The organism is Rhodoferax sp. LS1P39, from assembly GCF_056521425.1.
This window is the reverse complement of record NZ_JBWMAV010000004.1, coordinates 1-113782: the sequence shown is the minus strand read 5'-3', so window position 1 is coordinate 113782 and position 113782 is coordinate 1. Positions and strand designations below refer to the sequence as shown.

General features: G+C 65.0%; 105 protein-coding genes (1 of these 105 cut by a window edge). 62 read left to right on the top strand and 43 right to left on the bottom strand.

Features of this window, described 5'->3' with window-relative positions; genetic code table 11:
* The 3 genes in view from AC097O_RS09190 to AC097O_RS09180 are tightly spaced (each overlapping or abutting the next) and all read left to right on the top strand, a layout consistent with a single transcriptional unit that may run on beyond the window.
* Positions 1-458: the 3' portion of a response regulator gene (locus AC097O_RS09190; RefSeq protein ID WP_479592498.1), read on the top strand. It extends 235 nt beyond the left edge of the window; only the last 458 of its 693 coding nucleotides appear in the window; its start codon lies beyond the left edge, outside the window; the stop codon is at positions 456-458.
* Positions 455-1885, top strand: coding sequence for a sensor histidine kinase (locus AC097O_RS09185; RefSeq protein WP_479592497.1), 1431 nt, complete (start codon positions 455-457; stop codon positions 1883-1885). Before AC097O_RS09190 ends, AC097O_RS09185 begins: the two co-directional genes overlap by 4 nt.
* Positions 1885-2298 (top strand): RNA-binding S4 domain-containing protein, encoded by a 414-nt coding sequence (locus AC097O_RS09180; protein WP_479592496.1) that lies wholly within the window; start codon positions 1885-1887, stop codon positions 2296-2298. Before AC097O_RS09185 ends, AC097O_RS09180 begins: the two co-directional genes overlap by 1 nt.
* A gap of 9 nt (positions 2299-2307) precedes the next feature.
* Here the strand turns inward: AC097O_RS09180 and AC097O_RS09175 are convergent, their stop codons facing one another.
* On the bottom strand, positions 2308-3720 hold the full coding sequence (locus AC097O_RS09175) for a Fic family protein (protein WP_479592495.1): 1413 nt from the start codon (positions 3718-3720) through the stop codon (positions 2308-2310).
* A 298-nt stretch (positions 3721-4018) separates the two neighbouring features.
* On the opposite strand from AC097O_RS09175, the gene AC097O_RS09170 reads away from it, so the two are divergent.
* Positions 4019-4690: a DUF4760 domain-containing protein gene (locus AC097O_RS09170; protein WP_479592494.1), complete on the top strand. Its 672-nt coding sequence runs from the start codon at positions 4019-4021 to the stop codon at positions 4688-4690.
* A 6-nt stretch (positions 4691-4696) separates the two neighbouring features.
* Here AC097O_RS09170 and AC097O_RS09165 read toward each other — a convergent pair whose 3' ends face one another.
* Positions 4697-5653: a Bug family tripartite tricarboxylate transporter substrate binding protein gene (locus AC097O_RS09165; protein WP_479592493.1), complete on the bottom strand. Its 957-nt coding sequence runs from the start codon at positions 5651-5653 to the stop codon at positions 4697-4699.
* A 197-nt stretch (positions 5654-5850) separates the two neighbouring features.
* On the opposite strand from AC097O_RS09165, the gene AC097O_RS09160 reads away from it, so the two are divergent.
* A complete protein-coding gene (locus tag AC097O_RS09160; protein ID WP_479592492.1) occupies positions 5851-6849 on the top strand; it encodes an LLM class flavin-dependent oxidoreductase in 999 nt (332 codons plus the stop codon).
* On the opposite strand, the gene AC097O_RS09155 is transcribed toward AC097O_RS09160, so the two are convergent.
* Positions 6839-7054: a DUF3820 family protein gene (locus tag AC097O_RS09155; protein WP_315240250.1), complete on the bottom strand. Its 216-nt coding sequence runs from the start codon at positions 7052-7054 to the stop codon at positions 6839-6841. The genes AC097O_RS09160 and AC097O_RS09155 overlap by 11 nt on opposite strands.
* A 23-nt stretch (positions 7055-7077) precedes the next feature.
* Here AC097O_RS09155 and AC097O_RS09150 point away from each other — a divergent pair, with 23 nt between their 5' ends.
* A complete protein-coding gene (locus tag AC097O_RS09150; RefSeq protein ID WP_479592491.1) occupies positions 7078-8064 on the top strand; it encodes a Gfo/Idh/MocA family protein in 987 nt (328 codons plus the stop codon).
* Here the strand turns inward: AC097O_RS09150 and AC097O_RS09145 are convergent.
* Complete coding sequence (locus AC097O_RS09145; protein ID WP_479592490.1) at positions 8045-8404, bottom strand: translation initiation factor Sui1; 360 nt, start codon at positions 8402-8404, stop codon at positions 8045-8047. The two genes, AC097O_RS09150 and AC097O_RS09145, sit on opposite strands and share 20 nt — an antisense overlap.
* Before the next feature lie 75 nt (positions 8405-8479).
* Positions 8480-9016, bottom strand: coding sequence for an inorganic diphosphatase (gene ppa / locus AC097O_RS09140; RefSeq protein ID WP_315183635.1), 537 nt, complete (start codon positions 9014-9016; stop codon positions 8480-8482).
* A gap of 272 nt (positions 9017-9288) precedes the next feature.
* On the opposite strand from ppa, the gene AC097O_RS09135 reads away from it, so the two are divergent.
* From AC097O_RS09135 to AC097O_RS09125, 3 genes are all read left to right on the top strand, one after another.
* Positions 9289-11742 (top strand): sodium-translocating pyrophosphatase, encoded by a 2454-nt coding sequence (locus tag AC097O_RS09135; protein ID WP_479592489.1) that lies wholly within the window; start codon positions 9289-9291, stop codon positions 11740-11742.
* A gap of 153 nt (positions 11743-11895) precedes the next feature.
* Complete coding sequence (locus tag AC097O_RS09130; protein WP_479592488.1) at positions 11896-12432, top strand: hypothetical protein; 537 nt, start codon at positions 11896-11898, stop codon at positions 12430-12432.
* A complete protein-coding gene (locus AC097O_RS09125) occupies positions 12429-12932 on the top strand; it encodes a hypothetical protein (RefSeq protein WP_479592487.1) in 504 nt (167 codons plus the stop codon). The genes AC097O_RS09130 and AC097O_RS09125 overlap by 4 nt, the downstream gene beginning before the upstream one ends.
* 69 nt (positions 12933-13001) lie before the next feature.
* Here the strand turns inward: AC097O_RS09125 and AC097O_RS09120 are convergent, their stop codons facing one another.
* The 4 genes from AC097O_RS09120 to mnmH all read right to left on the bottom strand — a co-directional run bounded on the left by AC097O_RS09120 (position 13002) and on the right by mnmH (position 18027).
* Positions 13002-13499, bottom strand: coding sequence for an OmpA family protein (locus AC097O_RS09120; RefSeq protein ID WP_315183643.1), 498 nt, complete (start codon positions 13497-13499; stop codon positions 13002-13004).
* Between the two features lie 204 nt (positions 13500-13703).
* The gene (locus tag AC097O_RS09115; protein WP_479592486.1) at positions 13704-16673 is read right to left on the bottom strand and encodes a response regulator; all 2970 of its coding nucleotides are present in this window, start codon (positions 16671-16673) and stop codon (positions 13704-13706) included.
* Position 16674: 1 nt separating this feature from the next.
* Entirely contained in the window at positions 16675-16866 is a 192-nt protein-coding gene (locus AC097O_RS09110) for a hypothetical protein (RefSeq protein WP_479592485.1), read from the bottom strand.
* 117 nt (positions 16867-16983) lie between these two features.
* Positions 16984-18027, bottom strand: coding sequence for a tRNA 2-selenouridine(34) synthase MnmH (mnmH, locus tag AC097O_RS09105; RefSeq protein ID WP_479592484.1), 1044 nt, complete (start codon positions 18025-18027; stop codon positions 16984-16986).
* Positions 18028-18060: 33 nt separating this feature from the next.
* On the opposite strand from mnmH, the gene selD reads away from it, so the two are divergent.
* The 5 genes from selD to AC097O_RS09080 all read left to right on the top strand — a co-directional run bounded on the left by selD (position 18061) and on the right by AC097O_RS09080 (position 22605).
* Positions 18061-19116: a selenide, water dikinase SelD gene (gene selD, locus AC097O_RS09100; RefSeq protein ID WP_479592483.1), complete on the top strand. Its 1056-nt coding sequence runs from the start codon at positions 18061-18063 to the stop codon at positions 19114-19116.
* A gap of 4 nt (positions 19117-19120) precedes the next feature.
* A complete protein-coding gene (moaA, locus tag AC097O_RS09095; protein WP_479592482.1) occupies positions 19121-20230 on the top strand; it encodes a GTP 3',8-cyclase MoaA in 1110 nt (369 codons plus the stop codon).
* A gap of 5 nt (positions 20231-20235) precedes the next feature.
* The gene (locus AC097O_RS09090; protein ID WP_479592481.1) at positions 20236-20826 is read left to right on the top strand and encodes a GNAT family N-acetyltransferase; all 591 of its coding nucleotides are present in this window, start codon (positions 20236-20238) and stop codon (positions 20824-20826) included.
* Positions 20823-21425, top strand: coding sequence for a molybdenum cofactor guanylyltransferase MobA (gene mobA / locus AC097O_RS09085; RefSeq protein ID WP_479592480.1), 603 nt, complete (start codon positions 20823-20825; stop codon positions 21423-21425). The genes AC097O_RS09090 and mobA overlap by 4 nt, the downstream gene beginning before the upstream one ends.
* A gap of 661 nt (positions 21426-22086) precedes the next feature.
* The gene (locus AC097O_RS09080; RefSeq protein WP_479592479.1) at positions 22087-22605 is read left to right on the top strand and encodes a PCRF domain-containing protein; all 519 of its coding nucleotides are present in this window, start codon (positions 22087-22089) and stop codon (positions 22603-22605) included.
* Positions 22606-23342: 737 nt separating this feature from the next.
* Here AC097O_RS09080 and AC097O_RS09075 read toward each other — a convergent pair.
* Together AC097O_RS09075 and AC097O_RS09070 are read right to left on the bottom strand one after the other, a co-directional pair.
* Positions 23343-25622: a putative bifunctional diguanylate cyclase/phosphodiesterase gene (locus tag AC097O_RS09075; RefSeq protein ID WP_479592478.1), complete on the bottom strand. Its 2280-nt coding sequence runs from the start codon at positions 25620-25622 to the stop codon at positions 23343-23345.
* Positions 25619-28165 (bottom strand): hypothetical protein, encoded by a 2547-nt coding sequence (locus tag AC097O_RS09070; protein WP_479592477.1) that lies wholly within the window; start codon positions 28163-28165, stop codon positions 25619-25621. Before AC097O_RS09070 ends, AC097O_RS09075 begins: the two co-directional genes overlap by 4 nt.
* Positions 28166-28304: 139 nt before the next feature.
* Between AC097O_RS09070 and AC097O_RS09065 the strand changes: the two genes are divergently transcribed.
* The 6 genes from AC097O_RS09065 to AC097O_RS09040 all read left to right on the top strand — a co-directional run bounded on the left by AC097O_RS09065 (position 28305) and on the right by AC097O_RS09040 (position 34270).
* On the top strand, positions 28305-28979 hold the full coding sequence (locus AC097O_RS09065; RefSeq protein ID WP_479592476.1) for a DUF1345 domain-containing protein: 675 nt from the start codon (positions 28305-28307) through the stop codon (positions 28977-28979).
* Between the two features lie 103 nt (positions 28980-29082).
* Complete coding sequence (locus AC097O_RS09060; protein WP_479592475.1) at positions 29083-30207, top strand: enoyl-CoA hydratase/isomerase family protein; 1125 nt, start codon at positions 29083-29085, stop codon at positions 30205-30207.
* A gap of 195 nt (positions 30208-30402) precedes the next feature.
* Positions 30403-31800: a polyhydroxyalkanoate depolymerase gene (locus tag AC097O_RS09055; protein ID WP_479592474.1), complete on the top strand. Its 1398-nt coding sequence runs from the start codon at positions 30403-30405 to the stop codon at positions 31798-31800.
* A 2-nt stretch (positions 31801-31802) separates the two neighbouring features.
* On the top strand, positions 31803-32435 hold the full coding sequence (locus tag AC097O_RS09050) for an RnfABCDGE type electron transport complex subunit B (protein ID WP_479592647.1): 633 nt from the start codon (positions 31803-31805) through the stop codon (positions 32433-32435).
* A gap of 151 nt (positions 32436-32586) precedes the next feature.
* Positions 32587-33057 (top strand): putative pterin-binding protein, encoded by a 471-nt coding sequence (locus AC097O_RS09045; RefSeq protein ID WP_479592473.1) that lies wholly within the window; start codon positions 32587-32589, stop codon positions 33055-33057.
* A gap of 34 nt (positions 33058-33091) precedes the next feature.
* Positions 33092-34270 (top strand): response regulator, encoded by a 1179-nt coding sequence (locus tag AC097O_RS09040; protein ID WP_479592472.1) that lies wholly within the window; start codon positions 33092-33094, stop codon positions 34268-34270.
* 67 nt (positions 34271-34337) lie between these two features.
* Here AC097O_RS09040 and AC097O_RS09035 read toward each other — a convergent pair whose 3' ends face one another.
* From AC097O_RS09035 to scpA, 8 genes are all read right to left on the bottom strand, one after another.
* Positions 34338-34811, bottom strand: a complete 474-nt coding sequence (locus tag AC097O_RS09035; RefSeq protein WP_479592471.1) for a VOC family protein — start codon at positions 34809-34811, stop codon at positions 34338-34340.
* Positions 34808-35845, bottom strand: a complete 1038-nt coding sequence (bioB, locus tag AC097O_RS09030; protein WP_479592470.1) for a biotin synthase BioB — start codon at positions 35843-35845, stop codon at positions 34808-34810. The genes AC097O_RS09035 and bioB overlap by 4 nt, the downstream gene beginning before the upstream one ends.
* A 9-nt stretch (positions 35846-35854) precedes the next feature.
* On the bottom strand, positions 35855-37915 hold the full coding sequence (locus AC097O_RS09025) for an acetyl-CoA carboxylase biotin carboxylase subunit (RefSeq protein ID WP_479592469.1): 2061 nt from the start codon (positions 37913-37915) through the stop codon (positions 35855-35857).
* A 304-nt stretch (positions 37916-38219) separates the two neighbouring features.
* Entirely contained in the window at positions 38220-39752 is a 1533-nt protein-coding gene (locus AC097O_RS09020; protein WP_315183676.1) for an acyl-CoA carboxylase subunit beta, read from the bottom strand.
* 35 nt (positions 39753-39787) lie between these two features.
* Positions 39788-40768: a methylmalonyl Co-A mutase-associated GTPase MeaB gene (meaB, locus tag AC097O_RS09015; protein ID WP_479592468.1), complete on the bottom strand. Its 981-nt coding sequence runs from the start codon at positions 40766-40768 to the stop codon at positions 39788-39790.
* Positions 40765-41148 (bottom strand): type II toxin-antitoxin system tRNA(fMet)-specific endonuclease VapC, encoded by a 384-nt coding sequence (gene vapC / locus AC097O_RS09010; RefSeq protein WP_479592467.1) that lies wholly within the window; start codon positions 41146-41148, stop codon positions 40765-40767. The genes meaB and vapC overlap by 4 nt, the downstream gene beginning before the upstream one ends.
* Positions 41149-41180: 32 nt before the next feature.
* Positions 41181-41438 carry an antitoxin gene (locus AC097O_RS09005; protein ID WP_479592466.1) on the bottom strand — a complete coding sequence of 86 codons (258 nt, stop codon included), beginning with the start codon at positions 41436-41438 and terminating at the stop codon, positions 41181-41183.
* A gap of 50 nt (positions 41439-41488) precedes the next feature.
* The gene (scpA, locus tag AC097O_RS09000) at positions 41489-43648 is read right to left on the bottom strand and encodes a methylmalonyl-CoA mutase (protein WP_479592465.1); all 2160 of its coding nucleotides are present in this window, start codon (positions 43646-43648) and stop codon (positions 41489-41491) included.
* A gap of 109 nt (positions 43649-43757) precedes the next feature.
* On the opposite strand from scpA, the gene AC097O_RS08995 reads away from it, so the two are divergent.
* Together AC097O_RS08995 and AC097O_RS08990 are read left to right on the top strand one after the other, a co-directional pair.
* Entirely contained in the window at positions 43758-44393 is a 636-nt protein-coding gene (locus AC097O_RS08995) for a GntR family transcriptional regulator (RefSeq protein ID WP_479592464.1), read from the top strand.
* 472 nt (positions 44394-44865) lie between these two features.
* Positions 44866-48690, top strand: coding sequence for a hybrid sensor histidine kinase/response regulator (locus AC097O_RS08990; RefSeq protein WP_479592463.1), 3825 nt, complete (start codon positions 44866-44868; stop codon positions 48688-48690).
* 85 nt (positions 48691-48775) lie between these two features.
* Here AC097O_RS08990 and AC097O_RS08985 read toward each other — a convergent pair whose 3' ends face one another.
* Both AC097O_RS08985 and AC097O_RS08980 read right to left on the bottom strand, forming a co-directional pair.
* The gene (locus tag AC097O_RS08985; RefSeq protein ID WP_479592462.1) at positions 48776-49312 is read right to left on the bottom strand and encodes a cytochrome b/b6 domain-containing protein; all 537 of its coding nucleotides are present in this window, start codon (positions 49310-49312) and stop codon (positions 48776-48778) included.
* Between the two features lie 14 nt (positions 49313-49326).
* Positions 49327-49584 carry a PepSY domain-containing protein gene (locus AC097O_RS08980; protein ID WP_479592461.1) on the bottom strand — a complete coding sequence of 86 codons (258 nt, stop codon included), beginning with the start codon at positions 49582-49584 and terminating at the stop codon, positions 49327-49329.
* A gap of 150 nt (positions 49585-49734) precedes the next feature.
* On the opposite strand from AC097O_RS08980, the gene AC097O_RS08975 reads away from it, so the two are divergent.
* Positions 49735-50400, top strand: a complete 666-nt coding sequence (locus tag AC097O_RS08975) for a response regulator (RefSeq protein ID WP_479592460.1) — start codon at positions 49735-49737, stop codon at positions 50398-50400.
* Positions 50397-51752 (top strand): sensor histidine kinase, encoded by a 1356-nt coding sequence (locus tag AC097O_RS08970; protein ID WP_479592459.1) that lies wholly within the window; start codon positions 50397-50399, stop codon positions 51750-51752. The genes AC097O_RS08975 and AC097O_RS08970 overlap by 4 nt, the downstream gene beginning before the upstream one ends.
* A 9-nt stretch (positions 51753-51761) precedes the next feature.
* On the opposite strand, the gene AC097O_RS08965 is transcribed toward AC097O_RS08970, so the two are convergent.
* Together AC097O_RS08965 and AC097O_RS08960 are read right to left on the bottom strand one after the other, a co-directional pair.
* On the bottom strand, positions 51762-52844 hold the full coding sequence (locus AC097O_RS08965) for a PA0069 family radical SAM protein (RefSeq protein WP_479592458.1): 1083 nt from the start codon (positions 52842-52844) through the stop codon (positions 51762-51764).
* A gap of 117 nt (positions 52845-52961) precedes the next feature.
* Positions 52962-54896, bottom strand: a complete 1935-nt coding sequence (locus AC097O_RS08960; RefSeq protein ID WP_479592646.1) for a propionate--CoA ligase — start codon at positions 54894-54896, stop codon at positions 52962-52964.
* Between the two features lie 88 nt (positions 54897-54984).
* On the opposite strand from AC097O_RS08960, the gene bktB reads away from it, so the two are divergent.
* The 5 genes from bktB (at position 54985) to AC097O_RS08935 (ending at position 58983) form a co-directional block, all read left to right on the top strand.
* A complete protein-coding gene (gene bktB, locus AC097O_RS08955; RefSeq protein ID WP_479592457.1) occupies positions 54985-56169 on the top strand; it encodes a beta-ketothiolase BktB in 1185 nt (394 codons plus the stop codon).
* Between the two features lie 3 nt (positions 56170-56172).
* Positions 56173-56736 carry an MOSC domain-containing protein gene (locus AC097O_RS08950; protein ID WP_479592456.1) on the top strand — a complete coding sequence of 188 codons (564 nt, stop codon included), beginning with the start codon at positions 56173-56175 and terminating at the stop codon, positions 56734-56736.
* A gap of 148 nt (positions 56737-56884) precedes the next feature.
* Positions 56885-57850: a GGDEF domain-containing protein gene (locus AC097O_RS08945; protein ID WP_479592455.1), complete on the top strand. Its 966-nt coding sequence runs from the start codon at positions 56885-56887 to the stop codon at positions 57848-57850.
* Positions 57847-58269 carry a BLUF domain-containing protein gene (locus AC097O_RS08940; protein ID WP_479592454.1) on the top strand — a complete coding sequence of 141 codons (423 nt, stop codon included), beginning with the start codon at positions 57847-57849 and terminating at the stop codon, positions 58267-58269. Before AC097O_RS08945 ends, AC097O_RS08940 begins: the two co-directional genes overlap by 4 nt.
* A 15-nt stretch (positions 58270-58284) precedes the next feature.
* Positions 58285-58983, top strand: coding sequence for an aspartate/glutamate racemase family protein (locus tag AC097O_RS08935; RefSeq protein ID WP_479592453.1), 699 nt, complete (start codon positions 58285-58287; stop codon positions 58981-58983).
* Between the two features lie 70 nt (positions 58984-59053).
* Here the strand turns inward: AC097O_RS08935 and dut are convergent, their stop codons facing one another.
* Both dut and coaBC read right to left on the bottom strand, forming a co-directional pair.
* On the bottom strand, positions 59054-59500 hold the full coding sequence (gene dut, locus AC097O_RS08930) for a dUTP diphosphatase (protein ID WP_479592452.1): 447 nt from the start codon (positions 59498-59500) through the stop codon (positions 59054-59056).
* A complete protein-coding gene (gene coaBC / locus AC097O_RS08925) occupies positions 59497-60738 on the bottom strand; it encodes a bifunctional phosphopantothenoylcysteine decarboxylase/phosphopantothenate--cysteine ligase CoaBC (protein WP_479592451.1) in 1242 nt (413 codons plus the stop codon). The genes dut and coaBC overlap by 4 nt, the downstream gene beginning before the upstream one ends.
* Positions 60739-60826: 88 nt before the next feature.
* Between coaBC and AC097O_RS08920 the strand changes: the two genes are divergently transcribed.
* From AC097O_RS08920 to AC097O_RS08895, 6 genes are all read left to right on the top strand, one after another.
* Positions 60827-62494, top strand: a complete 1668-nt coding sequence (locus tag AC097O_RS08920) for a CTP synthase (protein WP_479592450.1) — start codon at positions 60827-60829, stop codon at positions 62492-62494.
* Positions 62495-62512: 18 nt separating this feature from the next.
* Entirely contained in the window at positions 62513-63106 is a 594-nt protein-coding gene (locus AC097O_RS08915) for a Uma2 family endonuclease (protein ID WP_479592449.1), read from the top strand.
* Positions 63107-63129: 23 nt separating this feature from the next.
* On the top strand, positions 63130-63987 hold the full coding sequence (kdsA, locus tag AC097O_RS08910) for a 3-deoxy-8-phosphooctulonate synthase (RefSeq protein ID WP_479592448.1): 858 nt from the start codon (positions 63130-63132) through the stop codon (positions 63985-63987).
* A 138-nt stretch (positions 63988-64125) separates the two neighbouring features.
* The gene (gene eno, locus AC097O_RS08905) at positions 64126-65409 is read left to right on the top strand and encodes a phosphopyruvate hydratase (protein WP_479592447.1); all 1284 of its coding nucleotides are present in this window, start codon (positions 64126-64128) and stop codon (positions 65407-65409) included.
* Positions 65410-65418: 9 nt separating this feature from the next.
* On the top strand, positions 65419-65697 hold the full coding sequence (locus AC097O_RS08900) for a septum formation initiator family protein (RefSeq protein ID WP_479592446.1): 279 nt from the start codon (positions 65419-65421) through the stop codon (positions 65695-65697).
* A gap of 1 nt (position 65698) precedes the next feature.
* A complete protein-coding gene (locus tag AC097O_RS08895) occupies positions 65699-66343 on the top strand; it encodes an AAA family ATPase (RefSeq protein ID WP_479592445.1) in 645 nt (214 codons plus the stop codon).
* On the opposite strand, the gene hslO is transcribed toward AC097O_RS08895, so the two are convergent.
* Positions 66329-67318: an Hsp33 family molecular chaperone HslO gene (gene hslO, locus AC097O_RS08890; protein WP_479592444.1), complete on the bottom strand. Its 990-nt coding sequence runs from the start codon at positions 67316-67318 to the stop codon at positions 66329-66331. The two genes, AC097O_RS08895 and hslO, sit on opposite strands and share 15 nt — an antisense overlap.
* A 36-nt stretch (positions 67319-67354) precedes the next feature.
* Positions 67355-67879, bottom strand: coding sequence for a gamma carbonic anhydrase family protein (locus AC097O_RS08885; protein ID WP_479592443.1), 525 nt, complete (start codon positions 67877-67879; stop codon positions 67355-67357).
* Between the two features lie 33 nt (positions 67880-67912).
* Between AC097O_RS08885 and AC097O_RS08880 the strand changes: the two genes are divergently transcribed.
* From AC097O_RS08880 to AC097O_RS08855, 6 genes are all read left to right on the top strand, one after another.
* Positions 67913-68722, top strand: a complete 810-nt coding sequence (locus tag AC097O_RS08880; protein ID WP_479592442.1) for a ferritin-like domain-containing protein — start codon at positions 67913-67915, stop codon at positions 68720-68722.
* A 56-nt stretch (positions 68723-68778) separates the two neighbouring features.
* Positions 68779-70029: an EAL and HDOD domain-containing protein gene (locus AC097O_RS08875; RefSeq protein ID WP_479592441.1), complete on the top strand. Its 1251-nt coding sequence runs from the start codon at positions 68779-68781 to the stop codon at positions 70027-70029.
* Between the two features lie 118 nt (positions 70030-70147).
* Positions 70148-71428, top strand: coding sequence for an EAL and HDOD domain-containing protein (locus tag AC097O_RS08870; RefSeq protein WP_479592440.1), 1281 nt, complete (start codon positions 70148-70150; stop codon positions 71426-71428).
* 231 nt (positions 71429-71659) lie between these two features.
* Complete coding sequence (locus tag AC097O_RS08865; protein WP_479592439.1) at positions 71660-73834, top strand: methyl-accepting chemotaxis protein; 2175 nt, start codon at positions 71660-71662, stop codon at positions 73832-73834.
* A 140-nt stretch (positions 73835-73974) separates the two neighbouring features.
* The gene (locus tag AC097O_RS08860; protein ID WP_479592438.1) at positions 73975-74238 is read left to right on the top strand and encodes a hypothetical protein; all 264 of its coding nucleotides are present in this window, start codon (positions 73975-73977) and stop codon (positions 74236-74238) included.
* A 10-nt stretch (positions 74239-74248) separates the two neighbouring features.
* Positions 74249-75433 carry a low temperature requirement protein A gene (locus AC097O_RS08855; RefSeq protein WP_479592437.1) on the top strand — a complete coding sequence of 395 codons (1185 nt, stop codon included), beginning with the start codon at positions 74249-74251 and terminating at the stop codon, positions 75431-75433.
* Between the two features lie 50 nt (positions 75434-75483).
* Here AC097O_RS08855 and AC097O_RS08850 read toward each other — a convergent pair whose 3' ends face one another.
* Positions 75484-76677 (bottom strand): aminotransferase-like domain-containing protein, encoded by a 1194-nt coding sequence (locus tag AC097O_RS08850; protein WP_479592436.1) that lies wholly within the window; start codon positions 76675-76677, stop codon positions 75484-75486.
* A gap of 160 nt (positions 76678-76837) precedes the next feature.
* Here AC097O_RS08850 and AC097O_RS08845 point away from each other — a divergent pair, with 160 nt between their 5' ends.
* Both AC097O_RS08845 and nth read left to right on the top strand, forming a co-directional pair.
* A complete protein-coding gene (locus AC097O_RS08845; protein ID WP_479592435.1) occupies positions 76838-77638 on the top strand; it encodes an HDOD domain-containing protein in 801 nt (266 codons plus the stop codon).
* A gap of 19 nt (positions 77639-77657) precedes the next feature.
* Complete coding sequence (nth, locus tag AC097O_RS08840) at positions 77658-78314, top strand: endonuclease III (protein ID WP_479592434.1); 657 nt, start codon at positions 77658-77660, stop codon at positions 78312-78314.
* Here the strand turns inward: nth and AC097O_RS08835 are convergent.
* From AC097O_RS08835 to cobT, 3 genes are all read right to left on the bottom strand, one after another.
* Entirely contained in the window at positions 78272-79822 is a 1551-nt protein-coding gene (locus tag AC097O_RS08835; RefSeq protein ID WP_479592433.1) for a diguanylate cyclase, read from the bottom strand. The genes nth and AC097O_RS08835 overlap by 43 nt on opposite strands.
* Complete coding sequence (locus AC097O_RS08830) at positions 79809-82061, bottom strand: sensor domain-containing protein (protein WP_479592432.1); 2253 nt, start codon at positions 82059-82061, stop codon at positions 79809-79811. Before AC097O_RS08830 ends, AC097O_RS08835 begins: the two co-directional genes overlap by 14 nt.
* Before the next feature lie 183 nt (positions 82062-82244).
* Positions 82245-83264 (bottom strand): nicotinate-nucleotide--dimethylbenzimidazole phosphoribosyltransferase, encoded by a 1020-nt coding sequence (gene cobT / locus AC097O_RS08825; protein WP_479592431.1) that lies wholly within the window; start codon positions 83262-83264, stop codon positions 82245-82247.
* Positions 83265-83483: 219 nt separating this feature from the next.
* On the opposite strand from cobT, the gene AC097O_RS08820 reads away from it, so the two are divergent.
* The 6 genes from AC097O_RS08820 (at position 83484) to AC097O_RS08795 (ending at position 89075) form a co-directional block, all read left to right on the top strand.
* Positions 83484-84251 carry a lysine/arginine/ornithine ABC transporter substrate-binding protein gene (locus tag AC097O_RS08820; protein WP_479592430.1) on the top strand — a complete coding sequence of 256 codons (768 nt, stop codon included), beginning with the start codon at positions 83484-83486 and terminating at the stop codon, positions 84249-84251.
* Between the two features lie 80 nt (positions 84252-84331).
* Positions 84332-85018, top strand: coding sequence for an ABC transporter permease subunit (locus AC097O_RS08815; RefSeq protein ID WP_315183754.1), 687 nt, complete (start codon positions 84332-84334; stop codon positions 85016-85018).
* 2 nt (positions 85019-85020) lie between these two features.
* The gene (locus tag AC097O_RS08810) at positions 85021-85734 is read left to right on the top strand and encodes an ABC transporter permease (protein ID WP_479592429.1); all 714 of its coding nucleotides are present in this window, start codon (positions 85021-85023) and stop codon (positions 85732-85734) included.
* A gap of 6 nt (positions 85735-85740) precedes the next feature.
* A complete protein-coding gene (locus AC097O_RS08805; protein WP_479592428.1) occupies positions 85741-86853 on the top strand; it encodes a succinylglutamate desuccinylase/aspartoacylase family protein in 1113 nt (370 codons plus the stop codon).
* Between the two features lie 20 nt (positions 86854-86873).
* A complete protein-coding gene (locus AC097O_RS08800) occupies positions 86874-87650 on the top strand; it encodes an ABC transporter ATP-binding protein (RefSeq protein ID WP_315183762.1) in 777 nt (258 codons plus the stop codon).
* A gap of 63 nt (positions 87651-87713) precedes the next feature.
* On the top strand, positions 87714-89075 hold the full coding sequence (locus tag AC097O_RS08795; RefSeq protein WP_479592427.1) for an esterase-like activity of phytase family protein: 1362 nt from the start codon (positions 87714-87716) through the stop codon (positions 89073-89075).
* Between the two features lies 1 nt (position 89076).
* Here AC097O_RS08795 and AC097O_RS08790 read toward each other — a convergent pair whose 3' ends face one another.
* The 4 genes from AC097O_RS08790 to AC097O_RS08775 all read right to left on the bottom strand — a co-directional run bounded on the left by AC097O_RS08790 (position 89077) and on the right by AC097O_RS08775 (position 94646).
* Positions 89077-91425 carry a putative bifunctional diguanylate cyclase/phosphodiesterase gene (locus AC097O_RS08790; RefSeq protein WP_479592426.1) on the bottom strand — a complete coding sequence of 783 codons (2349 nt, stop codon included), beginning with the start codon at positions 91423-91425 and terminating at the stop codon, positions 89077-89079.
* Positions 91426-91457: 32 nt separating this feature from the next.
* Positions 91458-92915, bottom strand: coding sequence for a cobyric acid synthase (locus AC097O_RS08785; RefSeq protein WP_479592425.1), 1458 nt, complete (start codon positions 92913-92915; stop codon positions 91458-91460).
* A 123-nt stretch (positions 92916-93038) separates the two neighbouring features.
* Positions 93039-93707 (bottom strand): nucleoside/nucleotide kinase family protein, encoded by a 669-nt coding sequence (locus AC097O_RS08780; RefSeq protein WP_479592424.1) that lies wholly within the window; start codon positions 93705-93707, stop codon positions 93039-93041.
* 6 nt (positions 93708-93713) lie between these two features.
* The gene (locus tag AC097O_RS08775) at positions 93714-94646 is read right to left on the bottom strand and encodes a TIGR01777 family oxidoreductase (RefSeq protein WP_479592423.1); all 933 of its coding nucleotides are present in this window, start codon (positions 94644-94646) and stop codon (positions 93714-93716) included.
* Positions 94647-94674: 28 nt separating this feature from the next.
* Between AC097O_RS08775 and AC097O_RS08770 the strand changes: the two genes are divergently transcribed.
* The 3 genes from AC097O_RS08770 (at position 94675) to AC097O_RS08760 (ending at position 97203) form a co-directional block, all read left to right on the top strand.
* The gene (locus AC097O_RS08770; protein ID WP_479592422.1) at positions 94675-94809 is read left to right on the top strand and encodes a hypothetical protein; all 135 of its coding nucleotides are present in this window, start codon (positions 94675-94677) and stop codon (positions 94807-94809) included.
* Between the two features lie 124 nt (positions 94810-94933).
* On the top strand, positions 94934-96142 hold the full coding sequence (locus AC097O_RS08765; protein WP_479592421.1) for a YjgN family protein: 1209 nt from the start codon (positions 94934-94936) through the stop codon (positions 96140-96142).
* A complete protein-coding gene (locus tag AC097O_RS08760) occupies positions 96139-97203 on the top strand; it encodes a M48 family metallopeptidase (RefSeq protein WP_479592420.1) in 1065 nt (354 codons plus the stop codon). The genes AC097O_RS08765 and AC097O_RS08760 overlap by 4 nt, the downstream gene beginning before the upstream one ends.
* Positions 97204-97275: 72 nt before the next feature.
* Here the strand turns inward: AC097O_RS08760 and AC097O_RS08755 are convergent, their stop codons facing one another.
* A complete protein-coding gene (locus tag AC097O_RS08755) occupies positions 97276-98268 on the bottom strand; it encodes an NAD(P)H-binding protein (protein ID WP_479592419.1) in 993 nt (330 codons plus the stop codon).
* 103 nt (positions 98269-98371) lie between these two features.
* On the opposite strand from AC097O_RS08755, the gene AC097O_RS08750 reads away from it, so the two are divergent.
* Positions 98372-99271 carry a LysR family transcriptional regulator gene (locus tag AC097O_RS08750; RefSeq protein WP_479592418.1) on the top strand — a complete coding sequence of 300 codons (900 nt, stop codon included), beginning with the start codon at positions 98372-98374 and terminating at the stop codon, positions 99269-99271.
* Positions 99272-99359: 88 nt separating this feature from the next.
* Here AC097O_RS08750 and AC097O_RS08745 read toward each other — a convergent pair whose 3' ends face one another.
* From AC097O_RS08745 to AC097O_RS08735, 3 genes are all read right to left on the bottom strand, one after another.
* Positions 99360-100949 carry a methyl-accepting chemotaxis protein gene (locus AC097O_RS08745; protein WP_479592417.1) on the bottom strand — a complete coding sequence of 530 codons (1590 nt, stop codon included), beginning with the start codon at positions 100947-100949 and terminating at the stop codon, positions 99360-99362.
* Between the two features lie 291 nt (positions 100950-101240).
* Positions 101241-101786, bottom strand: a complete 546-nt coding sequence (locus AC097O_RS08740) for a hypothetical protein (RefSeq protein WP_315183796.1) — start codon at positions 101784-101786, stop codon at positions 101241-101243.
* A 70-nt stretch (positions 101787-101856) separates the two neighbouring features.
* On the bottom strand, positions 101857-102759 hold the full coding sequence (locus tag AC097O_RS08735; RefSeq protein ID WP_479592416.1) for a LysR substrate-binding domain-containing protein: 903 nt from the start codon (positions 102757-102759) through the stop codon (positions 101857-101859).
* 90 nt (positions 102760-102849) lie between these two features.
* On the opposite strand from AC097O_RS08735, the gene AC097O_RS08730 reads away from it, so the two are divergent.
* Complete coding sequence (locus AC097O_RS08730; protein WP_479592415.1) at positions 102850-103920, top strand: tartrate dehydrogenase; 1071 nt, start codon at positions 102850-102852, stop codon at positions 103918-103920.
* Between the two features lie 103 nt (positions 103921-104023).
* On the opposite strand, the gene AC097O_RS08725 is transcribed toward AC097O_RS08730, so the two are convergent.
* Both AC097O_RS08725 and AC097O_RS08720 read right to left on the bottom strand, forming a co-directional pair.
* Positions 104024-104347 carry a type II toxin-antitoxin system RelE/ParE family toxin gene (locus tag AC097O_RS08725; protein ID WP_479592414.1) on the bottom strand — a complete coding sequence of 108 codons (324 nt, stop codon included), beginning with the start codon at positions 104345-104347 and terminating at the stop codon, positions 104024-104026.
* Positions 104344-104613: a ribbon-helix-helix domain-containing protein gene (locus AC097O_RS08720; protein WP_479592413.1), complete on the bottom strand. Its 270-nt coding sequence runs from the start codon at positions 104611-104613 to the stop codon at positions 104344-104346. The genes AC097O_RS08725 and AC097O_RS08720 overlap by 4 nt, the downstream gene beginning before the upstream one ends.
* A 169-nt stretch (positions 104614-104782) precedes the next feature.
* Between AC097O_RS08720 and AC097O_RS08715 the strand changes: the two genes are divergently transcribed.
* Positions 104783-105283 carry an N-acetyltransferase family protein gene (locus tag AC097O_RS08715; RefSeq protein WP_479592412.1) on the top strand — a complete coding sequence of 167 codons (501 nt, stop codon included), beginning with the start codon at positions 104783-104785 and terminating at the stop codon, positions 105281-105283.
* 197 nt (positions 105284-105480) lie between these two features.
* On the top strand, positions 105481-106449 hold the full coding sequence (locus AC097O_RS08710) for a hypothetical protein (protein WP_479592411.1): 969 nt from the start codon (positions 105481-105483) through the stop codon (positions 106447-106449).
* A 99-nt stretch (positions 106450-106548) separates the two neighbouring features.
* On the opposite strand, the gene AC097O_RS08705 is transcribed toward AC097O_RS08710, so the two are convergent.
* On the bottom strand, positions 106549-107472 hold the full coding sequence (locus tag AC097O_RS08705) for a LysR family transcriptional regulator (protein ID WP_479592410.1): 924 nt from the start codon (positions 107470-107472) through the stop codon (positions 106549-106551).
* 88 nt (positions 107473-107560) lie between these two features.
* Between AC097O_RS08705 and AC097O_RS08700 the strand changes: the two genes are divergently transcribed.
* Complete coding sequence (locus AC097O_RS08700; RefSeq protein WP_479592409.1) at positions 107561-108586, top strand: Gfo/Idh/MocA family protein; 1026 nt, start codon at positions 107561-107563, stop codon at positions 108584-108586.
* Positions 108587-108609: 23 nt separating this feature from the next.
* Complete coding sequence (locus AC097O_RS08695; protein WP_479592408.1) at positions 108610-109491, top strand: VOC family protein; 882 nt, start codon at positions 108610-108612, stop codon at positions 109489-109491.
* On the opposite strand, the gene AC097O_RS08690 is transcribed toward AC097O_RS08695, so the two are convergent.
* A complete protein-coding gene (locus tag AC097O_RS08690) occupies positions 109481-110302 on the bottom strand; it encodes an amidohydrolase family protein (RefSeq protein WP_479592407.1) in 822 nt (273 codons plus the stop codon). The two genes, AC097O_RS08695 and AC097O_RS08690, sit on opposite strands and share 11 nt — an antisense overlap.
* A gap of 138 nt (positions 110303-110440) precedes the next feature.
* Here AC097O_RS08690 and AC097O_RS08685 point away from each other — a divergent pair, with 138 nt between their 5' ends.
* The 4 genes from AC097O_RS08685 to AC097O_RS08670 are packed head-to-tail and all read left to right on the top strand — an operon-like array spanning position 110441 to position 113557.
* Complete coding sequence (locus tag AC097O_RS08685; protein ID WP_479592406.1) at positions 110441-111370, top strand: ketopantoate reductase family protein; 930 nt, start codon at positions 110441-110443, stop codon at positions 111368-111370.
* A gap of 23 nt (positions 111371-111393) precedes the next feature.
* Positions 111394-111792: a VOC family protein gene (locus AC097O_RS08680; RefSeq protein ID WP_479589308.1), complete on the top strand. Its 399-nt coding sequence runs from the start codon at positions 111394-111396 to the stop codon at positions 111790-111792.
* A gap of 8 nt (positions 111793-111800) precedes the next feature.
* Positions 111801-112280, top strand: coding sequence for a MaoC family dehydratase (locus AC097O_RS08675; protein WP_479592405.1), 480 nt, complete (start codon positions 111801-111803; stop codon positions 112278-112280).
* A gap of 56 nt (positions 112281-112336) precedes the next feature.
* Entirely contained in the window at positions 112337-113557 is a 1221-nt protein-coding gene (locus AC097O_RS08670) for a CaiB/BaiF CoA transferase family protein (RefSeq protein WP_479592404.1), read from the top strand.
* Positions 113558-113782 lie beyond the last annotated feature (225 nt).

The window sequence follows — 113782 nt, the reverse complement described above, 5'->3', positions numbered from 1 at the left end:
CCGCGCGCGGCACCGTGGGCGACAAGGTGTTGGGTCTGAACGCCGGGGCCGACGACTACCTGCCCAAGCCGTTTGACCTGGAAGAACTGGAGGCCCGGCTGCGCGCCCTGGCCCGGCGCAGCGCCGATACAGCCGGTGACTTTGAAGACAAATCGGCCCCCAGCGCAATCAACATCGGCGCAATACGCTATGAAAAAGAGAGCGGTGCGGTTTACCACCACGACCAGCCCATGGAACTCAGCCCGCGCGAGCTGGCCCTGCTGCGCCCCCTGCTGGCCCAGCCCGGCCACGCTGTGACCAAGGAGCGGCTGTTCGAACTGGTGTTTCCCGGCGCGCAAGAGGTGCAGTTCGAAGCCATCGAGGTCATCGCCTACCGGCTGCGCAAAAAGCTGGCCAGCACCGGCGTGCGGCTGATGACGCTGCGCGGACTGGGCTATTTGCTCAAGGCCGACGCATGAGCGAGATGGCGACGGCTCCCCAACCGGTGCGCTCGCTGCGCCGCACCCTGCTGCTGGGCATCCTGCTGCCGGTGATTGCCGTGGTGGCGCTGAATACCGTCAGCCTGTACCGGCAGGCGCTGGCCGCCGTCACCACCGCCTACGACCGCACCCTGCTGGCCTCGGCCAAATCGATCGGCGAGCTGCTCGACGTAGACGGCTATGACGCCGCCGCGGTGCTGCACGCCACCGTACCCTATTCGGCCCTGGAGGCGTTTGAGGCCGACAACAAAAGCAACATCTACTACCGCGTCTCCAACCTGCGCGGCGAGATGGTCTCGGGCTACGCCGTGCTGCCGTTCTGGCGCGGCACGATTCCCGCCAAACCGGCCTACGCCGCGCTGGTGGACTTCTACGACGACCACGTCAACGGCGAGCCGGTGCGCGTGGCCGTGCTGCTGCAGCCGGTGGCCACCGACGACGGGCGCGGCATGGCCGTGATCCAGGTGGCCGAGACCCTGGAGCTGCGCCACACGCTGGCCCGGCAAATCCTGCTCGACACCCTGTGGCGGCAGGCCGCGCTGGTGGCCTTTATCGCGCTGGTGGTGGTACTGGTGGTGCAACGCGCCACCCGACCGGTGCGCCGCCTGAGCCAGACCCTGCAGGCACGCCCGGAAAACGACCTCACCCCCATTGCCGCACACGACGCGCCACGCGAGCTGCTGCCGCTGGTGGATGCCACCAACCACGTGATGGGCCGCCTGCAGCACCTGCTGGACCACCAAAAGCGCTTTGTGCGCGACACCGCCCACCAGCTGCGCACCCCGCTGGCGGTGCTGAAAACCCAGGTGCAGTCGGCCCTGCGCAACGATGTGGAGCCGCGCCAGGCCCTGCTGGAAATCAACACCACCGTCGACCGCGCCACCGTGCTGGCCAACCAGATGCTGGCCCTGGCCAAGGTGGAGCAACTGCGCCAGCAGGCCAACGCCGAGGTGCTGGACTGGTCGGCGGTGCTGCGCGCCGTGGCCATCGACCTGTCGCCCCTGCTGGCCGACAAAGACCTCGACTTCGCCATCCACACCACCCCCACCCTGGTGCGCGCCCACGACTGGATGCTGCGCGAGCTGGCCCGCAACCTGCTGCACAACGCCATCAAGCAAACCCCCGCAGGCAGCGCGCTGGACGTGGAACTGGTGGCCGACGGTGCCCAGGCCCACCTGCGCATCGCCGACAGCGGCCCCGGCATCAGCGCCGAGCTGGCCCAGCGTCTGTACCAGCCGTTTTCTGCCGGTGACGTGCAGCACGGCTCCGGCATGGGCCTGGCCATCTGCTTTGAAATCGTGCAGGCCCTGGGCGGCAGCATCGCGCTGGTGAACCGGGTGCAGCAGGGCCAACACCTAGGACTGGATGCCACGGTGCGCCTGCCTTTGGTTCAGAATGCGGACTAATGGAAAAATTACGTATCGATAAATGGCTGTGGGCGGCGCGGTTTTACAAAACCCGCAGCCTGGCCACCGAAGAAGTCAACAAGGGCCGGGTGCAGATAGCCGGGCAGGACGTGAAGCCCGCGCGCGAGGTCAAGCCCGGCGACCTGCTCACCCTGCGCCAGGGCCCGGTGGTGCGCACCATCGAGGTGGTGGGCATCAGCCAGGCCCGCGGCCCGGCCCCGGTAGCCCAGGCCCTGTACGCCGAAACGCCCGACAGCCTGCAAGCCCGCCTGGCCGCCGCCGAGCAGCGCCGCCTGGCCCCCGAACCCGCCCACAGCCTGGACCATGGCCGCCCCACCAAGCGCCAGCGCCGGGATCTGGACCAGGCCGGCCAGGGCTGGGGCGACCGCTGGAGTGCGTCGGTGGACGATTGAATTCGCCCGCTACCGGACGGCGCGTTTGAACCGCCAGCTTTGAAACTCTGACAGCCGCAGCCGGTACCGCACGATATTGCCCTCGTACAAATGGTCCAGGTCCGACTGGATCGCTTCCACAAATGCCTGCATGTCGTGCGTGGCCACCCCTTGGGCGTGTTGCACCACCTCGGCGGTGCTGCCCTGCAGCCCCAATCGCACCACCGCTTGCACCGCTTGCGCCAATGCCGCCCGGTATTTAAGGCGGAACGCATCGGGCTCGCCCAGCGACTGCCGAATGGCCAGGTAGCGCTGGCAAGAGCGCTCGTACGCCCACACAAACACATCGCGCAGCAGCTCCACGCGCCCTTGCTCATACACGCCCAAGGTGCCCTCCACGTACGCCCGCTCAGGCACATCCACAAACGACAGCGGACACAGGTTGTCGCGAATCAGCGGAATATTGGCCGCCAGACGCGACACCCGCTTGTTCACATCCTCAAACGGCTGCAGATACGGCAGGTGCACCATGCCAAAAAAGGCCTGCTCGAAGGGGTCGGCAATCTGCGCCGCCTTGTGCAGCACCAGGTCAAAGCATTCGTGGATCTGCTGCGGCACGGCCAGCGGCATAAACACTGTTCCGCTGATGGCCACTTCACGGGTCCGCAGACGGCCACTGGCCATGCGTTCAGACATCAAGTTATCCGACAGGATGGCGTGCAGATTCAGCACGGTGTAGCGGTTGAAACCCACCTCGTCGGCACTCTCCACCAGCATCTCGATGGCGGCCTTGTGGTTCAGCACCATCTGGGTTTCTTGCGCATCCTTGCCGCCAGCAACCAGCCCGCGTTCAATCAGATTTTGCGTATCCAGCCGGGTGTAGGTATTGCCCTCCAGGCGGGACGATGCCCACGACAAATCCACCAGCAAGCGCCCCAGAATATCGCGGGCATAGGTGCCCGCAGGCCGGACATTGGTAGCGGTGCGCCCCGACTGGTGCAGCCGTTGGCGGTGCGCGGGCAGCAGGTAGAAGTCTTCGTTGGGCCGGTAGCGCTCCAGCAGGCTGCGGTCATAGCCCACCGGCATACGCTCGGTGAGCGGTCGGCGCACAGCGTCGCGCACCTCCAGACCCGCGACCGACACGGGCACATACGCTTCCACCGAAAGATCAGCGTGCGACACCGCCGATGCCTGGGCTTGCGCCTGCAACGCCACAGACGCCCCAACCAATGTATAGACCGTGGACCGGCTCCCCCCCTTTGCCACGATGCGCTGGGCCGCCAACAACGCCTCCAGCCGCCGCTGCAAGGTGCGGCGCGGCATGCTATGGCCTTGCCGCTGGCCCCAAATGACACCCAATTCGCGCACACCCAGCCCGGCAGGATGCTGGTCCAGTATCTGCACAATCCCATCCAAAGTGCGCGCGACTGGTGTTTTGTCCATGGTCTAGTCCGTTCAAAGTGGCACGAATATCCGTATTCGCGCCAAATTATAGATACTTTGGCACGAATTGAGATATTTGCGCCAAACCGCTGGAGTGCGTCGGTGGACGATTAATCCCTGCACCGTGGTGGTGTTTTGCCGATTTGGGGCAAAATATGCAGCAGAGCTTGCTTGCAAAGCGGGCTCAGGCAGTAGCACCACAGTTTCGGCACCCCTTGCCCACTTCCGGAGAAACCTATGCAGACTTTGCCACGAGAAGGCGTTGGACTGGCTTAAATTGCCCCATGGGCTTCATTGGATGAAGCCCCAACCATTCCCCAAAAAGCCCAGTCGCGTACTGGGCTTTTTGTTGGCCTGGGTGTTTACCGCGCTCGGCGTTTTCGCCAGTTGGGAGGCCACTGGGCGGCTGTTCTGGTTCGACATCCCACCGGTCGGGCTGCAAAATCCGCAGTGGGTGCTGATTTTGAGTGCGGTGGCCGCAGTGACGGGCTGGATCGTCTCGGCCATGGTCACCATCCGTAACTCGATCAAGCAGCACACCATCAACACCCTGCTGCAATCCCGCTTGTCCGTCACCTACATGGAGAGCGCGCGGGCCGTGAACCAGCGCTACTTTGGCCCCCAAGCCTGCCTGTACCGCCTGACGGCCGGCGAATACGCCCAGAACGCGCCCGAATCCAGACTCCACGAGCTGGGCTACCTGCTCAACTACCTGGAGTTCATCGCCGCCGCCATCCGCTTTGGCGACCTGGACGAAAAGCTGATGCGCATGACCCTGCGCGGCATGGTCTGCAATACCTTCGAGGTGGCCCTGGTCTATATCGATGCCAACCGCGTGACCCCGCTGGACGCAGCAGGCAAGCCGCGGCCTTCCAAGGCTTTCGAGCACCTGGCCTGGCTGTACGACTTTTGGTTTGATGCAGGCTTGCAGCGCGCCAGTATTCCCCGGCCTGCCACCGCGACAGCCTGACACGGCCTACTCCAGCCGAATGCCCCGCGCCGCAATCAGCCCGCGCATCAAGCCCATTTCTTCCTGCACCCGCCCTCTCAGGCCCTCCGGCGCGCTGCCCACCGCCTGCCAGCCCTGGTGGAACAGCTTGGCCCGGACTTCGGGGTCGCGGTAGATGCGGGCGATCTCGGTGGCCAGCCGGGCCTGCGCGGAGGGGGACAAACGCGCCGGGCCCACCAGCGCCGTCCATACCTCCAGGTTCACGCCGCGCACCCCGGCCTCGGCCAGCGAGGGCACGTCGGGCACCAGGGCGCTGCGGCTCCCGGCCAGGCCGACGGCCCGCAGCTTGCCCGATGTGACGTGCGGCATGGCCAGGCCCGGCGGCACCAGCGCCATCTGGATCTGCCCGCCCAGCAGCCCGGTCACGGCCTGCGGATTGCCCTGGAATGGGATGTGCACCGGGGCCATGCCGGGCACTTGGGACACCAGCCATTCCATGCCCAGATGCGCCAGCGTGCCGTTGCCGGGCGAGCCATAGTTCCAGTTGCCCGCGCTCTGGCGCGCCGCGTCAAAGAAGGCCTTGCCGCCCGGCAGGTTGGCCGGTGCCACCAGCACCAGCGGCGCGGTGGTCAGCAGCGACAGGTAGCTGAAGTCCTTGGCCGGATCGAACGGCAACTGCGGCGCCAGCATCTTGGCCGAGGTCAGGTTGCCGTTGATGACCACCCCCAGCGTATGGTCGTCGATGGCCTTGGCCACCATGTCGGCGGCGATGTTGCCCGAAGCGCCCGGTTTGTTGTCCACGATGACCGGCTGGCCCAGGCTCTTGCCCAGGGCATCGGCCAGCGCGCGGGCCGAAATGTCAGGCGAGGAGCCGCCTGCAAAGCCCACGATGATATGCACTGGCTTGGTGGGCCAGGCGGTTTGGGCCATGGCAGGCAAGGCCAACAAGGCCAGAGTGAGCAGGGTCAGAGATCGGGTGTGCATGCGTTGTGCGCCATTTTGGGAAAAAAGGATTCTCGCCGCTGCAATACCCACAAGCCCAACCGCAGAACCCCCAGCACCCATCCAGCGCAAATGCGGTGGCTGCTACGCTGGGAACCAAACCCTGTTAAAAACTCCTTTTTTCATAGCTTGTCACGCTTATTCCATAAGCGCCAGAGCCTGATTTCTTATAAATTCCCATGATTCCTTTTTCTGTACTCGACCTGGCCCCCATCGTCGAAGGCGGCACCGCCGCCGACTCGTTTCGCAACACCTTGCAACTGGCGCAGCACGCCGAAGCCCTGGGCTACCAGCGCTACTGGCTGGCCGAACACCACGGCATGCGCGGCATTGCCAGCGCCGCCACTGCGGTGGTGATGGGCCATGTGGCGGCGGGCACCCGCACCATCCGCGTGGGGGCCGGGGGCGTGATGCTGCCCAACCACTCGCCGCTGGTGATTGCCGAGCAGTTCGGCACGCTGGAGTCGCTGTTTCCGGGCCGCATCGACCTGGGCCTGGGCCGCGCGCCGGGCTCCGACCAGGCGACGGCACGCGCGCTGCGCCGCGACCTGCAAAGCGATGCCCAGCAGTTTCCGAACGACGTGGTCGAGCTGCAGCACTACTTTGCCCCGGTGGAGCCTGGCCAGACCCTGCGCGCCGTACCGGGCGCGGGCCTGGAAGTGCCGCTGTGGATTCTGGGCTCCAGCACCTTTGGCGCGCAGCTCGCCGCCGAGCTGGGCCTGCCGTATGCGTTTGCCTCGCACTTCGCGCCGGGCGACCTGATGAACGCGATCGCCATCTACCGCGCCCGCTTCAAGCCGTCCAAACAGCTGGCCAAGCCTTATGTGATGCTGGGCTTCAACGTGTTTGCTGCCGACACCGACGCGGCCGGGCGGTTTTTGTTCAGCTCGCTGCAACAGGCCTTTGTAAACCTGCGCAGTGGCCGCCCTTCCTTGCTGCAGCCGCCGGTGGACGGCTTTGCCGAGCGCCTGCACCCCGGCGACCGGGCCATGATCGACAGCGCCCTGTCCTGCTGTGCCGTGGGCTCGCCGGACACCGTGCGCCGAACGCTACAGGCCTTTATCGAGAAAACCGGCGCGGACGAGCTGATGCTGACCTCGCAGATCTTCGACCACACTGCCCGGATGCGCTCGTACGAAATTGCTGCCGAAGTCCGGGAAGAGGCAGTTAGCGCTTAGGCCTCAAAGGCTTCAGCAGGTCCGACAGCCCGTTGTGGTCGATCTCGTGCATCAGCGCCAGCAGGCGCCCGATATCGGTTTTGGGAAAGCCTTCGCGGGCGAACCAGTTGAGGTAGTTGCCGGGTAGGTCGGCAATCACAGTGCCCTGGTGTTTGCCGAAGGGCATGGTCACGGTGACGAGGCGTTGCAGTTGGTCGGAGTCCATGGCGGGCACTTTACACTGGCCCCATGCACCACACACCCACCCCGCTCGCCTGGGGCATCATCGGCTGCGGCAGCGTCACCGAGCGCAAAAGCGGCCCGGCCTTCAACAAAGTGGCCGGTTCGCGCCTGGTCGCGGTGATGCGCCGCAACGCCGCGCTGGCCCAGTCGTATGCCGAGCGCCACGGCGTGCCGCGCTGGTACGCCGATGCCGATGCATTGATCCACGACCCCGAGGTCAACGCCGTCTACATCGCCACCCCGCCCGACAGCCACCATTTCTACGCCCTCAAAGTCGCCGCCGCGGGCAAGGTCTGCTGCGTGGAAAAGCCCATGGCCCCCAGCCACCGCGAATGCCTGGAGATGACCACCGCCTTCGAGGCCGCCGGGCTGCCCTTGTTCGTGTCCTACTACCGCCGTTCCCTGCCACGCTTTGCGCAGGTGAAGCAGTGGCTGATTGAGGGCGAGATTGGCGCAGTGCGCCACGTGCACTGGTCCTTCGCCCGCGCACCCAACCCCACCGACAAGGCCCAAACGCCCAATTGGCGCACCGACCCGGCCATCGCCGCAGGCGGCTACTTCGAAGACCTGGCCAGCCACGGCCTGGATTTGCTGCTGCATTTGCTGGGCGACATCACCAGCGCCCAGGGCATTGCCAGCAACCAGCAAGCCCTGTACGCCGCCGCCGATGCCGTCACCGGCGTGTGGCAGTTTGCCAGCGGGGCGACGGGCTCAGGCTACTGGAACTTTGGCGCAGCACAGGCGCTGGACGAGGTGGTCATCCACGGCGACGCGGGCGAGATCCGCTTCTCGGTTTTCGGCGAGCAGCCGGTGCAGTTGCGCAACGCCCAGGGCACGCAAAGTATGGAAATCGCCCACCCCGAAAATATCCAGTTCTTCCACATCGAAAACATGCAAAAGCACATGGACGGGCTGCTGACCCACCCGTCCACGGGGCACACAGCGCAGCGGGCGACGTGGGTGATGGAGCAGATCAGCCTCCGGCGCGCTTGACCGTATACCCCTGCTTCTGCAACAGCCCGATCACCGTATCGCAGTGGTCGCCCTGCACTTCGATCACGCCGTCTTTTACCGTGCCGCCACTGCCGCAGGCGGCTTTGAGCTGTTTGCCCAGGGCTGTCAGCGCCACAGCGTCCAGCGGCACGCCTTTCACCAGGGTCACGCCCTTGCCTGCCCGGCCCTTGGTTTCGCGCGAGACGCGGACGATGCCGTCGGTTTTGGGCGCAGGCTTTTGGCCGCAGGTGCACTGGGCGATGGGCTGGCGGCAGACGGGGCACATGCGGCCTGCTTCAGTGGAATAGACCAGGCCGCCGCTGCTGGGTTTGCTTTTCATTTGAATACTATCAAAAAAATAGCACCTAGCGCCTATGGAATGGGCGCTAGGTGCCGATTTGGCACTTAAAAAGGCTTAGGCGAGGGACTTTTTGTAATTCGCCATGCCGTCGGTGATTTCCTTCTTGGCGGCATCAATGCCTTCCCAGCCGATCACCTTGACCCACTTGCCCTTTTCCAGGTCTTTGTAGTGCTCGAAGAAGTGGCTGATGGCCTTGAGGCGCATCTGGTTCACGTCTTCGATTTTTTGCCAGTGGGTGTAGATGGGCAAAATCTTGTCGGTGGGCACGGCCAGCACCTTGCCGTCCACGCCAGCTTCGTCTTCCATCATCAGGATGCCGATGGGGCGGCAGGTCACCACCACGCCGGGGAACAGCGGGTACGGGGTGATCACCAGCACGTCCACCGGGTCGCCGTCGCCGCTCAGGGTCTGGGGCACGTAGCCGTAGTTGGTGGGGTAGTGCATGGCCGTGGTCATGAAACGGTCCACAAAAATCGCGCCGGACTCTTTGTCCACTTCGTACTTGATCGGGTCGGCGTTCATCGGGATTTCGATCACGACGTTGAAGGCGTCGGGGGCGTTCTTGCCAGGAGGGACTTGGTTCAGGGACATGGTTGTCTTCTTAGTTTGGAGTGGATGAATGGGTTTTTGCGCAGTCGGTTATTTTGCCCTAGCCCGCTGGCACGGCCCTGACAGAAAAACAGCCCGCCAAAGCAGCCTAGGACATACCCCTAGCCGTGTGACTTTGTGTAGCTTTGCACCGTATATTGCCCAGGTTGGCCAATCACCGCCCTGCTCTGCCGGGGTTGCGAGGAAGCAACGCAGCGGGGGCCTCGCTAGCGTTGCGTCCCCACCTCGCGACAACGACTCAGGAGACCTACCCTATGGCTGGTAACACGGCGCTCATATTGGCGCTTATTTGTGGCTTCATCGCGGTGGCTTACGGCTTTTGGGCCCGCAGCTGGATTCTTTCCCAAGACGCAGGCAATGCGCGGATGCAAGAAATTGCCGCCGCCATCCAGACCGGCGCAGCGGCTTACCTGGCCCGGCAGTACCGCACCATCACCATCGTCGGTGTGGTGCTGGCGGTGCTGATCGGGCTGTTCCTCGACTCTCTTTCGGCCATTGGCTTTGTGGTGGGCGCGGTACTGTCAGGCGCTTGCGGCTTCATCGGCATGAACGTGTCGGTGCGGGCCAATGTGCGCACCGCCCAGGCGGCCACCAAGGGCATTGGCCCGGCGCTCACGGTGGCTTTTCGTGGCGGGGCCATCACCGGCATGCTGGTGGTGGGGCTGGGCCTGCTGGGCGTCACCGGCTTTTACTGGTTTCTGGTGCCCGATGGCGCACCCACGGCGGCGCGGCTGAACCCGCTGATCGGCTTTGCCTTTGGCTCGTCGCTGATCTCCATCTTTGCGCGGCTGGGCGGCGGCATCTTCACCAAGGGCGCGGACGTGGGTGCCGACCTGGTCGGCAAGGTAGAGGCGGGCATCCCCGAAGACGACCCGCGCAACCCGGCGGTGATTGCCGACAACGTGGGCGACAACGTGGGCGATTGCGCCGGTATGGCCGCCGACCTGTTTGAAACCTATGCCGTCACGCTGATTGCCACCATGGTGCTGGGCGCGCTGCTGGCCTCCGGTGGCGGCGCGGCCACCGTGGTGTACCCGCTGGCGCTGGGTGCCGTGTCCATCGTGGCCAGCATCATTGGCTGCTTCTTTGTGGTGGCCTCGCCGGGCATGAAGAACGTGATGCCCGCGCTGTACAAGGGGCTGGCGGTGGCGGGCGTGCTGTCGCTGATCGCGTTCTACTTCGTCACCCAGGCCCTGGTGCCCGACAACGCGCTGGGTGGCACGGGTGCGGCCATGAAGCTGTACGGCGCTTGCGCCGTCGGCCTGGTGCTCACCGCCGCGCTGGTGTGGATCACCGAGTACTACACCGGCACGCAGTACGCCCCGGTGCAGCATATCGCCCAGGCATCGACCACCGGGCACGGCACCAACATCATTGCCGGGCTGGGCGTGTCCATGCGCTCCACCGCCTGGCCGGTGATTTTTGTCTGCATCGCCATCTGGGTGTCGTTCCACCTGGCGGGTTTGTACGGCATTGCGATTGCGGCCACGTCCATGCTCAGCATGGCGGGCATCGTGGTGGCGCTGGATGCCTATGGCCCCATCACCGACAACGCGGGCGGCATTGCCGAAATGGCCGAAATGCCGAAAAGCGTGCGCGACGTAACCGACCCGCTGGATGCCGTAGGCAACACCACCAAGGCCGTCACCAAGGGCTACGCCATCGGCTCCGCAGGCCTGGCCGCGCTGGTGCTGTTTGCCGACTACACCCACAAGCTGGAAGCCTACGGCCACGCCATCAGCTTTGATTTGAGCAACCCGATGGTCATCATCGGCCTGTTCATCGGCGGCCTGATTCCCTACCTGTTTGGCGCGATGGCGATGGAGGCCGTGGGCCGCGCTGCGGGCAGCGTGGTGGTGGAAGTGCGCCGCCAGTTCCGCGACATCCCCGGCATCATGGAAGGCACGGCCAAGCCCGAGTACGGCAAAGCGGTCGACATGCTGACCACGGCAGCCATCAAGGAAATGATGGTGCCCAGCCTGCTGCCGGTGGTGGTGCCGATTGTGGTGGGCCTGCTGCTAGGCCCGGCGGCGCTGGGCGGGCTGCTGATGGGCACCATCGTCACCGGCCTGTTTGTGGCCATCAGCATGTGCACTGGCGGCGGGGCCTGGGACAACGCCAAGAAGTACATCGAAGACGGCCACCACGGCGGCAAGGGCAGCGAGACGCACAAGGCCGCCGTCACCGGCGACACCGTGGGCGACCCGTACAAGGACACCGCAGGCCCGGCCGTCAACCCGCTGATCAAGATCATCAACATCGTAGCCCTGCTGATCGTGCCGCTGGTGATGCAGATCCACGGCGGCAGCGCACCGATGGCCGCCGCCGCAGCCGCGGCCCCGGCCATGAATGCATCGGCCCCGGTGGCCGCCATGAGCGACAGCGCCTCCATCGCGGTGGTGGATGGTGTGGTGAAGTTCTACTTTGCCACCGGCAAGGCCGAGGTGGCCGAGGGCGCAGCCGCCGCGCTGGCCGACGTGGCCAAGGCCGTGGCGGATGGCAAAAAGGCTGTAGTCAGCGGCTACCACGATGCCTCGGGCGACCCGGCCAAAAACGCAGAGCTGGCCAAGCAGCGCGCCCTGGCCGTGCGCGATGCGCTAGCCGCCCTGGGCGTAGCCGAGGACAAGGTCGAACTGCAAAAGCCCGCCCAAACCCAGGCCGATGGCCCGCCCGCCGAGGCGCGCAGGGTGGAAGTTTCCGTGCAATAAGTCACACTGCCCCACCCCTCCAGCCCGGCCCTGCCGGGCTTTTTTGTGAGGGGATGTAAGCCAGACCCAAATCGGCTTGAATCGCTATAAACTTAATAGCTGCTTGCGCTTATCCAATAAGCACAGGCACTTGTTTTTATAGGCAATTCCAGCATGCGAACAATTTCTTTACAACGGGCCACCACCGCCCTGCTCTGCGCCGCCACCTTGGGCCTGGCCGGTTGCGGCTCTTTTCTGCGCGAAGGCACCGGAGTTACCGCCGGTATGGGCGGCGCGGCCCTGGCCAGCACCCTGACGAACAACGCCGCCGTGGCCACCGGCATCGGCGTGGGGGTGCAGGCTGTGGCCCAGGCCGGGCTGCAAATGGCCCAGCGCAACGCCCACCAGGCGGAGCAAAACCACATTGCGCAGATAGCAGGGGCGCTGAAAGTGGGCGAAGTGGCGCGCTGGAAGATGACCCACAAGATCCCGCTGGAGGTGGATGAACAAGGCGAGGTCACTGTGAGCCGTGTCATCGGCAACGTGGGCAGCAAGGGCCTGGACTGCCGCGAGATCGTTTTCTCGGTGGAGATGACCGACATCTCCGAATTCCCCCGCGCCTTCTACGTGGCCACCATCTGCCGCAACGGCCAAACCTGGCAATGGGCCTCGGCCGAACCGGCCACCGGACGCTGGGGGGCGCTGCAATGACGGCATTGCGCTGGGCTGCCGTAGCCGCATCGCTGGCCCTGGCCGGGTGCAGTTCGGTGGGCGGGCTGGCAGGGGCGGTGGCGGTGGCGGGTATTACCTCGGGCGCGGCCACGGCCAACCCGGCGGTGGGCATTGCCGTCAGCGTCGGTGTGAAAGCGGCCACCGACGCAGGCATCCAGCACGCCACACGCACGCTGCAGGCGCAAGAGCAAGACCTGATCGCCGCCATCGCGGGCAACTTGCCGGTCGGTGCGCGGCGCGACTGGCGCATGCAGCGCAGCATCCCTTACGGCAACAAACATGGCGAGCTGCAGGTCACCCGCATCCTCGACACCCCCCTGGCCCAGTGCCGCGATGTGGCCTTTTCGGTGGCGGTGGACGATGCGCCACCCGACCAGCCCGCCGCCCAGTGGTACACCACCAGCATCTGCCTGCAGCTCAACGGCTGGAAATGGGCCGCCGCCGAGCCCGCCGTGCCGCGCTGGGGGGCTTTGCAGTAAAACACCCGCCCACAAAAAAACCGCAGCGCCCTTGCAGGTGCTGCGGTTTTTTAAAGAGCGCAGTGCGGTTTATTGCACGATCACCACTTCCACGCGGCGGGCTTCGGCGTTGCTGCCGGTGCCGGTCATGGCTTCGGGTTTGACCAGTTCGATCTTGTCGGCGGCTACGCCCAGGGCGGCCAGGGTGTCGCGCACGGCAATGGCACGCTGCTTGGCCAGTTCCTGGTTTTGTTCCAGGCTGCCGGTGGAGTCGTGGAAGCCGCTGACGCGCACGGCCTTGCCATCGGCAGCCAGCTTGATGACTTCGACCAGGGCTTCGTTGGCACCGGCGGCAATGTCGGCCTTGCCGGTGGCGAAGTAGAACTTCACGATGCCGTCCACCACCTTGACGCTGGCGCCATCCATCTCCACCACTTCCACGGCGGCCACGGCAGCGGGGGCCGCGCCGGATTTGGGCAGGGTCTTGTAGATGCCCAGACCGATCACCAGGCCGATGATGGCCGCCACCACGCCAAACAAAATAGCCAGCACTACGCCATGGTCGGTGTCGTCGTCAGAAGAAAACATTTGGGGGGTACTCCAGAAAAAATAAGAGGGACAAGGTGCAGAGCCCAGGCGGACGCGCTGCAGACAAAGTGTCGGGGGCGATTGTAGAGGGCTGGCAGACCCGATTTACCAAGGGTTAGCACAGTGGATAGAGGCAGAAAATAGTAACAAAAAGTGCACTCCGTGCTTATCCAACAAGCACAAGCAGCTATTATTTTTGAAAATCTACTCCGCCACCGGCTGCCGCACACGCACCAGCACGGCCCGGGCTTCTTCAAAAGAAAACCCGGCCACGGCGGCCTCCAGCGTGCTGAAATCGGCCCCCAGTACCCCGCGCAAGGCCGGGCCGTGCTGGGCCAGTACCGCCAGCGCCTCGGCATCGTCGGCCTGCAGATAGTCCTCCAGCTGGCCCAGCAGGGCGTGCAACTCCGTGCGGTCTACCGGTGCAGCCGCTGCGCTGGGCAGCTCGGCCCGCCGGTCGGGCAAGGCCTGGTCGAGTACCTCCACCAGGTGCCGCAGTTGCGCCTGGGTCTGCTGCAGCAGCGGCTGCAGGGTGGCGGGCGCGGCACGGTCGCGCAAAGCGGTTTCCAGCACGCCACTGGCTTCCTGCAGGCGCGTGGCCCCGATGTTGCCCGCCAGGCCTTTGAGGGTGTGGGCCAGACGCTCGGCGCTGACCAGGTCGCCGTTGCTTACCGCCTGGCACAGGGCCTCCCAGGCGGGGATCTGGGTGGACTTGAATTTGCGCAGCATGCTCAGGTACAGCGGGGTTTTGCCACCCATGCGGCGCAGGCCCGCCACCGTGTCCACGCCTTCGATGTGGGCGGGCAAGGTCTCGCCCGGTTCGGTGGGCACATCGGCCGACGCAAACACGGTGCGCGGTGCACGCGGGGCCGCGTCGCCCAGGCCCGGGCGCGGCGCAATCCACTGGGTCAGCGCCTGCCACAGCGCGTTGGGCTCGATGGGTTTGGTCACAAAACCGTTCATGCCAGCGGCCAGGCAGTGGTCGCGGTCGGCCTGCATGGCGTTGGCGGTCATGGCGACGATGGGCAGGTCGCGGTAGGTTGCATCACGCCGGATCAGCCGCGTAGCTGTCACGCCGTCCATCACCGGCATCTGCATGTCCATCAGCACGATGTCGTAGCGCTGGGCCTGCACCCGGTCCACGGCCTGCTGGCCGTCCCCGGCCACGTCCACCACAAAATCGGCATCTTCCAGCAGCTCGGTGGCGACCTGCTGGTTGAGTGCGTTGTCTTCCACCAGCAGCACGCGGGCCCCGCGCAAGGCCTGCAGGCGCTGGTAAACCGCGTCGGGCAGCTCGGCGACCACCGGCATACTCAAGGTTTGCCCGGCACCGGTGCTGGCCCCCACCACGCGCATCATGGTGTCGAACAGCAGCGACGGGTTCACCGGCTTGAGCAGCACGTCTTGCAGACCGGCAGTTTCGGCACCCCGCACCATTTCCTCGCGGCCATAGGCGGTCACCATCACCTGCTGCGGTGGCCGCTCCAGGCCCAGCGCGCGGATCTGCCGGGCGGCCTCCAGCCCGTCCATGCCCGGCATTTGCCAGTCCATCATCACCACGTCGAAGTACTGACTGGCCGTGGCCGCGTCCATTACGGCCTGGATGGCCTGGGCCCCCGACTCCACCGCCAGCACCTTGAAGCCTATGCTGTCGAGCATGTCGGCCAGCACGGTGCAGGCGTGGGGGTTGTCGTCTACCACCAGCACCCGCATGCCGCGCACGTCGATGCTGGGCACCAGGGTGCGCCGCTGCTGCAGGCCGCAGCCCAGCCGGGCGGTGAACCAGAACACCGAGCCCTGGCCCGCCACGCTGTCCACGCCCACCTCGCCGCCCATCAGCTCGGCCAGGCTTTTGCTGATGGCCAGGCCCAGGCCGGTACCGCCAAATTTGCGGGTGGTGGAGTTGTCGGCCTGGCTGAAGCTCTGGAACAGGCGGCCCATCTGCTCGGGCGTGAGGCCGATGCCGGTGTCGCGCACTTCAAAGCGCAGCATCAGCTCGGCATCGCTGTCGGTGGCCAGCCGGTCCACGCGGCGCACGGCGATGTGGATCTCGCCCTGCTCGGTGAACTTGATGGCGTTGTTGGCGTAGTTGATCAAGATCTGCCCCAGCCGCAGCGGGTCGCCCAGCAGGTGCGGCGGCACGTTGGCGCCTACCTCGCAAATCAACTCCAGGCCCTTGGCGCTGGCTTTCTCGGCGATCAGATTCACCACGTTTTGCAGGGCCGAATCCAGCTCGAACGGTGCGTGCTCGATCTCCAGCTTGCCCGCCTCGGCTTTGGAAAAATCCAGGATGTCGTTGAGGATGCCCAGCAGGTGCTGGCCCGAGCGCTCGATCTTGGCAATGTAGTCGCGCTGGCGCACCGACAGCTCGGTACGGCTGGCCAGGTGCGACAGGCCGATGATGGCGTTCATGGGCGTGCGGATTTCGTGGCTCATATTGGCCAGAAACATGCTTTTGGCGGCGGCCGCGTCTTCGGCCAGCGCGCGGGCGTGTTGCAGCTCGGACACCATGCGGACCAGGCGCTTTTGCATGGTGTCTATGGCGGTGAGCATGCTGGAGTTGCGCACCTCGGCCGGGTCCAGCAGGGTGTCGAGCTGGCCGTCGGCAATGCGCAGCACGGCATCCGACACCTTGTACGAGTCCAGCAGCATGGCTTTCAGGCGCATGGCCACAAAGGCCACCACCGCGGTCTCGGCGCAGACGATGAGCGCGTGGCCCCAGACCGAGCGCCCGCCCAGCAGCGTGCGCCCGTCGTTGAACACCACAATCCCCCAGCCCAGCGGTTGCAGCAGCAAAAACAGGATGTGGTGTACCAAGATGGCCCCGGTGGCCAGCACCAGGGGCCGCCAATCGCAGTACACCACCAGCGCCGCCAGCATCACAAAAAAGCTGAAATGCGCCTCCAGATCCCCGCCCGACTGCTGGATCACCAGGCCGGTCAAGGCCATGAAGCCCAGGGCCATGGCCATGCGCGACACCAGTTCGGTGGGGTAGTAGTGGCTGATCCACCAGGGCACCAGCACCGCGGGCAAACCCACCCACAGCAGCAGGCCCCAGGTGTCGGTGGCCGCCGCCATGCCCATGCAGGCCAGAAAATGCAGCCCGGCCACGCCCAGCATCAACCGGTGCGCGTAGCGGTAGTAGCCCAGCTCGCGCTCGGACACCGCAGCCATGCTAGCGGGCCACCGGGGTGGCAGAAAAAGAAGGAGTGGGACTGCTGCACACCGACAAGGTGGCAGGGCTGACCGGGTTCAGCCACCACATCCCCGCCAGGGTGGAGCCGCACCACACTGCCAAGACCCCCCACAGTGCGGCGCGCGAGGGGCGCAGAGCGGGTTGCAACGCTGGTTTTTGCGGATGCGACATAGGCGATTCACCACGCGTGCGTGGCTCCGTGCAATATGTGTCCAATGTTACAGTTTTGTAAGCAGATGCTGCAAATAAATGGCTTAGCCCCAGGCTGCCAACAGGGGAATTGCCCGGCTACGGCAATCCGGCCACCTTGTGCGCCAACGCATCCACCCCGGTCTGCGTCAGATCATCGGTTTCCAGCGTCTGGCGGCTGGCCCAGGCGCTGAAGTTGTTGCTTTGCGAGCGCGTGTAATGCGGATCGTAGTGCAGGCCCATCAACTCGGCAAACAGTGCGTGCAGGTCCCCATCCATCGCCCAGCCCTGCCAGCGCTCTATCACCTGCCGACCGTGCAGGTCCTTGAGCAGGCCCAGCTTGTCGGCCAGCGCCTGCGGAGCATCGCCCAGGTAGGCGTAGTCGCGCAGCAGGTAGTCCAGCCGCGCCTGCGGGGTGGCGCGGATCTCGATGCAGGGGCTGGCGCGCAGGCGCAGCACCAGGGGGGTGGGCAGGGTCAGGCGGCCGATCTTGCGGCTTTCGCCCTCCACGTACAGCGGGCGATTCGGGTCTAATTTCTCCAGCACATGGGCCAGGCCGGTTTCAAACGCGGTTTGCGAGGGCTGGGCCTGGCCCGGCACCGCGCCCAGGATGGAACCCTTGTGAACGGCCAAGCCTTCCAGGTCCAGCACCTGGTGGCCCTGGGCGGCCAAGGCGTGCAGTACGCTGGTCTTGGCGCTACCCGTGGCACCCACCAGCACCCGCAAGGGCAGCGTGGGGCATTGCGTTTCCAGCGCGTCGATCACAAAGCGTCGCCAGGCCTTGTAGCCGCCCTGCAGCTGCTGCGCGTCCCAGCCCACCATGCGCATCCAGGTCACCATCGAACCACTGCGCATGCCGCCGCGCCAGCAGTAGACCAGCGGGGTCCACTTGGCGGGTTTATCGGCAAACTTCTCGCGCAGATGCTTGGCCAGGTTTTCGGCCACCATAGCCCCGCCCACGCGGCGGGCCTCGAAAGCGCCCTGCTGCTTGTACAGCGTGCCCACCACCACGCGCTGCGCGTCGTCCAGCACCGGGCAGTTGATGGCACCAGGAATGTGGTCGATGGCGTACTCGGCGGGCGAGCGCGCGTCGATCAGCGTGTGGAAGGCTTGCCGGTCCTTGACCGTAGTAGGGGCTCTCACAGAAAAACCTCGGCTGGCACAATCGGCATACCTATGACCCAGACATCAGAACCCATTGCATTGACCCAGTTTTCGCACGGTGGCGGCTGCGGGTGCAAGATTGCCCCCGGCTTGTTGGCCGAGATTTTGGCACGCGCACCCCAAGGCCTGGTGCCGCCCGAGTTGCTGGTGGGCACCGAGACCAGCGACGATGCCGCCGTGTACCGCCTTAACGCCACCCAGGCGCTGGTGGCCACCACCGACTTTTTCACCCCCATCGTGGACGATGCCTATGACTTTGGCCGCATCGCCGCCACCAATGCGCTCAGCGACATTTACGCCATGGGCGGCACCCCCATCCTGGCGCTGGCCCTGGTGGGCATGCCGATTGCCAAGCTGCCACCCGAGGTGATTGGCCAGGTGCTGGCCGGAGGCGCTGCGGTGTGCCGCGAGGCGGGCATCCCCATCGCAGGCGGCCACTCCATCGACGTGCTGGAACCCATTTACGGCCTGGTCGGCCTGGGCCTGGTGCACCCCGACAAGGTGCGCCGCAATGCCGATGCCCACGCGGGCGACGTGCTGGTGCTGGGCAAGCCCCTGGGCGTGGGCATTTTGTCGGCGGCCCTGAAAAAAGGCCTGCTAAACGCAGACGGCTACGCCGAAATGCTGCACCACACCACCCAGCTCAACAAGGTCGGCATTGCCCTGGCGCAGATCGATGGCCTGCACGCCATGACCGACGTGACCGGCTTCGGCCTGGCCGGGCACCTGCTGGAGATGTGCCGCGGCTCCGGCCTGTCGGCCCAGGTGGATGCCAACGCCCTGCCCCTGATCGCCAGCGCCGTGGCCTTCGCCCAGCAAGGCATTGCCACCGGTGCCTCGGCCCGCAACTGGGAAGGCTACGGCGGCCAGGTGCAGTGGAGCGGCACCGATTGGCTCAAGGCCCTGGTCACCGACCCGCAAACCAGCGGCGGCCTGCTGGTCAGTTGCAGCCTGGATGCCGCCCCCGCCGTGCTGGCCGCCTTTGCCGATGCCGGATTTGCGCAGGCCGCGCAGATCGGCAGCATGCACGCCCCTGCTCCCGGCCAGCCTGTAGCACTGTCGTTCTAAAGCCATGGTCCACCGCGTCATCCCCCTGCTGGACCAGCGCAATCAAGCCACACAGGCCCTGCGCTCTGCCACGCCGGTGGACGGCCCGCTGCTGGACCAATTGCACCGCCCCCTGCACGACCTGCGCATCAGCGTCACCGACCGCTGCAACTTCCGCTGCAGCTACTGCATGCCCAAGGCGGTGTTCGACAAAGACTACCCCTACCTGCCGCACAGCGCGCTGCTCAGCTTCGAGGAAATCACCCGCGTCGCCCGCGTCGCCGTGGCCCAGGGCGTGCGCAAGATCCGCCTCACCGGCGGCGAGCCGTTGCTGCGCAAAAACATCGAAGTCTTGATTGCGCAACTGGCCGCCCTGCGCACCCCCGATGGCCAGCCGCTGGACCTCACGCTCACCACCAACGGCGCGCTGCTGGCCCGCAAGGCCCAGGCCCTGAAAGACGCAGGCCTGCAGCGCCTGACCGTCAGCCTGGACGGGCTGGACGACACCGTTTTTCGCAAAATGAACGACGTGGACTTCCCGGTGCGCGACGTGCTGGACGGGCTGGAGGCCGCGCACAAAGCCGGGTTGGCCGATATCAAGCTCAACATGGTGGTGCAGCGCGGCACCAACGACCATGAAATCCTGCCCATGGCCCGGCACTTCAAAGGCAGCGGCAGCACCCTGCGCTTCATCGAATACATGGACGTGGGCGCCACCAACGGCTGGCGCATGGACCAGGTCGTGCCCTCCCGCGAGGTGCTGCAAACCCTGCAAACCCAGTGGGCGCTGCGCCCTCTTGCCCCTGCCGCGCCCGGCGAAACCGCCCAGCGCTGGGCCTATGCCGACGGCAGCGGCGAGGTGGGCGTGATCAGCAGCGTGACCCAGGCCTTCTGCGCCGACTGCAGCCGCGCCCGCCTGTCCACCGACGGCAAGCTGTACCTGTGCCTATTCGCCACCCAGGGCCACGACCTGCGCAGTCTGCTGCGTGGCGATTCCACCGACGACCACCTGGCCGCCGCCCTCCAAGGCATTTGGCAAGGCCGCAGCGACCGCTATTCCGCCCTGCGCGCCGCCCTGCCCTTTGATACCGGCACGGGAGCCAAGCGGGTGGAGATGAGCTATATCGGTGGTTGACGGTGTTGCTGCCTTCTTCTTGCATCCCCGCGCTGGTAGACGCACTGCGCAACGACCCGTTCTACGCGGCCATCACCACCGACTTTGCCCATGACGCAGCACAGCGCCGCACCACCCTGGCCCGCTACCTGGCGTATGCCCAGGACGAGGCGGCGCGCAGTGGGCGCTGCGTGCTGGCCCCCGACCCCACGCAGGGCGTAGCCCTGTGGCTGCTGCCGGGCGCACCTGCCCAGCAAGCGGCAGACAGCGCCGCCAAAGCCCACTTTCTCGCCACCGCTCTCGGTCCCCAGGGCCTAAAAAACTACCACCGCATCGTCTGCTTCATGGGCCCGCGTGCCGAGGCATTGGTGGATGGCAGCGACTGGTATTTGTCCATTTTGGGCATTGCCCCCGCCGCCCAGAACACCGGTCTGGGCGCACGGCTGTTGCAGGCCACGCTGGCCGAGGCCGACGCTGCGGGTGTCGGCAGCTACATTGAAACCTTCGAGCCGCGCAACATCCGCTTCTACGCCCGGCTGGGCTTTGCCACCCTGGGGGTCTTTGCCGAACCCGTGACGGGCTGCGACTACACCCTGATGCGGCGGCCCGCCGCATGAAGCACGCCCTCACAGGCCTTGTCTTAGCCGGAGGCCGGGGCACGCGCATGGGAGGGGTGGACAAAGGCTTGCAGGATTTCCACGGCCAGCCGCTGGCGCTGCACGCTTTGGAACGGCTGCGGCCCCAGGTGGGGGGGGTGATGCTGAGTGCCAACCGCCACCTGGATGCCTATGCCTTGTTTGGCGTGCCGGTGTGGCCAGATGCCGATGCCGATGCCGAATTCTCCGGGCCACTGGCCGGCATGCTGGCCGGGCTGACCCACTGCACGACTCCGTACCTGGCCACCGTACCCTGCGACGCACCGCTGTTTCCGCTGGATCTGGTGGAACGCCTGGCCGCCGTGGAGGCCGACATCGTGGTCGCTACTGCGCCCGACGACCTCGGTGTGCAGCGCCTGCAGCCCGTGTTCTGCCTGCTGCGCGCCGAGCTACAGGGCAGCCTGGCGCAGTTTCTAGCCGCCGGTGGCCGCAAGGTCGGGCAGTGGATGGCGCAGCACCATTGCGAGCGGGTGCCGTTTGGCGAGGCGGCTGCGTTTGCCAATGCGAATACGCTGGATGAGTTGGCCGGGATTCAGCATCAAATAGGCCACCACCGCTGATTGAATACGCCTTTACAGCTACCAATAATATAGCAAATACTTGTGGATTGGCGGGCTCTGGGTGCCTGCCAGCATCGTCGGCCGGGAGTTGCGCCCGGCGGCGCAGTCACTTGTTCTTTTGCGCAAAAGAAAAGTAACCAAAAGAAAGGCGCCCCAACTGTCTGCGCCCTCCGCTGGCGCTGCGGGAACCTGCGGTGCTTCGCTTTGTGCGGGGTCTGGCTAAACTCGCTGGCGCTCAAACAACGCCAGCCCTGATCCGCCCAAAACTGTGCTCCTCGGCGCATACAGATGGGGACCCCGGATGCGGGATCGGCCCGGCTTTGCCGGGCATCGCGCCGGTCGCGAACTGGGGGGCGTTGGCGCTAACTCCACCGGCCAAAATTCAGCGCCAAAAAGGCAGCTACCGCCGATCGGATAATTATTTATTGCTATAAAAAATAGAGTAAATGCTTACAGTGTGACCACCCTCCCCTCCATCCACCCCAACACGTCCGTCAACGGCATGGGCCGCGGATGCCAATAGCTCGGTATGAAGTGGCAGCCCAGGCAGTGCGTCATTGCAAGACTTGACCCCGGCAGTGACCCCGGCAGTGCGTCGGCACCTGCTTGACCCCGGCACACATACAGCTTGAGCCAGAGGCTTCGCGGAGAATGTCTCGTTATGACTAATCGCCCACGTCTGCCTGAAGTTTACATATTGGCATCCCCCGACCAACCTGACTCCGAATGGCTGGGGCACCTGCTGCGGGCCTGTGCTCGAACCTGTCCGGACCTTGGTTCCATAGAGATCATCGACGAGTTATGTGCGAATGCCGAAGGCGATATTCTCAGCGTCGCTGTGAAACTGACTACTCCAATGAATGCCGAGCAGTTCCGCGTGCTGTTGCAAGAACTTCACTCTTTTGTACTTCAAAAGTCAAACGTTCGGATAATTAGGGGGCAGCCGGAAGGTGTAGCACTAGTTGATCCGACTGACATGCGTGTTGAATACTTTCGGCAAGAGTTTTCTATAGACAGCCGAATGGTGGTTCATACGGACAGTTGCGTGCGGATTACTCACTTGCCAACGGGCAAAGTGGCTCGAAGCACGCTGCATCGAAGGAGGGGCCTAAACCACGATGAAGCGCTATTGCTCTTGCAGGCCGAGCTCGGGGCCGCCAAATGGGCAGTGAGGAGCTGAGGGTCACGGAGCTGAGCAAACGGCGTGGGGGTCAAGGAAAGCAAGAGGAAAGCAAGGGTCAGGTCTTGCATTGCCATATCCATAAAAGCCCAAGATCAGGTTTTTCATTGCAAGACTTGACCCTGGCAGGTTCTCTGCCTTCCCCCGGCGGGGGAAGAAGCCAGGCAGTGACACCCGTACGTACCGCGGTGCACATCCGGCATTTCTCCCTCCCCCACAGGGGGAGGGCCAGGGTGGGGGCACCTCGCGCCTTAGGCGCGATGCCCGGCACCGCCGGGCCGATCCCGCTCCCCGGGGTCCCCCTCTGCAATGCGCCGAGGAGCACAGCTTTGGGCGGATCAGGGCTGGCGTCTGTTTGAGCGCAGCGAGTTTAGCCAGACCCCGCCCAAAGCGCGCACCGCAGGTTCCCCGACGCGATAGCGGCGGGGCGCTGGCAGTGGGGGTGGCCTTTTCTTTGGTGACGTTCTTTTGGCCAAGCAAAAGAAAGTTACTGCACTGCCGGGGGCACATCCCGGCCAGCGGCGCTGGCGGCATGCACAACTTCAAAAACGAGAACGGTCGCAAAGCAAGTGGAGCCCAGAGTCAGACCTTCCTTTGCAACATCCTCCACACCTCCTGGTGCGCCTAGCGTACTTCCAATACGAACACGCAAAAAGAGCGGGCGTAAATTCCGCATCAAACAGCCCCCTCACGCTTATCTCACCAGCACGAGTAGCTACGGTAAATGTAGCAATTACCTACGACCTGACCACCCTCCCCTCCAACCACGCCAACACCTCCCCCAACGGCATAGGCCGCGCATGCCAATAACCCTGCATGAAATGGCAACCCAGATCGCACAGGCGGCTGTGCTCCAGCTCCGTCTCTATCCCCTCGGCAATCACATCCATCCCCAACTCAGCCCCCAGCGCCAGGATCACCTTGGCAATCCGGGCATCGCCCTGGCCTAGCTGGATGACAAACGAGCGGTCGAGTTTGAGGGTGGAGAACGGCAGGGTCTGCAGGCGGTGCAGGGACGAGTAGCCGGTGCCGAAGTCGTCCAGGTGCAGGTGGAACCCGGCTTGGGCCAGGGCGTGCATGTGCAGGCTGGCCAGTTCCACGTCTTTGGCCACGGCCGATTCGGTCAGTTCGAAGTGCACGCAGGCCCGGGGCACGCCCTGGCTGTCGACCAGGGCGCACATTTCTTCTACCAGGGTGGTGCTGGCCAGTTGCTTGGCCGACAGGTTGATGTTGGCGATTTGCTGCGGGTTCAGCGCCAGCAGCGCGGGCATGGCGGCCACCACTTTGCGGGCGATGGCCATACCCAGGGCGATGATGAGGCCGGATTCTTCCGCCACCGGGATGAACTTGGCAGGCGGGCAAAAGCTGCCGTCGTCCAGCTGCCAGCGGGCCAGGGCTTCGAGCATGGGGGCGCTGCCAGTGCGCACATCGACGATGGGCTGGAACCACACCTCCAGCTGGTCCAGCCGCAGGCATTCGCGCAGCTGTTGTTCCAGCAGCATGCGCTCCTGCACATTGCCCAGCATGGATTCGGCGTAGAAGCTGCAGCGGCCCTTGCCCTGCTGTTTGGCGTCGTACATGGCCAGGTCGGCATTGCGCATCAGGCTGTCTTTGTCGGCCTGGCCGGTGGCGTAGCTGACCCCGATGGAGCAGCTTACGGTGAGGTTGGAGCCCTGGTAGACGCGGGTCTGGGCGATGGTTTCCTGCACCCGTTCGGCAAAGCGGCGCACGCCCAGCGCGTCGGCCTGGGCCACGTACAGCAGCGCAAATTCATCACCGCCCAGGCGCACCACCACGTCGCTGGCGCGCACCAGTTGCTGCAGCGAGCGGGCGACTTCCACCAGCAAAAAGTCGCCCGCTTCGTGGCCCAGCGAGTCGTTGATGAGCTTGAAGTCGTCCAGGTCGATGAGCAGCACGGCCAGCGTCAGCCCGGGTTGGCGGCGCTGCAGGGCCAGCAGGTGGTCGAGCTGCTCGTACAGCAGGCGGCGGTTGCCCAGGTCGGTCAGCGCGTCGGTGCGCACGTCGCGCTCCAGCCCTTTGTGGGCGGCATCCAGGGCCGACACCATGCTGTTGAGCGACAGGGCCAGGTCGTCGAGTTCGTCGTTGCCGCGCACCGGCCAGGGTTGCAGCAGCGCGGCGTGGGTGCTGCGCTGGCTGCGCGCGAGTTGTGAAAACTGGCCCAGCCGTTTGAGCACCAGCCGGTCCAGCAGCACCACTACGGCCACCATGCCCAGCACCACCAGCACCAGGGCGTTGGCCAGCAGCAGGTGTTTGCCAGTGGTTTTTTGGGCCGCCAGGGCCTGCGGTGCCTCGACCACCAGGCGCAGCGCGCTGGTGCCCCGGGAGTCGGACAGGGTGCCGGTACTGCCGACGGCTGCGCCCTGGGCCACCGCTTGCAGGCCGAAGCGGCTGCCGGTGAGCTGCATGAGCCGCGACAGCCGGGCGGCGCTCCATTCGCGGCCCATCAGCACCCAGCCCACCGTGGGCGAGCCCACTTCGCGCAGGCGCACCGGGCTGAACCCCAGCAATACCGGCCCGCCGTTGAGCCACATCTTGAAGTGGCCGCCTTGTTCGCGCACCGCCAGGGGCACACTCAGCACCGAGCCCATGGCATCGACCACCACCGGGTCGCTGTCCAGCAGCGACTCGACCAGGCCCCGGCGCACGTCTACGCTGGAGTGCAGTTTGCCGTCCAGCGTCAGAAAGGCCACGTAGTCCACATCCAGATTGCGCAAGGCATCGGTGGTAAAGATTTCCCACAGAAACTGGCGATTGGCTTTTTGCAGGTGGTGCGCGCTCTCGTCCCACATGCCGTAGTCGACCACGGTGCGCATCAGCGCGTTGACCTCCTGGTTCAAGCCCAGATCGACGCGCAAAAACTGGTCGACCCCCGCCCGCTCCTCGTAGGCCGCCAGGCTGCGGTCCATCAGAGCCGAACTGGCCACAAAGCTGGCCGCGCCCACCACGCACAACAACAGGGCGAGCACGCCCAGGATGCGCAGGCGCAGGCTTTTCATACCGGCATGGAACGGCTGGGCGCGGGCGACCGGGGGGCGGTGGCCTGGCGCACCGTCAGGCCCAGCAGCAACACTACATAGAACACAAAGGCCAGCCGTGGCACATCCACCAGGCTGTCGAACAGGCCGACCACCACAAAACCGACCAGGCCACCGGCGATGCCCGGTGCCAGCGGGTGGTCCTTGGCGGTGCCCACAGACACGCGCCACAGGGCCGCCAGCAGCATGGCCGAAAACAGCAGCAGGCCCACGCCGCCCTGGTCAAACAGCACGTTCATGAAGACATTCTTCATATGCCAGGGCATGTGGTTGCGGTCGCTGGAGAAGAACCAGCGCTGCATATCCGCAGAGAAGTCGCCGTTGTCCAGCAGCTGGCGGCCGTCCGGGCCGAGCAGCTGGATGTTGTCTACGTCCAGCAGCGCCAGGGGGGTGTCGGTGGCGATGGAAAACGCCACCAGCCGGGGCGCGTACCAGTCACCACCCGACAGGCCGTTGCCCGCCAGGGGGATGCGCAGGTCCTGCCACACGCCGGGCATGGGCTTGACGCCTTTGCCCGCCAGAAAGCAGCCGCCGTTGTACAGCAGGTGCTTCTCGCACACCTCCAGGTGCAGGCCCAGTTCGTTCGCCGTGCGCACCCGCAGGGCCACGCTGACGGGGCCCTGCGGGGACCGGATGCGCTGCGACACACGCAGGATCTCGCCCCAGCCCATGTACTTTTGCTTGCCGCCGCCCAGCACCAGGTAGGTGTTGCCGTCCTCGCTCTTGAGCCGGTAGTCGCCCGGGTGCTCGGTGGCGGCACCGGTCAGGAAATAGCTGGCCGGGTAACGTCCCATGCCTTTACCCAGCACCGGGTCCAGCGGGGCGGTCAGCATGTTCCAGCCCTGCGTCCAGTGGGCCACGCGGTTGTCCATGTCGCTGCTGGTGGTGGAAAAGCGCTCGCTCATGTACGCGCCACCGCCAAAAATACTCACGATGCCGCCCACCATGGCCATGCCCGCCCAGGTGGTGGCATGCCAGCGGACACTGGTGGGCCACACGGCTTTGGGCGCGGCACCGGCCAGCAGCGCCAGCAGCAAAAAGCCCACCAGCACCGGCAGCATGGCATCCCCCCCGCGTGCATAACCCCAATGCTGGGCCACCAGGCCCGCGCCCACCAGCACGGCCATGAAGCCCGCCAAGGCCAGCTGCGCCGCCAGACCCACCCGCACCCGCTTGCCCGGCAGCACCACAGCGGCAGGGCGGCTGGCCCACAGCAAGGCCAGGGTCAACAGCAGGCAGGCACCGTAGCCTACGTACGAGCCTTTGGAGCCCAGCATGGCCCCGGCCCACAGCGCCAGGCTGAGCAGTACCCCGGCGACCAGCCCGACCATCCAGTCCACCGCCTTGAAACGCCGCAGCACACCGGCCAGCGGCAGGGCCACCGCAGCCGCTCCCAACAAGGCCAGCAGGCCCCGGTAGCCGCTGGACGGAAAGGTCCACAGAATCGCCCCGCCAAACAGCAGCACCAACAGCGCGCCCGCGCCCAGGCTGGGCTTGGGCGCGGCCAGCGGAGCGGCACTTTTTTTATCGCCATTACCGGCCCCTGCCCGGCGCAGCTGGCGGCGCGCGCTGAGCAGGCACAGCGCCGCCGTCACCGCCATTCCGACGGGCACGGCCAGATACACCCCGCGCGAAAAAGTGGTCAGGCAGGCGTAGCCCGCCAAGCCCAGGCAGGCCACCACGGCAGCCCAGCTACGGTGCGAGTGGGCCACAAACAGCTCGCGCAGCACAAACGGCACCAGCAAGGCCAAAAACCCGTCCAGCGCCGCACCGCCCACGTGCATTTCCCAGAACAAACCGGTGGTGCGGTAGTCGGTAGAAAAATTGAACAGGCCCACAAAGGCCATGCGCTCCCACACGGTGGTCAGGCAGGCAGCCGCCAGCCCCAGCATCAGGCCCGCAGCCAGCCAGGTCGGGGCCTGCGCGCCACGGCGCACCACCGCAGCCCGCCACAAGGGCATCACCAGCAGCGCCAGAAAGAAGCTTTTGGCCAGGCGCAGGCTGTTCATGGGCTCGTGGTAGCCCTGGAACCAGCCCAGACTGAAGCCGCCCGCATCGGCAAAGCCGCGCTGCATGGCCACCAAGGTCGAGGCCGCAAACAGCAGCAGCATCAACCACGCACCCGCCGAGCTGCGGGGCTGGCGGGCCACCAGTGCCGCCCGGGCCGAGGGCCAGGCCAGCCGCGCATAGCCGCCCACCGCTGCGGCCAGCACCAGCAGGTCCAGTTCTTCAAAGGTGATCCAGCCCGTCCAGGGCGCAAAGCCGACCAGCGGCAGCAGCAGCGGCACGGCGATCAGCCAGCTGTCGGGCCAGACAAAAAAGGCCACGCAGCACACTACAAACAGCAGGCTGGCGGCCCAGGGTGCCACCGGGTAGTGCAGCACCAGAAACAGGCCCAGGGCGGCCAGCCCCAGGGCCCATAGCCCCACCGACCAGCGGATGCCCGGTGCACGCGGCCGGGCACCGGAACGCCGGGGTCGCGCAGCCCGGTCGGAGGATTTCACTGTGTTGTCGCTATCCATCCTGGTGTGCCGCCTGGTTGATTGGGTAACAGGATGGTAGCGCAGCGGTCTGCATTTTCTGCACCGCAAAGGCCCCGTAAAGCGCCGCCAGCGCAAGATGTGCGTGGCTAGAATCGCGCCGATGCATCCCCTGCCCCGCTTTTTGCTGTTTCGCCACTTCCGCGTCCGGCCCCGCCTGTTTGCCGCCGGGCTGGTGGGTGTGCTGGCCACCCTGGGGTTGGCGGGGGTGCCGGGCCTGCTCAACGTGACCCGGCTGGTCATCGGCTGGAACGTGTTTGCCTGCCTGTACCTGCTGCTGGCGGTGCACATGATGGTCAAGGCCGACCACGACCAGATGCGCATGCGGGCCCAGCAACAGGACGAGGGACGGCGCACCGTGCTGGCCATGGTGGTGCTGGCCGCGCTGGCCACGCTGGGGGCCATCGTGGCCGAGCTGGCGGTGGTGAAAGACATGCATGGCAGCCTGCGCTACGCCCACATCGCGCTGGTCACCCTCACGATTGCCACCTCCTGGGCTTTCACCCACGTGATGTTTGCGCTGCACTACGCCCACGACTTCTATTCCAACCGGGCCCGAAAGCGGCCCGATGGGCTGCTGTTTCCCGGCACCGAGCAGCCGGACTACGGCGACTTTATTTACTTCGCCTTCGTCATCGGCACCTCGGGCCAGACGGCGGACGTGAACTTCACCACCTCGGCCATGCGCCGCACCGGGGTGCTGCACTGCGTACTGGCCTTCCTGTTCAACACCACCCTGTTGGCGCTGACGATCAATATTGCCTCTGGGCTGCTGTAAGCGGCGCCATAGCCCTACGACACACTTTTCCTGAATTTGTACATAAAATGCCTCTAGCGCCCATCCGATAGGCGGTAGCAGCTATCAAAACCGTAGTAAACCTTTGACCCCTATTTCCCCCACCCCCGCCGTACTTTTTGACACCTTGCCCACCCAGGGCGGCCTGCACTGGGGCCTGGCGACGCTGAACGCACCGGCGGCGCTGAACGCCTTGTCGCCCAGCATGGTGCAGGCCCTGACCGCGCAACTGGCGCACTGGGCCGCCAACCCGGCGGTGGCCGGGGTCGTGCTGCAGGCCAGCGGCGACAAGGCCTTTTGCGCGGGCGGCGACCTGCGCCACATGCACCAGGCCCTGGTGGGTGGCAGCGGCGATCCGGTCACTGCCGTGCAGGATTTTTTCACCACCCAGTACGCGCTGGACCACCGCATCCACACCTACCCCAAGCCCATTCTGTGTTGGGGCCACGGCATTGTGATGGGCGGCGGCCTGGGGCTGATGGCGGGCGCGTCGCACCGGGTGGCCACGCCCGGCAGCCGCCTGGCCATGCCCGAGGTCAGCATCGGCCTGTACCCGGATGTGGGTGGTAGCTGGTTTCTGCGGCGCATGCCGGGGCGGGTCGGCCTGTTTCTGGCGCTGACGGGCGCGCCGCTGAATGCCGCCGACGCGCTGTTTTGCGGGCTGGCCGACCACGCCCTGCCGCATGCCGACAAAGCGGCAGTGCTGCAAGCCATGGCCCAGGCCCCGTGGACGCAGGATGCGCGGCACAACCGCTCCAGCCTGTCCCGGCTGCTGGCGCAACAGGCCGCAGTCGCCTTGCCCGCATCGCCAGTGCGTACCCATTTCGACCAGATACAGCAGCTGATGGCGGGCGACGATCTATTGGATATCGACACCCGGCTGCGCGGCCTGCAGACCGACGCCCCCTGGCTGGCTGGCGCAGTCGCTGCCTACACCCAGGGCTGCCCGACCAGCGCGGCGCTGGCGTTCGCGCTGTGGCAGCGCTGCCTGCATTTGTCGCTGGCAGAGGTGTTTCGGCTGGAGCACACGGTGTCGCTGGGCTGCTGCGCCCACCCCAATTTTGCCGAGGGCGTGCGCGCCCTGCTGGTGGACAAAGACCGCAATCCGCGCTGGATGCCCGGGCGGCTGGCCGATGTGACACCGGCCTGGATAGAGGCCCATTTCCAGCCCCGGCACACTGGCGCGCACCCGCTTGCCAGTTTGGTGTAAGCAATGGGCCCCACTGTGCAAACAGTTTCGGCCCTTACAAAGGGTTCACAAAGCGCCTGTTTCCGTGCAATTTCATCCCCATAACGGGCATTAGTGCGCTCCATATTGGTGTTACTACTCCAATTTATTTAGCCAATCCACTGCTATATTGCACTGCAACAATTCTTCTTACGTTCTTCCCACGTTTAGGTCGCCATGCTCTACCAAATCTACGAAACCCAACGCTCTTTGATGGAGCCGTTTGCTGATTTTGCGCAAGCCGCCTCCAAGCTCTACAGCAATCCGCTCTCGCCACTGGGCAAAAACGCCATGTCGCAGCGCGTCTCCGCCGGTTACGACCTGCTGTACCGCCTGGGCAAAGACTACGAAAAACCCGCCTTTGGCCTGCAGACCATCGAGGTAGACGGCACCCAGGTGGCCATCCACGAGCGGGTCGAGATCGACAAGCCGTTTTGCGAACTGCGCCGCTTCAAGCGCTTCACCGACGACATCCACACGCTCACCCAGCTCAAGGGCCAGCCCGCTGTGCTGATCGTGGCCCCGCTGTCCGGCCACTACGCCACGCTGCTGCGCGACACCGTCAAAACCATGCTCAAGGACCACAAGGTCTACATCACCGACTGGAAGAACGCCCGCCTGGTGCCCCTGAGCGAAGGTGAATTCCACCTGGACGACTACGTCAACTACGTGCAGGAGTTCATCCGCCACCTGCAAGGCATCTACGGCAACTGCCACGTGATGAGCGTGTGCCAGCCCACCGTGCCGGTGCTGGCAGCCGTATCGCTGATGGCCTCGCGCGGCGAAACCACGCCACTGACCATGACCATGATGGGTGGCCCCATCGACGCGCGCAAGTCGCCCACCGCCGTCAACAACCTGGCCATGAACAAAGGCTACGAGTGGTTTGAAAACAATGTGATCTACAAGGTCCCCGCCAGCTTCCCCGGTGCGGGCCGCAAGGTCTACCCCGGCTTTTTGCAGCACACCGGCTTTGTGGCCATGAACCCGCAGCACCATGCCAAGAGCCACTTCGACTACTTCAAGGATCTGGTCAAGGGTGACGACGTGAGCGTGGAAGTGCACCGCAAGTTCTACGACGAATACAACGCCGTGCTCGACATGGACGCGCACTACTACCTGGAAACCATCGCCACCGTGTTCCAGGACTTCAAGCTGGTCAACGGCACCTGGAACGTGCGCGGCGTGGACGGCACGGTCGAACTGGTCCGCCCCCAGGACATCACCAGCACCGCGCTGCTGACCGTCGAAGGCGAGCTGGACGACATCTCCGGCTCGGGCCAGACCAAGGCCGCGCACGACCTGTGCAGCAGTATCCCCGCCACCCAGCAGCAGCACCTGGAAGCCGAGGGCGCAGGCCACTACGGCATCTTCAGCGGCCGCCGCTGGCGCGATGTGGTGTACCCCGAGGTCCGGGCCTTCATCAAGGCGCACAACACCGGCACGGTAACGGTCGCTCCCCCGGCAGCCCCTGCCGCACCCGTGCCTGCCGTGGCCATGGCCGAAGCGGTGGCCAGCACCCCGCACGCGTCTGCCAAGCTGCCCGCCAAAAAATCGGTCAAGCGCAAGGCCTGATCCTGTTGCCGGTATCTACCGCATCCGGGCTGGCGGCGCAAATCAACGCCGCCCTGCCGCAGACCCAGTGCACGCGCTGCGGCTACCCGGACTGCGCGGCCTACGCCCTGGCGATTGCCGACAGCGCAGCCCCCATCAACCAGTGCCCCCCCGGCGGGGCCGAGGGCATCGCCCGGCTGGCAGCCCTGACCGGCCAACCCGCCCTGCCCCTGAACCCCGACTTTGGAATGGAGGCCGTGCGCGCCCTGGCCGTGATCGACGAGGCCTGGTGCATAGGCTGCACCTTGTGCATCGCCGCCTGCCCCACCGATGCCATCTTTGGCAGCAACAAGCGCATGCACAGCGTGATCCCGCAGCACTGCACCGGCTGCGAGCTCTGCCTGCCTGTGTGCCCGGTGGACTGCATCCAGATGCTCCCGGCCAGCGGCAACCACACCGGCTGGAGCGCGTGGTCACCGCCGCAGGCTGAGCACGCCCGCCTGCGCTACGCCAGCCACCGTGCGCGGCTGCGGCTGGATGGAGTCGTGCACCCCACCCCCGCGCCACCTGTGGCCGCCCCTGCCGACCCCAAAAAGGCCACCATTGCCGCCGCTTTGGCACGCGCGCGGGCCCAACGCGCCACACCGCCGGGCTGACCCGGCCCCGACACCGCAGGAAATCTGCGGGTTTCCGACACTAGCGGACCATCCCTTGCTATAGTTCACCGTAACAAAATGCGACGTACTCGTCGTACTACACGGGGGAACTACCATGTCGATTTCAACGCGCACCGCACGGATAGGGCTTGTGGCCGTAGCACTGTGGAGCGCGGCAGCGCTGGCGCTCGACAAACCCGCGGGCAAGGTGGTGCTGACCATCAGCGGTGCGGTCAGCCAGGCCAATAGCGGCACCAGCGCGGTGTTTGACATGGCCATGCTGGAGAAGCTGCCGCAAAAAACCTTCACCACCCAGACCCCGTGGTACCCCAAGCCGGTGACCTTTACCGGCCCGCTGCTGCGCGACGTACTGGCCGCCGCCGGGGCCAAGGGCAGCAAGATTGTGGCGGTGGCGCTGAACGACTACAAAACCGACATCCCGTTCGACGATGCCACCAAGTTTGACCCCATCGTGGCCCATATGCTGGACAACAAGCCCATGTCGATCCGCGAAAAAGGCCCGCTGTTCATCGTCTACCCTTTTGACACGGCGGCCGAGTTGCGTACCGAGATGTACTACAACCGATCGGCCTGGCAGCTCAGCAGTTTGAGGGTGCAGTAATCTGCCCCCGCCGCTCCATGCAGGACACCACACCATGAGCAACCCCTTGGACCCGGGCGAAAAACGCACGGTGTTGGTGGTGGACGACACGCCCGACAACCTGTCGCTGATGAGCAGCCTGCTGCGCACCGAATACCGCGTCAAGCTGGCCCCCAGCGGCGAGCGGGCCCTGAAAATCGCCAGCGCCGACGGCAAGCCCGACCTGATCCTGCTCGACATCATGATGCCCGACATGGACGGCTACGAGGTGCTGCGCCGCCTGCGCGCCGACCCGAACACGGCCGACATCCCGGTGATCTTTCTCACCGCCATGAGCGCTACCGAGGACGAAAAAATCGGCCTGGACATGGGCGCGGTGGACTACATCACCAAGCCCATCAGCCCGGCCACGGTGATGGCCCGGGTGCGCAACCACATCGAGCTGAAGCTGGCGCGCGACTTTTTGCAAAACCAGAGCCGCTACCTGGAGCAAGAGGTGCAAAAACGCACCCGCGAGATCGTCGCCATCCAGGACATCACGGTGCGCGCCATCGCCCTGCTGGCCGAAACCCGCGACAACGAAACCGGCAACCACCTGCGCCGCACGCAAAAGTACGTCAAGGCCCTGGCCCTCCAGCTGCAACACCACCCGCGCTTTGCATCGGAGCTGACCGTTGATGCGATCGAATCGCTGTACAAGTCGGCCCCGCTGCACGACATCGGCAAGGTCGGCATCCCCGACCGCATTTTGCTCAAACCCGGCAAGTTGGACGATGCCGAATACGAGATCATGAAGACCCACACCACCCTGGGCCATGCCGCGCTGGTGCACGCCGAGGAGGAAGAAGGCCACCAGATGCCGTTCCTGCGCTATGCCAAGGAAATCACCCTGTGCCACCAGGAAAAGTGGGATGGCAGCGGCTACCCCATGGGCCTGCACGGCGATGCGATACCGATTTCGGCCCGGCTGATGGCCCTGGCCGATGTGTACGACGCACTGATCAGCAAGCGGGTGTACAAGCCGTCTTTTTCGCACGAGGAGGCCAGCGCCATCCTGCTGAAAGGGCGCGGCTCGCACTTCGACCCCGACATCGTGGACGCGTTCAAAGCCATCGAAGCGCAGTTCCGCAGCATCGCCATCGACTTTGCCGACGACGACGGCGAAGCGGCTTCTGAGGTGTTCCGCATGGCGATTGACCTGACCAACCGGCACCCGGTAGGATCAACGACCTAAAATTTCAGTCTTTTAGGCCGTTTGTGCTTATGGAATAAGCGTGAGCAGCTACTGAATCAATAGCTGATCAGCCTGCCAGCTTGGCAAAAGCCGCCACCACCTCGGGCGGGGCCTGCACCATTTCCACCAGCACGCCCTCCCCGGCAATCGGGAATTCTTCGCTGGCCTTGGGGTGCAAAAAGCAGATGTCAAACCCCGCCGCGCCCTTGCGGATGCCGCCGGGGGCGAAGCGCACGCCTTGCGCCGTGAGCCACTCCACCGCCACCGGCAGGTCGTCGATCCACAGGCCAACATGGTTCAACGGCGTGGTGTGGACGGCAGGCTTTTTATCCGAGTCCAGCGGCTGCATCAGATCGACCTCGACCTTGAACGGGCCGCTGCCAATGGCGCAGATGTCTTCATCCACGTTCTCGCGCTCGCTGACGAAATTGCCGGTGACCTCCAGGCCCAGCATGTCCACCCACAGGGTGCGCAAGCGCTGCTTGTCCGGGCCGCCGATGGCGATTTGCTGGATGCCCAGCACCTTGAACGGGCGTGTCATTGCGGTGTGCAGCTCTGGGCCAACATGCCCGAGGTGGGCAGGCCCAGCTTGGTGAGCAGGCTGCGGTCGGCTTCCACATCGGGGTTGCCGGTAACCAGCAGCTTGTCGCCGTAAAAGATGGAATTGGCACCGGCCATGAAGCACATGGCCTGCACGGCTTCGCCCATTTGCTGGCGACCGGCGGACAGGCGCACGCGGGTGGTGGGCATGGTGATGCGGGCCACGGCGATCACGCGCACAAACTCCAGCGGGTCCAGCGGCGGGGTGTCGGCCAGGGGCGTGCCTTCCACGCGCACCAGGTTGTTCACCGGCACGGATTCGGGGTAGCTGGGTTGCAGGTTGGCCAGCTGGGCGATCAGTCCGGCGCGCTGGGCCCGGGTTTCGCCCAGGCCGACGATGCCGCCGCTGCAGACCTTCACGCCCGCGCCGCGCACGCGGTCCAGGGTGTCCAGCCGGTCCTGGTAGACGCGGGTGTCGATGATGTCGCCGTAGAAGTCGGGCGCGGTGTCGAGGTTGTGGTTGTAGTAATCGAGGCCGGCGTCGCGCAGCTGGGCGGCGTGGCCGTCTTCCAGCATGCCCAGCGTGGCGCAGGTTTCCATGCCCAGGGCTTTGACGGCCTTGACCAGCTCGGCCACGTTGTCCACGTCGCGGTCTTTGGGGCTGCGCCAGGCCGCGCCCATGCAGAAGCGGGTGGCACCGGCCTCTTTGGCGGCCTTGGCCGCTGCCACCACCACGTCTACGCCCAGCATCTTGGTGGCCTTGACCCCCGTGTCGTAGTGCACCGACTGCGGGCAGTAGCCGCAGTCTTCCGGGCAGCCACCGGTCTTGATGGACAGCAGGGTGGACAGTTGCACGTCGCCCTGGGGAAAGTTTTCGCGGTGCACGGTTTGCGCGCGGTGCATCAAATCCAGAAACGGCAGCTCAAACAGCGCCTCGACATCGGCCAGCGGCCAGCGCTCGTCGGTGGCGGCTACGACGGGGGCGGCCTTGGGGCGGTGCAGGGTGACGGGCTTTTCAAGGGTCAGGGTATTCATACGGTCTTCTTATACAAATCGAATAATGGGCTGGTCTACAGAGAGCGATTCTCCCTTGGTGGCCAACACGGCATCCACGACGCCATCGTTGATGGCGAACAGCACATTTTCCATCTTCATGGCCTCGATTACCGCCACGCGCTCCCCAGCCTGCACTTTTTGCCCCGCCACCACCGCCACATCGACCAGCAAACCGGGCATGGGCGACAGCACAAAGCGGCTCATGTCGGGCGCCGCCTTGAACGGCATCAGGGTGTAGAGCTCGGCGGCGCGGGGGGTCAGCACCAGGGCATCGAGCTGGCGGCCGTTATGGGCAATGCGCAGCGCCAGCGGGTTCTTGCTGGCCCCACCGGTGCCGCCGCGCTCCACCTGGGCAGTGAACGCCGTGCCGTTGCAGGTGCCGTGGATACGCACCACACCCAGACGCGCATTACTACAAAATTGATAGCTTCTTGCGCCGATAGATACAGCGCTAGAGCCTGTTTTTTCTTGAAAATCAACCACCGTGACCGGGGTTTGCACGGCTTTGCCGCCCGCGCCCAAAGACACCACGGTGAAGGCCTCGCCCACTTCAAACTCGTGCCCTGCCACCTGGCCGCTGATGCCGCTGGCCCGCTGCAGGTAGCGGCGGTGCACATAGGCGGCCAGCGCCACCAGGAAGTCGGGGTCGTCGTGCAGCACGTCTTCGGCGTGGAAGCCGGAGGCATAGTTTTCGGCGATGAAGCCGGTATTGAAGTCGCCCGCCACAAACTTGGGGTGCGCCAGCAGTGCCGACTGGAACGGGATGTTGCTGCTCACGCCGCGGATCACAAAGCCGTTCAGCGCCTCGCGCATTTTGGCAATCGCGTCCAGCCGGTCCTTGCCGTGCACGATCAGCTTGGCAATCATCGAGTCGTAGAACATGGGGATCTCGCCGCCGTCCTGCACGCCGGTGTCCACCCGCACGCCCTGCCAGTGGTCGGTGTTGGAGGCAAACATGGACTCCTTGGGTGGCTGGAAGCGCACCAGGCGGCCGGTGGAGGGCAGGAAGTTGCGGAACGGGTCCTCGGCGTTGATGCGGCACTCAATGGCCCAGCCTTCACGCTTCACTTCGGCCTGCGTCAGCGGCAGCTTTTCGCCTGCGGCCACGCGGATCATCAGCTCCACCAGGTCCAGCCCGGTGATGCATTCGGTGACCGGGTGCTCCACCTGCAGGCGGGTGTTCATCTCCAGAAAGTAAAAGCTCTGGTCCTTGCCGACCACAAACTCCACCGTGCCCGCGCTCTGGTACTTGACGGCCTTGGCCAGTTGCACCGCCTGCTCGCCCATGGCTTTGCGGGTGGCATCGGTGATGAAGGGCGACGGCGCTTCTTCGATCACCTTCTGGTGGCGGCGCTGGATGGAGCATTCGCGCTCGTTGAGGTAAATCACGTTGCCATGGCTGTCGCCCAGCAGCTGGATTTCGATGTGGCGCGGCTCTTCCACAAACTTTTCGATGAACACGCGGTCGTCGCCGAAGCTGTTGCGGGCTTCGTTACGGCAGCTGGTGAAGCCCTCAAAGGCTTCTTTGTCGTTGAACGCTACCCGCAAGCCCTTGCCGCCGCCGCCCGCGCTGGCCTTGATCATCACCGGGTAGCCGATGCCTTGGGCGATTTCGACCGCCTTTTCTGGCGTTTCAATCGCGTCATTGACACCGGGTATGCAGTTCACACCTGCGGCACCGGCCAGCTTCTTGGACTCGATCTTGTCACCCATGGCGGCGATGGAATAGTGCTTGGGGCCGATGAAGATGATGCCCTCTTCTTCCACCCGCTTGGCAAACCCGGCGTTTTCGCTCAGGAAGCCGTAGCCGGGGTGCACTGCCTGCGCGCCGGTGGCCTTGCAGGCGGCAATGATCTTGTCGGCCTGCAGATAGCTGTCGCGGCTGGGTGCCGGGCCGATGTGCACGGCCTCGTCGGCCAGCGCCACGTGGCGGGCTTCCTTGTCGGCATCCGAATACACGGCCACGGTTTTGATGCCCATTTTGCGGGCGGTCAATATCACGCGGCAGGCGATTTCACCGCGGTTGGCAATCAGGATTTTGGTAAACATGGTCTTGTCCTATTTTTTCAATTTATTTGGGCGGAATCCGCAACGGCCGCGGTGTACCTGCCTCCGCTCGTGTCCCCCGGCCTGCGGCCTCCTCCTTTACCTCGCTGCGACAGGCACACCACGCCCGTTGCTACGAAGGAGCTTGCTTTTCGACTCTCGAAACGCACCCCGCACGCCCGTTTCGGAGGGGGCTGTCTGGACGTTTTGCGAAGGTAAAGGAGGAGGCCGCAGGCCGGGGGACACGCAGCAAAGCGTTCAGACAGCCCACTCCGCCCCCCCACCCAGCGACGCAAAGACATACAGATCACAGCGGAATATTCCCGTGCTTACGCCAAGGGTTCTCCACCTTCTTGCTAGCCAGCATCACCAGCGACCGGCAAATCCGCTTACGCGTCTCATGCGGCAGGATCACGTCGTCGATGAAACCCCGCGCACCGGCAACGAAGGGGTTGGCAAAGCGGGCTTTGTACTCCGCCTCTTTGGCCGCCAGCTTGGCCGGATCACCCTTGTCTTCGCGGAAGATAATTTCCACCGCGCCCTTGGCACCCATCACCGCGATCTCGGCATTCGGCCAGGCAAAGTTCACGTCACCGCGCAGGTGCTTGGAGGCCATCACGTCATACGCGCCGCCGTAGGCCTTGCGGGTAATGACGGTGACCTTGGGCACCGTGCACTCGGCATAGGCGTACAGCAGCTTGGCCCCGTGCTTGATGATGCCCCCAAACTCCTGGCTGGTGCCGGGCATGAAGCCGGGCACGTCGACGAAGGTGATGACGGGGATGTTGAAGGCATCGCAGAAGCGGATGAAGCGGGCGGCCTTGATCGAGCTCTTGATATCCAGGCAACCGGCCAGCACCAGCGGCTGGTTGGCCACGATGCCCACGGTCTGGCCTTCCATGCGGGCAAAGCCGATGAGGATATTTTTGGCGTACTCGGGCTGGATTTCGAAGAAGTCGCCATCGTCCACGGTCTTGGCAATCAGCTCCTTCATGTCGTAGGGCTTGTTGGGGTTATCGGGCACCAGGGTGTCCAGGCTGAAGTCCATGCGGTCGGCGCGGTCGCCGCTCTTGCGCACCGGGGCTTTTTCGCGGTTGTTCAGCGGCAGGTAGTTGTACAGGCGGCGCAGCATCAGCAACGCCTCCACATCGTTTTCAAACGCCAGGTCGGCCACGCCGCTCTGGGTGGTGTGGGTGATGGCCCCGCCCAGCTGCTCGGCAGTCACTTCCTCGTGGGTCACGGTTTTGACGACCTCGGGGCCGGTGACGAACATGTAGCTGCTGTCCTTGACCATGAAGATGAAGTCGGTCATGGCTGGGCTGTACACCGCACCACCCGCGCAGGGGCCCATCACCATGCTGATCTGCGGGATCACGCCGCTGGCCATCACGTTCTTCTGGAACACGTCGGCATAGCCGCCCAGGCTGGCCACGCCCTCCTGGATGCGCGCGCCGCCCGAGTCGTTCAGCCCAATGACGGGTGCGCCCACCTTCATCGCCTGGTCCATGATCTTGCAGATTTTCTCGGCATGGGCTTCGCTGAGCGCGCCGCCAAACACAGTGAAATCCTGGCTGAAGACAAACACCAGGCGGCCATTGATCATGCCGTAGCCCGTGACCACGCCGTCGCCGGGGATCTTGTTGTCGGCCATGCCGAAGTCGGTGCAGCGGTGCTCGACAAACATGTCCCATTCTTCAAACGTGCCCTCGTCCAGCAGCAGCTCGATGCGTTCGCGGGCCGTGAGCTTGCCCTTGCTGTGCTGCGCGTCAATGCGCTTTTGGCCCCCGCCCATGCGGGCTTGCTGGCGTTTGGACTCTAGCTGTTCGAGGATGTCTTGCATGGGGTATTTACTCCGTTATTAATAGCTGCTTGTGCTTATGGATATTGGGCTAGCAGCAGATTTCGTGCTGCAGTCGATGCGGCGAGCCGACCCGCCACCACCTCTTGCAGCATCTGCGGCAACAGGGCTTGCACCTGCGGGTGCTGGCGAAAGGCGAGCTTCAGGCCCGCATCCACGCGCTCCCACATCCAGGCCAGCGACTGCTGCTGGCGACGGGTGCTCCACAGGCCGTTGCTGGTCTGCAGGTGTTTGAATTGCAGGGCGGCATCCCAGAAGCTGTTGATGCCCTGCCCGGCCAGCGCGCTGAGCTGCAGGGCCTGGGGCCGCCAGTGCGCATCGTCATGGGCGGTGAACAGGCCCAGCAACTGCATGGCCGCGGTGATTTGCAACTGGGCGCGCTGGGCGGCCAGGGGGTCGATGTCGGCCTTGTTGATGACCACCAGGTCGGCCAGCTCCATCACGCCTTTTTTGATGGCCTGCAGGTCGTCGCCCGCGTTGGGTAGCTGCATCAACACAAACATGTCCGTCATGCCCGCCACCGCCGTTTCAGACTGGCCGACACCGACGGTTTCCACGATCACCACGCCATAGCCTGCCGCCTCGCAGACCAGCATGGCCTCGCGGGTCTTCTCGGCCACGCCCCCCAGCGTGCCACTGCTGGGGCTGGGGCGGATGTAGGCCTGGGGGTGCACCGACAGCATTTCCATGCGCGTCTTGTCGCCCAGGATGGAGCCGCCCGACACCGTGCTGGACGGGTCGATGGTCAGCACCGCCACCCGGTGGCCCAGGCCGATCAAATACAGGCCCAGCACCTCGATAAACGTGGATTTGCCTACACCGGGCACACCGCTGATGCCGAGGCGGAACGATTGCCCGGTGTGGGGCAATAGCGCCGTCAGCAGCTCATCCGCCTGCGCGCGGTGGTCGGCGCGGGTGGATTCGAGCAGGGTGATGGACTTGGCGATGGCGCGGCGTTGCACGGCGGGCGAGCCAGAGAGGATTTGCGCAAGGCTCACACCCAGTTCTCCAGCTTTAAACCTTCAATGCGCTCGAATTCGCGGGTGTTGTTGGTGACAAAAACGGCATCCAGGGCCAAGGCTTGGCAGCCCAGCAAGAGGTCAACTTCACCGATTTTTCGGCCTGTCGACTTCAAAAGATGGCAATGCTGACCGTAATGCCACATGGCCGTTACATCCCACGGCAGGATGTTGAAGCTTGCCTGGAAACGCTTCAAGGCAGCGGTGTTCTCGGCGATACGCTGGCTTTTCGCAACCCCATAGGCCATTTCCGCCATTACCAAAGAAGATATGGCCAAGGCATCCTTCCCATGTGCTTTGAATTTTTGAAGCACGCTGGTTTGCCCGTTCATCGCGTAGATGCAGATGTTGGTGTCCAACAAATACAAGGGGGATGTTTGCTCAGCCATTCTTATTTAAATTCCGCAATGTCATCGGGCAATCCATCGTGGTCACGCTCTACAGGCTCCATCCCCTCAAAGCCTGCCAAAATTTGCTCCATCTCGTCCCACCACGCATCTTTGCTGAGTTTGGGCCGCATGATCACCGCGTCACCCACACGTTCAATGGTGACTTCGCTGGTGGCAAAACGAAATTCTTTGGGCAGGCGCACAGCCTGGCTACGTCCCGTAGTGAAGACTTTGGCGGTACTGAGAATTAAAGCGGTCATGCTCGGCTCCTTGTGAATTGATACATATCAATAATATATACCAATGACTTTCAGGATGCCAATGCCTTCTTGATCTGCTCCAGCACATCTTTCGCACTGGCCGGAATCGGCGTGCCCGGCCCGTAAATGCCCTTCACACCGGCGTCGTACAGCATCTCGTAGTCCTGCCTGGGGATCACGCCGCCGACGAAAACGATGATGTCGTCCGCGCCCTGCTTCTTGAGCTCGGCAATGATGGCGGGCACCAGGGTTTTGTGGCCTGCAGCCAGGGTACTCACGCCCACGGCGTGCACGTCGTTTTCAATCGCCTGGCGGGCGCATTCCTCGGGGGTCTGGAACAGCGGGCCCATGTCCACGTCGAAGCCCAGGTCGGCGTAGGCGGTGGCGATCACCTTGGCACCGCGGTCGTGGCCGTCCTGGCCGAGTTTGCTGACCATCACGCGGGGGCGGCGGCCTTGCTGTTCGGCAAATGCGGCGATCTCGCCCTTCAGGGCTTCCCAGCCTTCGGCGCTGTCGTAGGCAGCGGCGTAGACACCGGTGACCATCTGGGTGTCGGCGCGGTGGCGGCCATAGACTTTTTCCAGCGCATCGCTGACCTCGCCCACGGTGGCACGGGCGCGGATGGCGTTGATGCTCAGGGCCAGCAAGTTGCCTTCGCCGGATTCTGCTGCAGAAGTGATAGCTTCCAGCGCTTGTTCCACCAGCACGGAGTCGCGTTTTTGCTTGATATTTTGCAGGCGGGCGATTTGCCCATCGCGCACCGCCACGTTGTCGATGTCGCGGGTTTCAATCGCGTCCTCGGTCTTGAGCTTGTACTTATTGACCCCCACGATCACATCCTTGCCACTGTCGATGCGGGCCTGCTTGTCGGCAGCGGCGGCTTCGATTTTCAGCTTGGCCCAGCCGCTGTCCACGGCCTTGACCATGCCGCCCATGGCATCGACTTCTTCGATGATCTTCCAGGCGGCATCGGCCATGTCCTGGGTGAGCTTTTCCATCATGTAGCTACCAGCCCAGGGGTCGATCACGCTGGTGATGTGGGTTTCTTCCTGGATGATGAGCTGGGTGTTGCGGGCGATGCGCGCGCTGAATTCGGTGGGCAGGGCAATGGCTTCGTCGAAGCTGTTGGTGTGCAGGCTTTGGGTGCCGCCAAACACCGCGGCCATGGCCTCGATGGTGGTGCGCACCACGTTGTTGTACGGGTCTTGCTCGGTCAGGCTCCAGCCGCTGGTCTGGCAATGGGTGCGCAGCATCAGGCTCTTGGGGCTTTTGGCGTCAAAGCCTTTCATGATGCGGCACCACAGCAGGCGGGCGGCGCGCATCTTGGCTACTTCGAGGTAGAAGTTCATGCCCACGGCCCAGAAGAAGCTCAGGCGGCCCGCGAAGGCATCCACGTCCAGGCCCTTGCCCAGCGCGGTTTTGACGTATTCCTTGCCATCGGCCAGGGTGAAGGCCAGCTCCAGCGCCTGGTTGGCCCCGGCTTCCTGCATGTGGTAGCCCGAAATCGAGATCGAGTTGAACTTGGGCATGTGCTGCGCCGTGTACTCGATGATGTCGCCAATGATGCGCATGCTGGGCGCGGGCGGGTAGATGTAGGTGTTACGCACCATGAACTCTTTAAGCACATCGTTCTGGATGGTGCCGCTGAGCTGGTCTTGCGCCACGCCCTGCTCTTCGGCGGCCACCACGTAGCCTGCCAGCACCGGCAGCACCGCGCCGTTCATGGTCATGGACACGCTCACCTTGTCCAGCGGGATCTGGTCGAACAGGATCTTCATGTCCTCCACGCTGTCGATGGCCACGCCCGCCTTGCCCACGTCGCCGGTCACACGCGGGTGGTCGCTGTCGTAGCCGCGGTGGGTGGCCAGATCAAACGCCACGCTCACGCCCTGCCCGCCCGCGGCCAGGGCCTTGCGGTAAAAGGCGTTGGATTCTTCGGCGGTGGAGAAGCCCGCGTACTGGCGGATGGTCCAGGGGCGCACTGCGTACATGGTGGCCTGCGGGCCACGGATGTAGGGCTCAAAACCCGGCAAGCTATTAGTGTGCGGCAGGCCTGCGGTGTCTTCGGCGGTGTACAGCGGCTTGACGGTAATGCCGTCCGGCGTGTGCCAGTCCAGCGCCGACACGTCGCCACCAGGGGCCGATTTGGCGGCGGACTTGGCCCATTGCGCCAGGCTGGCGGGGCTGAATTCAGGTTCTGTGTGGCTCATATCGGGTGCTTTGCGGATGCTTTGGACGGGGCTTTGCTGCGATGCAACAGAGTTTAATGCATCCATAATTATAAATTCAGAATTATTTAAGTCGCGTAGAATTTAGAATATGGCCGTGACTACCCTGACCCCCCGCGCACTCTACGAAGAAGTAGCCGAGCTGCTGCGCCAGCGCATTTTTGACCGCACGCTGGAGCCCGGCAGCTGGATCGACGAGCTCAAGCTGGCCGAGGAATACGGCATCAGCCGCACGCCCCTGCGCGAAGCTTTAAAGGTGCTGTCCACCGAAGGCCTGGTGACCATGAAGGTGCGGCGCGGTGCCTATGTGACCGAGGTGTCCGAGACCGACCTGGCCGACGTGTACCACCTGCTGGGCCTGCTGGAATCCGATGCCGCCGGGGTGGTGGCCCAGCGCGCCACGCCCGAGCAACTGGCCGATCTGCAGGCCATCCACACCGAGCTCGAAGCTGCCGTTGGCGACCGCGAGCTGTTTTTTGCCATCAACGAGCGCTTCCATATGCGGCTGCTGGCCATTGCCAACAACCGCTGGCGCGACCAGATGGTGGCCGATTTGCGCAAGGTGATGAAGCTCAACCGCCACAACTCCCTGCTCAAATCAGGCCGCATCCAGGAGTCGCTGCGCGAGCACCGCGCGCTGATGCAGGCGCTACAGGCCCATGACGCGCCGGTGGCCACCCAGCGCATGCTGGAACACTTCCAGAACGGGCTGGCTGCCGCCGCCTGATACCGCCATGCCACCGCCTCCGGGGCGGCTGCAATAAGCCTGATCTCTGGCTTGCTGAGCCTGGACACACCAAGTCCGGCGCGGCGATTGCTACTATTTTTATAACTGCTCGTGCTTACCAAATAAGCGCGAATGGCCTATTTCTTATAAATTTCCGAACCTCCGGCAAGCGGCCTGGTCCCGGCATGTTCGCGCATTCGATTAGTTACTGAATGTCTTTTCAGCTAAGCTCTAGTGCGCCCCGTTCATTCTTGACCATGCCTTGTCCGCAGGAGTGCCATGCCCTCTCACCCGTTCCACGCTGCCCGGTGGCGGCGATGCGCCAAACCGTCCCCGTTGCGGCACCTCCATCGCGCTCCTGCCCGTCAATAAAATGTCCGCTTTTCGCCTACTCCATCAGCGCAACCAGCTATAGAATAAATAGCATGCTGTCGTTGGCCATGTCCCACCCACCCTGCCCCCGCCCAACACCATGCGCACCTGGTTGAACCGTTGGCAGTTGTGGCACAAGTTCGCCCTGTTGGGCGTATTGGGCCTGTTGATGCTGGCCCCGCCGGTGTGGCTGTATGTGCGTGAATCCAGCACCGCCATCCGGGCCCTGGAGCGCGAGCACGAGGGGCTGGAGCCGGTGCGTACCGTGCTGGAGGCCATCACCCTGCTGCAACGGCACCGCACGCTGGCCGCGCGGCTGCACCCTGGCGATACCGAAACCCCGGTCTCCATGCTGCTGGCCCGCTCGCAGATCGACCGGGCGATGACCCAGGTCAAAGACTTGCTGCCCCGCATCAAGACCAACCAGATCGAGCTGCTCTGGAACAACACCGTCGCCCAATGGAACTACCTGCAGCTCATTCTGGACACCCCGGATGTGGCGCCCAGCCTGGTCCATGACACCCACAGCAATGCCATCGGCCAACTGTTGAAGATGCGCTACCAGTTGGTGGACGATTTCGGCTTCAGCCTGGATGCGCAGGCCCCCACCTACCTGCTCGGCCGCGCCGCCCTGGTCGAATCGCTGGACCTGCTGGAATCCCTGTCCAAGGTGCGCGACAAAATCCTGCTGCTGCAGGCGCAAAAGCAGGTCACCCCCGAAGAAAACACCCAACTCGTCACCCTGCTCAGCGGCATCAACGAAGACTTCGACCGCCTGCAAAACACCCTGGACAAAGCCACCCAGAACGACCCCGTGCTGCATGCCGAGCTCAGCCAGCCCTTGCTGAACCGCGTGCACTGGCAGCAGATCCACCCCCGGCTGTACCCGGAAATCGCCAGCGGCATCCAGAGGCAACGGGTCAGCGCCGACGACATGGCCGTGCTGGACGACATCCTGGCCTCGCAAACCGCCTTCAGCAATGCCGCGCTGCAGGCCCTGCAGCGCAAGCTGGACAGCCGGCTGCAGGTGCTGACCCAGACCCAGCACGCCTTGGCCGCCGGCATCGTGGCGCTGGCGCTATTTCTGGTCGGGCTGGCAGCGCTGGTGGCGCGCTCCATCACCCGGCCCTTGCTGGAGGCCGTGGACATTGCCCGCCAGGTGGCCGAGGGCACACTGGCCGTCGACCTGGAAAAGCAGGTGGGTGCCGTGGCCCACCCTGGCAACGAAACCGGCCACCTGCTGCAGTCCCTGTACGCCATGCACCGCAGCCTGGCGCAAACCCGTGCCGAGCAGCTGGTGGGCGAGCAGCAGGTGGCACTGGCGCTGCGCGAGCAGCAGGTGATCTTTGAAACCGTCAGCCTGGGCATTGTGTTTGCCGTGGGCCACTCCATCCAACGCTGCAACGCCGCCATGGAAAGCATGTTTGGCTACCCGGCAGGCGACCTGGTGGGGCGCGGCACCAAGGAACTGTTCCTCAGCGCCCAGGACCTGGCCGCCGTGGGCCGCCGGGTCAATGCCGCCATGCGCGAGAGCGGCCGCTTCTCCAGCGACGTGGAGCTGCGGCGCAAGGACGGCAGCGCCCTGTGGGTCCACACCTACGGCCAGGCCATCGACGTGGACGACCTGCACCAGGGCGTGGTGTGGGTGTATGAGGACATCTCCGAGCAGCGCATCGCCGCCGAAGAACTGCGCCAGGCCAAGGATGCCGCCGAGCTGGCCAGCAAAGCCAAGAGCGACTTCCTGGCCAATATGAGCCACGAGATCCGCACGCCCATGAACGCCATCATCGGCATGAGCCACCTGGCCCTGAAGACCGACCTGGACCCGCGCCAGCGCGACTACGTCAGCAAGATCCGCCAGTCGGGCCAGCACCTGCTGGGCATCCTGAACGACATCCTGGACTTCTCCAAGGTCGAAGCCGGCAAGCTGGAAATCGAGCGCACCGCCTTCGACCTGGAAGAAGTGCTGGCCAATGTGGTCAACGTGGTGGCCGACAAGGCCCAGGCCAAGAACCTGGAGCTGGTCTGCGACCTGCCCGCCAGCGTGCCCCTGCAACTGGTGGGCGACCCGCTGCGGCTGGGCCAGATCCTCATCAACTACACCACCAACGCCATCAAGTTCACCGAGCGCGGCGAAATCCACATCACCGTGCGCCTACAGGCCCAAAGCGATAGCGGCGTGGTGCTGCGCTTTGCGGTGCGCGACACCGGCATCGGCCTGAGCGATGAACAAATTGGCCGCCTGTTCCAAAGCTTCAGCCAGGCCGACACCTCCACCACCCGCCAGTACGGCGGCACCGGCCTGGGCCTGGCCATCAGCAAGAACCTGGCCGCGCTGATGGGCGGCGAAGTCGGCGTGGAAAGCGTGCTGGGCGAGGGCTCGACCTTCTGGTTTACCGCCGAGCTGGGCCTGGGCGAGCGCCGCGCCCGCCCGCAACTACCCGGCAGCGGCAGCCTGCGCGGGCGGCGCGTGCTGGTGGTGGACGACAACGACTCCGCCGCCACCGTGCTGGTCCACATGCTGGAGAACATGGGCTTTGCGGTGCATGCCGTCTCCAGCGGGGCCCAGGCGATTGCCGCGGTGCAGTCCCAGGCCGCCAACGCCACCCCGTTCGAGGTGGTGATGATGGACTGGCAAATGCCCGGCATGGACGGGCTGGAGGCCATCCACCATCTGCGCGCGCTGCAGCTGCAACCCACGCCGCACACCGTGCTGGTCACCGCCTACGGGCGCGAAGAAGTCATCCAGAACGCCCACGCCGCCCAGGTGACCGACGTGCTGCTCAAACCCGTGGGCGCGTCGCTGCTGTTCGACACCATGGTCAACGCCCTGGGCCACGCCCGCACACAAGACCGCCGCGCCCGCGCGCCCGGCATCAGCACGGCCATGGCAGCGCTGGACCCGGTACGCGGCGCGCACATCCTGCTGGTGGAAGACAACGACCTGAACCAGCAGGTCGCCTCCGAGCTGCTGCAGGACGCGGGCTTTACCGTGGATGTTGCCGACAACGGCCTGATCGGCGTGGCCATGGTCGGCCAGACCGCCTACGACCTGATCCTGATGGACATGCAGATGCCGGTGATGGACGGCGTAACGGCCACCCGGGAAATCCGCGCCACCGGCCTGTACCCCGAGCTGCCCATCGTCGCCATGACCGCCAACGCCATGCAAAGCGACCGCGACCGCTGCCTGGCCGCAGGCATGAACAGCTTCGTCGCCAAGCCCATCGAGCCCGACGACCTGTGGCGCGCACTGGCGCAGTGGATACGCCCGCGCGAAGGCCTGGGCAAGAGCCTGGGCGAACCCCGCCCCCCGCCTGCCACGCCAGCACCCAGTGCCGAAGCCGCCGAGATTCCCACCCACATTGCGGGGCTGGACACCGCGCTGGGCCTCAAACGGGTGATGGGCAAGCAGTCGCTGTACCTGGGCATGCTGCGCAAGTTCAGCACCGGCCAGGCCCAGGCCACCCAGCAAATCACCGAGGCCCTGGAGGCGGCAGACAGCACCACCGCCGAGCGCCTGGCCCACACCCTCAAAGGCGTGGCGGGCAACATCGGTGCCAGCGATCTGCAGCACGCCGCCGGGCTGCTGGAAGCCGCCATCCACGACGGGCAGCCCAGCGCCGCCCTGCTGGAGCCCGTGCGCCACCAACTGGCCGCGCTGGTCACCGCCTTGCAGGCCGCCCTGCCCGCCCCCGCCGCGCTGACCGACATGGACCAGGCCCAACTGGCCCCCGTGCTGGCCCAGCTGCGCAGCCTGCTGGCCGAAGACGATTCCGATGCCTCCGAGCTGTTCCAGCAACACAGCAGCCTGCTGCAGGCCGCGCTAGGCCATGCCCACGCCACCGTGGCCAGCGCCATGGCCGAGTACGACTTTGAAGCCGCGCTCCAGGCGCTGAACGCAGCCGTGCCCGCTGAGGCCTAGCGGGCACCTAAAAAACAAACGAATAGTGCCTCCAGCGCTTATTCCATAAGCACAACAAGCTATAAGATATATAGCGATTGATCTCTTACCACCACTCCTTGGTGCCGGTAAACATGGCCTTCACCAGGCGGGTGCGTTCGATCCGCCCCATCACCAGCGCGGCCACGGCGTGCAGCCCGGCGAAAGACACCAGGGTGGTGGCCAGGGTGGCGTGCAGGTCTTGCAGCCATTCTTCGCCCCAGAAAGCATCCAGGGTCTGCATCCAGCCGGTGGTGCCCACGGCCAGCACCAGGCCCAGCAGGGCCAGGATCATCAGACCACCCAGCGGGTTGTGGCCCGGGTGACCGCCGTGCTGGCCACTGCGCAACTGGCGCAGATGGTCGCGCAGGCGTTGGGGGGTGGGCACAAAATCGGCAAACCGGGCATGGCGCGACCCCACAAACCCCCACACGATGCGTGCCAACACCAGCGCAGTCACGGCATAGCCGGTCCATTGGTGCAGGGTTTCGCCGTCGTCCAGCACCGCATAGTTCAAGACGATGCCGGTGACCAGCGACCAGTGGAACAGGCGCACGAACCGGTCCCACACGGGGGCCGAGCGGATGGTGGGGTGGCGTGCCATGCTTACGCTCCGGCTTACTTGGTTTCCAGCACCGCAGCGGTCACGGGGTCGAAGTAGATTTCGACCTTCTTGCCTGCCTTGTCAAAGCCGTAGATCTCGTAGCACTGGCCTTTGCTGACCTTGAAGGTCTTGATCTGGTAGCCCTGGGCTTCCAGGCCTTTTTTGAAGTCGGCCTCGGCCATCCAGGTGGCCTTGGGGGCAGTGCAGGTGGGGCCGGCCATGGCAACACCGGACAGGGCGAGGAGCATAGAAGCGCAAATAATCGTTTTCATGGTGGTTTCCAAAAGGTTGAAATGCCAGCGTGTGCTGGTGGATGGATTGCAACCTGCGAACATGAAGCGCACCTGAATGCAGATAAGTTGCGCCCTTCAGCGGGCCTTAATCTGGCCCGTGCCCAATGCAGGATTTGCCCTGGGAGCGGTATGCGGGTTTTGCTGGTGGAAGACGATGTGGCGCTGGCCGAGGCCGTGGCCTCGCACCTGCGGGGCAAAGGCTTTGCGGTAGACCCCGTGGCCAGCCTGGCCAGTGCCCGGGCCGCCTTGCCGGTGGCCGACTGGGATGCGGTGCTGCTGGATTTGCACCTGCCCGACGGTGACGGCCTGTCGCTGATCCCGCTGGTGCGCCGCAAGTCGGCCGAGATCCTGATCGTGGTGCTGACCGCCCGCGACCAGGTGTCAGACCGCATCCGGGGCCTGGATGCCGGGGCCGACGACTACCTGGTCAAACCGTTTGACCCCGACGAGCTGCTGGCCCGGCTGCGGGCGGCCGAGCGGCGCAAAAGCGGCGGCGCCTCGTCGCGGGTGCAGCTGGGCAGCCTGGAGATCGACCTGGCCGCCCTGTCGCTGACCCAGCACGGCCTGCCGGTGGTGTTGACCGCCAAGGAATGGGCGCTGCTACGGGTGCTGGCATCGCGCCTGGACCGCATCCACAGCAAGGAGTCGCTGCAGCACGCGCTGTACGACTTCAATGAAGACATCGGCTCCAACACCCTGGAGGTGTTCATCTACAACCTGCGCCGCAAACTGGGGGCCGACTGCATCCAGACCATACGCGGCCTGGGCTACCGCCTGACCCAGGCCGCGCCATGAGCCTGGCCCAGCCCAGCCTGACCCGCCGCCTGACCCGCTCCCTGCTGTGGTCCATCGCACTGGCCTGGACCGTGGTGGCCTGCAGCAGCGCCTGGTATGCCCAGGTGGAAATCAACGAGAACATGGATGCCGCACTGGTCGATAGCGGGCACCGCCTGCTGGGCATGGCGCTGCACGAACTCACGCCGCTGGCAAAACCCCACGCCGCCCCCACCGACAAAGTGCAGCGCGGCGACACCGCATTTGCCGAGGACTACCTGGCCTACCAGGTGGTCGACAGCGCAGGCCGCGTGCTGTTGCGCTCGCAAGATGCCCCGGCCACCCCCTGGGTAGCGGGCCAGCGCAACGGCTTTACCACCCTGCCCCAGTGGCGCGTCTACAGCTACCAGCACCCCGAGCAAGCACTGGCCATCCAGGTGGCCGATACGCTGGCCCACCGCAAAGAGGCCCAGTGGGAAATCACCGTATGGCTGCTGGTGCCGGTGGTGGCGGTGCTGCCGGTGCTGGCGCTGTGGATCCCGTGGACCATCCGCCGCCAACTGGCACCGCTGCAGCACATCAGCACCCAGATCGGCCTGCGCAGCGGGCACAACCTGGCGGCTATCCCCGGCACCGCGCTGCCCGCCGAGCTGCAAACCATTACCAACAGCATGAACCGCCTGCTGGCCCGTCTGGCGGACGCGCTGGACACCGAGCGCGCCCTGGCCGCGAATGCCGCGCACGAGCTGCGCACCCCCCTGGCCACCACCGTGCTGCGCCTGCACGCCCTGCTGGATTTGCCGCTGCAGCCCCCCGCCCGGCTGGAAGCCACGCGCGCGCTGGACTCGCTCAACCAGCTCAACCGCCGGGCCGAAAAGCTGCTGCAAATGTCCCGCGCCGAATCGGCCGCCTCCCTCAGCGACGCAACCGTCTGCCTGGGCAGCCTGGCGGGCACGGTGGCGCAGGAGTTCTGGGCCCAGGCCGGCGTGCTGGACCGGCTGCACCTGCACGTGCCGCAAGAGCAGGAGCATGTGCAGGATGTGCAGGCCCGGGGCGACTTCGACGCGCTGGCCATCGTGCTGCGCAACCTGGTGGAAAACGCGCTGCGCTACAGCGATGGCAGCGCCGTGCACATCACCGTAGAGGCACCCGCCACCCTGCGCGTGCGCGACCTGGGCCCGGGCCTACCGCCCGAGATGCTGGAGCGCGTGCGCCACCGGCATGTCAAAAACACGCCCAACGCCGCAGGCTACGGCCTGGGCATGTCGATCGTCACCACCATCGTGGCGCGGCACCAGGGCCGCCTGGAACTGGCATCGCCCCCGCCGGGGCAGGCCCACGGGTTCGAGGCGGTGGTGCGCCTGCCGGGCTGATACACCGCTTCAAAACAAGCTCTCCTGCCCCGACAGCAGCCCGGGGCGGAACTGCCCCACATCCAGCACCACCCGCTCGCGGTTCAGGCCCAGCTTGGCGCAGGACTTGTGGAAGCGCTGGCGCAGCAGGTCGGCCCACAGGCCGCTGCCTTTCATGCGGGTGGCGAAGTCGGCGTTGTAGTCCTTGCCGCCGCGCATGTCCTGGATGCGGGCCATCACCCGGTCGGCGCGCTGCGGGTAGTGCAGCTGCAGCCACTGGTGAAACAGCGGAGCTACCTCCCAGGGCAGGCGCAGCACGGTATAGAAGGCAGTGCGGGCACCGGCCTCATAGGCGGCGGCCAGCACCTGCTCCATGTCGTCGTTGATGAACGGAATCTGCGGCCCCACGCTCACGCCCACCGGCACGCCCGCGTCGGCCAGGGCGCGGATGCTGCGCAGGCGGCGGTGCGGTGCGGCGGCGCGTGGCTCCAGCGTGCGGGCCAGGGCGGCATCCAGCGTGGTGATGGTCACGTACACGGCCGCCAGATTCCGCGCCGCCATGGGGGCTAGCAGGTCCAGGTCGCGCTCCACCCCGCTGCCCTTGGTGACCAGCGCCAGCGGGTGGTGGCAGCGGTGGGCCACGGCAATCGCGCTGCGGGTCAGGCGCAGTTCGCGCTCGATGGGCTGGTAGCCGTCGGTCACCGTGCCCAGGGCCAGCATCTGCGGCACGTAGTTGCGGGCTGCCAGCTCGCGGGCCAGCACCTCGGCCAGGTTGCGCTTGGCGATGATCTTGGTTTCAAAGTCCAGCCCCGGCGACAGGTTCAGGTAGCTGTGCGTGGGCCGGGCGTAGCAATACACGCAGCCGTGCTCGCAGCCCCGGTAGGGGTTCAGGCCGTAGTCGAAATAGATGTCGGGCGAGTCGTTGCGGGTGATGGCGCTGTGCGCGTCTTCCCAGATCACCTGGGTGGCCAGGGGCTGGCGGGGCTCGGCATCTTCGAGCGTGCCCCAGCCGTCGTCGAACGCGGCCCGGTCTTCGCTGCTGAAGCGGTGCGCCAGGTGCGTGGCCGTGCCCCGGCCTTTGATGGCGGTGATGGGGATGACCGTGTCGGTCATGTCCGCCCCTGCAGGTTTTTTATGAACAAAATAGGCCTCCAGCGCTTATTCCTTGGGCGCGACAAGCTATTTATTCAATAGCAACATACTGGTTATGTATCCAGTATATTGCAAGCCCTACTGTTTGCCAACCAGCTCCTTGATCTGCTGCAGGGCCGACGGGTCGTCCATGGTGGTCAGGTCGCCGGGGTCGCGGCCTTCGCACACGGCTTGCACAGCGCGGCGCAGCAGTTTGCCGCTGCGGGTTTTGGGCAGCAGGTTCACAAAGGTGACGCGGGCCGGGCGGGCCACGGCCCCCAGGTCTTTGTCGACCAGGCGCATTACATCGGCTTCGAGCAGGGCACGGGCGGCCTCGCTGTCCAGCAGGCTGGCATCCTTGACCACCGCAAACGCCATGGCCACCTGGCCTTTGAGCGCATCGGCCACGCCGACCACCGCCACCTCGGAGATGTTGGGGTGGGCGGCGATGCTCTCTTCGATTTCGCGGGTGCCCAGGCGGTGCCCGGCCACGTTGATCACGTCGTCGGTACGGCCCAGGATGAAGAAATAACCATCGGCATCGCGCACGCCCCAATCAAAGGTGCTGTAAACCATTTTGCCGGGCACGCTGGACCAGTAGGTTTGCACAAAGCGGGCATCGTCGCGCCACACGGTTTGCAGGCAGCCGGGGGGCAGTGGGCCCTCGATGGCGACCACGCCCTTCTGGTTGGGGCCGGTGAGTTCTTCGCCGGTGGCATCGTCGAGCAGCTTGACGTTGTAGCCATACACCGCCTTGCCCGGCGAGCCGAACTTGGTGGGGGCCGACTCCACGCCGTTGCACAGGGCCAGGATGGGCCAGCCGGTTTCGGTCTGCCAGTAGTTGTCGATGATGGGCTTGCCCAGGGCCTGGCTGATCCAGGTGGCGGTGGGCTCGTCCAGCGGCTCCCCAGCCAGGAACAGCGCGCGCAGGCTGGACAGGTCGTACTTGGCCATCAGCGCCGGGTCTTGTTTCTTGAGCACCCGCACGGCGGTGGGCGCGCTGAACATCACCGTGGCCTGGTACTTCTCGACCAGGCTCCACCAAATGCCGCCGTCGGGTCGGGTCGGCAGGCCCTCGTACAGAATAGTGGCCATGCCGCCGATCAGCGGGCCGTAGATGATGTAGCTGTGGCCCACCACCCAGCCAATGTCGCTGGTGCAAAAAAAGGTTTCGCCGGGCTTGCCGCCGTAGATGTGCTTGAGGCTGGCGGCCAACGCCACGGCGTAGCCACCGGTGTCGCGCTGCACGCCTTTGGGCTTGCCGGTGGTGCCGCTGGTGTACAGGGTGTAGCTGGTGTGCGTGGCATCGACCCAGGCGCAGGGCACCACAGTTTCCAGGTGTTTTTGCCGCTCTGTGCTCCACAGATGGTCACGACCAGCTACCAGATCCATAGCAACCAGCCCGCGGTCTACCAGCAGCACGGCGCCAGGTTTGTGCTTTGAGAGGCGGATGGCTTCGTCCAGCAGCGGCTTGTAGGCCACGGCTTTGCCGCCGCGCGAACCGGCATCGGCGCTGACCACCAACACCGGCTCGGCATCTTCAATCCGCGAGGCCAGCGCACCCGAGGCAAAGCCACCAAACACCACCGAGTGGATGGCGCCGATGCGGGCGCAGGCCAGCATGGTGAACGCGGCCTCGGCCACCATGGGCATGTAGACCAGCACGCGGTCGCCTTGGGCCACGCCCAGGCCCAACAGCACGGCGGCCATGCGCTGAACTTCGGCGTGTAACTGACGAAAGCTATAAACGGTTTCTTCGCCCGTCTCGGTGGAGACAAAAATCAGCGCCCGCTGGTCGGCCCGGTCTGCAAGGTGCCGATCCACCGCGTTGTGGCACAGGTTGGTGGTGCCGCCCACAAACCATTTCGCAAACGGCGGGTTGCTGTAATCGCACACCTGCTGGGGTGGGGTCTGCCAGTCGATCAGCCGGGCCTGCTCGCTCCAGAATGCGTCGCGCTCGCTGAGGGAGCGCTGGTAAAAGTCTGCATACGCCTGCATATTTGTCTCCGGTTTGTTTGAATTTGCATTCATAATTATGAATGCAGAACTGGCTGGAAACTGACTTGAACAGCCCTCCCTGGCACCACCCACCCTCCTCTTTCACCATTTACAAGGAATCTCCATGGCCCGCGAAGTTGTTGTTGTTAGCGCCGTACGTACCGCAATCGGAACCTTTGGCGGCAGCCTGAAGGACATCCCGCCCATCGACCTGGCCGCCCAGGTGGTGCGCGAGTCGCTGCTGCGCGCCCAGACCGAAGGGGCCGACGTAGGCCATGTGGTGTTTGGCCATGTGGTCAACACCGAGCCGCGCGACATGTATTTGTCGCGTGCGGCCGCCGTGCTGGGCGGCTGTGGCGAGGGCACGCCCGCCTACAACGTGAACCGCCTGTGCGGCTCTGGCCTGCAGGCCATCGTCAACGCGGCCCAAAGCATTTTGCTGGGCGATGCCGACATAGCGATTGGCGGCGGAGCCGAAAACATGACCCGCGCCCCCTACGCCGCCCTCAGCGCCCGCTGGGGCCAGCGCATGGGCGACGCCAAGCTGACCGACATGATGATTGGCGCGCTGCACGATCCCTTCCACAACATCCACATGGGTGTCACCGCCGAAAACATCGCCAAAAAATGGGGCATCAGCCGCGAAGACCAGGACGCGCTGGCGGTAGAGAGCCACCACCGCGCCGAGCGTGCCAGCGCCGCCGGGTACTTCACCAGCCAGATCACGCCCGTGGTGCTGAAAAGCAAAAAAGGCGATACCCAGTTTGCCAGCGACGAACATTTCCGCACTGGCGTGACCCTGGCCGATATGGCCAAGCTCAAACCCGCGTTTGCCAAGGAAAACGGCACCGTCACCGCCGGTAACGCCTCGGGCATCAACGATGCCGCCGCCGCCGTGGTACTGATGGACGCGGCCACCGCCAAAGCCCGGGGCCTGCAGCCACTGGCCCGCCTGGTGGCCTACGCCCACGCCGGGGTGGACCCGCAGTACATGGGCATAGGCCCGGTGCCCGCCACGCGCCTGGCGCTGCAAAAAGCCGGGCTGACGGTGCAAGACCTGGACGTGATCGAGGCCAACGAGGCCTTTGCCGCCCAGGCCTGCGCCGTGAGCCGCGACCTGGGCCTGGACCCGGCCAAGGTGAACCCCAACGGCTCGGGCATCTCGCTGGGCCACCCTATCGGTGCCACCGGCGCGCTGATCACCGTCAAGGCCTTGTACGAGCTGCAACGCACCCAGGGCCGCTACGCGCTGGTGACCATGTGCATCGGCGGCGGCCAGGGCATTGCGGCGATTTTCGAGCGCTGCTGATCGGTGCAGGTCAGCCAGGTCAACACCGGCACCGCCCGTCCGCTGATGGCCGGTGGGCGGCGCGTGCTGTCGGGCATTGGCAAGCACGCAGTGGCGGAGCCGGTGGCCGTGGGCCGCCTGGGGCTGGCGGGCGACGAGCAGGCCGACCTCAGCGTGCACGGCGGGCTGGACAAGGCGGTGTATGCCTACCCCGGCGAGCACTACGCCTTCTGGCAAGCCCAGCGGCAGGCCCAGGGTGTCAGCCTGTTTGACGAAGACCTGCCGCCCGGTTTTATGGGCGAAAACCTCACGCTGCAAGGCCTGCTGGAGCCGCAGGTGTGGGTGGGCGATACGCTGCATTTCCCCGACTGCAGCCTGCGCGTCACCGAGCCGCGCCAGCCCTGCTTCAAGTTCAACGCGGTCATGGGCTACGCCGGGGCCGCGCGTGACATGCTGCGCAGCGGGGCCTGCGGGTTCTATCTGGCGGTGGTGCAGCCGGGCAGCATCGCGGCGGGCCAGGCTTTTACGCTGGAGCCGGGCCGTCGAAGCCTGGCGATTGCGGTGGCTTTTACCGGTGGGCAGCGCTGACTTGGCGCAAGGCGGTTACGGGCCGGGTTTAAAAAAATAACGGGCTCACCCCTCCCACTGTAAAGGCCCATGGAGTAGCATCGCGCAGGCCCACAGCCACGGTGCTGGTGCTGTGGCGGCTTCCATTGCACATTCCACTCTTAGGCCTATGCGACTAGCCGAACCCATGCAGGGCATTGACCAGGCCCTCCAGATCCTGTGCCATGGCATGGATTTCACGCCTGTCCCTTTGCTTGTCTCCAAGGTCACGAGCCCGGCCAACAGGGCGGCTGGGGGCCACCGCCAGCAGTTCTTTCTGAACAAGGCCTTTACCGACCAGCTGGGCTACACCCTGGCCGACATCCCCGACACCGACAGCTGGTTCAAAAAAGCCTACCCCGATCCCGATTACCGGGCCAGCGTGATCGCCGGCTGGCAAAACAAGATTGAAGAGAGCCTGGAAAAAGGCCTGCCCACCGCCGAGCTGCAGGCCCTGGTGCAGTGCAAAAATGGCAACAAACGCTGGTTCATCGTCACCGTCGAACTCGCCTCGCCGCTCTGGCCCGACTACTACATGGTGGCGTTTCGCGATGTGCACGACCTGTGCCACGCGCTGGAAGAAAACAACCGCCTGTCGCGCACCGACACCCTCACCGGCCTGCCCAACCGGCGCGAAGCCCAGGAGCGGCTGGAGCACGAGTGGCGGCGCTACCAGCGGATGGAGTCGGAGTTTTCGGTGCTGCTGTGCGATATCGACCACTTCAAGAGCGTGAACGACCAGCTCGGCCACCCGGCGGGCGACATGGCCTTGCGCGCGGTGGCCCAGCAACTCGCCCAAACCTGCCGCACCGTAGACTGCGTGAGCCGCTGGGGCGGTGAAGAATTTCTCATCATCCTGCCTGCCACGCCCATCCACCACGCCGCCGACCTGGCCGAACGCCTGCGCTGCAACATCGCCGCGCGCACCATCGACGCGGGCCGCAGCCAGCTCTCGCTGCGCCTGAGCATTGGCTGCGCCAGCATGCTGCCGCGCCAAAGCATCGACCTGCTGATCGACCGCGCCGACACCGCCCTCTACCGCGCCAAGGCCACGGGCCGCAACCGGGTCTGTACCGCACTGATCCACGCGGTATGAACCTGCTGCTCGCCCTGGTGTATGTCAGCTCTGCCCGCCAGCCGCTGGACGAGCCCGCGCTGGAGCGGCTGCTGCTCACCGCCCGCCTGCGCAACCAGCAGGACGCGCTGACCGGCGTGCTGCTCTACAACGGCGGCAACTTCATGCAGTACCTCGAAGGCCCGGCCGACGCCGTGCGGCGCACCTACCGGCGCATCGCGGCCGACCCGGCGCACGGTAATCTGATCGAGCTGCTGATGGAGCCGATTGCCCGGCGCGGCTTCACCAGTTGGGACATGGGTTTCGCGCGGCCCACCGCCTCCGAGATGCTGACCCTGTCCAACGCGCGCTGGAAGCACACCGGCCACGCGGGCCGCGACACGGACGCACCTGAGGGCATCCAGTTGCTGCACAGCTTCTGGCACACTGCCCAGCGCTAACTTCTCCTTGGACTTATGAAAACCATCGGCCTCATCGGCGGCATGAGCTGGGAATCGACCATTCCCTATTACCGCCAGATCAACGAAACCGTCAAACAGCAGCTCGGCGGCCTGCACTCGGCCAAAGTCATTTTGTTCAGCGTCGACTTCCATGAGATCGAGCGCCTGCAGCACGTAGGCGACTGGGATGCCGCCGGGGCGGTACTGGCCGATGCCGCCCGTGCCCTGGAGCGTGCCGGGGCCGACGGCCTGGTGCTGTGCACCAACACCATGCACAAGGTGGCGGCCGCCATCGAGTCCGCCGTGCCCATCCCGCTGCTGCACATCGCCGACCCCACCGCCACGGCCATCCAGGCCGCAGGCTTCACCACCGTCGGCCTGCTCGGCACCCGCTTCACCATGGAGCAAGATTTTTACCGCGCCCGCCTGGAAACCCGCCACGGCCTGCGCGTGCTGGTGCCCGGCGCGCCCGAGCGCGACACCGTGCACCGCATCATTTACGAAGAGCTCTGCCTGGGCCAGACCCTGCCCGCCTCCCGCGAGGCGTACCGGGCGGTGATGGCGCAGTTGGTCGCCCAGGGCGCGCAGGCCATCATCCTGGGCTGCACCGAGATCAGCCTGCTGGTGGATGCCCGCGACAGCAGCGTGCCGCTGTTTGACACCACGACCATCCACGCCGTCAGTGCGGCAGAGTGGGCCTTGCAGGCCGCTTGATTTTTTAGCCAAAAGTGCCGCTGGCGCTTATTCCATCAGCGTGAGCCGCTACTAAAGCAGTAGCAAGCTTTTAAGCCTTGCCGGTAGACCCGTAGCCGCCCTCGCCGCGCTCCGAGGCGGGGAATTCGGTGACCACGTTGAACTGCGCCTGCACCACCGGCACGATGACCAGCTGGGCCAGGCGCTCCATGGGTTCAATGGTGAAAGGCACGCTGCTGCGGTTCCAGGCGCTGACCATCAGCTGGCCCTGGTAGTCGCTGTCGATCAGCCCCACCAGGTTGCCCAGCACGATGCCGTGCTTGTGGCCCAGGCCCGAGCGCGGCAGGATCATGGCGGCAAAGCCGGGGTCGGCCAGGTGGATGGCGATGCCGGTGGGCACCAGCTTCCAGGCATTTGCGGCCAGCACCAGGGGCTCATCCAGGCAGGCCCGCAGGTCCAGGCCCGCGCTGCCAGGGGTGGCATAGGCGGGCAGTTGGTCCGCCATGCGTGGGTCGATAATTTTCAGGTCGATGATCATTTTTGGAATCGGTTGGCAATCTCGGCGACCAGTTGGCGCGCGAGGGTCAGTTTGGAGGCGTGCGGCAGTTCGGTGGCGCGGTGCGCATCGACCAGCAGCAGCGCGTTGTGGTCTTGGCCAAAGGTGGCCGGGCCGATGTTACCCACCAGCAGCGGCACGCCTTTGCGGGCACGCTTGGCCTGGGCGTTGGCCAGCAGGTCCTGGCTCTCCGCCGCAAAGCCTACGCAGAACAGCGCGCCACTGAGTGCGCGGGCCGATTGGGCCACCGTGGCCAGGATGTCGGTGTTCTCGACGAACTGCAGTTGGGGCGTGGCGCCCGTGCCGTCTTTCTTGATCTTGTGGTCAGCGGCATGTGCAGGCCGCCAGTCGGCCACCGCCGCAGTTGCTATAAATACAGTAGCTTGTTGCGCCGATGGAATAACGGCTTCGAGCATATTTTGTGCTGATTTCACATCGATGCGGGTGACCCCACGCGGGGTCGGCAAGGCCACCGGCCCGGCCACCAGCGTGACCTCGGCCCCGGCCTCACGGGCGGCGCGGGCGATGGCAAAACCCATCTTGCCGCTGCTCAGGTTGGTGATGCCGCGCACCGGGTCGATGGCCTCATACGTGGGCCCGGCGGTGACCAGTACGTGCTGCCCGGCCAGGGTCTTGGGCTGGAAAAAGGCAATCACGTCCTCCAGCAGCTCGGCGGGCTCCAGCATGCGACCGTCGCCCGTTTCGCCGCAGGCCTGCTCGCCCGTGCCTACGCCCAGAATCACCGCGCCGTCGGCCTGCAGTTGGGCCATATTGCGCTGGGTGGCGGGGTGGATCCACATCTCGCGGTTCATGGCGGGGGCCACCAGCAGCGGCACCGACTGCATCGGGCGCGCCAGGCACAGCAGGCTCAGCAGCTCGTCGGTGCGGCCCTGCACCAGCCGGGCAATAAAGTCGGCGCTGCAGGGGGCAATCAAAATCAGGTCCGCCTCGCGGCTCAAATTGATGTGCGGCATGTTGTTGGGCTCGCGCGCGTCCCACTGCGATCCATAAACAGGCCGGTTGCTCAGCGCCTGCATGGTCACCGGGGTGATGAACTGCGTGGCCGCCTCGGTCATCACCACCTGCACGGTGGCCCCGGCCTTGACCAGCAGGCGGCACAGCTCGGCCGATTTGTAGCAGGCAATGCCGCCGGTCAGGCCCAGCACGATGTGCTTGCCTGCGAGATCGCCGTCTGCCAAGGAAGGTGTGTTGGGGTTCATGGCGGGCAATGTAGCAGAGCAGAACCGCTAGATTCACACCCTTATAATCACCATTTCCACCTCCTCGGGATTACGTCCCGACTTTGAGATGACCAAATTTGTCTTCGTCACCGGCGGTGTCGTGTCTTCCCTGGGCAAGGGAATCGCTTCAGCCTCTCTTGCAGCACTCCTCGAATCGCGGGGACTCAAAGTCACCCTGATCAAGCTGGACCCCTACCTCAACGTAGACCCCGGCACCATGTCGCCGCTGCAGCATGGTGAGGTCTTTGTGACCGACGACGGCGCAGAAACCGACCTCGACCTCGGCCACTACGAGCGCTTTGTTGAGACGCGCATGCGCAAGTCCAACAACTTCACCACCGGCCAGATCTACAAGAGCGTGCTCGACAAAGAGCGCCGTGGCGACTACCTGGGCAAGACCGTGCAGGTGATTCCGCACGTGACCAATGAAATCCAGGAATTCATCAAGCGCGGTGCCCGTTTTGGCGAGCCTGACGCGGTGGACGTGGCCCTGGTGGAAGTAGGCGGCACGGTGGGTGACATCGAGTCCCTGCCCTTCCTGGAAGCCGTGCGCCAGATGAGCCTGAAAATGGGCCCGAACAACACCGCCTTCGTGCACCTGAGCTACGTGCCCTGGATTGCCGCCGCGGGCGAGCTCAAGACCAAACCCACCCAGCACACCGCCAAGCAACTGCGCGAAATCGGCATCCAGGCCGACGTGCTGCTGTGCCGTGCCGACCGCCCGATTCCCCAAGAAGAGCGCTCCAAGATCTCGCTGTTTGCCAACGTGCCCGAGTGGGGCGTAATCTCCATGTGGGACGTGGACACCATCTACAAAGTGCCGCGCATGCTGCACGAGCAGGGCCTGGACGGCCTGATCTGCGACAAGCTGCGCCTGAACACCCCGCCCGCCAACCTGAAGCGCTGGGACGACTTGGTGTATGAAACCGCCAACCCGCGCGGCGACGTCAACATCGCCATGGTCGGCAAGTATGTGGACCTGAGCGACAGCTATAAGTCGCTGAACGAAGCCCTGCGCCACGCCGGCATGAAAAACCATGTGCGGGTGAAGATCAGCTACGTCGATTCCGAAACCATTGTCCCCGACACCGTGGACACGCTGGCGGCGTTCGATGCCATTCTGGTGCCCGGCGGCTTTGGCAAACGCGGCATCGAAGGCAAGATTTGCGCTGCCCGCTTCGCCCGCGAGCACAAGGTGCCCTACCTGGGCATCTGCCTGGGCATGCAGGTGGCGACCATCGAATTTGCCCGCCACGTGGCGGGCCTGGCGGATGCCAACAGCACCGAATTCGAGCCCGCCACTCCGCACCCGGTGATCGCGCTGATCACCGAGTGGAAAGACACCGACGGCAGCATCAAGACGCGCGACGAAAACTCCGACCTGGGCGGCACCATGCGCCTGGGCGCGCAAAGCTCCGACGTAGCCCCCGGCACGCTGGCACACAGCATCTACGGCGACGTGGTGACCGAGCGCCACCGCCACCGTTTTGAAGCCAACGTGCACTACCTGGACCGCCTGCGCGATGCCGGGCTGGTGATCTCGGCCCTGACGCAGCGCGAGCAACTCACCGAAATGGTCGAGCTGCCGCAAAGCACCCACCCCTGGTTTGTCGGCGTGCAGTTCCACCCCGAGTTCAAGTCCACGCCCTGGGACGGCCACCCGCTGTTCAATGCGTTTGTGAAGGCGGCGGTAGAGCACACGCCTTCGGCCCAAAAGACCAAAACTGCCAAGTAAGGAGCCAGGAGCACCGCCATGGGATTCGCGCAAAAACTACCCTACTACATCCAGCCAGCAGACTATTTGCTGCTAGAAGAGAAGGCTGAGTTCAAGCACGAGTATCTCGATGGCGTGATCTACGACTGGCAAGGCGCAGGGCCTTGGGGCATGGCGGGCGGCAGCATTCCGCACGGTCGAACCATCCTGAACACCGTCGTATCGCTTCACCGCCAATTGGGCAAGCAGCCCTGCATGCTGCTGTCCAGCGAGGTGCGGCTCCACACCGCCGACCAGTCGGCGTATTTTTATCCCGACGTGGTCATCACCTGCAGTGCAGCCGACCGCAGTCGCAATGATGCAATCTCTGAACCCACCCTCGTCGTGGAAGTGCTCAGCCCGTCCACCGAAATGTTTGATCGGGGCGACAAGTTCAAGGTGTACCGCAGTTTTGAAACCCTGCAAACCTATGTGCTGATCTCTCCGGAGCGCCGCACGATCGAGGTATTTAGCCGCGCCAACAACTGGCTGGCCACACCTGGTCAACAGAAGGCATTGCTTGGAACCGAATGCCTGGATCTGCACGCCTTGGGCCTCCAATTGATCGCTGGTGACGTATTCGACACCCTCTGAGTCCACCCTACTCTTTAAAAGCCATGCAACTCTGTAACTTCACCATCGGCCTGGACCAGCCTTTCTTCCTCATCGCAGGCCCCTGCGTCATCGAGTCCGAGCAGTTGCAAATGGACACTGCGGGCACCTTGAAGGAAATCACCAGCGCCTTGGGTATTCCGTTCATCTTCAAGAGCAGCTTCGACAAGGCCAACCGCAGCAGCGGCAGCACTTTTCGCGGCCCCGGCATCGACAAGGGGCTGGAGATTCTGGCCAAGGTCAAGCGCGAACTGGGCGTGCCGGTGCTGACCGACATCCACGACGAATCGCAAATTGCCCAGGTCTGCAGCGTGGTTGACGTGCTGCAAACCCCGGCCTTCCTGTGCCGCCAAACCGACTTCATCCGCGCCGTGGCACAAAGCGGCAAGCCGGTGAACATCAAGAAGGGCCAGTTCCTGGCCCCGGGCGACATGAAAAACGTGATCGACAAGGCCCGCGCTGCCGCGAAGGAAGCCGGGCTGGAAACCGACAACTTCATGGCCTGCGAGCGCGGTGCCAGCTTTGGCTACAACAACCTGGTCAGCGACATGCGCAGCCTGGCCATCATGCGCGACACCCTGGCCCCGGTCGTGTTCGATGCCACCCACTCGGTGCAACTGCCTGGCGGCAACGGCACCAGCAGCGGCGGTATGCGCGAGATGGTCCCCGTGCTGGCACGTGCCGCCGTGGCTGTGGGCGTGGCCGGTGTGTTCATGGAAACCCACCCCGACCCCAGCAAAGCCATGAGCGACGGCCCCAACGCCGTGCCCCTGAAGCACATGCGCGCCCTGCTGGAAACCCTGGTGGCACTGGACCGCGTAACCAAAAAGAACGGTTATCTGGAAAACAGCTTTTCCGCGTAACTACGGGTCTGCAATAGTTACAACCCGCGAACAATCGGCGCTCTGACGCGTGCGCGACACCAAAGCCATGCAAGAATTCGGGGCTGCGTCAATGGCTTGCCGCCGGCCCAATTTTTAACCATCCAAGGAAGACAAAAAATGAGTGCAATTGTTGATATCGTCGCCCGCGAAATTCTGGACTCGCGCGGCAACCCCACCGTTGAATGCGATGTGCTGCTGGAATCCGGCACCATGGGCCGTGCGGCCGTGCCGTCGGGTGCGTCTACCGGTTCGCGCGAAGCCATCGAGCTGCGCGATGGCGACAAGAAGCGCTACCTGGGCAAGGGCGTGCTCAAGGCGGTTGAGCACATCAACACCGAAATTTCCGAAGCCATCCTGGGCCTGGACGCTTCCGAGCAAGCCTTCCTGGACAAGACCCTGATCGACCTGGACGGCACCGAAAACAAATCCCGCCTGGGCGCCAACGCCATGCTGGCCGTGTCGATGGCCGTGGCCCGCGCCGCTGCCGAAGAATCCGGCCTGCCCCTGTACCGCTACTTCGGCGGCATGGGCGGCATGCAAATGCCTGTGCCCATGATGAACGTGGTCAACGGCGGCGCGCACGCCAACAACAACCTCGACCTGCAAGAGCTGATGATCATCCCCGTGGGTGCCCCATCGTTCCGCGAAGCGCTGCGCTACGGTGCCGAAGTGTTCCACGCCTTGAAGAAAATCCTGCACGACAAGGGCATGAGCATTGCGGTCGGCGACGAAGGCGGCTTTGCCCCCAACGTGCCCAGCCACGAAGCCGCCATCCAGATGATTCTGGAAGCCATCACCAACGCGGGCTACGTGCCCGGCGAGCAGATCGCCCTGGGCCTGGACTGCGCCGCTTCCGAGTTCTACAAGAACGGCAAGTACGAGCTGGCCGGTGAAGGCTGGTCGCTGACCAGCCAGGAATGGACCGACATCATGGCTTCGTGGGTGGACAAATACCCCATCATCAGCATCGAAGACGGCATGGCCGAAGGCGACTGGGATGGCTGGAAGATCCTGACCGACCGCCTGGGCAAGAACGTGCAAATCGTGGGCGACGACCTGTTCGTCACCAACACCAAGATCTTGCAAGAAGGCATCGACAAGGGCATTGCCAACTCGATCCTGATCAAGATCAACCAGATCGGCACCCTGACCGAGACCTTCGCCGCCATCGAGATGGCCAAGCGCGCCGGTTACACCGCCGTGATCAGCCACCGCTCGGGCGAAACCGAAGACTCCACCATTGCCGACATCGCCGTGGGCACCAATGCGGGCCAGATCAAGACCGGCTCACTCAGCCGTTCGGACCGCATGGCCAAGTACAACCAGCTCTTGCGCATCGAAGAAGACCTGGGCGACGTGGCCACCTACCCCGGTCGTAAAGCCTTTTACAACCTGAAGTAAGGTCCGCCCATGGCTTCCCGTGTAGTCCCCATCGTCTTACTGGCTTTGCTGGCGATACTGCACGGGCAGCTGTGGTTTGGGCGCGGCAGCATCTCGGAGGTGACGCGTCTCCAGCAAAAGCTGGAGACGCTGCAGGAGCACAACGCCCAGGCGCAGCGGGTCAACGACCAGCTCGGCGCCGAGGTGCGCGACCTGAAAGAAGGCCTGGAAATGGTCGAAGAACGTGCCCGTTTCGAGCTGGGCATGGTCAAGTCCAACGAAATTTTCGTGCACATTTCGCCAAAGTAAGTTGATCAAAATCGCTTTGCTGGGTGCCGAGAGCACCGGCAAGACCCAGATGGCTACGGCCATCACCGCCACCCTGCGCAGCCAGGGCCACAGCGTTTCCCCCATTTCTGAGACATTGCGCCTGTGGTGCGATGCCGCAGGCCGTACGCCGCGGGCCGACGAGCAACAAGGCATTGCCCAGGCGCACACCGAGCGCATCGCCCAAGCCCCCGACGCCACCTATTTGATAGCCGACACCACGGCGCTGATGACCGCGGTCTACAGCGATCTGCTGTTTGGCGACCACAGCCTGTACGCCGCCGCTCTGGAGCAGCAACGCAGTTTCGACCTCACCCTGGTGATGGGCCTGGACCTGCCCTGGGCCGCCGACCCGCAGCGCGACGGCCCGCACAGCCGCGCACCGGTGGATGCCGCCCTACGCGCTGCACTGGCCCGGGCAAATCTGCCCTACCAGGTGGTCTACGGCAAAGACCAGGCCCGTACCCGCAACGCGCTGCATGCTATTGAATCCGTAGCTGCTCACGCCGATGGAATAAGCGCCAGAGGTCGATTTTCCTCAAAAAGCACGCCCTGGGCCTGGAACTGCGAAAAATGCAGCGACCCGGCGTGCGAGCACCGGCTGTTTACCGCCCTACTGCACCGCTGACGGCCCGGGCAAGCTTGCGTCTGGCGTGGTGAACAGCTGCGCCGCATCCACCGCGTCAAAACGGTACTGCTTGCCGCAGAACTCGCAGGCCACCTCCACCTCGTTGCGCTCGGCCAGAATGCCCTCCACCTCGTCGGTGCCCAGGCTGCGGATCATCGCGCCCACGCGGTCGCGGCTGCAGGTGCAGGCAAACTTGGGCGCAGTGGGGCCGATGTGCGGGCTGAACATCAGCACTTGCTCTTCCCAGAACAGGCGGCGCAGGATGGTGTCCACGTCCAGCGTCAGCAGCTCTTCGCGCTTCAGGGTGCCGGCCAGGGTGGCGATGCGGTTGTAGTGCTCGTTGAGGCCAATCTCGTCCTCATTGGCCTCACTGGTCACACTGCCGGCCAGGTTCTTTTCGCCCTGTACCGGCAGGCGCTGGATCAGCAGCCCGGCGGCCACGTTCTCGTCGGCGGCCAGCACCAGCAGGGTGTCGAGCTGCTCGCTTTGCAGCATGTAGTGCTGCAGCACGTCGCTGAGCTTTTCCAGTTTCTCGTGCTGGTCGCCAAACAGCGGCACCACGCCCTGGTAGGGCTGCTGGCCGGGGAACTTGTCCTTCGGGTCCAGCGTGATGGCGCAGCGGCCCTGGTTGTCCACATTGACCATCTGGCTCAGCGTGGCATCTACCGGCACCTCGCCCATCACGCTGGCGGTGGTGCGCAGGCTGAAGTCGGGCTGCACTTCCACCACGGCCAGCTTGACCGGGCCGTCGCCAAAAATCTGCAGCACCACCGCGCCGTTGAACTTGATGTTGGACTGCATCAGCACGCCCGCGGCCGTCATTTCGCCCAGCAGCTCGGCCACCGGCGCGGGGTAGGCCCCGGTGGTGGTGTTGGAGGCGCGGCGGCGCAGAATTTCCTGCCAGGCATCGGTCAGGCGCACGATGCAGCCGCGTACGGGCAGGCCGTCGAAGATAAATTTATGGAGTTCAGACACAGGGGATTCCTAACTTTGTACAGGCCAATATGGGGTTCAGGCCAGCTTTTGCAAGCCGCTCTTGAAGCGCCGGGCGTTGGCTACATAGCCCTGGGCGCTGCGCTGCAGGCCTTCGATTTGCGCCGGGGTCAGCGCGCGCGCCACCTTGGCCGGGCTGCCGATGATGAGGCTGCCGTCGGGGAACTCTTTGCCCTCGGTGACCAGCGCGCCCGCACCCACCAGGCAGTGCTTGCCGATGCGGGCCCCGTTGAGCACCACTGCGCCAATGCCTATCAGCGAGCCGTCGCCCACGGTGCAGCCGTGCAGCATCACCTGGTGGCCGATGGTGACGTTCTCGCCGATGGTCAGCGGCACCCCAACGTCGGTGTGCAGCACGCTCAGGTCCTGCACATTGGAGCCCCGGCCGATGCTGATGCGGTGGTTGTCGCCGCGCACCACCACGCCAAACCAGACGCTGCTGTCTTCGCCCAGCACCACATCGCCCATGACTTCGGCGCTATCGGCCACCCAGGCCGTGGCCGCCACCTGCGGTGCCACCCCCTCCAATGCATACAAAGCCATACCGGTCCTTTTTCAACTTTTACAATTGTAGGTATGAAACTCCGAACCCGCGCCTTGCAAACCCTGTGCCTCACCGATCCAGCACAAAAAGTGGCCTCTGCGCTTATGCTGCAAGCGCAAGCAGCTACGCTTTCAATAGCAAAAACCGATTTTGAACCTTTCGGCGACCCACCCGGTCGCCCGGCCCGGCCGGTGCTGGTGGAGCGGGTGGTGAAGCCGCAGCGCTCGCCCTTCACCCCCGACGGCCTGGCCACGCTGCTGCACACCGTGGCGCATATCGAGTTCAACGCCATCAACCTGGCCCTGGATGCCGCCTGGCGTTTTGACGGCATGCCCGATGCCTTTTACCGCGACTGGGTACGTGTGGCCGCCGAGGAGGCCCACCACTTCAGCCTGCTGCGCACCCACCTGCAAAACCTGCAGGGCCCGGACAACCAGCGCTGGGACTACGGCGACTTCCCCGCCCACGACGGCCTGTGGACGGTATGCGCCGCCACCGCGGGCGACGTGGTGGCCCGCATGGCGCTGGTGCCGCGCACGCTGGAGGCGCGTGGCCTGGATGCCACGCCACTGATCCAGGCCAAGCTGCGCCGGGTGGCCACGCCGCAGGCGCTGCGCGCGGTGGAAATTCTGGAAATCATCTTGAACGACGAGGTCGGCCACGTGGCCATTGGCAACCACTGGTACCGCTGGCTGTGTGAGCGCGACGGCCTGGACCCGGTGGCGCACTACAGGGTGTTGGCCCAGCGCTATGACGCGCCCACACCCAAGCCGCCCTTCAATACCCAGGCGCGTTTGCAAGCCGGGTTCACCGACGAAGAGCTGGCACTTTTGCTGGCATAGTCGGCTATTCCACCGCCTGCTTACAAGTTACCATACGTAACAAATAATACGTCTCCATGTCTCCATCCGATCCCTCTGCTCCTGCCGCCACGCCTGTAGATTCCGGCACGGTGGTCATTGCCCGCCAGCCCATCATGGATGCCCAGCGCGAAGTGGTGGCCTACGAGCTGTTTGACCGCTCCACGGTGTCGCACAACGCGGCCAGCGATGTGGCCCTGGTGTTCAACGCCATGACCCACACCGGCAACGAGTCGCTGGTGGGCAAGATGACCATCTTCGTGAACTGCACGCACGAGAGCCTGTCGGGCGGCCACCTGGACCTGATCCAGCCCGAGAAGGTTGTGCTGGAAGTGGGCCCCGTGCCGGGCCACGCACCCGCCGACATCGCGGCCCGCCAGCAAACCCTGCAGGAGCTGCACCAGCGCGGCTTCAGGCTGGCCTTCAACCACACGGTGCTGGCCCCGGTATACGCCTCGTGGCAGCCCCTGGCCAGCTTCGTCAAACTCGACCTGATGGCCCTCAAGCCCGAGCAGTTGCAGGTCATCGTGGCGGCGGTCAAGGCCCGCACACCGGCGGCGGTGGTGGCCGAAAAGGTGGAAACGGTAGAGCAGTTCAGCGCCCTGCTGTCGTACGGGGCCAGTTTGTTCCAGGGCTACTGGTTTGCCCGCCCGGACGTGATCAAGACCAAGGTGGTCAGCCCCGGCCAGGCCCATGTGCTGCAGCTCATCAACCTGGTGCGCAACCAGGCCAGCACCGACGAGATCGAGGCGGTGCTGAAAAAAGACGCGGTGCTGGGCTTCAACCTGATGCGGCTGATCAACTCGGCCGGCTTTGGCATGGACCGCGAGATCACCTCGTTTCGCCAGGCGGTGATGCTGATGGGGCTGAAAAAGCTATTCCGCTGGGCCGCCCTGCTGCTCACCTCGTCCAAGGCCAGTGGCACGCCCGCCGCGGTGGGCACCATGGCCGTGGTACGCGGGCGCATGATGGAGCTGCTGGCCACCGGCACCCTGAGCCCCGACGAATGCGACGGGGCCTTCGTGGTGGGGATTTTTTCACTGCTGGACGTGATGCTGGGCATGCCGCTGGAGCAGGCGCTGGCCCTGCTGTCGCTGCCCCCGGCGGTGGCCGAGGCACTGCAGCACGGCACCGGCATCTACGGCCCCATGCTGGCCCTGACCAAGGCCTGCGAAAACGACGACGACACCGCCTTCGGTGCCGCCGCCCAGGCCTTGCAATTCAGCAGCCACCACATCAACATGGCGCACATGGAAGCCCTGGTCTGGGCCGACACGCTAGGCATGTAGTACGGATGTAGGCCAAAGCCGCAACATCTGGTAAATCCCCAGTATCCCGCGCCAATGCCGGTGGTTCTTCTCTAGAATGGAAATCAAAGCCGTCGTGGCCCGTAGAACTTACAACGCCATGTCCACCATACCCGACCAACTTCACAGCCTGAGGCACCCCCTGGAACCTGATACCGCCCCCGATAGCCAGGTGCTGATTGCCCGCCAAGCCATCGTGGACGAAAACCGCGCGGTCTTCGGCTATGAGCTGTTTGACCGCTCCAGTCCCGGCCAAAGCCACACCGTCGACAGCGATGCCGCCCTGCTGGTCAACGCCTTGTCGTTTACCGACATCGAAACCCTGGTCGGCAAAAAGCTGGTTTTCATCAACTGCACGCTGGAAAGCCTGGCGGGCGGTCACCTGGAGCTGGTCCACCCCGACAAGGTGGTGCTTGAAGTACCCCCCGTGCCCGGCAGTACCGCCGACGACATCGCCAGCCACGCCCTGGTGCTGGAGGATTTGCGCAAGCGCGGCTTCCGGTTTGCCTTCAACCACACCGTGCTGACCCGGGGCTACGCCTCGTGGCGCGCGCTGGCCTCGTTTGTGAAGCTGGACCTGATGGCGCTCAAGCCCGAGCTGGTGCTGCCCTTCGTCAAGTTCGCCACCGCCAACACCACCGCGCAAATCATTGCCGAAAAGGTTGAAAGCGCCGAGCAGCACCAGCTGCTCACCAGCTACGGCGTGAAACTGTTCCAGGGCTACTGGTTTGCCAAGCCTGCGCTGGTCAAGGCGCAAACCGTGCGCCCCTCGCAGGCCACCATCCTGCAGCTCATCAACCTGGTGCGCAAACAGGCCACCACCGCCGAGATTGAAGAGCTGCTCAAGCGCGACCCCACGCTGTCGTTCAACCTGCTGCGCTTCATCAACTCGTCCGGCTTCGGGCTGAACTGCGAAATCACCTCGTTCCGCCACGCGGTGATGATCCTGGGCCTGCAAAAGCTGTTCCGCTGGGCGGCTTTGCTGATGACCACCTCGCGCGCCGACAAGGACGGCCCCGGCCCGGCGGTCGGCCAGACTGCCGTGGTGCGTGGCAAGCTGATGGAACTGCTGGCCGCCGAAATGCTGGCCCCCGAAGACTGCGACAACGCCTTTGTGGTGGGCGTGTTCTCCATGCTCGACGTGATGCTGGGCGTGCCGCTGGCCAAGGCACTGGAGTCGGTCGCCCTGCCCCAGCCGGTGCTCGATGCCCTGCTGCACCGCACCGGCGTGCTGGCCCCTTTCCTGGCGCTGACCGAAGCCTGCGAAAGCGGCAACGACGAGGTCTTTGCCCGCACCGCTGAAGCCCTGCACCTGTCCAACAAACAGGTTAACTGGGCGCATTTGCAAGCCCTGGCCTGGGCCGAAACCTTGGGTGAATAAGAGGCCCTGGGCGCTCCTGTTTTTAAGTTCAATATCGATAGCTGCTTGTGCTGATTCCATCGGCACAAGCAGCTATTTTTTTGCCTGAAATTAGGGCCAAAAACCAGAAAATGACACCGGCTTGCCAGACTGGCACCCAAATTGCAATCAGGCAATTACGCTTGCATTTTGTAACTTTTATCCACAGCATGGGGGGATGATCCTCCCTGCCGTCGCAACCCGGAAATCCCCATGAACCAGGCCCTGCCTACACCGTCACACCCCCTGTCCCGCCGCGGGTTCCGGATGTCGCTCAACACCAAGATCTGCGTCGCCGCCACCGCGCTGGTGCTGCTGTCTTTGGGGATCACGTCGGCCGCTATCGGCATCAAAAGCAGCGCCAGCGCCGAGGCCGCCACCATGAACCTGGCGCGCACCTCGGCCCGCGAGGCCGCCGGTACGCTGCAAACCCGTATTGCCGCCAATATGGCCACCGTCTCCAGCCTGGCTGCGTCCATGCGCTCCACCCGCCAGGCCCAGTTGCCCATGGCGCGCGAGCAGATCGACGAAATGGTCAAGGCAGCCCTGTTCAGCTCCAGCGACTTCATCGGCGCAGCGGTCACCTGGGAGCCCAATGCGCTGGACGGCAAAGATGCCGAGTACGCAGGCAAGAAGCCCCTGTACGATGCCACCGGCCGCTACATGCCGTACTGGACCCGTGCCGCGGGCGGCGGTGTCAACGTGGAACCCATCGTGTTTGGCACCGACCCCGGTGCCAACGACTGGTACGACGTGCCCAAGGCCAGTGGCAAGCCCTTCTTCACCGAGCCCTACGTCTACCCGATCGACGGCAAGGACGTACTGATGGCCTCGCTGGTCGCGCCCATCCTGGTGGACGGCAAGTTCCAGGGCACGGCCAGCGCCGACTTCACCCTCACCCGCTTCGGCCAGATCCTGGCAGAGCTAAAACCCATCGAGGGCAGCAGCCTGTCGATGCTGTCCAACGGCGGCCTGTATGCCAGCAACCCCGAGGCGGCGCGCATCGGCAAAAAAGCCGACGACATCCCCGCCGAAGGCCTGGAACGCATCCGCCAGGGCCAGCCCTACGAATACCGGGACGCGCAGAACATGGTGCACCTGCTGCAGCCCATGGCCGTGACCGCCGACACCGCACCCTGGAGCGTGCGGGTGAGCTTTCCGCGCAGCGTGGCCACCGCCACGGCCCGCGACCTGCTGCAATACACGCTGATCGTGGCACTGATCTGCGCCATCGCCACCGCGCTGATCCTGGTGGCGGTGGTGTACCGGCTGACCCGCCCGTTGCGCACCCTGAGCCAGGCCATGACCGGCCTGGCCAGCGCCGATGCCGACCTCAGCGTCAAGCTGGAGGTGCAAGGCCACGACGAGCTGGCCACCATCGGCACCGGCTTCAACCAGTTCGTGGCCAAGATCCACACCGTGCTGCAAAAGGTGCACCACAGCGCCGACAGCGTGGCCAACGCCAGTGCCGAAATCGCCCACGGCAACAACGACCTGTCGGCCCGCACCGAGCAACAGGCCAGCGCCCTGGAGCAGACCGCCGCCTCGATGGAAGAACTCAGCGCCACCGTGCGGCAAAACGCCGACAGCGCCCAGCAGGCCAACCAGTTGGCGCTGACGGCTTCCAAGGTGGCCGTGCAAGGCGGCGCGGTGGTCGGCCAGGTGGTGGAAACCATGAAGGGCATCAACGACGCATCCCGCCGGATTGCCGACATCATCAGCGTCATCGACGGCATCGCCTTCCAGACCAACATCCTGGCGCTCAATGCCGCCGTGGAAGCTGCCCGCGCGGGCGAGCAGGGCCGCGGCTTTGCGGTGGTGGCCAGCGAAGTGCGCAGCCTGGCGGGCCGCTCCGCCGAGGCTGCCAAGGAGATCAAGACCCTGATCACCGCCAGCGTGGCACGGGTCGACCAAGGCACGGCCCTGGTGGACCAGGCGGGCACCACCATGACCGAGGTGGCCGACAGCATCCGCCGGGTGACCGAGATCATGGGCGAGATCAGCGCCGCCAGCCAGGACCAGGCCCTGGGTGTCACCCAGGTGGGCGAAGCCGTGCGGCAGATGGACCAGGCAACCCAACAAAACGCGGCCCTGGTGGAAGAAATGGCCGCCGCCGCCAGCGGCCTGAAGGCGCAGGCGCAGGACCTGGTGCAGACCGTGGCCGTGTTCAAACTGGGGGGCGACGGGCACCCGACCGCCGCCCCGCGCCGCGCCGCCAGCCCAGCCCCCGTGGCCAAGCCACCGGCCCGCCCTCTGGCGGCCCCGACCCGCCCGGCCCTGGCCCAGCGCACCTCCGCGCCCGCACGGATCACCGCCCAGCCCGCCAAGGCCCTGGCCAAACCGCCCGCCAGCAAGGCCGAAAACGAGGGCGACTGGGAAACCTTTTAATACATTGATCCGGCCCAAGGCTCGCCTCTAAAGCCCTCTTTTTTGCTACTATAAACATAGCTTCTTGCGCTTGTACTACCTGCGCAAGAAGCTTTTTTTATATAAATTTCAACCTGCAAAAATTCTCAGAAGGACGCTCCATGCACACCGTATTCGTCGTAGCCGGAGGTTTCTCCCTGCTCCTTACATGCCTGCTGCTGGGCCACGCATTTGGCGATGGCATGCCCGGCCTGGTGGTGGGGGCCAAAGTCTTTATTCCGCTGTGGCTGGTGGGCGCGGCGGTCAATATGGCGATTGGTGTCATGGGTGCGGGCTACTCCGTGGCCGAAGAAGCGCCCATCTTCCTGGGCATTTTTGCCGTGCCGGCCATGGTGGCAGCGGTGCTGGCCTGGAAACTGGCTTGATCGGCAGCGCATGACAAGCCACGCATCCACCCCTAGCGGCCGCAGCCTGCTGCGCCTGCGCAGCGACGGCGGCAAGGTCGAGATGGTCGAACTGTTTTTCGACCTGGTTTTCGTCTTCGCCATTACCCAGCTCTCGCACGGGCTGCTAGCCGAGTTGAGTTGGCACAACACACTGCGCATAGCCGTGCTGCTGCTGGCGGTGTGGTGGGTGTGGATCTGCACCTCGTGGGTCACCAACTGGCTGGACCCGAACCGCCCGCCGGTGCGCAGCATGCTGTTTGTGCTGATGCTGGCCGGGTTGGTGCTGTCGGCCTCCATCCCCGAAGCCTTTGGTGGCAAGGGTTGGGCCTTTGCGCTGGCCTATGTGGGCATGCAGGTAGGCCGCACCTTGTTCACCCTGTGGGCCGTGCGGGGCGAGCGCCAGAGCCTGGTACGCAATTTCCAGCGCATCCTGGTGTGGATGTTGCTCGCGGGTGCCTGCTGGCTGGCGGGTGGCTACAGCGACGGCTCTACCCGGCTGGCATGGTGGGGTCTGGCACTGATGATCGACTTTGCGGCACCCTGGTGCTTTTACGGGGTGCCCGGCCTGGGCCGCGCGAGCCTGCAGGACTGGGACGTAGACGGCAACCACATGGCCGAGCGCTGCGCGCTGTTTGTCATCATCGCCCTGGGCGAGTCGCTGCTGGTCAGCGGTGCGACCTTTGCCACCCACGCCTGGACCGGCCACAGCCTGCTGGCCTTCATCACCACGTTTGCGGGCACGGTGGCGATGTGGTGGCTGTACTTTTCCATCGGGGCCGAGCAGGGCCACCACAGCATCGTGCACTCCGAGCAAGCCGGTCGCCAGGCCCGCGTGGCCTACACCTACATGCACATCCTGATCGTGGCCGGCATCATCGTCTGCGCCGTGGCCGATGAGCTGGTGCTGGCCCACCCCGACCACGCCGACAACCCGGCCATGGTGGCCATCCTGGGTGGCCCGGCGCTGTACCTGCTGGGCACGGCCTTGTTCAAGTGGGTGACCGCGACGCGGGCCTATCCGCCGCTGTCGCACGCCGTGGGGCTGCTGTTGCTGGGCCTGCTGTGCATTCCGGCCAGCCAGCACGCGTTCAGCGCCATGGGGCTGTCGGCAGCCACCGCCGCCGTGCTGTGGGTGGTGGCGATCTGGGAATCGCGCTCGCTGCGCAAAAAATAAGCCAAATCGGCCTCTAGCGCTTATTCCATAAGCGCTAGCAGCTATTTAAATTATAGTGCCTGGCCCAGCCGGGCAATGCCTTCTTCGATCTTCTCCACACCCACCGTGGCAAAGCTCAGGCGCAGGGTAGACACATTGGGGTCGTGAGCGAAGAACGGCGCGCCGGGCACAAAAGCCACTAGCTTCTCGATGGCGCGCTTGGCAAAGGCGCTGGCATCGCGCCCTTCGGTCAGGCGGGCCCAGAAGAACATGCCGCCCTGCGGGGCGTTGTAGGTGATGGCACTGCCCAGCTCGCGCTGCAGGCTGGCGGCCATGACGCGGGCGCGCTCGGCGTAGGTGCTGCGCACCACGGCCAAGGTGCTGTCCAGCCGGTTCAGGGTGAGGTAGTGGGCGGCGGTGGCCTGGGTCAGGTTGCTGGTGTGGGCATCGCTGAACTGCTTGCACATGGTGGCGGCGGCCAGCAGCGCGGGCGGGGCAATCATCCAGCCCACGCGCAGGCCGGGGCTCAAAATCTTGCTCATCGAGCCGCAGTGCACCAGCCATTCGCGGCTGCCGGGCACGTCGTCGCTCAGGGCCAGCATGCTGGGGGGCGGTGGCTGGTCGAAGTACAGCTCGCCGTAGGGGTCGTCCTCCACCACCAGGGTCTGGGTGCGCACCGCAATCTCCAGGATGCGCTTGCGCCGCTCCAGGCTCAGCGTGGCACCGCTGGGGTTGCCGAAGGTGGGGATCAGGTAGACCAGTTTGGGCTTGTGCTGGTCGATGAGCTTTTCCAATGCGTCCACGTCCACGCCGTTCGCGTCGATGGGTGCGCCAATCAGCTTGGCACCGTACAGGCGGAAGCACTGGATGGTGGCCAAAAAAGTGGGCGCTTCCACGATCACCGTGTCGCCGGGGTTGATCATGGTCTTGCCCACCAGGTCCAGCGCCTGCTGGCTGCCGGTGGTGACGATCAGGCCGTCCGGGGCCACGGTGGCGCCTTTGTGGGCCATGAAGCGGCTGAGCTGCTCGCGCAGCGGGTTGAAGCCCTCGGTGGCACCGTACTGCAGCACCGGGCCGGGGTTGGTGGCCAGCACGGCGGCGGTGGAGGCGGCAATGCCCTCCACATCGAACAGCGCCGGGTCGGGGAAGCCGCCCGCAAAGCTGATGATGCCGGGCGTGCCCAGCAGCTTGAAGAGTTCGCGGATGGCGGAGGTTTCGACGTTTTGGAGGCGCTGGGCGAACGGTAGGGAAACAGGCAATGGCATGGGGATTTACTCGCTTTCGGGTCGCTATTGTCGCCAATCAGTACGCAGGATTCCTGCACGTAGCGAATGCTGGTTTTACATACCCAAAAGCGCCCCATAAATCGTTCAGAATGGGGTTCGATGTAACCAATTAATTCCAATTTAAAACACAGGACGCACCATGCCCGACATCGCTGTATTTTTCCAGACGGTCAAGTTGCCCGTCATGTCCGAGGTCGGCCAGGCGCTGATCCGCACGCTGAACGACGAAGATGCCACAGGCCCGCAGGTGGCGGCCATCATCGCCAAAGACTCCACGCTCACCGCCAAGCTGCTGCGCCTGGCCAACAGCGCCAGTTTTGGCCTGAGCCGCAGCGTCAGCTCGATCAACGAGGCCATCAGCCTGGTGGGCATGGGCCGGGTGCGCACCCTGGGACTGGCGGCCTCCATGGGCGATGCCTTTCCGATGGTGCCGGGCTTGAGCCAGGCCGACTTCTGGCGCAGCTGCATGGTCAGCGCGGGCTATGCGCAGTGGCTGGCGGCCCACCTGGGGCTGGACGGCAGCGAAGCCTGGCTGGCCAGCATGATGGTGCGCCTGGGCGAGCTGATGATTGCCCAGGTGCAGCCCGCCAGCCTGGAGGAGATCGAACGCCTGCCGCGCCAACCCGGTGGCCGCTGGGAGCGCGAAGTGCGCCTGACCCAGTTCAGCGAAGGCCAGATCACCGCCGAGCTGGCCCGCCGCTGGAACTTCCCCGCCGAGATCGTGCGCGCGCTGGACACCTGCGCCGAGCCCATGGAAGCCAAGCCCTTCAACCGCCTGGGGGCCATCGTCCACCTGGCCATGCTGCTGGCCGACATGCCCCCCGGCGGCCCGGAGATGCTGGACGGCCTGCCCGAAGACGTGGTGAAGGCTTTGCAGCTGAACCCCGAGTGGATGCGCGCCAAGTTCCCGCTGCCCGATTCATTTATCCAGGTGAACTAATCTGCGGCATCATTCCTGCATGAAACGCGACGCTATTGCCGGATTTTTTGCCACCCTCCAGGCCGCCAACCCGATGCCGGTGACCGAGCTGGAGTACACCAGTGTGTTCGAGCTGCTCACCGCCGTGCTGCTGTCGGCCCAGGCCACCGACGTGGGGGTCAACAAGGCCACCCGCAAGCTCTTCCCCGTAGCCAACACCCCCCAGTCCATCCTGAACCTGGGGCTGGACGGGCTGGAGGGCTATATCAAGACCATCGGCCTGTACCACAGCAAGGCCAAACACCTGCTGCAAACCTGCCAGATGCTGGTGCAACTGCATGGCGGCCAGGTGCCGCGCAGCCGCGAGGCCCTGGAGGCCCTGCCCGGCGTGGGCCGCAAGACGGCCAATGTGGTGCTCAACGTGGCGTTTGGCGAGCCCACCATGGCGGTGGACACGCATATCTTCCGCCTGGGCAACCGCACCGGGCTGGCCCCGGGCAAGACCCCGCTGGAGGTGGAAAAAGGCCTGGTAAAGCGCATTCCACCCGCGTACATGGTGGACGCGCACCACTGGCTGATTTTGCATGGCCGCTACGTCTGCCAGGCCCGCAAGCCGCTGTGCTGGCAGTGCGGCGTGGCGCAGTTTTGCGACTTTCAGCCCAAGACCTTGGCTTCGGCCGGGGCGGCGGCAGGCTGAGTTTCAAACAGCAGCACCATCAGCCAGCCGTCGCTGTACGAGGTTTCCAGCAACCTGAACCAGCGGCCGTCGCACATGTCCACCATGAAGCTGCGCTGCGGCTGGCGGCGCCGCTTGCCGTCCGCCGCGCGCAGCCAAGCTTCGACATCGTCGGTGGTGATGCGCGGACCCACCCGGTGCGCGTAAGCGTGGCGCACGATGTCGGCAAAGCCCAGGGCTTCGGGCGGCACGGCAAAAACCTGCAAAAACGCGGCATTCGCCACCGCCAGCCGGTCCGCCGGGTCAAACAGCGCAAACGGGGCATCGGCAATGTCCAAGCCCGCCAATAGCTGAGACACCCGCAACGGGTCGGCCAGCGCCGCCGGGGTGCTGTAGCTAGGCCGGGCAACGATGGGTGCCAGCGCACCGGGCTGGGTGGCGGCATCTTCACCCAGCACCATCACGCAGTCGCGGCCGCGGTGCTTGGCGCGGTACAGCATCTGGTCGGCCAGGCGCAGCCAGGCTTCCACGGTGGGGACATCGGCGGTGAGCTCGGCCACGCCGAAGCTGGCGGTGACCAGCACGCCGTCCAGCAGCGGCTGGTCGTGCAGGTTGCGGCGCAGGCGGTCCAGCACATCGCGGGCGGCGCTGGCCGAGGTCATGGGCAGCAGCAGGCCAAACTCTTCACCACCGTAGCGGCCACAGACATCGGTTTCCCGCAGCACCCGTTGCAGGGCGGTGGCAAAGCGGCGGATCGCCTGGTCGCCCGCGGCGTGGCCGTGCAGGTCGTTGATGCGCTTGAAGTGGTCCAGATCGGCCATCACCAGCACAGCGGGCTGGCTCTGGCGGCGAAACCGGGCGAACTCGGAGCGCACCAGTTGCTCCCAGTGGCTGCGGTTGTACAGGCCCGATAGACCGTCATGCTGGCTTTGGTGCTCCAGCACCTGGCTTTGTTTTTTGAGCCGGTGGATGGCCTTGCGGGCGATGTGGCTGATCAAGATCGGCTGGCAAACCAGCAGCGGCAGGCAGGCCAGCACGGTCCAGCGGGTGGCATCGGGCTGCAGCTGCAGGCCGAACAAGGCCAGGCCCAGCAGCACACCCAGGGCCTGCAAGGCCAGGCCGCGCAGCACCAGGCGCACCCCGCCCCCGGCCATGGTGTCCATGCTCAGCAGGCTGACGGTGAGCACGCTGGGCAGCAGGTTGAACTGCATCAGCACCATCCACACGCCACCGAAAAAATGGTCGGCCAGCAGGTTGCGGCGCTCGGCCTCGCGCGGGTTGGCTGCACGGCTTGCCAGCCACCAGGCTATGTGCGGGCCCGCAAAACAGTGCAGGGCCGGGCCGATCCACATCCAGGCGGGTGCACCGTTCTGCACAAACACCGCGCCGGTCATCACAAACCCCAGAGCCAGCCCGACCATGCGCGAGAAATAGCTGCGGCGCGCGAAACCCAGGTGGTTTTGCAATGCCTCCGGTGACGGTTCACGGGCCAGGCTGGGCATGGGCAATACGGCTTCAGGGCCCGGCATCGGAACACCGCGAGGCCAGCCACTGTTCCAGCCCGTCGGCGGGCAGTGGGCGGGCGTACAAATAGCCTTGCAGCACCCGGCAACCCCGGGTGGTCAAAAATGCGGCCTGCATGGCGGTTTCCACGCCTTCGGCTACCACCACCAGGTCCAGGCCGTCGCCGATGCGCAGCACGGTGTTGGTCAACGCGCGGGCGGCGGCGTTGTCGGCCAGATCCTGCACAAAGCTTTTGTCCAGCTTGAGCTCATGGATCGGCAGGCGGTGCAGGTAGCCCAGCGACGAATAGCCGGTGCCGAAGTCGTCCAGCGACAAGTGCACACCCAGGGCCTGCACCGCGTCGATGGTGGCACGCACGCCTGCGGTGGTGTCCATGACCACGCCTTCGGTCATCTCCAGCGTCAGGTCCTGCGGGCGCAGGCCATGCTGGCGCAGCAGCTCGGCTACCAGCGCGGGCAGGCCGGGGTTCTGGAAATTGCGGGCCGACACGTTCACCGCCATCCGGGGCACGACCACGCCCCGGGCGCGCCAGTCGGCCATCTGGCGGCAGGCTTCGCCCAGGCCCCAGCGGCTGAGTTCGTCGATCAGCCCGCATTCCTCGGCCAGCGGAATGAACTGGTCGGGTGGCACCGCGCCGCGTTGCGGATGGTTCCAGCGGGCCAGCGCTTCCACGCCGTACAGCACCGAGCCCGCCGGGCCGCTGACCTGCGGCTGGTAGTGCAAATGCAGTTCCCCTTGGCGCAGCGCTGCGCGCAGGTCGGCCTCCAGCGACAGGCGTTCCAGCGTGCGGCGGTTCATGGCATCGTTGAAGAAGCGCAGGCAGCCGCGCCCGTCGCGCTTGGCCTGGTGCATGGCCAGGTCGGCCTGGCGCAGCAGGGAGTCAAAGTCGAGCCCGTCCTCGGGGAACATGGCCACCCCCACGCTGGCATTGGGGTGCATGGTGACACCCGAGGGCAGGCCCAGCGGCGCAGCGATGGCGGCCAGCAGCCGCTCGGCGGCAATGGCCGCCTGCTCGGTGCTGCACTCGGTCAGCACCGCCACAAACTCGTCGCCCGCCTGGCGGCCCACCAGGTCGCGGCCCCGCACCTCCTGGCTGAGGCGGTTGGCGATTTCGCGCAGCAGCACGTCGCCTGCGCCGTGGCCCTGCTCTTCGTTGACGTGCTTGAAGCGGTCGATGTTGATGAACAGCATGGCCAGTGGCTCGTTGGCGCGCTGGGCCTCGGCCACCGCCCGCTCGGCCTTGGTGCGCAGCATCTTGCGGTTGGGCAGGCTGGTGAGTGCGTCAAAAAACGCCAGTTGGTGGATATGGGCACGGGCTTCTTCGCGCTCCATGGCCAGTGCGCACAGGTGCAGACTGACATCCACCAGCCGCTGGTGCAGGGCATCGGGCCCGCGCCGGGTGCGGTAGTAAAACGCAAAGGTGCCCAGCACCCGGCCATCGTGGGCCTTGATGGGGCTGGACCAGCAGGCCACGAGCCCGTGGGCCAGCACCAGTTCTTTGTACGGGGCCCACAGCGGGTCGGTGGCAATGTCGAGCACGGTTACCGGCTCGCCGCGCCAGGCCGCCGTGCCACACGAGCCCACGTCCGGGCCGACGGCCAGGCCGGTAATGGCATGGGAGAACGCGACAGGCAGGCTGGGCGCGGCCATGGGCTGCAATTGCCCCTGCGCATCCACCGCCAGGATGGAAGCCGCCACCTCGGGCGCGATGCGCTCCACCTCGCGGCAGACCAGGGCCATCAGTTGCGACAAAGGCAGCTCTTCGGCCATGGCGTGCAGCAGCTTGTACTGCAGCACCTCGTGCATCTTGGTCTGGGTGATGTCGGCCAGCACGCCCACCACGCCCGTCAGCGTGCCGTCGGCATCAAACAGGGGGTTGGCCACCACCGACACCCACAGCGGCCGCCCGGCCTTGGTGTAGAGCAGGATGTCGGCCCGCCCCCCACCGGGCTGCAGCAGCTCGCGCTTGATGCGCTCCACCACCTGCATGTCGGTATGCGGCCCGGCCAGGGTCGCGCTGACGGTATGGCCCCGCACCTCGTCCAGGGTGTAGCCAAACATGCGGGTAAAGCCCGCGTTGGCGAAGGTGATGCAGGTGTCTGGCCCGCCTACGATGAAGGCGTTGTTGCTCTGGTTGACCACCTCCAGCAACTGGTGCAAGGGGTCTTGCGGGACATGGCCATAGCCGCCACCCGCCGGGTCGGCCTCTGGAGCAATTACCGCAAGCAGACGTGAAGTGGACATGGCCGCATTGTGGAAGTATTCAATCCAGTTTACCAACCGGCATGCGCAATAGTGGACAAGTTTGGGCTACCTCCCACTGGGCAAACCCTTGCCGTGCCGCCTTAGGCCTGTTGCCGCATGTCTAAGCAGTCAGGCATCGAATGGGCCTCTAGCGCCCATTCCATAAGCACAAGCAGCTACTGATTAAATAGCATCCACACCGGCCGACGCAAAACTGGCCATCTCGGCCAGCACCAGGCAGGCCGACTGCAGCATCGGCCAGGCCAGCGCCGCGCCCGAGCCCTCGCCCAGCCGCAGGCCCATGTCCAGCAGCGGCTGCGCACCCAGGTGGTGCAGCATCTGGCTGTGGCCGCGCTCGCCCGAGCGGTGCGCAAACACGCAGCGCTGCAGCACCAGCGGCTGCAGGGCGTGCGCCACCAGCACCACCGCGGTGGTGATGAAGCCGTCCACCACCACCACCCGCCGCTCCTGCGCCGCCTGCAGCACCGCACCCAGCATGGTGGCCATCTCGAAGCCGCCAAACACTTCCATCGCGTGCAGCGGGTCAAGCACCGCCGCGTGGCGCTCCAGCACCTGGGCCAGCACCGCCACTTTGCGCTGCAGGCCGGCATCGTCCAGCCCGGTACCCGCGCCAGTGCACTCGGCAATGGGCAGGCCGGTGAGGCGCGCCATCAGCAGCGACGCGGCCGAGGTATTGCCAATCCCCATCTCGCCCAGCAGCAGCACATTGCCCGGCAGGCCTTTGACAATGGCGCGGCCCTGGGCTACGGCGCGTTCGCAGTCCAGCGCGTCCATGGCGGGGCCCTCCAGGCTGTCGGCGGTGCCGTAGGCAATTTTGTAATCCAGCAGGCCGGGGCGTGGGGTGAAGTCGTGGCGCACGCCGCAGTCCACTACCGTCAGGGCGATGCCGTGCTGGCGCGCCAGCACGCTGACGCAGGCGCCGCCCGCCAAGAAGTTCTCCACCATCTGCCAGGTCACATCGCTGGGGTAGGCCGACACGCCGCGCGCCGCCAGCCCGTGGTCGCCCGCAAACACCACCAGTTGCGGCTGCACCAGTTGGGGGGACTCGGTGCCCAGGATCTCACCCAGCTGCAGGGCCAAGGTTTCCAATCGGCCAAGCGAGCCCAGGGGCTTGGTTTTCTGGTCGAGCTTGGCTTGCAGGGCCAGACGCAAGGCGGGATGGGACAGATCGGACAAGGTCATACAAAGGGGCTCACGGTTCGAAACAAAAGTCGCCGACATTACATGAAAAACCCTGTATTACCCCGCCTAATGCATGCGCTGGTATAAGAATTGCGTTCGCTTCCAAAGCGCTGTTAAGGGCAAACACCAGCAAACGTGCACCAATCTGGAACCTAGAATTTATAGGTTATTGTGTACAGACACAGCCACTTTTCGTAACTGAATTACCAGGAAACATTGATGAAAAAAATTGTTCTGACCTTCGCACTCACCGCACTGGCTGCGGCCGCATTCGCCCAGGGCAAAGACCTCAAAGTGGCCATCGACCCAACCTACGAACCCTTCACCTTCAAGACCGCCGACGGCAAGCCCACCGGTTTTGACGTGGACATCGCCCTGGCCCTGTGTGAACAGCTCAAGCGCAAATGTGTGTTTGTCGAACAGGTCTGGGACAGCATGATTCCCGGGCTGCAGGCCAAGAAATACGATGCGGTCATCAGCTCCATGTCGATCACGGAAGACCGCCTCAAGGTGGTGGACTTCACTGATAAGTACTACAAGACGCCGAGCAAGATCGTCGTGAAGAACGACATCAAGTTCACCGACCTCGCCTCGCTCAAGGGCAAGAAAATCGGTGTTCTCAAAGGCAGCACACAAGAGAAGTACGCCAATGGCGAACTCAAGAAAGCCGGCGTCATCGTCACCCCTTACGAAGCGCAGGACCAGGTCTACCTCGACATCAAGGCCGGCCGACTGGACGGCACCGTGGCCGATATCGTGGAAGTCACCGGTGGCTTCCTGAGCAAACCAGAAGGCAAGGACTACGGCGTAGTGGGTGATGCGCTGTTGATCCCCAAGTACTTCGGTAACGGGGTGGGTGTCGCCCTGCGCAAGGGTGACAAGGCCCTGAAGGACGAGTTGAACGGCGCCATCAAGGCCATCCGCGCCAACGGCACCTACAAGACCCTGAACGACAAATACTTCAAGTTCGACGTATACGGCGCTTAATAAGCCCTAGCCTGCTGTTGCCGTGGTCAGGTTGCGCTGCAGCCGCCACGGCTTGTTTTTTTCTTCCCGGGGCACTCCTCTTGAACGATTACTACTGGTCCATATTGAACGGCGCGGTGCTGACCGTCGGGGTGTCCCTGGCGGCCCTGGTGGTGTCGGTATTGCTGGGCCTGATCGGCGCTGCGGCCAAGCTGTCGGGCCGCCCGCTGCTAGTGATTCCCGCCACGCTGTACACCACCGTCATCCGGGGCATCCCCGATCTGGTGCTGATGCTGCTGGTGTTCTACGGCGGCACGATTGGTGTGAACACCCTGCTGGAGATGGCGGGCAGCGAAGCCACCCTCGACCTGAACCCGTTTTTTGCCGGTGTGCTGACACTCGGCTTCATCTATGGCGCCTACATGACCGAGACCTTTCGCGGGGCCATCATGGCCATTCCGCGCGGCCAGTTTGAAGCCGCCGCCGCGTTCGGCATGGCACCCCGGCAAACCTTTTTGCGCATCACCGCGCCGCAGATGATCCGCTACGCCCTGCCCGGCTTTACCAACAACTGGCTGGTGCTGATCAAGTCCACCGCCCTGGTCAGCCTGATCGGCCTGCAGGAAATGACCTACCTGGCCAAGCAGGCCAGCGCTGCCACCCGGTCGCCGTTTGCCTACCTGCTGTTTGCGGGTGCGCTGTTTCTCATCTTCACCTGGGCCTCGCTGGTCGTGCTGCGCAAACTCAACGCACGCTACAGCCTGGGCACCAAACGGATTGCGTTTTAACCATGAACTGGGAAGTCATATTCAGTGCCGAGAGCCTGGCCATGTTTGGCGAAGGCATCGTCACCACGCTGACCCTGCTGTTTGCGTCCGTCGCCATCGGGGCTGTGCTGGCCGTGGCCTTTGCCCTGGCACTCACCAGCAACAACAAGCTGCTGGCGGGCGTGGTGGGGGCCTATACCTTTGTGGTACGCGGCACGCCGCTGCTGATCCAGGTGTATCTGATCTATTACGGCCTGGCCCAACTGGAGTGGATCCAGGCCCACTGGGATACGGTGTGGCCCCTGGTGTATTTCAAGAACGCTTTCTTCTGCGCCCTGCTGGCGTTTGCCCTCAACACCGCGGGCTACACCGCCGAGATGCTGGCCGGATCGATCCGCGAAACCAATGCGGGCGAGATCGAAGCCGCCCAGTCGTTGGGCATGAGCCGCTTCAAGATTCTGCTGCGCGTGGTGCTGCCCAGCGCCATGCGCCGCACCCTGCCCGCCTACAGCAACGAAGTGGTGATGATGCTGCAAAGCACCAGCCTGGCCAGCGCCGTACCGGGCCTGCTGGACATCACCGCCGCCGCCAGCCGCATCTACTCCGACTTCTACCTGCCGTTTGAAGCCTACCTGTTTGCCGCCGCCCTGTACCTCATTGGCACATTCGCCCTGATTGCGCTGTTCCGGATGGCCGAAAAGCACTTCCTGGCCTACCTGGCCCCGCGCAAACACTAAACATTTATGCACCGTACCGACCATGTCCTGCGCAGCCAAAGCATTGGCAGCCAGAAGACCCTGAGCAGCTTCCATTTCGGCACCCCCGGTGCCCGCCCCAAGGTCTATATCCAGGCCAGCCTGCATGCCGAAGAGCTGCCCGGCATGCTGGCCGCCTACCACCTGCGCCGCCTGCTAGAACAGGCCGAGGCGCAAGGCCAGATCCAGGGCGAGATCATCCTGGTGCCGCTGGCCAACCCCATCGGGCAGGCGCAGCGGGTCGACCACAAACCCATGGGCCGGTTCGACCTGAACACCTCCGAGAACTTCAACCGCCACTTCCCCGATCTGTGCGCCGCCGTGCTGCCGCTGGTCGAGGGCCAGTTGGGGCCGGACGCTGCCACCAACGTGGCCACCATCCGCGCGGCCATGGCCGCGCACCTGGATAGCTGGCAGCCCGCCACCGAACTCGCCAGCCAGCGCAAACGCCTGGTCAGCATGGCCTTCGATGCCGACGTGGTACTGGACCTGCACTGCGACCTGGAAGCCGTGATGCACTTGTACGCCGAAACACCTTGCTGGCCAGCGCTGGAGCCTCTGGCGCGTTTGCTGGGTGCCCAGGCCGTGCTGCTGGCCAAGAACTCAGGCGGCCTGTCGTTTGACGAAAGCCTGTCGGGTGCCTGGTGGCAGCTGGCCGAGAAACTGCCCTTCCCCATCCCCCAGGCCTGCGCCAGCACCACGATCGAGCTACGCGGCGAAGCCGACATCAGCCACGCCCTGGGCCAGGCCGATGCCGGTGCGATTTTTGGCTACCTGCAGCACCTGGGTGTGCTGGGTGGCGAACCGCCGGTACTGCCCGAACTGGCCTGCGCCGCCACACCTTTGGCCGGTGCGCAGTATGTGAAGTCCCCCGTGCCGGGCGTGCTGGTGTTTGCCGCCCAGCCGGGCGACCGCCTGGCCCTGGGCCAGTTGGTGGCCGAAATCATCGACCCCATTAGCGGCCATGTGCACGCTCTGCGCGCCGAAGTGCCCGGCGTAATGTACGCCCGCACCACCGAGCGCTACGCCTCCCCCGGTGACGACCTGGCCAACATCGCGGGCAGCGTGCCCTTTCGCACCGGCAACCTGCTGGGCGCATAAATTCTTGAAATGACTTTTCTATGACCACCCAGCCCCTCAAACTCCAGGCCATCGACATCCACAAGAAGTTTGGCTCCAACGAGGTGCTCAAGGGCGTTTCGCTGGAAGCCCGCGCGGGCGATGTGATCAGCATCATCGGCAGCTCTGGCTCCGGCAAGAGCACGTTTTTGCGCTGCATGAACCTGCTGGAAAAGCCCAACGCTGGCCGCATCATCGTGGCCGGTGAAGAGCTCAAGCTGGTGGCCGACAAAAACGGCGAGCTGATCGCCGCCGAGGCCAAGCAACTGCAGCGCATGCGCACCAAGCTGGCCATGGTGTTCCAGCACTTCAACCTCTGGGCGCACATGACGGTGCTGCAAAACATCATCGAAGCCCCCATCCACGTGCTGGGCGTGCCCAAGGACGAGGCCATTGCCCGTGCCCGCAAGTACCTCAAGTTGGTCGATCTGGGCCAGAAGGAAGATGCCTACCCCGCCCACATGAGCGGCGGCCAGCAGCAGCGCGTGGCGATTGCCCGCTCGCTGGCGATCGAGCCCGAGGTGATGCTGTTCGACGAGCCCACCAGCGCCCTCGACCCCGAGCTGGTGTCCGAGGTGCTACGCGTGATGCAGACCCTGGCCCAGGAAGGCCGCACCATGGTGGTGGTAACCCACGAAATGGGCTTTGCCCGCGAAGTGGCCAACCATCTGATCTTCCTGCACAAAGGCCTGATCGCCGAGCAAGGCGTGCCGCGCGAAGTGCTGACCCAGCCCAAGAGCGAGCGGCTGCAGCAGTTCCTCTCGGGCAGTTTGAAGTAAAAGCGTCACACGGTTGACACCTGGGCGGCGCACACTGCGCGGTTTGCCTCCCAGGAAACCACCGTGCAACTTAGCTTTTCGACCCTTGCCGCAGCCGCCTGCCTGGCATGCGCCGCTGCCACCGCCCAACCCGTTTTCGTCAACGGCATTGCCATCCCCGGCCAGACGCTGGATGCCACCGGGGTGCCCGGTGCCAACCAGGGCCGCCTGGGCTTTTTTTCGGACATCTACTTTGACCCGCAGCGCAACGCCTGGTGGGGCCTGTCCGACCGGGGGCCGGGCGGTGGCCTGATCGACTACGCCACCCGGGTGCAGCGTTTCACGCTGGAGATCGATCCCGCCAGCGGCGCGATTGCCCGCTTCCAGGTGGCGCAAACCGTGCTGTTCACCGATGCGCAGGGCAAAGCCTTCAACGGCCTGGCCCCACAGCCCGCCAACACCCTGGGCCGGGCACTGGACCCCGAGGGCCTGGTGGTGCACCCGCGCACCGGGCACTTTTTGGTGTCAGATGAATACGGTCCGTCGCTCTATGAATTCAACGCTACGGGCCAGTTTGTGCGGGCCTTCACCATTCCCGCCAAGCTGCTGCCGCGCAACGCCGCCACCGGCGTGGCCAACCACGATGGCGACACCGGCAACACGGCGGGCAAGCGGCACAACCGGGGCTTTGAGGGCCTGGCCATCAGCCCCGACGGAGCCTTTGCCTATGCCATGCTGCAAAGCCCCATGCTGGACGAGGGTGGTGCCAAGGATGGCCGGTTTGCCCGCATCGTGAAGTTCGACACCGCCACCGGCCAGGCCGTGGCGCAGTACGCCTACCTGCTGGACCGGGCGGGCCAAGGCCAAGGTATCTCGGCACTGGTGGCCATCAACCACGACAGCTTCTGGGTACTGGAGCGCAACAACCGGGGCGTGGGTGCCGGTGCCACGCTGGCCACGCCCGACAAACGCGTCTACCGCATCAGCCTGGCCGGGGCCAGCGATGTGTCGAACACCACCTTGCCTGCGACCGGAGATACGCTGCCCACCGGCGTGGTGGCCGTCACCAAGAGCGCCAGCGTCATCGACCTGGCCGCCAACACCCTGCCTGCACTGGGCAAGCTGTCGCCCGAAAAATGGGAAGGCCTGGCGATTGGCCCGCAGCTGCCCGATGGCCGCTTCCTGCTGCTGGCCGGTACCGACAACGACTACAGCGTGACCCAAACCGGCAGCGGCGCGCAGTTCGACGTGTACTTCAAGATGGACGCGCCCGACCCGCTGGCCGCCTCCATCCAGTGCCCGCTGGACCAGACCACCGGCTGCACCTTCACCACCGGCGGCGCGGCGGCTACGTTGACAGCAGCCTACACCCTGCTGCCCGGCGTGTTGCACGCCTATACCGCCACGCCGGCCGACCTGGCCGGGTACCTGCGGCCGGGGCGATGAATCAAGCGGGTTGCGGCGGCCAGGCCGTGATGTAGCGCCGGGCCTGCGCCGCGTCCATGGGCTCGGCAATCCAGTAGCCCTGGGCCTGGGCGCAACCCATGCGGCGCAGCAGCTCGAACTGGGCAGCGGTTTCCACCCCTTCAGCATTGGTTTCCAGGTGCAGGGCCTGGGCCAGCTGGATGATGGTTTGCACGATCGCCGCCGCACCGGTGTCCCCCATGGTGCTGTCCAAAATGCTGACAAACGAACGGTCGATCTTGAGCTTGTCCAATGGAAAGCTGCGCAGATAGGCCAGGCTGGAGTACCCCGTGCCAAAGTCGTCCAGCGCCACCCGCACCCCCTTGCCGCGCAGCGCGTGCAGCACCTGCATCCCGGCCTGGCTGTCCTGCATCAGGGTGGACTCGGTGATTTCCAGCTCCAGCCGCGCGCTCGGCAGGCCACTGTGCTGCAAGGCGCTGTCCACCACTGCCAGCACATCGGCCTGGCCAAACTGCACCGCCGATAGATTCACCGCCACCCGCAGGTGCGCGGGCCAGATCACCGCGTCCACACAGGCCTGGCGCAACACCCAGGCCCCCAGCGGCACGATCAACCCGCTTTCCTCGGCCACGGTGATGAATTCCAGTGGCGACACCAGCCCGCGCTGCGGGTGCTGCCAACGCACCAGCGCCTCGAAGCCCAGCAGCGCGCCGGTGGCCAGGTGCACCTGCGGCTGGTAATGCAGCACGAATTCACCGCGCTGCAAGGCCAGGCCCAGGTCGCTCAGCAGTGCCAGGTGCTGCTGGGCGCGCAAGGCCATGGCCGGATCAAAAAACCGCAAGGTGTGGCGGCCTGCGGATTTGGCGGCGTACAAGGCCATGTCGCACACCTTCAGCAACTGCTCGGCGGTATCGGCATCGGCGGGTGCAAAACCTACGCCAATGCTGGCCTGCACCGCGATGCGGTGGCCATCGGCCATCCACGGCTGGGCCAGTACGGCCTGGAGCTGGGTTCCCAGGCGCTCGGCCAGGGGCCGCTCCATCACGCCCGGCACCAGCACGGCAAATTCATCGCCGCCCAGGCGGGCCAGCAGGGTCAGCGGGTCCACCACCGACTGCAGGCGTTGCGCCACGGTCTGCAGCAACTGGTCGCCCACGGCGTGGCCAAGCGAGTCATTAACAGCCTTGAAGTTGTCCAGATCCAGCAGCAGCAAGGTGCACGGCCCGGCGGTGATGGCGGGCGCGAAATAGCCTGCCAGCCGCTTGCCGAACTGGTAGCGGTTGGCCAGCCCGGTCAGGGTGTCGATATGCGCCAGGCGGGCCATTTCCATTTCGCGCTGGCGGGCGGCAGTCACGTCAGAACCCACGCCACGCCAGCCCTGCCACTGGCCCGCACCGTCGCGCAGGGGTTTGGCCGTCAGCGACCACCATTGCAGCTGCCCGGCCACCCGCGCAGGCACCAGCACACCCCGAAACGGCTGCTGTTGCACCAGGCATTGCTCCAGCACCCGGAACATGGCTGCATGCACGGGTGCCATCTGCGGCGACAAGGCTGCCATGCGCTGCACCAGGTGCTGGCCCTGCAGCTCGCTCGGGGACACGCCCATGGCCTGCGCCAGACGCTGTGACACATGGCGCAGGCAGCCTTGGCGGTCGGTCTCCCACAGCCAGTCGCTGGCGTGCTCCTCGAAGTCGTTGAGCAGCAGGCCGACGAGCTGGTTCTGGCGCTCGATCTCGGCCTCGAACTTCAGGCCGTTCAAGAACATGCGCGAGGTCATCAAGGTGGTGCTCCAGACCACCACCGCATAAAACGCCAGCAGGCCGGTCAGGTAGGTGTAGATCGGCTCCGGGCGGCTGGAAAACAGCACGGCCAAACCGGCGCACAAAATGCAAGACCACAGAATGGCGGCCTGGGGCAGACAGCTGTACATCCAGCTGCCCATGCCGATGAAGGCGGCCAGCACGGCGGTCAGCAGCAGGCGGCCATCGCCATCGGCAGCGGTATACAAATAGCCCGACATCAACAAAAACGCCAGCGCCGATACGGCAATGTCTGCCACCAGCAGCCGCACCGCGCGCAGCGACATGGGGGTTGAAGGCTGCACCTCCCGCCGCAGCCACCACAGCCCGGCATTGCCCAGGGCGATGGCCGAGACCAGCAGCGTCCAGCCCGCCAGTACCCAAGCGTCCACCTGGCCCCAAAACACCAAGGCCAGCACCAGGGCGCTGAATATGTTGCCTATGGTGCTCAACGGCAGTTGACGCACCACCGCATGGAACTGGCGGCCCCGGTGGATGGCCGCCTGCTCGGCAGAGGCCGCAGGGTCGCGCCAGCAGGCAATCAGCCAGTCGGTGAACGGAAATTTATGCATACGCTGCGGCCATGGTGACCCAGTGTAAACAGCTATCGGCAGATTATTCCATCTAAAAATCCAGCCTGGAAATGGGCCTGGACATAGTCGGCCAGCCCATCGAACACCGCGTCCAGCGTGGGCACGGTGGCCCCGAACAGGGCTTGCAGCGCGGCCGGGTCTTCCAGCAGGCCGTGCAGGTACAGGCCCAGCACATTGCCCGCCGCGTTTTGCCAGGCCAGGCCCTCGGGCAACACCGCCCGGGCCACATCGCCGCCTTTGGCCATGGCCTCGTGCTGCTGGGTCTGGCCGTGGTGGATTTCATAGCCCGCCACCGCCACCCCGGCCAGCGCGGCCCAGGGGCCTTTCATGTCCGGGGCGAAGCGGGTGTGCCGGTGCTGCACGGTTTTTTGCACTTCAAACTGGGTGACCAGCGGCAGCAGGCCCAGGCCGGGCGCATTGCCATCGATGCCGTGCAGGTCGATCAGCGCCTCGCCCAGCATCTGCAGGCCGCCGCAGATGCCCAGCACCGCACCGCCACGCGCCGCATGCGCGGTGATGGCCGCGTCCAGCCCCTGCTGGCGCAGCCAGGCCAGGTCGCCGCTGGTGTGTTTGGAGCCGGGAAGAATGACCCAGTCGGCTCCGGCCAGATCGGATGGGCTGCGCGCCCAGACCAGGCGCACGCCGGGCACGTTTTTGAGCGGCTGGAACTCGTCCAGATTGCTGATGCGCGGGTAGGCCACCACGGCGATGGTGCGGGTGACCGTGCCACTGGCGCGGCTGCGGTCGTCGAAAACCCCGTCTTCTTCCGGCAGGCCGTGCTGCCACCACATCGGCAAGGTGGCCACGGTGGGCACGCCGGTCAGGTCCTGCAGCATCTGCGGGGCCGGGGCGAGCAAGCGGGCATCGCCACGGAACTTGTTCAGCACAAAGCCGTGCAGCAGCGCCCGGTCAACGGGGGGCAGCAGCGCCCAGGTGCCGTACAGGTGGGCAAATGCGCCACCCCGGTCGATGTCGGTGACCAGCAGGCAGCGCGCATCGGCATGCCGGGCCACGCGCATGTTGACGATGTCGCTGCTGCTGAGGTTGATCTCGGCCGGCGAGCCCGCGCCTTCGATCACCACCACGTCATATTCGGCCCGCAATTCATCCAGCGCCTGGGCCACCACCGGCCAGACGCGGGCGCTGCGGCTGCGCCAGTCCATGCCGGTCAGCTCCGCATTCACCTCGCCCAGCAGCACCACCTGGCTGTGGGTGTCGCGCTCGGGCTTGAGCAGCAGCGGGTTCATGCGCACCTCGGGCACAGCGCGGGCGGCCAAAGATTGGAAATACTGGGCGCTGCCGATCTCTCCATTGCCAACGACTCTGGCGTTGTTGCTCATGTTCTGCGCCTTGAACGGCGCAACCCGCAGCCCCTGGCGGGCGTAGTAGCGGCACAGCGCGGTGGTCAACCAGCTTTTGCCAGCACCGCTGGTAGTGCCCAGCACCATGGTGCAAACAGCGAGGGTCATGGGGTGGAATCTAAAAAATATAAGAAATTGGCCTCTAGCGCTTATTTCATAAGCACAAGCAGCTACCAATACAATAGCATAAGCACATCCACCCTGAAGGCTGCACGGCAGCCCTACTGGGGGTTACGCATTCGGCAGCAGGCCGTCGGCGCGTTCCCGGGTCTGGGCCACGGTGTCGGCGTTGAGCCCGTCGTTCTGCGCCACCCGGGCCTCGGCCTGCGCCACGCTAAAGCCCCAGGCCGCCTGGTGGCGGGCCACCAGGCGCTGCATCGCCACCTCCATGGGGACGTCCAGGTACCAGCAGGCATCCAGCAGGCCGTGCAGGTTCCAGCCGTGGTCGCGGTGCAGCAGGTACAGGCCTTCCACCAGCACCAGCCGGGTGGCCGGGCCGACCGCGACGGCATCCTCCTGCGGGTCGCCCACGCCGTGGTCGAACGCGGGCCACAGCACCGGGGCGGCACCGGGTTGCAGCGGGGCATCGCGCAGCGCGGTGATGCGGGCGGCCAGCCCGGCGGGGTCGAAGGTCCAGGGCGCGCCACGCCGGGCCAGGGCCGCCGCCGGATCGGGCATCAGCGCCAGGGCCGCGCGGCTCAGGTGAAAGCCATCCATGCCCAGCGCCTGCACCGTGCCCGGCCCGGCCTGGGCGTTGACCGCGTCGGCCAACTGGTGGGCAATGGTGCTTTTGCCGGAACCCGGCAGGCCAACGATGCCCACCACCGTGCGGCGGCTGGGGTGGGCCTGCAGTAAGGCAAGGAGTTCGGCGGCGGGTTGCTGGAGAGTGGGAATAGTCATAGCCGCTTATTTTCGCCGCTGTTCCAGGTCGCGCAGCGCGGCTTCGAAGCTGTCGAAACGAAAGCGGAAGCCCTCGGCCAGCAGGCGCTGGGGCACGACGCGCTGGCCGTCGGTGAGCAGCGTGGCCTGCTCGCCCAGCAGCAGGGTGAGCAAGCCTGCAGGCACCGGCACGGCCAGCGGGCGGTGCAGTACTTTGCAGGCGGTACGGGTGAATTCGCGCTGGGTCACCGGCTGGGGCGCGGTGAGGTTGTAGGCCCCCACTGCCGGGGTGCTGTCGAGTTTTGCCAGCAAAAACGCCACCGCGCCCAGCACATCGTCCAGGTGCACCCAGCTCAGCACCTGGTCGCCGCAGCCCATCTGCGTGCCGATACCGAGGCGAAACGGCTGCAGCATCTGCGGCAGCGCACCCTGCGGCCCCAGCACCACGCCCAGCCGCACGGTGGCCACGGCCACGCCATGGGCGGCCATGCCCTGGGCGGTTCGTTCCCAGCGCTGGCACAGCTCAGACATGAAGATGGGCTGCGGCGGCGCACCCTCGCCCAGCGCACCGGCATCCATCACGGCCTGTACGCCGTAATAGCCGATGGCCGAGGCCGACAGCAGCCAGCGCGGCTTGTGGGCCAACTGCGCCACCCACTCCACCAGGGCCTGCGTCACCCCGCTGCGGCTGGCGTGCAGCACCTGCTGGCGCGCGGCTGTCCATCGCGGGCCCAGCACCGGTTCGCCCGAAAAGTTCAATATGGCATCCACCGGGGTGTCCTGCAGCTCCGCCAACTGGGTGATGCAACGCACGGCATCCCCGTACATGCGGCGGCCCTTGTCCAGGTTGCGCACCCACAGCGTGAGCTGGTGGCCCTGGGCCAGCAGCATGCGGCACAGCGCCTGGCCGATAAAACCGGTGCCGCCGGTGACGAGAATATGGAGGGGAGGCGTTTGCACGGCGGTGGACCTATGTAGGAATCTTGTCATGGAATTTACATACTCTAACAACTACCGCTTCCTGGCGCGCTACTCCTTCGGGTTTGACCAGAGTTTGTACCTGGCCTGCGACGGCCTGGGCGACGCGGCACGCTATCGCTTTACACAAAAATTATCAATTTGATAGCTGCTTGTGCCCATGGAATAAGCACAAGCGCGCTGTTTGCATACACAACTGAATGTAAAGAGACCCTAGCAGCGCGTTACAGTCGGGGTTCGCAACGCCTCCGTCCACGCCCCTGCCCACCATGACCGAATCGACCTTCGCCGACACGCTCCCCATGGCCCTGCCCCCGGCCACCGCCCCGGCATCCACAGCCGCATCCACAGCCACCACCACCCGGCTGGACATCGTCTTCACCGGCTCGGGCAGCGAGTACTTCCGCATCTGGATCGTCAACCTGCTGCTGACCCTGGTGACGCTGGGCATTTACTACCCCTGGGCCAAGGTGCGGCGGCTGCGCTACTTTTATGGCAACACCCTGGTGGACGGCGCGGCGCTGGATTTCCATGGACACCCGAAAAAAATGCTCAAGGGCTCGGCGCTGGTGGCCGTGCTGTTTGCCCTGTATTCGCTGGCCGGCCAGTTCTCACCGGTGGCGGGGCTGGTGGCGCTGGTGCTGGTGGGGCTGATCGCCCCGGCGCTGGTGCGTGCGTCCATGCAGTTCCGGATGGCCAACACCAGCTGGCGCGGCCTGCGCTTTCGCTTCACCGGGAGCATGTCCGAGGTGTACCGCTCGGTGCTGCCGCTGTACGTGCCTGCGGTGCTGATCCTGGGCTTTTTGGCGTTTGCCGTTCCAGAATCCGGCCAGGCCCCCGACACCACCGCCTTCATCGCCACCATGCTGGGCCTGCTGGCACTGACCGTGGCCATACAGCCCTGGACCCTGTGGAAACTCAAGCAGTACCAGCACAACCACTACGCCTTTGCCACGGTGCAAACGCGTTTTACCGCCACCCCCTGGAGCTTTTACAAGCTGGTACTGAAGGTCTGCGGCTTTGCGCTGCTGGCCATCGCCCTGCCGGTCGCCGCCGTCGCCGTGATGGCGTTCACCGCCCCAAGCCCCCAGCAGGGCCTGCGCGGCCTGGGCCCCCTGGCCGTGATGCTGCCACTCCTGCTGATGCTGCTGGTGTTTGTGGCGGTCAAGCCCTACGCCATCTCGCGCACGCAAAACCTGGTGTGGAACCACACCGGCAGCGACGCGCTGCAGTTCCACAGCGCCCTGCGCCTGGTGCCACTGCTCTGGCTGAGCGTGAAAAACTGGCTGCTGGTGCTGGTCACGCTGGGCCTGTACTGGCCGTTTGCAGCCATTGCCATGGCGCGCCTGCGGCTGCAGGCCGTGTCCATAGACACCCGCATCGCCCCCGACACCCTGGTCGGCCAGCACCCCCACGGCAGCCAGGACGCTGCGGGTGATGCCGCGGGCGACATGCTGGGCTTTGACCTGGGTCTGTGAAAGTGACGACCCCACCGCTGGCAGCCACCTACTTTGACGGCCTGCAGGCCCGCGCCCAGCCGGTCACGCTGCAGGTGGCCGACGGCGCGCTGCACATTACCGGCGACGGAATAGACCGCCGCGTCGCCCTGCCAGACGTGCGCTGGCCCGAACGCACCCGCCATGGCGTGCGCGTCACCCACCTGGAAGGCGGCGGCGAGCTGCACTGCACCGACAGCGCCGCCTGGGATGCCTGGACGCAGCACAGCGGCCTGGGTGAATCGCTGGTGGTGCGCCTGCAGCAAAGCTGGCGCGCCGTGCTGGCCAGCGCCCTGGCCCTGGTGGCCGTGCTGGCGGCGCTGCACGCCTGGGGCCTGCCGCTGGCCGCCCAGGCCACCCTGCACCTGCTACCCCTGAACATAGACACCTCGCTGGGCGATGCCACCCTGCAAGCGGTAGACGACGACCTGATGCGCCCCAGCCAGTTGCCCCGCGCCGAGCAAGCCCGTGTGCAGGCCGCCTTTGCCCAGGCCGTCGCCCAAGCCCGGCCCCAGTTGCCCCCCGGCAGCCTGCCCGACTGGCAACTGGTGTTCCGCGCCAGCAGCATCGGCCCCAACGCCCTGGCCCTGCCCGGCGGCACCATCATCATGACCGACGAGCTGGTCTACCTGGTCGGGCGCGACACCGACGTGCTGACCGCCGTGCTGGCCCACGAACTCGGCCACGTGCAGCACCGCGACGGGGTGCGCATGCTGGTCCAGGTCACGCTGCTGGGCACCGTGGGCTCGCTGGTGCTGGGCGACTTCAGCACCCTGCTGGCCGGCACCACCGCCCTGCTGGGCCAGGCCCACTACTCCCGCGAAGCCGAACACGCCGCCGACGTGGCCGCCGTGCAATTCCTGCAAGCCGCCCGCATCGACCCGGCCCATATGGTCACCCTGTTCGACAAACTGGCCGAGGCCCGCAAGGCCGAACGGGACGACCCTGCCGATCCGGACGGCTGGCTGGGCATTGCGTTCGCGTCGCACCCCACGGATGCAGACCGGGTGCGGTTTTTTCGGGAGGCGGGCAAAGGGAAGTAGGTCCAAAGGCTTTTTGGCCTTTAGCGCTTATTCCATAAGCACAGGCAGCTACCAATTGCATAGCTGTTATCCCTACCCCCCAGCCACCTTCACCCCCGCCGCATTGCGCGTAAACCCCAGATCGTGCATGGCCATGGTCGCGGCCTGCACCAAAGGCCGGTGGGGCTCCGTCCCCAGCAGGGCAAGCAGCTTGCGGTTGTCCAGGGCGTGCGGGGTGGTCCACAGGTAGCGCATCTCTACCGCTGCTGCAAAAGTGGGGAGCACCAGCGCGCCGATGCACAGGATGGGCCACGGCAGGCGGCTGTAGCGCAGATCCGCACCGGGCGGCACCCAGCCCTGGGCGCGGGCGATGGGCGCAAGGGCATCCAGCCATTGCTGGCCGGTGATGCAATAGCCCGCGAAGTGGAAGACTTCAAATGGCTGCAGGGTGTGGCGGCGCGCGGCCACTTCCACAAAGCTGCGGGCCAGATCCGGCAGATAAGCCCAGGCCTTGGCCACGTCCAGGCGGCCAGGGTCTACAAACCTGCCCATTTGGATGTCTTTGACCAGGGTCTGGTCGAACCAGGTGCCGGTGCCGCTGCCGAAAAAGTCCCCGGCGCGGATGACGATGGCACGCACACCGCTGCGGCGGATCTGCCCTTCCACGGCGATGCGCACCTGGCCCAGGGTGGTCTGGGCGCGCTGCGGCGTGCTTTCGGACAACAGCGCGGGCATGTCGGCACCAAAGTTGTAGACGTTGCCCATGAACATCAGGGTCGCGTTGAGCGCGAAGGTGATGGCGATGGCCGCGTCCGTCAGGGGCAAGGCCTGGGTTTCCCAGGCCTTGCGGGTGTAGGGCGGGTTCAGCGCATGCACCACCACGCTGGCACCCTGGGCCGCGCGGGCCACGGCGGCGGTGTCGTGCAGGTCAGCGGCCAGCCATTGCACACGCGGATGCGTGGTGGCGGGCGGCTCTGCGCCGGGGCGCACCAGGCCCAGTACCCGCCAGCCCGCGTCGGCAAAAGCCAGCGCTGCGGCCAGGCCGAAGCGCCCGCGCGCGCCCAAAATCAATACGGTGTCTTGCATGCGGTCCATCCTTTCAGGGTTAGGCCTGGATTGTGAAAACAACCCATCCAATTCACAATTGCATAGATATCCATACCTGAAATGCAAAACTGCATACCTCGCCATGATTCCCAGCCCCCGGCCTGCTTTTGACTGGCACCTGGTGCGCTCTTTTCTTGCGGCGCTGGACCACGGCAGCCTGCTGGGCGCGGCCAAGGTGCTGCACACCAGCCAGCCCACCCTGGGGCGGCATATTGCCGAGCTGGAAAGCCAGCTGGGCGTGGTGTTGTTCGAGCGCACCGGGCGCGGCCTGGTGCCCACGGCCACGGCCCTGCAGCTGGCCGATGCGGCACGCGGCATGGCCGATGGCGCGGACCAGCTGGCGCGTACCCTCACCGGCACCCAGGCCCAGAAAACCGGCACGGTGCGCATCACCGCCAGCGCCCCGGTGGCCGTGCACCTGCTGCCGCCCATCCTGTGGCAGATGCGCCAGGCCCTGCCCGACATCCAGGTGGAGCTGGTGGCCAGTAACGCGGTCAGCAACCTGCTGCGGCGCGAGGCGGATATTGCGGTGCGCATGGTCCGCCCCGAACAGGGCAGCCTGGTCGCCCAAAAGATCGGCGACGTGGCCATGGGTGCCTTCGCCCACCGCAGCTACCTGGCGCAGCACAGCCCCATCGTTCAACCGATGGACCTGCTGGGCCACGCCCTGATCGGCGGTGACACCGACCCCGCCATCCGCGAAGGCTTCAAGGCGGCGGGCTTTGAGGTGGAGAAGGAGGCGTTTGCCCTGCGCACCGACGACCTGCTGGTGCAGTGGCACGCCGTGTGCGCGGGCCTGGGCATCGGCTTTGTGGCGCAGTTCACCGCGCGCCTGGATGCCGACGTACTGCCGGTGCTGCCCGATGCGCTGCCCATCCCGCCCCTGCCCATGTGGCTGGCCGTGCACCGAGAGATCCGCACCAGCCAGCGGATCCGGTCGGTGTACGACTTTCTGGCCGAGGCGCTGCCGGGGGCGATTTGAGGGATGAAATTGGCCTCTGGCGCTTATTCTTTCAGCGTTACAAGCTACTAAAAAAGGAGCATTAGTACACCCAATATCCAGCGCCGCCCTAGCCCAGCCGCAACGGCCCCAGGTTGAACACCGCCACGGCCTGCACCAGGTCCTGGGCCTGGCTGCGCATGCTGCTGGCGGCGGCGGCCATTTGCTCGACCAGGGCGGCGTTTTGCTGGGTGGCATGGTCCATCTGGGTCAGCGCATGGCCGACCTGCGAGACCCCGGCGCTTTGCTCGCTGCTGGCGGCGCTGATCTCGCCCATGATGTCGGTGACGTGGCGGATGGCACCGACCACCTCGGTCATGGTGATCCCGGCCTTGTCCACCAGCAGCGTGCCTTGCGCCACCCTTTCCACGCTGGCACCAATGAGCACCTTGATTTCTTTGGCCGCCTCGGCGCTGCGCCCGGCCAGGCTGCGCACCTCGCTGGCCACCACGGCAAAGCCCCGGCCCTGCTCACCCGCGCGGGCAGCCTCTACGGCAGCGTTGAGCGCCAAAATGTTGGTCTGGAAGGCGATGCCGTCGATCACGCCGATGATGTCGGCGATCTTTTTGGAGCTGTCGTTGATGCCCTTCATGGTGGTGACCACTTCGGCCACCACCTCACCGCCTTGCGCCGCCACCGTGCTGGCCCGCAGCGCCAACTGGTTGGCCTGGACGGCGTTGTCGGCGTTGAGCTTGACGGTGGAGCCCAGCTGTTCCATGGAGGCCGCGGTTTGCTGCAGTGCGCTGGCCTGCCGCTCGGTACGGGCGCTGAGGTCGTGGTTGCCCTGGGCGATTTCGGCGCTGGCGGTGGATACCGCCTCGGAACCCTGGCGCACGTCGGTGACCACGCGGGCCAGGCTGTCCTGCATCAGCTTGAGCTGGGCCATCAGGCTGCTGCGGTCGCCGGGCCGCAGCGCAATGGTCTGGCCCAGGTCGCCCTGGGCCACCGCGCGGGCCAGGTCCGCGGCCAAGGCGGGCTCCCCCCCCAGGGCCCGGCCCAGGCTGCGGGTCAGCAGGTAACCCATGACCACCGCCGCCGCAATGGCGATGGCACTGATGGCCGACATCAGCCAGCGCGCTTCAGCGTACTCGTCCGCCGATGTGGCCACGGTGTCTTCGCCTTTTTGGTTGCTGGCCACCAGAAAGTCGGCGCTGGCCTTGAGCAGGGCCACCAGCAAGGGACGGCATTCCACGTTGATCTTGGTAATGGCCTCGTCCTTCTTGCCGTCCAACGCCAGTTGCACGATGGCCAGTGCCACCGGGCCGTAGCGGGATTCGACCTGGTTGATCTCTTGCAGCATGCGCAGCGTGTCGGGCCCGTGCTCGGCGTTGATCGCGGCGGTGTCTTTGACGCTGGCATTGAGCTGCTCCAGTGCCGCCTGGGTGTCGTGGTGGGCCTGGGTGACGGCCTGTTTTTCCACCTCGGCATCGGCCGGGGTGGTGGCCAGCACCAGGTTGCGCGCCGCAATCGCCCGGCGGTTCACCGCATCGCGCACGGCCACGGTCAACTGGTACTGCTTCACATCGACACCGTGGAAGCGGTGCAGGCTGTCATTCACCTCGCCCAGGGTATGCAGGGCCGCCGCGCTGACCAGCAGTACCAGCGCCACCAGCACGCCAAACGCCAAAATCAGCCGACTCCGGATGGTCATGTTTTTCATGATGATTGTGTACCTTTCTGTTTACAGCATGCAGACAGCAACAATTTGCTAATTTTGTTGCAATCGCATGCATTAAATTGAAAGGATTTGTAATCTTCGCTGGTGGATGGCGCGCAGCCAGGACGCATCGATGGGCAGGCGGGCCACATCCATCGCCGTGGAATTTTATGAATGAAATTGGCCTCTAGCGCTTACTCCATCAGCGCAACAAGCTACCAAAAACAGAGCAAACACCCTATTTTCTCGGCTGAACCCCACCGTGTGGCGGCATGAGCCACACGCCCTGCAGGGTCAGCCCGCCGCCTGCACGCGAACGTGGGCGTGGACCAGGTTCTTGTAGATACGGATGCGCCGGGCCAGGGGCCACCAGTCGTACAGAAAGATCTGCATCGGCCGCCACAAGGCCACCCAGCCAATGATGGTCAGGCCCTCGCGCACGATGCTGATAGCGGTACCCGCCTCCGCCTGCCCGATGGCCTCGGCCCCAAACAGGCACAGCGTGGCAAAGGCCAGGCCAACCAGCAGGCTGAAGCGCCCTTCTTTCAAAAGCCGCTTCAACTCGCCCTTCACCCGGCCCGTCTTGTAGGTGAAATAGTTGTGCACCGCCTCCGTCATCAGGCGGCTGGCATCCCCGGCATCCACCGGCTGCTCGACGTGGATGGTGATGTGCAAATGGTCATTGGGCGCAAACGCCAACGCCCAGGACTCGATGAACGCCTCGGCCTCGCGGTCCAGGTCCTTGTTCAGAAAGGGCGTGGGGTCCAGCGAATTGAACAGTTGCTCCAGCGCATGCACGCGCAACTCCAGATGGTGCGTGGGCTGGGGGGATTTCTTCATGGTGGGGCATGATAGTCACCGGCTGCGCCTTGCCCGCCACGCGCTGCCACAAGGGCTGCCGATCGCACGGTCAACTGCCGAGATCGCCAAACGCCTGCTGCAAAAACTCCACGCACACCCGCACCTTGGCCGAATTGCCCAGGCGCGTGGGGTACACCGCCCACACATTGGCCTCTTGCCGGTAGCCGGGCAGCACCTGCACCAGCTGGCCGCTGTGGATCAGCGGGCCTACCTGCCAGATGGAGCGCAACACGATGCCCAGGCCTTCCACCGCCCACTGCACAGCAATCTCGCCATTGTTGGTGGACATGGGGCCGGTGACCTTGGCGGTTTCCACGCTGCCGCCTGCAGTCAAGCGCCACACGCCAAACGGGTGGTCGCGCTCGCGAATCACCACGCAGTCGTGCGTGCCCAGCTCGGCCAAACTCGTGGGCGCGCCACGCCGCGCCAGATAGGCCGGTGACGCGCACAAGACCCGGTGGTTCGCCGCCAGCCGGGTGGCGATGAACTGCGGCGCAATCTCGTCGCCCACCCGCACATCCAGGTCAAAGCCCTCGCCCGCGATGTCGATCAGGTGGTCAAACAGCTCCAGCCGCACCGCCACCGTGGGGTGGGTGGCCGCCATGCGCGCCAGCACCGGGGCCACGATCTGGCGGCCAAAGCCAAAACTGCTGCTCACCCGCAGCAGCCCGCGCGGAGCCCGGCGCGCGGCAGACACCTCTTCCACCAGGCTGTCCATATCGTCCAGCACCCGTTGCGCCCACACGAACACCCGCTCCCCCTCTTCGGTCACCGTGACCTTGCGCGTGGTGCGGTGCAGCAGCTTGGCTTGCAGCAATGCTTCCAGCAGCCGGATGCGCTTGGTTACGTAGGCGGGCGACACGCCCAGCTCCAGCGCCGCCGCGCGAAAGCTGGCTTTGCGGGTGACGGCGGCAAACACCCGCAGGTCTTCGATGGGCGGTATTTTGTTCACGGTACGTGCACGGTAGATTCACTCATATGCCCATAGTAATCTGAACTGTGAACACTTAACATCCGTCCAACCACCACCCCAGGAGACACCATGACCCGCCCTTTCAACATCGCACTCATCCCCGGCGACGGCATTGGCCAGGAGGTGATGCCCGAGGGCGTGCGCGTCCTGGAAGCCGCCGCCCGCCGCTTCGGCCTGGCGCTGAACTTCACCCACATCGACTGGGCCAGCTGCGCCTACTACCAGCAGCACGGCCAGATGATGCCGGACGACTGGAAGGCCCAGCTCCAGGGCATGGATGCCATCTACTTCGGTGCCGTGGGCTGGCCCGACACCGTGCCCGACCACGTCTCGCTATGGGGTTCGCTGCTCAAGTTCCGCCGCGAGTTCGACCAGTACATCAACCTGCGCCCGGTGCGCCTGTTCGAGGGCGTGCCCTGCCCCCTGGCGGGCCGCAAGCCCGGCGACATCGACTTCTTTGTGGTGCGCGAAAACACCGAGGGCGAGTACACCAACCTGGGCGGCACCATGTACGCGGGCACCGAGCGCGAAATCGTCATCCAGGAATCGGTGTTCTCGCGCTTTGGTGCCGACAGGGTGTTGAAGTACGCCTTCGAGCTGGCCCAGTCCCGCCCGCGCAAACACCTCACGGTGGCCACCAAAAGCAACGGCATCGCCATCAGCATGCCCTGGTGGGACAGCCGCGCCGATGCGGTGGGCCAGGGCTATCCCGGCGTAAAGGTGGACAAACAGCACATCGACATCCTCACCGCCCGCTTCGTGCTGCAGCCCCAGCGGTTTGACGTGGTCGTTGCCAGCAACCTGTTTGGCGACATCCTGTCGGACCTGGGCCCGGCCTGCACCGGCACCATCGGCCTGGCCCCGTCGGCCAACCTGAACCCCGAGCGCAGCTTCCCCTCGCTGTTCGAACCGGTCCATGGCTCCGCGCCCGACATCTTCGGCCAGGGCATCGCCAACCCGATTGCGATGATCTGGTCAGGCGCGCTGATGCTCGACTTTTTGGGCTGCAAACCCGCGCACGACGCGATTGTCAAAGCCATTGAAGAGGTGCTGGTGGCCGGGCCGCTGACGCGGGACTTGGGTGGGGAGGCGACGACGGTGCAGATGGGGGAGGCTATTGCGAAGGCGGTGGCGGGGTAAGACCGCATCTAGAGACGCTATCTAAAAAGTAGCTGCTTGCGCTTATGGAATGGGCGGTGGCGGCACTTTTTAATAGTCTTTTCCTTGCAGCTACTTCAACGCATCAATGTCCCATGTCGCTGTCGTCCCCACTCAGTATCGATACGTAATCCCGCCCGCCATAGAAGATACCGATGATGGAAACCAGGTCGGTGTCCACATCGAAGGCGATGACTGCGCGCTTCTTGTAGTTCGTGATGCGCAAGCCTGGCCGCACGTCGTCGCGTGGTGTGCCGCGCAGGGGAAACGTGCGCAGACTTTCGCAATAGCTCACGATGGCCTCGGTGTACCGGGCGGCTATTTCGTGCGATGCCGCCACAGCGATATAGCGGTACAGCTCGGCAAGTTGCTCTTCGGCCTCCGGGCTATATACGACCCGGTAGTTCATCGCGCTTTGGCGTGCTCCGCAGCCAAACGGGCCCGCACCTGGTCGGCAGTCACAGCGCGGGACGGGTCCGCCTTCAGCGCATCAAAAGCAGGGCCAACTTGGGTGTGCAGCCAGTCTTCCACAGCACGATCCCGCGCCATCAGCGCACGCAGCCCATCCCGGATCACTTCGCTTTCGCTGGCGTATTCGCCCGTTCGCACCTTGGTCTTCACCACGTCGGCCATGTCAGTGGGCAGGGTGATGCTCATTTGCTGGGTGGTTCGCATGGGGGCTCCTTTAGCGGCAATAGGATTTAATCCTACTAGGTTGGAAGCCAGCCGTCCAGTCGACTTGAAACTCCGCCAAGCCCTCACACCAGATGCCCTTGTTACAGTGGAAAGCTGACACCGCAGCGCTCGCGTAACACGCCACTTTAGGCAGCGAAAGGACTAGGCCATGGACACAGGCGAAACACATATCGACCGCGCGACCGAGGCCGATGTGGACGGCATCGTGGAACTGCAAGCCGCCAACCAGGCGGACCGCGGCGGCACGCTGTCTGCCAGCATGCCGCGCGCCACCATCGCCCAGATGCTGCGCGAAATGCCCTTGGTCGTGGCGCGCCGCGGTGGCCTCATCGTGGGCTTTCTGATGACAGGCTCGCGGGAAATGACCGCCGAGGTGCCCATCATCCAGGCCATGCTCGCTACCTACCCCGGCGCACCCGATGCCTACGTCTACGGTCCCATTTGCGTGGCCGCCGAAGCCCGCGGCCAGGGGCTGGCACAGGCCATGTTTGCAGAATTGCGGCGCCTGGCACCCGCACGCGAAGGCATTCTCTTCATCCGACGCGACAACCTGGCTTCTCTGTGCGCCCATGAAAAAATGGGGATGCGTGAGGTGGGCGGGTTTGGGTTTAGCCCACATGCGTTTGCGGTGCTGGCCTACATCGGGTGAGGCGAGCTAAGCCTCACGGCCACCGGAAAAACTGCAGAAAAGCAGTCCAGTTAAGTACGACAGGCATCACAAAATAGCTATCTAAAAAATAGCTCCAAACCCTTGTACTACAAGCGCTAATAGCACTTTTTTGCGATTACAGTGATCCATGCAAACCGCAGTGTTTGCGGTGTATGTCAAGGTTGCATCGGAATGCCATGTTTACGAACTTCGACCCTAAACTTTTCACTGATCCAGAGTTCAAAGAAGACGCTGTACGCGAGGTCATCATTGCGCCCATACTTTCCCGTCTGGGCTACCACCCTGTCGGCAAAAACAGAGTTATACGAAGTCGAAACCTGGTTCAGCCATTCGTTTATGTCGGAACTAGGCGCCATCCGGTCACGATCATTCCCGACTACACATTGCTTTCAGATGACAGACCCATTCTGGTACTAGATGCAAAGAGCCCCTCCCAAAGTGTTACATCGCGCGCAAATGTTCAGCAAGCCTATAGCTATGCAATCCATCCAGAGATTCGCTGCAAGCACTTCGCGCTCTGTAACGGAAAGCAGCTAGCTATCTTCTCCGTCGATTTCGTAGACCCACTACTCAACCTCTCATTTGAGGAGTTCGAGTCCCGATGGCTTGAGATCGAGAAGTACATGCTGCCTAAGTACCTACTCCAGCCGGAATTACGCAAACTAAAACCAGACTTCGGCTTTCGAATTTCGCAACTCGGCACGACTAGAGACTCTGAGTTGATCATGCTCGGTATAAGACTTGGAACCTTTGCCAAAGTTTCGGAGGACCTATACACCGCGACAGTGAACATGGATTTCGCAAACGAAGACCACTGTGTGAGCTATGACTTCGATCCAAAATTTCTAGCACCGATGCTTGCTGGCTTGCCTGAAGTTCTCGCTTCGCAATTCCGTGAGGCTCTATCTCGGTCACCATTTCAAGCCTGCGCCGATCTGATCGTCGAGGTAGATTTACGCGCTCGTCTCGGTGAATCCATAACAGTTGAGCACGAGACCTTTGTTCCACTTGTTATAGAAGAAGTGCTGGCCTCTCGCTTCAATGCCGAGCCGGTAAAAAACGAGCCCTCAGACATACCGCCCCACATCTATCGCCTTAGCAAAGCATTTACCCTTACGCAAAAGGTCTCCAACACAGAAAAGTAGTCCAACCGAGTACGAAAAGCATCGTCAACCCGCTATTCAAAATATAGCTGCTCACGCCTACTCCATAAGCACAAGCAGCACTTTCCGCTTAAATCCCTCTCACCTTGTATCCATAAACAACTCCGCACACACCCCCCGCAGCCACCGGCTCGCTGCATCGTGGTGGTAGCGCGCATACCAGTACTGCTTCACGGTAAACGGCGGGATCGGCAACGGGCAGACCAGCACGCGCAGGCCGGCGGCCTGGGCCAGGGTTTCGCCGATGTGGCGCGGCAGCGTGGCGACCAGGTCGTTGTCGGACAGGATGGCGGCCAGGCCCAGAAAGCCGGGTAGCTCCAGCAGCACCCGGCGCTCTACGCCCAGGGCTTTGAGGGTGCTGTCCAGCAACTGGTAGCCGGTGCCCGAGACGATGCCGATGTGCGATTCGGCCAGGTAGTCTTGCAGGGTGAAGGTAGTGCCGATGCGGGGGTGGCGGGCGTTGCACAGGCAGATCCAGTCCTGGCCGAACAGGCTTTGCTGGTAGAAGCCCGCCTCTTGCCCGGCCTCCAGGCCGCGCACCAGGCCCAGGGCCAGGTCCGCCTCGCCGGATTGCAGGGCGGGCACCAGGCTGGCGTCGATGGTGGCGGCCTCCAGGCGCACCTGCGGGGCCAGGGCGCGCACGTGCGAGAACAGGCGCGGCAGCAGGGTGACGTGGCTGGCATCGGTCATGAAGATGCGGAACTCGCGCTGCGAGCTGGCGGGGTCGAACACGGCCTCAGACTCGGACAGGCGGCGCAGGCCCTCCAGCACCTCGCGCACGGTGGCGATCAGGCCGTCGGTGCGGGGGGTGGGCTGCATGCCGTCGGGGGTGCGCACAAACAGCGGGTCATCGAGGAGGGTGCGCAGCCGCCCCAGCCAGATGCTGACGGTGGGCTGGCTCTGGCCCAGCAGCTCCGCCGACCGGGTGACGCTGCGCGTGGTGTAGAGCAGGTCCAGCAGGCGCAGCAGCTTGGGCTCCAGCAGGGTGGGATCGTTGTCGGCCATAAAAAATCTAAATGCTGGTTATTACTGGCATTGCATGGGCAGTATAGGCAAGCCCGCCTACGATGCGTGCACTTACCGAGGAGACTTCATGCAAAACACCATCCGCTGGGGCGTGCTGGGCGCCGCGTCCATCGCCACCGAACGCACCATGCCCGCCATGAAACTAGCACCCAGCGCCACCATGTTGGCCCTGGCCTCGCGCGATGCCTCCAAGGGCCAGGCGGTGGCGCAGGCGCTGGGCATACCCCGTGTGCACAGCAGCTACGAGGCCCTGCTGGCCGACCCCGAGATCGACGCGGTCTACATCCCCCTGCCCAACCAGCTGCACTTCGACTGGTCGGTGCGGGCGCTGGAGGCGGGCAAGCATGTGCTGTGCGAGAAGCCGCTGTGCCTGACCGCCGCGCAGGTGCAGCAGCTCTGCGCGGTGCGCGACCGCACGGGTCGGCACATCGAGGAAGGCTTTGGCTTTCGCAACCACCCGCAGTGGGCCAAGCTGGATGAGCTGATCACCGGCAACGCCATCGGCCCGGTGCGGGCGGTGCATGCCACCCTGGCCAAGCAGTTCTACAACCCGCAGGACGTGCGCAACAACCTGGCCGCAGGCGGCGGTGCGCTGTACGACTTGGGCTCGTACGCCGTGAGCGCCTGCAACCTGGTCTTCAAGCGCCCGCCCGAGCGGGTGGTGGCCACGCTGGAGCGCGACCCGGTGTTTGGCACTGACCGCCTGAGCAGCGCCCTGCTGGACTACGGCGACAGCCACGCCGCCATCACGGTGGCCACCCAGGCCGGGCCCAACGGCTGGGGTTCGCACCAGCAGATGTCGGTGCTGGGAGGCACCGGCTGGCTGCGGCTGGACTTTCCGTTTGCCCAGGCCCGGCCCAGCGCCTGCGAAATTGCCCTGGGCGACAGCCACAGCGTGGGCTACCAGCCCAGCCAGCGCTTCACGTTTGAGCCGGTCAACCAGTACCAGCTGCAGGTGGAACGCTTCTCGCGCTACCTGCTGGGCGAGGCCGTGCCCAGCTGGCCCATCGAGGACGCGCTGGGCACGCTGCGCACCATCGAGGCGCTGTTTGCATCGGCCAGCACCGGCACGTGGCAAGCACTGCCAAAATGACGGATTACATCCGCTCACACACTATGTACAACCCTTTTAATCGCGCCACCGAAGACGTGGGCAACATCATCGAATTCGGCCACGTCAATCTGCGCGTCGCCAACCAGCAGCAGGCCGTCATTTTCTACGCCATGGGCCTGGGCCTGACGCGCGACCCCTACCAGCGGGTGGGCATCGACAACGCCTGGATGAACGTGGGCAGCAGCCAGTTCCACCTGCCCATGGGCCGTGCCGAGGTGCTGCGCGGCGTGGTGGGGCTGGTGATGCCCGACCTGGACGGGCTGCTGGCGCGGCTGGGCCAGATTGCGCCGCTGCTGACCGGCACACAGTTTGGCTTTGAGCGCCGGGGCGATGTGGTGCTGGCCACCTGCCCCTGGGGCAACCGCATCCGCGTGCATGCGCCCGATGCCGCACAGTTTGGCCCGCTGCTGTTGGGCATGCCCTATGTGGAGGTGGACTGCGCGCCCGGCACGGCGGCGGGCATTGCGCGGTTTTATACCGAGGTGCTGGGTGCTTTGGCCCACGCGGGCGAGGATGGGCGCGGGGCATTTGCGCGGATTTCGGCTGGGCTGTATGGCAGCCTGCTGTTCCGCGAAACCGCCCGTCCCCTGCCCGTATACGACGGCCACCACGTGCAGATCAGCGTGGCCGATTTCTCCAGCCCGCACGGGCGGCTGCTGGCGCGCGGGCTGGTTACCGAGGAAAGCAGCCAGAGCCAGTACCGCTTCCAGGACATCGTCGATCTGGACACGGGCCGCGTGCTGGCCACGCTGGAGCACGAGGTGCGCAGCATGCGCCACGCCTCGTTTGCCCGGCCTTTGGTGAACCGCAACCTGGCGAACTATGGCGACGCGTATGTGCCGGGCTGGGAAGATGCAGCCTGGCTGACGGGTCCTAGTCGGTAAAGCCAAACATGCGGCGCGGCGTGTCCCACAGCATGGCCTGCCGTGCCGCTGCATCCGGCACCAGGCGCTCGAACAGCGCCAGCAGCGGGCCGTAGTCCACCCGCGCCGGTGCGCGCAGAAACGGCCAGTCGGAAGCCCACACCAGCGACTGCGACGTGAACGCCTCCACCAGTGCCTGCACAAACGGCCAGGCATCTGGGTGCGGAAACGGCTGCACGGAGGTTTTTACCAGGCTGGAAATCTTCACCACCGCGCGGCCCGTCTCGGCCAAGCCCAGCAGCGCCTGAAAGCCCGGCTGGCCCAGACCGTTTGCGGGGTTGGGACGGCCACAATGGTCGAACAGCAGGCGCGCGCCGCTGTCCACCAGCAGAGGTTTAAGGGGCACCAGCTCGTCAAACTGCACTTGCACCTGGGCCCACATGTCCAATTGGCGCAGGCGCTCCAGCAGCGGCCCGGCGGCGCGGTAGTAGTCCACACCCAGCAGGGCCACGTTCAGCGTCACGCCCACCACACCAGCGGCCTGCAGGTCTTGCAATTCCCCCAGGCTGGCATCCAGCGGCACGACGGCCACGCCCTTGTAGCGGCCCGCGCTGTGGGCGATCGCGTCGAGCATGCAGCGGTTGTCCAGGCCATAGCCCGAGTTGGGGCCGACCAGCAGCGCATGGCGCACGCCGTGGGCATCGAGCGTGTGGCCTAGCTGCGCGGCGGTGCCGATTTCATGGCCAGCAGGCTTGTAAAAGTTGTCTTCCGGGTACGGGAAGCGGGCGGGGTCGAAGATGTGTACGTGGCAGTCGATCTTGGGTGTGTCCATGGCGGGGCTCCTGGGATGTTGCTGCAGATTGTCCATCCGCATTTGCATTGCCAATCACAATGGCATGTATTGCGCGCATTGCATTTACAACATGCACCCGCAAACCTACGATCGCCTCCATAGACCAAGGAGACGGTAGTGAAAATCTGTGTTGTGGGCGCGGGTGCCCTGGGATGCGCCATAGGCGGTGTGCTGGCGGAGGCCGGACACACGGTATGGCTGGTCAACCGCGGCCAGGCGCAGGTGGATGCGCTACGCCACCACGGGCTGACCCTGCGTGAAAACGGCGTGGACCGCCAGGTGGCCGTGCACGCCGCCACCCGCTGCGCGGACATCGACGGCACCGTGGACCTGGTCATCGTGCTGGTCAAGTCCTTCCACACCTTTGAAGCGATCGACTCCGCGCGCTGCATCGTCGGGCCCGACACCGTGGTGCTGTCGCTGCAAAACGGCCTGGGCCACGAGGACGTGCTGGCCGAGGTGGTGGGCCGCCAACACGTGTTGGCAGGCAAAACCTACGCCGGTGGCGTGATGCTGGCCCCCGGCCATGTGCTGATCGGCACGCAGGGCAAAGAAACCCTGATCGGCGAGCTGGACGGCCAGGTATCCGACCGGGTAGCCGCCATCGCCGCCGCCTTCAACCGCGCCGGGCTCACCACCACCGTCAGCGACAACATCCTGGGCACCATGTGGGACAAGCTGCTGGTCAACGTAGCCACCGGTGCCTTGAGCGGCATCACCCGCCTCCCCTACGGCGACCTGTACGCCGTGCCCGAAGTCGAAGCCTGCGCCGTGGCCGCCGTGGCCGAGGCGATGGCCGTTGCAAACGCTGCTGGCATTCGCTTAAACAGCACCGAGCCGCGCCAGGCCTGGGTGAAAGCCGCCGACGGCCTGCCCGCCGCGTTCAAGGCGTCGATGCTGCAAAGCCTGGAAAAAGGCTCGGTCACCGAGATCGATTTTGTGAATGGCGCGGTGGTGCGCTGGGGCGCGAAGTACGGCGTGCCCACACCGGTGAACCAGGCCCTGGTCGCCTGCATCAAGGGCATTGAACGCGCCCTGCCCCGCTGACCATTTACCAAGAGACAAACACCATGACCCAAAAATCCTACGTAGAACACGTCGCCGTGCGCGTCCACGACATCCAGTGGCACATCAACTTCTTCTATGAAGTACTCGGGATGGACGTGCGCGAGATCGACGGCCCCACCGATGCGCCCCACCAGTACTGGACGCTGGGCGGCATGCAACTGATGAGCACCCCCGGCTTCACGGCACCGCCCAGCAACGACTCCGGCTGGCTGGCCCACCTGGGCATCATGGTGCAAGACCTACCCGCCGCCCTAAAGGCCGCGCAGAGCTGGGGCGTGAAGCCCCTGCCCCAGGGCAGCAACTGGCTGCAATTGCCCGACGGCCTGGCGATCGAGCTGATCCAGGCCAGCGGCACGTCCGTAGCCGACATCCTGGCCATCAACCCCCGCGCAAAACTCTGAGACCCACCATGATCATCCCCACATTCCACTTCCAGACCCCCGAAAAATACTGGGACGATGCCCAGGTGGGCGACAGCTGCACCAGCCCCACCTACCTGGTCACCGGCGAGCGCATCGATGCCTACGCCGAAATCACCGGCGACTACACCCCCGTGCACGTGGACGAGGCCTACGCCAACGCCTCGCACTTCGGCTGCCGCGTGGCCCATGGGCTGATGGGCCAGTCGGTGGCCGACGGCCTGAAGACACAGAGCGAATACCGCTTTCTGCCCGGCATGTCACTGGGCTGGACCTGGGACTTTTTGCTGCCCATCAAGATCGGCGACGTGCTGCGCGTGCGCTTCACCGTGGGCAGCATGCGCGCCAGCCAAAGCAAACCCGGCTGGGGCATCGTGGTGCTGCCGTCCGAGCTGCTGAACCAGCACGACCAGGTGGTGCAAAAAGGCGAGCACCGCCTGATGGTGCCGCGCCGCCCCGGCATTTTCTAAAACTACAAAATTCATAGCTGCTCACGCTTACCCAATCAGCACAAAAAGGTTATTTCATGCCTAAAAATACCCAAGCCCTGCCACTGGCCGGTTTCCGCGTGGTCGATTACAGCCACTTCCTGGCCGGGCCCTACCTGGGCCGCTGCCTGGCCGCCCTGGGCGCGGACGTGATCAAGGTGGAACGGCCCAAGGCGGGCGATGCCGGACGTGCCCACGCCTACTTCATCCAGGGCCAGAGCGGCTACTTCTTGCAGCAGAACATGGGCAAGCAAGGCCTGTGCATCAACCTCAAAGACCCGCGCGGCCTGGCGCTGGTGCACAAGCTCACCGACAGCGCCGACGTGTTTGTGGAGAACTACCGCCCCGGCGCACTGACCAAGCTGGGCCTGGGCTATGAAGAGCTGTCCCAGCGCAACCCCGGCCTGGTGTACTGCTCCATCTCGGCCTACGGCCACACCGGGCCGGACGCGCACCGCGCAGGTTTTGGCCTGATAGCAGAGGCCAAGAGCGGCATCATGGCCATGGTGGGCTCGCCCGGCGAGGCACCGCCGCTGCTGCGCGTGTCGCTGGGCGACATGTACACCGGCATCCACGGCGTGGCGGCGGTGTGCGCGGCCCTGCTGGGCCGGGTGAAGTCGGGCCGGGGCCAGCACATCGACCTGTCGCTGTACGACTGCCTGGTGTCCATGCACGACTACGCGGTGCAGTGCTACACCTTGTCGGGCGGCAAAGACATCCCTCAGCAGACCGGCCACGACATGCCGCAAAGCACCCTGTACGGCGTGTTCACCGCCAGCGACGGCTACCTGGTGATTGCCGCGCAGGTGGACGATGCCTGGAAACGCTTTGCATTGTTGATTGGCGGCGATGCGCTGGCAGGCGACACGCGCTTTCACACCGCCGCCGGGCGCAATGCGAACCGGGTGGAAATCCTGGCCCTGGCCAAGGCTTGGGTGGCCGCCCGCAGCGTAGCCGAGGTGCTGGCCGCGCTGGATGCCATCGACGTGCCGAGCGCCAAGGTGCAGAACATCGAAGAGGTCTTGAACGACCCCCAGATCGTGGCCCGCAATATGGTCATCGAGCAAGACCACCCGGTGCTGGGCAAGATCCGCATGCCGAACCTGCCGTTCCGCTTTTCCGATTGCGATACCTCGCCGAAGAGCGTGGCTCCGAGCATGGGGCAGCACAACCGGGAGATTGCTACGGGCCTGGGCTACAGCGCGGAAGAGATTGATGCGCTGCTGGCGGCGGGGGTGTTGTACGCGCCTGAAGACTGAGATGGCGGCCATCCCTGGAACGGTATGGCAGTTCACCAGCCGGGTTGGCGTTGACTGCGATCCCTGGCCGGGATGTGCGCCCGGCGGCGCAGTAACTTTCTTTTGCTTCGGCGTGTGTCAAGGTAGTTGTCGCCTCAGCAGCCGTTAGGCTGCCTGCTTGAGAAGGGTTTTTCGCTCTCTTTCCGGATTGAGGTACACAGCGTCTTCAAGCTGCCAGTTCCTCAG

Coding starts and splice junctions, on each gene's coding strand:
- AC097O_RS08940 (WP_479592454.1), top strand. CDS start 57,847: ATGAACCTGCTGCTCGCCCTGGTGTATGTCAGCTCTGCCCGCCAGCCG.
- AC097O_RS09185 (WP_479592497.1), top strand. CDS start 455: ATGAGCGAGATGGCGACGGCTCCCCAACCGGTGCGCTCGCTGCGCCGC.
- AC097O_RS08715 (WP_479592412.1), top strand. CDS start 104,783: ATGGACACAGGCGAAACACATATCGACCGCGCGACCGAGGCCGATGTG.
- AC097O_RS09130 (WP_479592488.1), top strand. CDS start 11,896: ATGCGAACAATTTCTTTACAACGGGCCACCACCGCCCTGCTCTGCGCC.
- AC097O_RS08860 (WP_479592438.1), top strand. CDS start 73,975: ATGCACACCGTATTCGTCGTAGCCGGAGGTTTCTCCCTGCTCCTTACA.
- AC097O_RS08730 (WP_479592415.1), top strand. CDS start 102,850: ATGACCCGCCCTTTCAACATCGCACTCATCCCCGGCGACGGCATTGGC.
- AC097O_RS09075 (WP_479592478.1), bottom strand. CDS start 25,622: ATGAAAAGCCTGCGCCTGCGCATCCTGGGCGTGCTCGCCCTGTTGTTG.
- AC097O_RS09120 (WP_315183643.1), bottom strand. CDS start 13,499: ATGTTTTCTTCTGACGACGACACCGACCATGGCGTAGTGCTGGCTATT.
- AC097O_RS08900 (WP_479592446.1), top strand. CDS start 65,419: ATGGCTTCCCGTGTAGTCCCCATCGTCTTACTGGCTTTGCTGGCGATA.
- AC097O_RS09020 (WP_315183676.1), bottom strand. CDS start 39,752: ATGCAAGACATCCTCGAACAGCTAGAGTCCAAACGCCAGCAAGCCCGC.
- cobT (WP_479592431.1), bottom strand. CDS start 83,264: ATGACCTTGTCCGATCTGTCCCATCCCGCCTTGCGTCTGGCCCTGCAA.
- ppa (WP_315183635.1), bottom strand. CDS start 9,016: ATGTCCCTGAACCAAGTCCCTCCTGGCAAGAACGCCCCCGACGCCTTC.
- AC097O_RS09160 (WP_479592492.1), top strand. CDS start 5,851: ATGATTCCTTTTTCTGTACTCGACCTGGCCCCCATCGTCGAAGGCGGC.
- scpA (WP_479592465.1), bottom strand. CDS start 43,648: ATGAGCCACACAGAACCTGAATTCAGCCCCGCCAGCCTGGCGCAATGG.
- AC097O_RS08750 (WP_479592418.1), top strand. CDS start 98,372: ATGATTCCCAGCCCCCGGCCTGCTTTTGACTGGCACCTGGTGCGCTCT.
- AC097O_RS09110 (WP_479592485.1), bottom strand. CDS start 16,866: ATGTCGCATCCGCAAAAACCAGCGTTGCAACCCGCTCTGCGCCCCTCG.
- AC097O_RS08740 (WP_315183796.1), bottom strand. CDS start 101,786: ATGAAGAAATCCCCCCAGCCCACGCACCATCTGGAGTTGCGCGTGCAT.
- AC097O_RS08695 (WP_479592408.1), top strand. CDS start 108,610: ATGTACAACCCTTTTAATCGCGCCACCGAAGACGTGGGCAACATCATC.
- selD (WP_479592483.1), top strand. CDS start 18,061: ATGACCCAGACATCAGAACCCATTGCATTGACCCAGTTTTCGCACGGT.
- AC097O_RS08945 (WP_479592455.1), top strand. CDS start 56,885: ATGCGACTAGCCGAACCCATGCAGGGCATTGACCAGGCCCTCCAGATC.
- AC097O_RS08700 (WP_479592409.1), top strand. CDS start 107,561: ATGCAAAACACCATCCGCTGGGGCGTGCTGGGCGCCGCGTCCATCGCC.
- AC097O_RS08995 (WP_479592464.1), top strand. CDS start 43,758: ATGGCCGTGACTACCCTGACCCCCCGCGCACTCTACGAAGAAGTAGCC.
- AC097O_RS08785 (WP_479592425.1), bottom strand. CDS start 92,915: ATGACCCTCGCTGTTTGCACCATGGTGCTGGGCACTACCAGCGGTGCT.
- AC097O_RS08965 (WP_479592458.1), bottom strand. CDS start 52,844: ATGACCGACACGGTCATCCCCATCACCGCCATCAAAGGCCGGGGCACG.
- coaBC (WP_479592451.1), bottom strand. CDS start 60,738: ATGAACCCCAACACACCTTCCTTGGCAGACGGCGATCTCGCAGGCAAG.
- AC097O_RS09115 (WP_479592486.1), bottom strand. CDS start 16,673: ATGGCTGCGGTGTCCGAGCGCGAGCTGGGCTACTACCGCTACGCGCAC.
- AC097O_RS09180 (WP_479592496.1), top strand. CDS start 1,885: ATGGAAAAATTACGTATCGATAAATGGCTGTGGGCGGCGCGGTTTTAC.
- bktB (WP_479592457.1), top strand. CDS start 54,985: ATGGCCCGCGAAGTTGTTGTTGTTAGCGCCGTACGTACCGCAATCGGA.
- AC097O_RS08705 (WP_479592410.1), bottom strand. CDS start 107,472: ATGGCCGACAACGATCCCACCCTGCTGGAGCCCAAGCTGCTGCGCCTG.
- AC097O_RS08805 (WP_479592428.1), top strand. CDS start 85,741: ATGCACCGTACCGACCATGTCCTGCGCAGCCAAAGCATTGGCAGCCAG.
- AC097O_RS08880 (WP_479592442.1), top strand. CDS start 67,913: ATGAAACTCCGAACCCGCGCCTTGCAAACCCTGTGCCTCACCGATCCA.
- AC097O_RS08970 (WP_479592459.1), top strand. CDS start 50,397: ATGAGCCTGGCCCAGCCCAGCCTGACCCGCCGCCTGACCCGCTCCCTG.
- AC097O_RS08975 (WP_479592460.1), top strand. CDS start 49,735: ATGCGGGTTTTGCTGGTGGAAGACGATGTGGCGCTGGCCGAGGCCGTG.
- nth (WP_479592434.1), top strand. CDS start 77,658: ATGAAACGCGACGCTATTGCCGGATTTTTTGCCACCCTCCAGGCCGCC.
- AC097O_RS09055 (WP_479592474.1), top strand. CDS start 30,403: ATGCTCTACCAAATCTACGAAACCCAACGCTCTTTGATGGAGCCGTTT.
- AC097O_RS08835 (WP_479592433.1), bottom strand. CDS start 79,822: ATGCCGGGCCCTGAAGCCGTATTGCCCATGCCCAGCCTGGCCCGTGAA.
- AC097O_RS09150 (WP_479592491.1), top strand. CDS start 7,078: ATGCACCACACACCCACCCCGCTCGCCTGGGGCATCATCGGCTGCGGC.
- AC097O_RS08765 (WP_479592421.1), top strand. CDS start 94,934: ATGACCGAATCGACCTTCGCCGACACGCTCCCCATGGCCCTGCCCCCG.
- AC097O_RS08800 (WP_315183762.1), top strand. CDS start 86,874: ATGACCACCCAGCCCCTCAAACTCCAGGCCATCGACATCCACAAGAAG.
- AC097O_RS08935 (WP_479592453.1), top strand. CDS start 58,285: ATGAAAACCATCGGCCTCATCGGCGGCATGAGCTGGGAATCGACCATT.
- AC097O_RS08770 (WP_479592422.1), top strand. CDS start 94,675: ATGGAATTTACATACTCTAACAACTACCGCTTCCTGGCGCGCTACTCC.
- AC097O_RS08865 (WP_479592439.1), top strand. CDS start 71,660: ATGAACCAGGCCCTGCCTACACCGTCACACCCCCTGTCCCGCCGCGGG.
- AC097O_RS08690 (WP_479592407.1), bottom strand. CDS start 110,302: ATGGACACACCCAAGATCGACTGCCACGTACACATCTTCGACCCCGCC.
- AC097O_RS08745 (WP_479592417.1), bottom strand. CDS start 100,949: ATGAAAAACATGACCATCCGGAGTCGGCTGATTTTGGCGTTTGGCGTG.
- AC097O_RS08790 (WP_479592426.1), bottom strand. CDS start 91,425: ATGCATAAATTTCCGTTCACCGACTGGCTGATTGCCTGCTGGCGCGAC.
- AC097O_RS08980 (WP_479592461.1), bottom strand. CDS start 49,584: ATGAAAACGATTATTTGCGCTTCTATGCTCCTCGCCCTGTCCGGTGTT.
- AC097O_RS08875 (WP_479592441.1), top strand. CDS start 68,779: ATGTCTCCATCCGATCCCTCTGCTCCTGCCGCCACGCCTGTAGATTCC.
- AC097O_RS09080 (WP_479592479.1), top strand. CDS start 22,087: ATGACTAATCGCCCACGTCTGCCTGAAGTTTACATATTGGCATCCCCC.
- AC097O_RS08885 (WP_479592443.1), bottom strand. CDS start 67,879: ATGGCTTTGTATGCATTGGAGGGGGTGGCACCGCAGGTGGCGGCCACG.
- AC097O_RS08830 (WP_479592432.1), bottom strand. CDS start 82,061: ATGTCCACTTCACGTCTGCTTGCGGTAATTGCTCCAGAGGCCGACCCG.
- AC097O_RS08990 (WP_479592463.1), top strand. CDS start 44,866: ATGCGCACCTGGTTGAACCGTTGGCAGTTGTGGCACAAGTTCGCCCTG.
- AC097O_RS08675 (WP_479592405.1), top strand. CDS start 111,801: ATGATCATCCCCACATTCCACTTCCAGACCCCCGAAAAATACTGGGAC.
- AC097O_RS09165 (WP_479592493.1), bottom strand. CDS start 5,653: ATGCACACCCGATCTCTGACCCTGCTCACTCTGGCCTTGTTGGCCTTG.
- AC097O_RS09025 (WP_479592469.1), bottom strand. CDS start 37,915: ATGTTTACCAAAATCCTGATTGCCAACCGCGGTGAAATCGCCTGCCGC.
- AC097O_RS08820 (WP_479592430.1), top strand. CDS start 83,484: ATGAAAAAAATTGTTCTGACCTTCGCACTCACCGCACTGGCTGCGGCC.
- mobA (WP_479592480.1), top strand. CDS start 20,823: ATGAAGCACGCCCTCACAGGCCTTGTCTTAGCCGGAGGCCGGGGCACG.
- AC097O_RS08680 (WP_479589308.1), top strand. CDS start 111,394: ATGACCCAAAAATCCTACGTAGAACACGTCGCCGTGCGCGTCCACGAC.
- eno (WP_479592447.1), top strand. CDS start 64,126: ATGAGTGCAATTGTTGATATCGTCGCCCGCGAAATTCTGGACTCGCGC.
- AC097O_RS08915 (WP_479592449.1), top strand. CDS start 62,513: ATGGGATTCGCGCAAAAACTACCCTACTACATCCAGCCAGCAGACTAT.
- AC097O_RS09170 (WP_479592494.1), top strand. CDS start 4,019: ATGAAGCCCCAACCATTCCCCAAAAAGCCCAGTCGCGTACTGGGCTTT.
- AC097O_RS08920 (WP_479592450.1), top strand. CDS start 60,827: ATGACCAAATTTGTCTTCGTCACCGGCGGTGTCGTGTCTTCCCTGGGC.
- AC097O_RS09175 (WP_479592495.1), bottom strand. CDS start 3,720: ATGGACAAAACACCAGTCGCGCGCACTTTGGATGGGATTGTGCAGATA.
- AC097O_RS09155 (WP_315240250.1), bottom strand. CDS start 7,054: ATGGACTCCGACCAACTGCAACGCCTCGTCACCGTGACCATGCCCTTC.
- dut (WP_479592452.1), bottom strand. CDS start 59,500: ATGATCATCGACCTGAAAATTATCGACCCACGCATGGCGGACCAACTG.
- AC097O_RS09005 (WP_479592466.1), bottom strand. CDS start 41,438: ATGACCGCTTTAATTCTCAGTACCGCCAAAGTCTTCACTACGGGACGT.
- AC097O_RS08855 (WP_479592437.1), top strand. CDS start 74,249: ATGACAAGCCACGCATCCACCCCTAGCGGCCGCAGCCTGCTGCGCCTG.
- AC097O_RS09040 (WP_479592472.1), top strand. CDS start 33,092: ATGAGCAACCCCTTGGACCCGGGCGAAAAACGCACGGTGTTGGTGGTG.
- AC097O_RS09145 (WP_479592490.1), bottom strand. CDS start 8,404: ATGAAAAGCAAACCCAGCAGCGGCGGCCTGGTCTATTCCACTGAAGCA.
- AC097O_RS08780 (WP_479592424.1), bottom strand. CDS start 93,707: ATGACTATTCCCACTCTCCAGCAACCCGCCGCCGAACTCCTTGCCTTA.
- kdsA (WP_479592448.1), top strand. CDS start 63,130: ATGCAACTCTGTAACTTCACCATCGGCCTGGACCAGCCTTTCTTCCTC.
- AC097O_RS08870 (WP_479592440.1), top strand. CDS start 70,148: ATGTCCACCATACCCGACCAACTTCACAGCCTGAGGCACCCCCTGGAA.
- AC097O_RS08755 (WP_479592419.1), bottom strand. CDS start 98,268: ATGCAAGACACCGTATTGATTTTGGGCGCGCGCGGGCGCTTCGGCCTG.
- AC097O_RS08985 (WP_479592462.1), bottom strand. CDS start 49,312: ATGGCACGCCACCCCACCATCCGCTCGGCCCCCGTGTGGGACCGGTTC.
- AC097O_RS08850 (WP_479592436.1), bottom strand. CDS start 76,677: ATGCCATTGCCTGTTTCCCTACCGTTCGCCCAGCGCCTCCAAAACGTC.
- AC097O_RS08845 (WP_479592435.1), top strand. CDS start 76,838: ATGCCCGACATCGCTGTATTTTTCCAGACGGTCAAGTTGCCCGTCATG.
- AC097O_RS09135 (WP_479592489.1), top strand. CDS start 9,289: ATGGCTGGTAACACGGCGCTCATATTGGCGCTTATTTGTGGCTTCATC.
- AC097O_RS08720 (WP_479592413.1), bottom strand. CDS start 104,613: ATGCGAACCACCCAGCAAATGAGCATCACCCTGCCCACTGACATGGCC.
- AC097O_RS08810 (WP_479592429.1), top strand. CDS start 85,021: ATGAACTGGGAAGTCATATTCAGTGCCGAGAGCCTGGCCATGTTTGGC.
- AC097O_RS09035 (WP_479592471.1), bottom strand. CDS start 34,811: ATGACACGCCCGTTCAAGGTGCTGGGCATCCAGCAAATCGCCATCGGC.
- AC097O_RS09065 (WP_479592476.1), top strand. CDS start 28,305: ATGCATCCCCTGCCCCGCTTTTTGCTGTTTCGCCACTTCCGCGTCCGG.
- bioB (WP_479592470.1), bottom strand. CDS start 35,845: ATGAATACCCTGACCCTTGAAAAGCCCGTCACCCTGCACCGCCCCAAG.
- AC097O_RS09125 (WP_479592487.1), top strand. CDS start 12,429: ATGACGGCATTGCGCTGGGCTGCCGTAGCCGCATCGCTGGCCCTGGCC.
- AC097O_RS08725 (WP_479592414.1), bottom strand. CDS start 104,347: ATGAACTACCGGGTCGTATATAGCCCGGAGGCCGAAGAGCAACTTGCC.
- moaA (WP_479592482.1), top strand. CDS start 19,121: ATGGTCCACCGCGTCATCCCCCTGCTGGACCAGCGCAATCAAGCCACA.
- AC097O_RS08670 (WP_479592404.1), top strand. CDS start 112,337: ATGCCTAAAAATACCCAAGCCCTGCCACTGGCCGGTTTCCGCGTGGTC.
- AC097O_RS08710 (WP_479592411.1), top strand. CDS start 105,481: ATGTTTACGAACTTCGACCCTAAACTTTTCACTGATCCAGAGTTCAAA.